The sequence below is a fragment of the Bradyrhizobium manausense genome (assembly GCF_018130615.1).
Lineage (GTDB): Bacteria > Pseudomonadota > Alphaproteobacteria > Rhizobiales > Xanthobacteraceae > Bradyrhizobium > Bradyrhizobium manausense_A.
In genome coordinates, this window is sequence record NZ_JAFCKB010000002.1 from 54,548 (window position 1) to 165,839 (window position 111,292).

General features: G+C 63.7%; 111 protein-coding genes, 2 tRNA genes and 1 pseudogene (2 of these 114 cut by a window edge). 76 read left to right on the top strand and 38 right to left on the bottom strand.

Annotated features, from left to right (window positions below; genetic code table 11):
- The 4 genes in view from dapA to JQ587_RS03930 are tightly spaced (at most 59 nt apart) and all read left to right on the top strand, a layout consistent with a single transcriptional unit that may run on beyond the window.
- Positions 1-284, top strand: partial view of a 4-hydroxy-tetrahydrodipicolinate synthase gene (dapA, locus tag JQ587_RS03915; RefSeq protein WP_212301062.1) — the final stretch only. Its footprint begins 607 nt before the window's first position; the window shows 284 of its 891 coding nt (coding positions 608-891); its start codon lies beyond the left edge, outside the window; it ends in the stop codon at positions 282-284.
- Between the two features lie 47 nt (positions 285-331).
- Positions 332-745: a large conductance mechanosensitive channel protein MscL gene (gene mscL, locus JQ587_RS03920; RefSeq protein ID WP_212301061.1), complete on the top strand. Its 414-nt coding sequence runs from the start codon at positions 332-334 to the stop codon at positions 743-745.
- Positions 746-804: 59 nt separating this feature from the next.
- The gene (gene smpB / locus JQ587_RS03925; protein WP_027530006.1) at positions 805-1,278 is read left to right on the top strand and encodes an SsrA-binding protein SmpB; all 474 of its coding nucleotides are present in this window, start codon (positions 805-807) and stop codon (positions 1,276-1,278) included.
- A 16-nt stretch (positions 1,279-1,294) separates the two neighbouring features.
- Positions 1,295-1,876 carry a peroxiredoxin gene (locus JQ587_RS03930; RefSeq protein ID WP_212424465.1) on the top strand — a complete coding sequence of 194 codons (582 nt, stop codon included), beginning with the start codon at positions 1,295-1,297 and terminating at the stop codon, positions 1,874-1,876.
- Here JQ587_RS03930 and JQ587_RS03935 read toward each other — a convergent pair.
- Together JQ587_RS03935 and JQ587_RS03940 are read right to left on the bottom strand one after the other, a co-directional pair.
- Positions 1,873-2,547, bottom strand: coding sequence for a uracil-DNA glycosylase (locus JQ587_RS03935; protein WP_212424466.1), 675 nt, complete (start codon positions 2,545-2,547; stop codon positions 1,873-1,875). The two genes, JQ587_RS03930 and JQ587_RS03935, sit on opposite strands and share 4 nt — an antisense overlap.
- The gene (locus JQ587_RS03940) at positions 2,528-3,181 is read right to left on the bottom strand and encodes a LabA-like NYN domain-containing protein (protein ID WP_212301058.1); all 654 of its coding nucleotides are present in this window, start codon (positions 3,179-3,181) and stop codon (positions 2,528-2,530) included. Before JQ587_RS03940 ends, JQ587_RS03935 begins: the two co-directional genes overlap by 20 nt.
- Before the next feature lie 332 nt (positions 3,182-3,513).
- Here JQ587_RS03940 and rpoZ point away from each other — a divergent pair, with 332 nt between their 5' ends.
- From rpoZ to JQ587_RS04000, 12 genes are all read left to right on the top strand, one after another.
- Positions 3,514-3,906 (top strand): DNA-directed RNA polymerase subunit omega, encoded by a 393-nt coding sequence (rpoZ, locus tag JQ587_RS03945; RefSeq protein WP_008133017.1) that lies wholly within the window; start codon positions 3,514-3,516, stop codon positions 3,904-3,906.
- A gap of 210 nt (positions 3,907-4,116) precedes the next feature.
- Positions 4,117-6,402, top strand: a complete 2,286-nt coding sequence (locus tag JQ587_RS03950; protein ID WP_212301057.1) for a RelA/SpoT family protein — start codon at positions 4,117-4,119, stop codon at positions 6,400-6,402.
- 45 nt (positions 6,403-6,447) lie between these two features.
- Positions 6,448-7,200, top strand: coding sequence for a pyridoxine 5'-phosphate synthase (locus tag JQ587_RS03955; protein ID WP_212301056.1), 753 nt, complete (start codon positions 6,448-6,450; stop codon positions 7,198-7,200).
- Complete coding sequence (gene acpS / locus JQ587_RS03960) at positions 7,197-7,616, top strand: holo-ACP synthase (RefSeq protein WP_212301055.1); 420 nt, start codon at positions 7,197-7,199, stop codon at positions 7,614-7,616. Before JQ587_RS03955 ends, acpS begins: the two co-directional genes overlap by 4 nt.
- Positions 7,617-7,865: 249 nt before the next feature.
- The gene (gene lepB, locus JQ587_RS03965) at positions 7,866-8,630 is read left to right on the top strand and encodes a signal peptidase I (protein ID WP_212301054.1); all 765 of its coding nucleotides are present in this window, start codon (positions 7,866-7,868) and stop codon (positions 8,628-8,630) included.
- Positions 8,627-9,523: a ribonuclease III gene (gene rnc, locus JQ587_RS03970; RefSeq protein ID WP_212424467.1), complete on the top strand. Its 897-nt coding sequence runs from the start codon at positions 8,627-8,629 to the stop codon at positions 9,521-9,523. The genes lepB and rnc overlap by 4 nt, the downstream gene beginning before the upstream one ends.
- Positions 9,513-10,439 carry a GTPase Era gene (gene era, locus JQ587_RS03975; protein ID WP_212424468.1) on the top strand — a complete coding sequence of 309 codons (927 nt, stop codon included), beginning with the start codon at positions 9,513-9,515 and terminating at the stop codon, positions 10,437-10,439. Before rnc ends, era begins: the two co-directional genes overlap by 11 nt.
- A 21-nt stretch (positions 10,440-10,460) precedes the next feature.
- Complete coding sequence (locus tag JQ587_RS03980) at positions 10,461-10,841, top strand: hypothetical protein (RefSeq protein ID WP_212424469.1); 381 nt, start codon at positions 10,461-10,463, stop codon at positions 10,839-10,841.
- A 395-nt stretch (positions 10,842-11,236) separates the two neighbouring features.
- A complete protein-coding gene (gene recO / locus JQ587_RS03985) occupies positions 11,237-11,989 on the top strand; it encodes a DNA repair protein RecO (protein WP_212424470.1) in 753 nt (250 codons plus the stop codon).
- 103 nt (positions 11,990-12,092) lie between these two features.
- Complete coding sequence (locus JQ587_RS03990) at positions 12,093-12,371, top strand: hypothetical protein (RefSeq protein WP_212301049.1); 279 nt, start codon at positions 12,093-12,095, stop codon at positions 12,369-12,371.
- 59 nt (positions 12,372-12,430) lie between these two features.
- Positions 12,431-14,689, top strand: a complete 2,259-nt coding sequence (gene parC / locus JQ587_RS03995; RefSeq protein ID WP_212301048.1) for a DNA topoisomerase IV subunit A — start codon at positions 12,431-12,433, stop codon at positions 14,687-14,689.
- Positions 14,690-14,799: 110 nt separating this feature from the next.
- Positions 14,800-16,344 carry a GMC family oxidoreductase gene (locus JQ587_RS04000; RefSeq protein ID WP_212424471.1) on the top strand — a complete coding sequence of 515 codons (1,545 nt, stop codon included), beginning with the start codon at positions 14,800-14,802 and terminating at the stop codon, positions 16,342-16,344.
- Positions 16,345-16,476: 132 nt separating this feature from the next.
- Here the strand turns inward: JQ587_RS04000 and JQ587_RS04005 are convergent, their stop codons facing one another.
- Complete coding sequence (locus JQ587_RS04005) at positions 16,477-16,833, bottom strand: hypothetical protein (RefSeq protein WP_249154168.1); 357 nt, start codon at positions 16,831-16,833, stop codon at positions 16,477-16,479.
- An 827-nt stretch (positions 16,834-17,660) separates the two neighbouring features.
- On the opposite strand from JQ587_RS04005, the gene JQ587_RS04010 reads away from it, so the two are divergent.
- Positions 17,661-18,389 carry a PEP-CTERM sorting domain-containing protein gene (locus JQ587_RS04010; protein ID WP_212424472.1) on the top strand — a complete coding sequence of 243 codons (729 nt, stop codon included), beginning with the start codon at positions 17,661-17,663 and terminating at the stop codon, positions 18,387-18,389.
- A 105-nt stretch (positions 18,390-18,494) separates the two neighbouring features.
- On the opposite strand, the gene chrA is transcribed toward JQ587_RS04010, so the two are convergent.
- Together chrA and JQ587_RS04020 are read right to left on the bottom strand one after the other, a co-directional pair.
- Positions 18,495-19,880 carry a chromate efflux transporter gene (gene chrA / locus JQ587_RS04015; protein ID WP_212424473.1) on the bottom strand — a complete coding sequence of 462 codons (1,386 nt, stop codon included), beginning with the start codon at positions 19,878-19,880 and terminating at the stop codon, positions 18,495-18,497.
- Positions 19,880-20,698, bottom strand: a complete 819-nt coding sequence (locus JQ587_RS04020; protein ID WP_212424474.1) for a chromate resistance protein ChrB domain-containing protein — start codon at positions 20,696-20,698, stop codon at positions 19,880-19,882. The genes chrA and JQ587_RS04020 overlap by 1 nt, the downstream gene beginning before the upstream one ends.
- Positions 20,699-20,996: 298 nt before the next feature.
- Here JQ587_RS04020 and JQ587_RS04025 point away from each other — a divergent pair, with 298 nt between their 5' ends.
- From JQ587_RS04025 to JQ587_RS04035, 3 genes are all read left to right on the top strand, one after another.
- A complete protein-coding gene (locus JQ587_RS04025) occupies positions 20,997-21,818 on the top strand; it encodes an N-acyl homoserine lactonase family protein (RefSeq protein WP_433995262.1) in 822 nt (273 codons plus the stop codon).
- 82 nt (positions 21,819-21,900) lie between these two features.
- Positions 21,901-22,776, top strand: a complete 876-nt coding sequence (locus JQ587_RS04030) for a DMT family transporter (RefSeq protein ID WP_212301044.1) — start codon at positions 21,901-21,903, stop codon at positions 22,774-22,776.
- 375 nt (positions 22,777-23,151) lie between these two features.
- Positions 23,152-23,646 (top strand): hypothetical protein, encoded by a 495-nt coding sequence (locus JQ587_RS04035; protein ID WP_212424475.1) that lies wholly within the window; start codon positions 23,152-23,154, stop codon positions 23,644-23,646.
- Between the two features lie 110 nt (positions 23,647-23,756).
- On the opposite strand, the gene JQ587_RS04040 is transcribed toward JQ587_RS04035, so the two are convergent.
- Together JQ587_RS04040 and JQ587_RS04045 are read right to left on the bottom strand one after the other, a co-directional pair.
- Complete coding sequence (locus JQ587_RS04040; RefSeq protein ID WP_212424476.1) at positions 23,757-23,951, bottom strand: hypothetical protein; 195 nt, start codon at positions 23,949-23,951, stop codon at positions 23,757-23,759.
- Positions 23,952-23,982: 31 nt separating this feature from the next.
- Positions 23,983-25,140: an MFS transporter gene (locus tag JQ587_RS04045; protein ID WP_212424477.1), complete on the bottom strand. Its 1,158-nt coding sequence runs from the start codon at positions 25,138-25,140 to the stop codon at positions 23,983-23,985.
- A gap of 166 nt (positions 25,141-25,306) precedes the next feature.
- Here JQ587_RS04045 and JQ587_RS04050 point away from each other — a divergent pair, with 166 nt between their 5' ends.
- A complete protein-coding gene (locus JQ587_RS04050; RefSeq protein WP_212301041.1) occupies positions 25,307-26,566 on the top strand; it encodes an adenylate/guanylate cyclase domain-containing protein in 1,260 nt (419 codons plus the stop codon).
- Positions 26,567-26,620: 54 nt separating this feature from the next.
- Here the strand turns inward: JQ587_RS04050 and JQ587_RS04055 are convergent, their stop codons facing one another.
- Positions 26,621-27,865, bottom strand: a complete 1,245-nt coding sequence (locus JQ587_RS04055) for an MFS transporter (protein WP_212424478.1) — start codon at positions 27,863-27,865, stop codon at positions 26,621-26,623.
- A 170-nt stretch (positions 27,866-28,035) separates the two neighbouring features.
- On the opposite strand from JQ587_RS04055, the gene JQ587_RS04060 reads away from it, so the two are divergent.
- The gene (locus tag JQ587_RS04060) at positions 28,036-29,400 is read left to right on the top strand and encodes an Nramp family divalent metal transporter (protein WP_212424479.1); all 1,365 of its coding nucleotides are present in this window, start codon (positions 28,036-28,038) and stop codon (positions 29,398-29,400) included.
- A gap of 142 nt (positions 29,401-29,542) precedes the next feature.
- On the opposite strand, the gene JQ587_RS04065 is transcribed toward JQ587_RS04060, so the two are convergent.
- The 3 genes from JQ587_RS04065 to hemB all read right to left on the bottom strand — a co-directional run bounded on the left by JQ587_RS04065 (position 29,543) and on the right by hemB (position 32,189).
- Complete coding sequence (locus tag JQ587_RS04065) at positions 29,543-30,319, bottom strand: arginyltransferase (RefSeq protein WP_212301038.1); 777 nt, start codon at positions 30,317-30,319, stop codon at positions 29,543-29,545.
- A 104-nt stretch (positions 30,320-30,423) separates the two neighbouring features.
- Positions 30,424-30,963: an RDD family protein gene (locus tag JQ587_RS04070; protein ID WP_212301037.1), complete on the bottom strand. Its 540-nt coding sequence runs from the start codon at positions 30,961-30,963 to the stop codon at positions 30,424-30,426.
- A gap of 164 nt (positions 30,964-31,127) precedes the next feature.
- Positions 31,128-32,189 carry a porphobilinogen synthase gene (gene hemB, locus JQ587_RS04075; protein ID WP_212301036.1) on the bottom strand — a complete coding sequence of 354 codons (1,062 nt, stop codon included), beginning with the start codon at positions 32,187-32,189 and terminating at the stop codon, positions 31,128-31,130.
- Positions 32,190-32,313: 124 nt separating this feature from the next.
- Here hemB and JQ587_RS04080 point away from each other — a divergent pair, with 124 nt between their 5' ends.
- From JQ587_RS04080 to JQ587_RS04160, 17 genes are all read left to right on the top strand, one after another.
- Entirely contained in the window at positions 32,314-32,817 is a 504-nt protein-coding gene (locus tag JQ587_RS04080) for a DUF6163 family protein (protein WP_212301035.1), read from the top strand.
- A 515-nt stretch (positions 32,818-33,332) separates the two neighbouring features.
- Complete coding sequence (ldtR, locus tag JQ587_RS04085; protein ID WP_027529973.1) at positions 33,333-33,851, top strand: transcriptional regulator LdtR; 519 nt, start codon at positions 33,333-33,335, stop codon at positions 33,849-33,851.
- 199 nt (positions 33,852-34,050) lie between these two features.
- Positions 34,051-34,287: a hypothetical protein gene (locus tag JQ587_RS04090; protein ID WP_212301034.1), complete on the top strand. Its 237-nt coding sequence runs from the start codon at positions 34,051-34,053 to the stop codon at positions 34,285-34,287.
- Between the two features lie 37 nt (positions 34,288-34,324).
- The gene (locus JQ587_RS04095) at positions 34,325-34,546 is read left to right on the top strand and encodes a hypothetical protein (RefSeq protein ID WP_188099667.1); all 222 of its coding nucleotides are present in this window, start codon (positions 34,325-34,327) and stop codon (positions 34,544-34,546) included.
- Positions 34,547-34,847: 301 nt separating this feature from the next.
- Positions 34,848-36,146 (top strand): serine hydroxymethyltransferase, encoded by a 1,299-nt coding sequence (glyA, locus tag JQ587_RS04100; RefSeq protein ID WP_212424480.1) that lies wholly within the window; start codon positions 34,848-34,850, stop codon positions 36,144-36,146.
- A gap of 16 nt (positions 36,147-36,162) precedes the next feature.
- On the top strand, positions 36,163-36,645 hold the full coding sequence (nrdR, locus tag JQ587_RS04105) for a transcriptional regulator NrdR (protein WP_063683081.1): 483 nt from the start codon (positions 36,163-36,165) through the stop codon (positions 36,643-36,645).
- Positions 36,642-37,790: a bifunctional diaminohydroxyphosphoribosylaminopyrimidine deaminase/5-amino-6-(5-phosphoribosylamino)uracil reductase RibD gene (gene ribD / locus JQ587_RS04110; protein WP_212301031.1), complete on the top strand. Its 1,149-nt coding sequence runs from the start codon at positions 36,642-36,644 to the stop codon at positions 37,788-37,790. Before nrdR ends, ribD begins: the two co-directional genes overlap by 4 nt.
- On the top strand, positions 37,790-38,401 hold the full coding sequence (locus tag JQ587_RS04115; protein WP_212301030.1) for a riboflavin synthase: 612 nt from the start codon (positions 37,790-37,792) through the stop codon (positions 38,399-38,401). Before ribD ends, JQ587_RS04115 begins: the two co-directional genes overlap by 1 nt.
- A gap of 75 nt (positions 38,402-38,476) precedes the next feature.
- Positions 38,477-38,968, top strand: coding sequence for a 6,7-dimethyl-8-ribityllumazine synthase (gene ribH / locus JQ587_RS04120; protein WP_212301029.1), 492 nt, complete (start codon positions 38,477-38,479; stop codon positions 38,966-38,968).
- Positions 38,969-38,989: 21 nt separating this feature from the next.
- On the top strand, positions 38,990-39,484 hold the full coding sequence (gene nusB, locus JQ587_RS04125) for a transcription antitermination factor NusB (RefSeq protein ID WP_212301028.1): 495 nt from the start codon (positions 38,990-38,992) through the stop codon (positions 39,482-39,484).
- Between the two features lie 138 nt (positions 39,485-39,622).
- Positions 39,623-40,621 carry a thiamine-phosphate kinase gene (gene thiL / locus JQ587_RS04130; protein WP_212424481.1) on the top strand — a complete coding sequence of 333 codons (999 nt, stop codon included), beginning with the start codon at positions 39,623-39,625 and terminating at the stop codon, positions 40,619-40,621.
- Between the two features lie 113 nt (positions 40,622-40,734).
- A complete protein-coding gene (locus JQ587_RS04135; protein ID WP_212424482.1) occupies positions 40,735-41,343 on the top strand; it encodes a hypothetical protein in 609 nt (202 codons plus the stop codon).
- Between the two features lie 287 nt (positions 41,344-41,630).
- Entirely contained in the window at positions 41,631-43,751 is a 2,121-nt protein-coding gene (locus JQ587_RS04140) for a sodium-translocating pyrophosphatase (protein WP_212424483.1), read from the top strand.
- 295 nt (positions 43,752-44,046) lie between these two features.
- The gene (locus JQ587_RS04145) at positions 44,047-44,934 is read left to right on the top strand and encodes a helix-turn-helix domain-containing protein (protein WP_212424484.1); all 888 of its coding nucleotides are present in this window, start codon (positions 44,047-44,049) and stop codon (positions 44,932-44,934) included.
- Between the two features lie 135 nt (positions 44,935-45,069).
- The gene (locus tag JQ587_RS04150) at positions 45,070-46,719 is read left to right on the top strand and encodes a flavin-containing monooxygenase (protein WP_212424485.1); all 1,650 of its coding nucleotides are present in this window, start codon (positions 45,070-45,072) and stop codon (positions 46,717-46,719) included.
- Between the two features lie 23 nt (positions 46,720-46,742).
- The gene (locus JQ587_RS04155; protein ID WP_212301022.1) at positions 46,743-47,798 is read left to right on the top strand and encodes an alpha/beta fold hydrolase; all 1,056 of its coding nucleotides are present in this window, start codon (positions 46,743-46,745) and stop codon (positions 47,796-47,798) included.
- An 83-nt stretch (positions 47,799-47,881) separates the two neighbouring features.
- The gene (locus tag JQ587_RS04160; RefSeq protein ID WP_212424486.1) at positions 47,882-49,033 is read left to right on the top strand and encodes an FIST signal transduction protein; all 1,152 of its coding nucleotides are present in this window, start codon (positions 47,882-47,884) and stop codon (positions 49,031-49,033) included.
- Between the two features lie 474 nt (positions 49,034-49,507).
- On the opposite strand, the gene JQ587_RS04165 is transcribed toward JQ587_RS04160, so the two are convergent.
- Together JQ587_RS04165 and JQ587_RS04170 are read right to left on the bottom strand one after the other, a co-directional pair.
- Positions 49,508-50,497, bottom strand: coding sequence for a Bug family tripartite tricarboxylate transporter substrate binding protein (locus JQ587_RS04165; protein ID WP_212424487.1), 990 nt, complete (start codon positions 50,495-50,497; stop codon positions 49,508-49,510).
- 178 nt (positions 50,498-50,675) lie between these two features.
- Positions 50,676-51,161 carry an outer membrane protein assembly factor BamE gene (locus JQ587_RS04170; RefSeq protein WP_212301018.1) on the bottom strand — a complete coding sequence of 162 codons (486 nt, stop codon included), beginning with the start codon at positions 51,159-51,161 and terminating at the stop codon, positions 50,676-50,678.
- 98 nt (positions 51,162-51,259) lie between these two features.
- Between JQ587_RS04170 and JQ587_RS04175 the strand changes: the two genes are divergently transcribed.
- The 7 genes from JQ587_RS04175 (at position 51,260) to JQ587_RS04205 (ending at position 55,997) form a co-directional block, all read left to right on the top strand.
- Entirely contained in the window at positions 51,260-51,811 is a 552-nt protein-coding gene (locus JQ587_RS04175) for a ubiquinol-cytochrome C chaperone family protein (RefSeq protein WP_212424488.1), read from the top strand.
- Complete coding sequence (locus JQ587_RS04180) at positions 51,808-52,389, top strand: YceD family protein (RefSeq protein ID WP_212301016.1); 582 nt, start codon at positions 51,808-51,810, stop codon at positions 52,387-52,389. Before JQ587_RS04175 ends, JQ587_RS04180 begins: the two co-directional genes overlap by 4 nt.
- A 298-nt stretch (positions 52,390-52,687) precedes the next feature.
- Positions 52,688-53,749, top strand: coding sequence for a phosphate acyltransferase PlsX (gene plsX, locus JQ587_RS04185; protein ID WP_212301015.1), 1,062 nt, complete (start codon positions 52,688-52,690; stop codon positions 53,747-53,749).
- Positions 53,746-54,726, top strand: a complete 981-nt coding sequence (locus JQ587_RS04190; protein ID WP_212424489.1) for a beta-ketoacyl-ACP synthase III — start codon at positions 53,746-53,748, stop codon at positions 54,724-54,726. The genes plsX and JQ587_RS04190 overlap by 4 nt, the downstream gene beginning before the upstream one ends.
- Before the next feature lie 134 nt (positions 54,727-54,860).
- Positions 54,861-55,202, top strand: a complete 342-nt coding sequence (locus JQ587_RS04195; RefSeq protein WP_206733146.1) for an integration host factor subunit alpha — start codon at positions 54,861-54,863, stop codon at positions 55,200-55,202.
- Between the two features lie 27 nt (positions 55,203-55,229).
- Positions 55,230-55,808 carry a MerR family transcriptional regulator gene (locus JQ587_RS04200; protein ID WP_212301013.1) on the top strand — a complete coding sequence of 193 codons (579 nt, stop codon included), beginning with the start codon at positions 55,230-55,232 and terminating at the stop codon, positions 55,806-55,808.
- Positions 55,809-55,919: 111 nt separating this feature from the next.
- Positions 55,920-55,997 (top strand) — tRNA-Pro (locus tag JQ587_RS04205).
- A gap of 87 nt (positions 55,998-56,084) precedes the next feature.
- Here the strand turns inward: JQ587_RS04205 and JQ587_RS04210 are convergent.
- The 4 genes from JQ587_RS04210 to JQ587_RS04225 all read right to left on the bottom strand — a co-directional run bounded on the left by JQ587_RS04210 (position 56,085) and on the right by JQ587_RS04225 (position 60,120).
- Positions 56,085-56,324, bottom strand: a complete 240-nt coding sequence (locus JQ587_RS04210) for a hypothetical protein (protein WP_212301012.1) — start codon at positions 56,322-56,324, stop codon at positions 56,085-56,087.
- 74 nt (positions 56,325-56,398) lie between these two features.
- Complete coding sequence (locus tag JQ587_RS04215) at positions 56,399-56,695, bottom strand: hypothetical protein (protein WP_212424490.1); 297 nt, start codon at positions 56,693-56,695, stop codon at positions 56,399-56,401.
- Complete coding sequence (locus JQ587_RS04220) at positions 56,623-59,187, bottom strand: WD40 repeat domain-containing protein (RefSeq protein WP_212424491.1); 2,565 nt, start codon at positions 59,185-59,187, stop codon at positions 56,623-56,625. Before JQ587_RS04220 ends, JQ587_RS04215 begins: the two co-directional genes overlap by 73 nt.
- A 303-nt stretch (positions 59,188-59,490) precedes the next feature.
- Positions 59,491-60,120 (bottom strand): TetR/AcrR family transcriptional regulator, encoded by a 630-nt coding sequence (locus tag JQ587_RS04225; RefSeq protein ID WP_212424492.1) that lies wholly within the window; start codon positions 60,118-60,120, stop codon positions 59,491-59,493.
- 121 nt (positions 60,121-60,241) lie between these two features.
- On the opposite strand from JQ587_RS04225, the gene JQ587_RS04230 reads away from it, so the two are divergent.
- Positions 60,242-61,213, top strand: coding sequence for an alpha/beta hydrolase fold domain-containing protein (locus tag JQ587_RS04230; RefSeq protein WP_212424493.1), 972 nt, complete (start codon positions 60,242-60,244; stop codon positions 61,211-61,213).
- 51 nt (positions 61,214-61,264) lie between these two features.
- On the opposite strand, the gene JQ587_RS04235 is transcribed toward JQ587_RS04230, so the two are convergent.
- The gene (locus JQ587_RS04235) at positions 61,265-61,534 is read right to left on the bottom strand and encodes a hypothetical protein (protein WP_212301134.1); all 270 of its coding nucleotides are present in this window, start codon (positions 61,532-61,534) and stop codon (positions 61,265-61,267) included.
- Positions 61,535-62,572: 1,038 nt separating this feature from the next.
- Between JQ587_RS04235 and JQ587_RS37120 the strand changes: the two are divergent.
- Positions 62,573-62,674, top strand: a pseudogene (locus JQ587_RS37120) (PEPxxWA-CTERM sorting domain-containing protein); the annotation flags it as partial.
- 137 nt (positions 62,675-62,811) lie between these two features.
- Here the strand turns inward: JQ587_RS37120 and JQ587_RS04245 are convergent.
- A complete protein-coding gene (locus JQ587_RS04245; RefSeq protein WP_212301007.1) occupies positions 62,812-63,051 on the bottom strand; it encodes a hypothetical protein in 240 nt (79 codons plus the stop codon).
- A 307-nt stretch (positions 63,052-63,358) separates the two neighbouring features.
- On the opposite strand from JQ587_RS04245, the gene JQ587_RS04250 reads away from it, so the two are divergent.
- From JQ587_RS04250 to JQ587_RS04260, 3 genes are all read left to right on the top strand, one after another.
- Positions 63,359-64,267 (top strand): dihydrodipicolinate synthase family protein, encoded by a 909-nt coding sequence (locus tag JQ587_RS04250; RefSeq protein ID WP_212301006.1) that lies wholly within the window; start codon positions 63,359-63,361, stop codon positions 64,265-64,267.
- 147 nt (positions 64,268-64,414) lie between these two features.
- Positions 64,415-65,386 carry an SDR family NAD(P)-dependent oxidoreductase gene (locus tag JQ587_RS04255; RefSeq protein WP_212424495.1) on the top strand — a complete coding sequence of 324 codons (972 nt, stop codon included), beginning with the start codon at positions 64,415-64,417 and terminating at the stop codon, positions 65,384-65,386.
- Between the two features lie 273 nt (positions 65,387-65,659).
- Positions 65,660-66,775, top strand: a complete 1,116-nt coding sequence (locus JQ587_RS04260) for an alpha/beta hydrolase family protein (protein ID WP_212424496.1) — start codon at positions 65,660-65,662, stop codon at positions 66,773-66,775.
- A gap of 29 nt (positions 66,776-66,804) precedes the next feature.
- Here JQ587_RS04260 and JQ587_RS04265 read toward each other — a convergent pair whose 3' ends face one another.
- On the bottom strand, positions 66,805-67,311 hold the full coding sequence (locus JQ587_RS04265; RefSeq protein ID WP_212301003.1) for a MarR family winged helix-turn-helix transcriptional regulator: 507 nt from the start codon (positions 67,309-67,311) through the stop codon (positions 66,805-66,807).
- A 409-nt stretch (positions 67,312-67,720) separates the two neighbouring features.
- On the opposite strand from JQ587_RS04265, the gene JQ587_RS04270 reads away from it, so the two are divergent.
- Positions 67,721-69,268, top strand: a complete 1,548-nt coding sequence (locus JQ587_RS04270) for a porin (protein WP_212301002.1) — start codon at positions 67,721-67,723, stop codon at positions 69,266-69,268.
- Positions 69,269-69,551: 283 nt separating this feature from the next.
- Here the strand turns inward: JQ587_RS04270 and JQ587_RS04275 are convergent, their stop codons facing one another.
- The 3 genes from JQ587_RS04275 to JQ587_RS04285 form a co-directional block, all read right to left on the bottom strand.
- The gene (locus JQ587_RS04275) at positions 69,552-70,040 is read right to left on the bottom strand and encodes a GcrA family cell cycle regulator (RefSeq protein ID WP_212424497.1); all 489 of its coding nucleotides are present in this window, start codon (positions 70,038-70,040) and stop codon (positions 69,552-69,554) included.
- Positions 70,041-70,112: 72 nt separating this feature from the next.
- Positions 70,113-70,310, bottom strand: a complete 198-nt coding sequence (locus tag JQ587_RS04280) for a hypothetical protein (protein ID WP_007603456.1) — start codon at positions 70,308-70,310, stop codon at positions 70,113-70,115.
- A gap of 199 nt (positions 70,311-70,509) precedes the next feature.
- Positions 70,510-71,451, bottom strand: a complete 942-nt coding sequence (locus tag JQ587_RS04285; protein WP_212301000.1) for an acetamidase/formamidase family protein — start codon at positions 71,449-71,451, stop codon at positions 70,510-70,512.
- Positions 71,452-71,630: 179 nt separating this feature from the next.
- Here JQ587_RS04285 and JQ587_RS04290 point away from each other — a divergent pair, with 179 nt between their 5' ends.
- From JQ587_RS04290 to JQ587_RS04305, 4 genes are read left to right on the top strand one after another with little or no spacing between them, the layout of a single operon-like run.
- Positions 71,631-72,398, top strand: coding sequence for a YdcF family protein (locus tag JQ587_RS04290; RefSeq protein WP_212301125.1), 768 nt, complete (start codon positions 71,631-71,633; stop codon positions 72,396-72,398).
- A gap of 49 nt (positions 72,399-72,447) precedes the next feature.
- Positions 72,448-73,230, top strand: coding sequence for a DUF169 domain-containing protein (locus JQ587_RS04295; protein WP_212424498.1), 783 nt, complete (start codon positions 72,448-72,450; stop codon positions 73,228-73,230).
- A 9-nt stretch (positions 73,231-73,239) separates the two neighbouring features.
- A complete protein-coding gene (locus JQ587_RS04300; protein WP_212424499.1) occupies positions 73,240-74,418 on the top strand; it encodes a saccharopine dehydrogenase family protein in 1,179 nt (392 codons plus the stop codon).
- Positions 74,419-74,420: 2 nt separating this feature from the next.
- On the top strand, positions 74,421-75,596 hold the full coding sequence (locus JQ587_RS04305; RefSeq protein ID WP_212424500.1) for a saccharopine dehydrogenase family protein: 1,176 nt from the start codon (positions 74,421-74,423) through the stop codon (positions 75,594-75,596).
- 150 nt (positions 75,597-75,746) lie between these two features.
- Here JQ587_RS04305 and JQ587_RS04310 read toward each other — a convergent pair whose 3' ends face one another.
- A complete protein-coding gene (locus JQ587_RS04310) occupies positions 75,747-76,943 on the bottom strand; it encodes an FAD-dependent monooxygenase (protein WP_212424501.1) in 1,197 nt (398 codons plus the stop codon).
- A 148-nt stretch (positions 76,944-77,091) separates the two neighbouring features.
- Here JQ587_RS04310 and JQ587_RS04315 point away from each other — a divergent pair, with 148 nt between their 5' ends.
- Positions 77,092-77,562 (top strand): MarR family transcriptional regulator, encoded by a 471-nt coding sequence (locus tag JQ587_RS04315; RefSeq protein WP_212424739.1) that lies wholly within the window; start codon positions 77,092-77,094, stop codon positions 77,560-77,562.
- Positions 77,563-77,596: 34 nt separating this feature from the next.
- Here the strand turns inward: JQ587_RS04315 and JQ587_RS04320 are convergent, their stop codons facing one another.
- The 3 genes from JQ587_RS04320 to JQ587_RS04330 all read right to left on the bottom strand — a co-directional run bounded on the left by JQ587_RS04320 (position 77,597) and on the right by JQ587_RS04330 (position 81,827).
- Positions 77,597-78,862 carry an O-antigen ligase family protein gene (locus JQ587_RS04320; protein ID WP_212424502.1) on the bottom strand — a complete coding sequence of 422 codons (1,266 nt, stop codon included), beginning with the start codon at positions 78,860-78,862 and terminating at the stop codon, positions 77,597-77,599.
- A 163-nt stretch (positions 78,863-79,025) separates the two neighbouring features.
- Entirely contained in the window at positions 79,026-80,573 is a 1,548-nt protein-coding gene (locus JQ587_RS04325) for an undecaprenyl-phosphate glucose phosphotransferase (protein WP_212424503.1), read from the bottom strand.
- A gap of 120 nt (positions 80,574-80,693) precedes the next feature.
- Positions 80,694-81,827, bottom strand: coding sequence for a glycosyltransferase family 4 protein (locus JQ587_RS04330; protein ID WP_212424504.1), 1,134 nt, complete (start codon positions 81,825-81,827; stop codon positions 80,694-80,696).
- A gap of 203 nt (positions 81,828-82,030) precedes the next feature.
- Between JQ587_RS04330 and JQ587_RS04335 the strand changes: the two genes are divergently transcribed.
- Complete coding sequence (locus JQ587_RS04335) at positions 82,031-84,265, top strand: GumC family protein (protein ID WP_212424505.1); 2,235 nt, start codon at positions 82,031-82,033, stop codon at positions 84,263-84,265.
- A gap of 41 nt (positions 84,266-84,306) precedes the next feature.
- On the opposite strand, the gene JQ587_RS04340 is transcribed toward JQ587_RS04335, so the two are convergent.
- Positions 84,307-85,488 carry a GNAT family N-acetyltransferase gene (locus JQ587_RS04340; RefSeq protein WP_212424506.1) on the bottom strand — a complete coding sequence of 394 codons (1,182 nt, stop codon included), beginning with the start codon at positions 85,486-85,488 and terminating at the stop codon, positions 84,307-84,309.
- A gap of 129 nt (positions 85,489-85,617) precedes the next feature.
- On the opposite strand from JQ587_RS04340, the gene JQ587_RS04345 reads away from it, so the two are divergent.
- Positions 85,618-86,661 (top strand): polysaccharide deacetylase family protein, encoded by a 1,044-nt coding sequence (locus JQ587_RS04345; protein ID WP_212424507.1) that lies wholly within the window; start codon positions 85,618-85,620, stop codon positions 86,659-86,661.
- Here the strand turns inward: JQ587_RS04345 and JQ587_RS04350 are convergent.
- Complete coding sequence (locus JQ587_RS04350) at positions 86,651-86,872, bottom strand: DUF2842 domain-containing protein (protein WP_212424508.1); 222 nt, start codon at positions 86,870-86,872, stop codon at positions 86,651-86,653. The genes JQ587_RS04345 and JQ587_RS04350 overlap by 11 nt on opposite strands.
- Positions 86,873-86,981: 109 nt before the next feature.
- Here JQ587_RS04350 and JQ587_RS04355 point away from each other — a divergent pair, with 109 nt between their 5' ends.
- Positions 86,982-88,064 carry a COX15/CtaA family protein gene (locus JQ587_RS04355; protein WP_212424509.1) on the top strand — a complete coding sequence of 361 codons (1,083 nt, stop codon included), beginning with the start codon at positions 86,982-86,984 and terminating at the stop codon, positions 88,062-88,064.
- Between the two features lie 19 nt (positions 88,065-88,083).
- On the opposite strand, the gene JQ587_RS04360 is transcribed toward JQ587_RS04355, so the two are convergent.
- The 5 genes from JQ587_RS04360 to JQ587_RS04380 all read right to left on the bottom strand — a co-directional run bounded on the left by JQ587_RS04360 (position 88,084) and on the right by JQ587_RS04380 (position 92,380).
- Positions 88,084-88,428, bottom strand: a complete 345-nt coding sequence (locus JQ587_RS04360) for a hypothetical protein (RefSeq protein ID WP_212424510.1) — start codon at positions 88,426-88,428, stop codon at positions 88,084-88,086.
- Between the two features lie 99 nt (positions 88,429-88,527).
- Positions 88,528-89,280, bottom strand: a complete 753-nt coding sequence (locus tag JQ587_RS04365) for a class I SAM-dependent methyltransferase (RefSeq protein ID WP_212424511.1) — start codon at positions 89,278-89,280, stop codon at positions 88,528-88,530.
- Between the two features lie 139 nt (positions 89,281-89,419).
- Positions 89,420-90,700, bottom strand: a complete 1,281-nt coding sequence (locus tag JQ587_RS04370) for an O-acetylhomoserine aminocarboxypropyltransferase (protein WP_212424512.1) — start codon at positions 90,698-90,700, stop codon at positions 89,420-89,422.
- Between the two features lie 138 nt (positions 90,701-90,838).
- The gene (locus tag JQ587_RS04375) at positions 90,839-91,423 is read right to left on the bottom strand and encodes a CoA-binding protein (RefSeq protein WP_212300984.1); all 585 of its coding nucleotides are present in this window, start codon (positions 91,421-91,423) and stop codon (positions 90,839-90,841) included.
- A 132-nt stretch (positions 91,424-91,555) separates the two neighbouring features.
- Positions 91,556-92,380 (bottom strand): enoyl-CoA hydratase, encoded by an 825-nt coding sequence (locus tag JQ587_RS04380; RefSeq protein ID WP_212424513.1) that lies wholly within the window; start codon positions 92,378-92,380, stop codon positions 91,556-91,558.
- 86 nt (positions 92,381-92,466) lie between these two features.
- On the opposite strand from JQ587_RS04380, the gene JQ587_RS04385 reads away from it, so the two are divergent.
- From JQ587_RS04385 to JQ587_RS04410, 6 genes are all read left to right on the top strand, one after another.
- Positions 92,467-92,895, top strand: a complete 429-nt coding sequence (locus JQ587_RS04385) for a PaaI family thioesterase (protein WP_057756285.1) — start codon at positions 92,467-92,469, stop codon at positions 92,893-92,895.
- Between the two features lie 158 nt (positions 92,896-93,053).
- Positions 93,054-93,518, top strand: coding sequence for a 50S ribosomal protein L13 (rplM, locus tag JQ587_RS04390; protein WP_015685724.1), 465 nt, complete (start codon positions 93,054-93,056; stop codon positions 93,516-93,518).
- A 2-nt stretch (positions 93,519-93,520) separates the two neighbouring features.
- Positions 93,521-94,003: a 30S ribosomal protein S9 gene (gene rpsI / locus JQ587_RS04395; protein WP_092290945.1), complete on the top strand. Its 483-nt coding sequence runs from the start codon at positions 93,521-93,523 to the stop codon at positions 94,001-94,003.
- Between the two features lie 229 nt (positions 94,004-94,232).
- The gene (locus tag JQ587_RS04400) at positions 94,233-95,465 is read left to right on the top strand and encodes a GGDEF domain-containing protein (protein WP_212300982.1); all 1,233 of its coding nucleotides are present in this window, start codon (positions 94,233-94,235) and stop codon (positions 95,463-95,465) included.
- 57 nt (positions 95,466-95,522) lie between these two features.
- Positions 95,523-95,759 carry a hypothetical protein gene (locus JQ587_RS04405; protein ID WP_212300981.1) on the top strand — a complete coding sequence of 79 codons (237 nt, stop codon included), beginning with the start codon at positions 95,523-95,525 and terminating at the stop codon, positions 95,757-95,759.
- Between the two features lie 99 nt (positions 95,760-95,858).
- Positions 95,859-96,155: an antibiotic biosynthesis monooxygenase family protein gene (locus tag JQ587_RS04410; protein ID WP_212300980.1), complete on the top strand. Its 297-nt coding sequence runs from the start codon at positions 95,859-95,861 to the stop codon at positions 96,153-96,155.
- 15 nt (positions 96,156-96,170) lie between these two features.
- Here JQ587_RS04410 and JQ587_RS04415 read toward each other — a convergent pair whose 3' ends face one another.
- Entirely contained in the window at positions 96,171-97,322 is a 1,152-nt protein-coding gene (locus JQ587_RS04415; protein ID WP_212424514.1) for an AI-2E family transporter, read from the bottom strand.
- A gap of 236 nt (positions 97,323-97,558) precedes the next feature.
- Between JQ587_RS04415 and JQ587_RS04420 the strand changes: the two genes are divergently transcribed.
- The 3 genes from JQ587_RS04420 to JQ587_RS04430 all read left to right on the top strand — a co-directional run bounded on the left by JQ587_RS04420 (position 97,559) and on the right by JQ587_RS04430 (position 100,740).
- Complete coding sequence (locus tag JQ587_RS04420; protein ID WP_212300978.1) at positions 97,559-98,332, top strand: gamma-glutamyl-gamma-aminobutyrate hydrolase family protein; 774 nt, start codon at positions 97,559-97,561, stop codon at positions 98,330-98,332.
- Between the two features lie 276 nt (positions 98,333-98,608).
- Positions 98,609-99,982 (top strand): NfeD family protein, encoded by a 1,374-nt coding sequence (locus JQ587_RS04425; RefSeq protein ID WP_212424515.1) that lies wholly within the window; start codon positions 98,609-98,611, stop codon positions 99,980-99,982.
- Positions 99,982-100,740 (top strand): slipin family protein, encoded by a 759-nt coding sequence (locus JQ587_RS04430; protein ID WP_433995260.1) that lies wholly within the window; start codon positions 99,982-99,984, stop codon positions 100,738-100,740. The genes JQ587_RS04425 and JQ587_RS04430 overlap by 1 nt, the downstream gene beginning before the upstream one ends.
- A gap of 223 nt (positions 100,741-100,963) precedes the next feature.
- Here the strand turns inward: JQ587_RS04430 and glnA are convergent, their stop codons facing one another.
- Both glnA and JQ587_RS04440 read right to left on the bottom strand, forming a co-directional pair.
- A complete protein-coding gene (glnA, locus tag JQ587_RS04435) occupies positions 100,964-102,373 on the bottom strand; it encodes a type I glutamate--ammonia ligase (protein WP_212300976.1) in 1,410 nt (469 codons plus the stop codon).
- Between the two features lie 150 nt (positions 102,374-102,523).
- Positions 102,524-102,862, bottom strand: a complete 339-nt coding sequence (locus JQ587_RS04440; RefSeq protein WP_007603495.1) for a P-II family nitrogen regulator — start codon at positions 102,860-102,862, stop codon at positions 102,524-102,526.
- Between the two features lie 378 nt (positions 102,863-103,240).
- On the opposite strand from JQ587_RS04440, the gene JQ587_RS04445 reads away from it, so the two are divergent.
- Positions 103,241-104,740, top strand: coding sequence for an NAD(P)H-hydrate dehydratase (locus JQ587_RS04445; protein ID WP_212300975.1), 1,500 nt, complete (start codon positions 103,241-103,243; stop codon positions 104,738-104,740).
- A complete protein-coding gene (locus tag JQ587_RS04450; protein ID WP_212424516.1) occupies positions 104,740-105,183 on the top strand; it encodes a GNAT family N-acetyltransferase in 444 nt (147 codons plus the stop codon). The genes JQ587_RS04445 and JQ587_RS04450 overlap by 1 nt, the downstream gene beginning before the upstream one ends.
- 1 nt (position 105,184) lies before the next feature.
- On the opposite strand, the gene JQ587_RS04455 is transcribed toward JQ587_RS04450, so the two are convergent.
- Complete coding sequence (locus JQ587_RS04455; RefSeq protein ID WP_212424517.1) at positions 105,185-106,501, bottom strand: multicopper oxidase family protein; 1,317 nt, start codon at positions 106,499-106,501, stop codon at positions 105,185-105,187.
- Positions 106,502-106,656: 155 nt separating this feature from the next.
- On the opposite strand from JQ587_RS04455, the gene JQ587_RS04460 reads away from it, so the two are divergent.
- The 5 genes from JQ587_RS04460 to lon form a co-directional block, all read left to right on the top strand.
- Positions 106,657-106,741 (top strand) — tRNA-Leu (locus JQ587_RS04460).
- A gap of 181 nt (positions 106,742-106,922) precedes the next feature.
- Positions 106,923-108,281, top strand: coding sequence for a trigger factor (gene tig / locus JQ587_RS04465; RefSeq protein ID WP_212300972.1), 1,359 nt, complete (start codon positions 106,923-106,925; stop codon positions 108,279-108,281).
- A 292-nt stretch (positions 108,282-108,573) separates the two neighbouring features.
- Positions 108,574-109,209: an ATP-dependent Clp protease proteolytic subunit gene (locus JQ587_RS04470; RefSeq protein ID WP_212300971.1), complete on the top strand. Its 636-nt coding sequence runs from the start codon at positions 108,574-108,576 to the stop codon at positions 109,207-109,209.
- 450 nt (positions 109,210-109,659) lie between these two features.
- Entirely contained in the window at positions 109,660-110,931 is a 1,272-nt protein-coding gene (gene clpX, locus JQ587_RS04475; RefSeq protein ID WP_018642420.1) for an ATP-dependent Clp protease ATP-binding subunit ClpX, read from the top strand.
- A gap of 325 nt (positions 110,932-111,256) precedes the next feature.
- Positions 111,257-111,292, top strand: the 5' end (the start) of a protein-coding gene (gene lon / locus JQ587_RS04480) for an endopeptidase La (RefSeq protein WP_212300970.1). The gene runs 2,388 nt beyond the window's last position; the window shows 36 of its 2,424 coding nt (coding positions 1-36); the start codon lies at positions 111,257-111,259; the stop codon falls past the right edge of the window.

The following is a 111,292-nucleotide window of genomic DNA, read 5'->3' on the forward strand; positions in this document are numbered from 1 at the left end:
GCCATGGCTGCATCTCGGTGACCTCGAACGTCGCCCCGCGCCTGTGCGCCGAGTTCCACGCCGCGTGGGCGAAGGGGGACACCAAGGCAGCGCTTGCGATCCACGATAAGCTGATGCCGTTGCACAACAACCTCTTCATCGAGAGCAACCCGGCGCCGATCAAGTACGCGATGTCGCTGCTCGGCAAATTCGACGAGACGCTGCGGCTGCCGATGGTTCCGGTCTCCGAACCGACCCGCGTTGCCGTGCGCAGCGCCATGGTGCACGCCGGCCTGATCAACTAGGCAGCGTTCGTCAATTCATCGCCACAGGCAACTCAGGGGGATCACCGATGCTGAAGGAATTCCGCGACTTCGCCATGAAGGGCAATGTCGTCGACCTCGCGGTCGCGGTCATCATCGGCGCCGCCTTCGGTGCCATCGTGACGTCGATGGTGAACGACATCATCATGCCGATCATCGGCGCAATCACCGGCGGCCTGGACTTCTCCAACTACTTCATCGGACTCTCGAGCAAGGTCACGGAGCACAATCTCGCCGATGCCAAGAAGCAGGGCGCAGTGCTGGCTTATGGCAGCTTCTTCACCCTGATCGTGAACTTTGCGATCGTCGCTTTCGTGCTGTTCATGGTCATTCGCACCATGAACCAGTTCAAGCGCAAGGAAGAGGTCAAGCCCGCGGAGCCGCCGAAGCCTTCAGCGGAAGTCGTGCTGCTGACCGAGATCCGCGATCTCCTCAAGAAGTGACGCGCGCGCTTCATCCAATCTGTTAGCGTCGCTGCGTATCTCGATCAGGTTTTACGTCCATGGCCGATAAGAACGAACGTCCGATCAAGGTCATGGCGGAAAATCGCAAGGCCCGCTTCAACTATGCGATCGAGGATACGATCGAGGCGGGGATTGCGCTGACCGGAACCGAGGTCAAGTCGATCCGCAACGGCAAGAGCACGATTGCGGAGTCCTACGCCGACTCCAAGGACGGCGAGATCTGGCTGATCAACGCCACCATTCCCGAATATCTCCAGGGTAATCGCTTCAACCACGAGCCCAAGCGGCCGCGAAAGCTGCTGCTGCATCGCCGGCAGATCAACAAGCTGATGGGCGCGGTCGATCGGGAGGGCATGACGCTGATTCCGCTCAAGCTCTATTTCAACGAGCGCGGGCGGGCCAAGCTGCAGCTCGCGGTTGCGAAGGGCAAGAAGCTGCACGACAAGCGCGAGACCGAGAAGAAGCGCGACTGGAGCCGGGAGAAGGGCCGGCTGATGCGAGCGAGGGGATAGGGCTGAGAGGGACAGGATGACCCAGAAGAACCTGCTCGAGGTTGATTGGAGCCAGATTCCCGCCCCCTCGGACGATGGCGATGCCGCCCATCTCAAAGGTCTGACGCTACCTGCGATCAGCCTGCTCGCGACCAACGACACTTCGGTCAATCTGTCGGCGCTCCCGGGCCGCACCGTGGTGTTCGCTTATCCACGCACCGGCGAGCCCGGCAAGATCTCGCTGGTCGACGACTGGGACATGATTCCCGGCGCGAGGGGATGCACGCCGCAGACTTGCGCGTTTCGAGACCTGTTCGCCGAGTTGAAGGCTGCAGGCGCCGCGCAGGTGTTTGGCCTCTCGACCCAAAGCAACGACTACCAGACGGAGATGGCGTCGCGGCTGCATCTGCCGTTCCCGGTGCTCTCGGACGAGAAGCTGGCGCTCACGCGCGCGCTCAAGCTGCCGACCATGGACGTCGCGGGCCTGACGCTGATCAAGCGCCTGGCTCTGATCATCGACGACGCCGAAATTGCGCACGTGTTTTATCCGGTGTTCCCGCCCGACCGGAACGCGGGCGATGTGCTGGACTGGCTGAAGGCCAATCCCGCCAGGAGTTAGTCGAGATCCGCCTTCACCCTGGCGAACACGCTGCGGAACATGTCCGTCGTCAGCACGCCCGTGTTCGTGTTGTAGCGGGAGCAGTGGTAGCTATCGTACAGCTTGAACGCGCCGGCCTGGTGCACGGCGCCGTGGCCGAACGGCGCTTGTGAGGCCTTCAGCTTCAGCGGCTTGAGCACGCTGTCGTGCGCAATACGCCCGAGAGCGACGATTGCGCGCAGCTTCGGCATGGTTTCGAGATTCGCGACGAGAAACTGGCGGCAGGTGTTGATCTCGACCGGCAGCGGCTTGTTCTGCGGCGGAACGCAATGCACGGCATTGGCGATCCGGCAGTCGACCAATTTCAAACCGTCGTCGGGCCGGGCCTGATAGCTGCCTTTGGCGAAACCGTATTCGAGCAGGGTGGCGTAGAGCAGGTCGCCGGCATAGTCGCCTGTGAACGGTCGGCCGGTGCGGTTTGCGCCTTGCATCCCCGGCGCGAGACCGACGACCAGCAGGCGCGCCGTGATGTCGCCAAAGGGCGCAACCGGAGCATTGTGCCACAACGGCTCGCGCGCGCGGTTCGCCTCGCGAAAGGCGACCAAGCGCGGACAGAGCGGGCAGTCACGGTCGGGGACGAGGGCGGGGGCCTGGCGGCTTGACCGGGCCGACTCACTCCTCGAAGTCGTCATCGCCCCTCGTCGGCGCCATCGTGGTCGTGGTCGCGCGCTGGAGGAACTGCGGGGCGTGGTGGCGTGCCTCGCGCTCGCCGCGATCACGCGGGGCGGGGCGCTCGGACGGGTCGCGGCCAAGCTTGGACTGCAGCTCGACGAGGTCGGTGAAGACGTCAGCCTGGCGGCGCAGCTCGTCGGCGATCATCGGCGGCTGGCTGGCGATGGTGGAGATCACAGTGACCCGCACCCCGCGGCGCTGCACCGCTTCGACCAGCGAGCGGAAGTCGCCGTCACCCGAGAACAGCACCATCTGGTCGATGTGTTCTGCGAGCTCCATGGCATCCACCGCGAGCTCGATATCCATATTGCCCTTGACCTTGCGCCGGCCGGAGGCGTCGATGAATTCTTTGGTCGCCTTGGTGACGACGGTGTAGCCGTTGTAGTCGAGCCAGTCGATCAGGGGACGTATCGAGGAATATTCCTGATCCTCGATGATCGCTGTGTAGTAGAACGCCCGCAGCAGCGTCCCGCGGCTCTGAAATTCCTTCAGAAGGCGCTTGTAGTCGATATCGAAGCCGAGAGTTTTCGCCGTGGCGTAAAGATTGGCCCCGTCGATGAAGAGCGCGATCTTGTTGGTAGGGGAAGGTGACATTCAGTTTGCTCGCGTAGTGTGTTCGTGATTGATCGTTTTATTGTTGGCGCGGCGGCAGCAAGCCGCGCAGTTCTAAAGTGCCGCCGAAACCCGTCGAAACCGCAAATCCGGAGAAGTCGGGGCAATCAAGGTATAGTTATGGCGGACTCTCATACACCCGGCGCCGCCCACAATGGCAGCCCGGGAAACCACCCGTCCCAGCCCCAATGTGGGGGTAGCAGAGCCGTTTGGCGAGGCCAAATCACAAATTGGCCTTGCGAAATCGTCCCTTCCCCTATAACTAGCCCCGATCATCCACATATTTCGTCCCACCCACAACGGAGCGACAGTCCATGGCTCGCGTCACCGTAGAAGATTGTATCGACAAGGTCGACAACCGGTTTGACCTGGTCTTGCTGGCCGCCCACCGCGCCCGCATGATTTCGTCCGGTTCACAACTAACGGTTGACCGCGATAACGACAAGAACCCTGTTGTATCTTTGCGTGAAATCGCCGACACGACCATCTCGCCGGAGGACCTGCGCGAGGAGCTGGTGCACTCCCTCCAGAAGTTCGTCGAGGTGGACGAGCCCGAGCCGGACACGGTGCCACTGATCGGTTCCGCCGGTGCCAGCGTCGATGCAGACGATACCGAAGTGGCTGTGGAGCGCATGACCGAAGAAGAGCTCCTGAAGGGTCTCGAAGGCCTCGCGCCGCCGGAAGAGCAGCCCGAGGAGGACGAGTAATCGTCTTACTCGCGATTGTCGACTTCTTGTGATCTTATCGAAGGCCCGAACCCCTGTTCGGGCCTTTGCTTTTGTTGGCGTTTTCGTGGTTACCATAGCGTTGCCGGCTCGCGCCGTACGCCTGTCACTGAATTGATCGGCGGCGTCCGCGATCGGGGCTTAGGATGTATACAACGGGCCGGCTGATGGTCCGTTTGAAGGCAGGACGGCATGGTGTATCGACGCCGCAGACCCACGCAGATGCAGGCCGCAACCGAATCGGTTGCCGTGGCTCCGACTGCGCCGGTGGCACGGCCAGCGAAGCCGCGTGCGCGGATGATGCGTCAATATGACCTCGTCGAACGGGTCCGGTCCTACAATCCGAACACCAACGAAGACCTGCTGAACCGCGCCTACGTCTACGCCATGAAGGCGCATGGCTCGCAGACCCGCGCCTCCGGCGATCCGTATTTCTCGCACCCGCTCGAAGTGGCGGCGATTCTCACCGACCTGAAGCTCGACGACGCCACTATCGTTGCCGCGCTGCTGCACGACACGATCGAGGACACCGAGGCGACGCGGGCCGAGATCGACCAGTTGTTCGGCCCCGAGATCGGCGCGCTGGTCGAGGGCCTGACCAAGCTGAAGCGGCTGGAGCTGGTCTCGCGCGAGGCCAAGCAGGCCGAGAACCTGCGTAAATTGTTGCTGGCCATTGCCGACGATGTCCGCGTGCTTCTGGTCAAGCTCGCCGACCGCCTGCACAACATGCGCACGCTCGACTTCGTGCCGACCGAATCACGCCGGCGCATTGCCGAGGAGACGCTCGACATCTACGCGCCGCTGGCCGGGCGCATGGGCATGCAGGAAATGCGCGAGGAGCTGGAGGATCTGTCCTTCCGCACCCTCGATCCCGAAGCCTATTCGGTGGTGATGCAGCGGCTCGATGCGCTCGCCGAGCGCAACCGCAACCTGATCGGCGAGATCGAGGACCAGCTCTCCAACAATCTGCGTCACAGGGGTCTTGGCGCGCGGGTCTATGGCCGCCGCAAGAAGCCGTTTTCGATCTGGACCAAGATGGAGCGCAAGTCGGTCGGCTTCGAGCAATTGTCCGACATCTTCGGTTTCCGTGTCGTCGTCAACGACATCGAGTCCTGCTACCGCGCGCTCGGCATCGTCCACACCACCTGGCCGGTCGTGCCGGGACGCTTCAAGGACTACATCTCGACGCCGAAGCAGAACGACTACCGATCGATCCACACCACGGTGATCGGCCCCGGCAACCAGCGCGTCGAGCTGCAGATCCGCACCGAGGCGATGGACCAGATCGCCGAGCGCGGCATTGCCGCGCATGTCTTCTACAAGGAAGGCGTGGGCTCGCCGACCGAATTCCTCAAGCGCGAGTCCAATGCGTTCGCCTGGCTGCGCCACACCATCGGCATCCTGTCGGAGAGCGCCAACCCCGAGGAGTTCCTCGAGCACACCAAGCTCGAGCTGTTCCACGACCAGGTGTTCTGCTTCACCCCGAAGGGCAAGCTGATCGCGCTGCCGCGCCATGCCAATGTGATCGACTTCGCCTATGCGGTGCACACCGACGTCGGCAACAGCGCGGTCGGCTGCAAGATCAACGGCAAGTTCGCGCCGCTGTCCTCGGAGCTCCAGAACGGCGACGAGGTCGAGGTGCTGACCTCGGAAGCGCAGTCGGCCCCGCCATCGGCCTGGGAAACGCTCGCAGCCACCGGCAAGGCGCGCGCCGCGATCCGCCGCGCCACGCGCACCGCGGTGCGCGACCAATATGTCGGTCTCGGCCGGCGCATCGTCGAGCGCCTGTTCGAGCGCGCCAAGATCGAATACGCCGATGACAAGCTCAAGGGCGCGCTGCCACGCCTGGCGCGCACCTCGATCGAGGACGTGATGGCAGCGGTCGGGCGCGGCGAGATCAAGGCCTCCCACGTCGCGCGCGCGATGTATCCCGACTACAAGGAAGAGCGTGTCGCGCGCTACGGCGTCAAGAAGAGCCTCGCCGCCAAGCTCAAGGAGAAGTCGCCGGAGCCGTCACGCAGCCCGGTTGCGATTCCGATCGGCGGCAACAATTCCGATCTGCCGGTGAAGTTCGCGCCGAACGGCGGCGCCGTGCCCGGCGATCGCATCGTCGGCATCGTCACGCCGGGCGAGGGGATCACGATCTATCCGATCCAGTCGCCGGCGCTGAAGGACTTCGAGGAGGAGCCGGAGCGCTGGCTCGACGTTCGCTGGGACATCGAGGACTCCGCGCCGCAGCGCTTCCCGGCGCGCATCAAGGTCGAGAATGTCAACGAGCCCGGCGCGCTCGCGCAGATCGCGACCGTGATCGCCGAGCACGACGGCAACATCGACAACATCAGCATGCAGCGCCGCTCGCCCGACTTCACGGAGACAACGATCGATCTCGAAGTCTATGATCTCAAGCATTTGAGCGCGATCCTGGCGCAGTTGCGCGCCAAGGCCGTCGTCGCCAAAGTCGAACGTGTTAATGGATAGGCGTCTGTCGCAGTCGCCTGTCTCTCCGATCTCGAGAGTCCCGAAATGCCCGCATCTCCGCTCCGCCTCGGTGTCAATATCGATCACGTCGCGACCGTCCGTAATGCTCGCGGCGGGCGCCATCCCGATCCGGTCCGCGCCGCGCTGCTTGCGATCGAGGCCGGTGCCGACGGCATCACCGCCCATTTGCGCGAAGACCGCCGGCACATCCGCGACGAGGACATGGCGCGGCTGAAGGCCGAGATCTCCAAGCCGCTGAATTTCGAGATGGCGGCGACCGACGACATGATGCGTATCTCGCTCGCGACCAAGCCGCATGCGGTATGCCTGGTGCCGGAGCGTCGCCAGGAGGTGACGACGGAAGGCGGGCTCGACGCGGTCGGCCAGCACAATGCGCTGGCGCCCTATATCGCGCGGCTGAGCGATGCCGGCATCCGCGTCTCGCTGTTCATCGCCGCCGACCCCGCGCAGATCGAGATGGCGGCACGGCTCCGTGCGCCCGTGATCGAGATCCACACCGGTGCCTGGTGCGACGCCGTGGTCGACGGTCACTCCGACAAGGCCGAGGCCGAATGGCGGCGAATCGTGGCGGGCGTCAAGCTAGCCAGGGACGCCGGGCTCGAAGTGCATGCCGGCCACGGGCTCGACTATGCGACGGCGGAGACGATCGCCGGCCTGCCCGAGATCATGGAGCTCAACATCGGCTACTACATGATCGGCGAGGCGCTGTTCGTCGGTCTTGCCGAGACGGTGCGCAAAATGCGCGCCGCGATGGATCGCGGCCGGAGCCGGGCATGATCATCGGCATCGGCTCCGACCTCATCGACATTACCCGCGTGGCCAAGGTGATGGAGCGCCACGGTGAGCGCTTCCTCGACCGCATCTTCACCGCGGCCGAGCGGGCCAAGGCCGAGCGCCGGGCCAAGAACGAGAAGATGGTGGTGGCGACCTACGCCAAGCGCTTCGCCGCCAAGGAGGCCTGCTCGAAGGCACTGGGGACCGGCATCCGGCAGGGCGTCTGGTGGCGCGACATGGGGGTGGTCAATCTCCCCGGGGGACGGCCATCCATGCGGCTGACCGGGGGGGCGCTGGCCCGGCTCCAGGCGCTGACGCCGGAGGGATTCGAGGCGCAGATCGACCTGTCGATCACCGACGACTGGCCGTTGGCGCAGGCCTTCGTGATCATTTCCGCCGTGCCGCGGGCCAAGCCCTGAGGGCAATACCATCATTTTATAATTTGCATTGAAAATCAATGCCTTATTGGTTTTTGACGCGATCCTTGATTGCGTGGCCTGCGACAACCGTCTAAAAGTCCGCGGACGCAAATCAGGCTGGGCGAATTCGGCTTTACGCCGGAATTGGCCCTCACTATCAGAATCAGGACAATCTCCTTGGGCCGCGAACCGGTGGGCCGTTCGCGAGAGGAGGGCGTTCTGTGATCGCCGGCCGGAATTGAGAGAGCAATGAGCGTGACTTCGGGAACAAAAACTGAAAGCGGCGTCGGCGAAACAGTCCGGGTCGTGATCCATGCTCTCCTGATCGCGCTGGTGATCCGCACCTTCCTGTTCCAGCCGTTCAACATCCCGTCCGGCTCGATGAAGGCGACGCTGCTGGTCGGCGACTATCTGTTCGTCTCGAAATATTCCTACGGCTACAGCCATTACTCGATCCCGTTCTCGCCGCCGCTGTTCTCGGGACGGATCTGGGGCTCGGATCCCAACCGCGGCGACATCGTCGTGTTCCGCCTGCCGAAGGATGACACCACCGACTACATCAAACGCGTGATCGGCCTTCCCGGCGACCACATCCAGATGAAGGACGGGCTGCTCTACATCAACGACACTCCGGTCGAGCGCCAGCGCATGAGCGAGTATGTCGGCGAGGACCCGTGCGGCTCGGAAGGCGGCGGCATCTCGCGCGTGAAGCGCTGGAAGGAAACGCTGCCGAACGGCGTCACTTACGAGACGCTCGATTGCGCCGACAACGGCTACATGGACAACACCAACGTCTACACCGTGCCGCCCGGCCATTTCTTCATGATGGGTGACAATCGCGACAACTCCACCGACAGCCGCTTCCTCGGCCAGGTCGGCTACGTGCCGCAGGAGAACTTGATCGGCCGTGCGCAGATGATCTTCTTCTCCATCGGTGAAGGCGAGCATGCCTGGATGTTCTGGCGCTGGCCCTGGTCGGTGCGCTGGAACCGGTTCTTCAAAATCGTCCGATGAAAGACGAAGCCAAGGACATCACGACCCAATCGATCGAAGCGCAAGCCGCTCCCGAGGGCGAAGCTGCAACCAAGACGGCTGCGCCCAAGACTCCCGAAACCAAGACTTCTGAACCCAAGGGCGCTGACACCAAGACTCCAGCGAAGAAGAAGCGGACACGGAGCAGCAAGGCCAAGGACAAGGCGAAGGCGGCGGCTGATGCGAATGCGGCGCTCGAGGCGCGCATCGGCCACAGCTTTGCCGATCCGAATTTGCTGATGCAGGCGATCACGCACGTCTCGGCGCTGAAGTCCGGACGCAAGCGTGGTGACAGCTATCAGCGGCTGGAGTTCCTCGGCGACCACGTGCTGGGGCTTGTCGTCTCCGACATGCTCTATCACGCCTTCCCGAACGCCGACGAGGGCGAACTGTCCAAGCGGCTTGCCGAACTCGTGCGCAAGGAGAGCTGCGCCGATGTCGCCAAGTCGCTCGGTCTGCTCGACGACATCAAGCTCGGTTCGGTCGGCTCCAGCGCGGATGCGCGCCTGCGCAAGTCGATCCTCGGTGACATCTGCGAAGCCGTGATCGGCGCGATCTTCCTCGACGGCGGTCATGCGGCGGCGGACGAGTTCGTCAAGCGCAACTGGACCGAGCGCATGCACAAGCCGCGGCGTCCGCTGCGTGATCCCAAGACCGTGCTGCAGGAATGGGCGCAAGGCAAAGGATTGCCGACGCCGGTTTATCGCGAGGTCGAGCGCACCGGCCCGCATCACGATCCGCAGTTTCGGGTCGCCGTGGACCTGCCCGGACTCGCGCCGGCCGAAGGCATCGGCGGCAGCAAGCGGGCGGCAGAGAAAGTGGCAGCTTCAGTGATGATCGAACGTGAAGGCGTTGGCGGCGGCAATGACGGCTGAAACAAGCGGCGAGGCGCCCGCCGCGACGCGCTGCGGTTTCGTCGCGCTGATCGGCGCGCCCAATGTCGGCAAGTCCACGCTGGTCAATGCGCTGGTCGGGGCCAAGGTCACGATCGTCTCGCGCAAGGTGCAAACCACGCGCGCCTTGATCCGCGGCATCGTGATCGAGAACAATTCGCAAATCATCCTGGTCGACACGCCCGGCATTTTCCTGCCGAAGCGCCGGCTCGACCGCGCCATGGTCTCGACCGCCTGGAGCGGGGCGCATGACGCCGACCTCGTCTGCGTGCTGCTCGATGCCAAGACCGGTATTGACGAAGAGGCCGAGGCGATCCTCGCCAAAGCCGCCAGTGTCAATCACGACAAGATCCTGGTCATCAACAAGGTCGATCTGGTCCAGCGCGAGAAGCTCCTGGCGCTGGCGCAGGCCGCCAACGAACGCATGAAGTTCGCACGGACGTTCATGATCGCGGCGATCTCGGGCGACGGCGTCGACGACATCCGCACCACGCTCGCCGAGATGGTGCCGCCGGGGCCATACCTCTATCCCGAAGACCAGATGTCGGACGCGCCGATGCGCCAGCTGGCGGCCGAGATCACGCGCGAAAAGATCTATCAGAAGCTGCACCAGGAATTGCCCTACCAGTCCACGGTCGAGACCGACAAGTGGGAGGAGCGCAAGGATAAGTCGGTGCGCATCGAGCAGACGATCTTCGTGGAGCGCGAGAGCCAGCGCAAGATCGTGCTCGGCAAGGGCGGCGCTACCATCAAGTCGATCGGCGCGGACTCGCGGAAAGAGCTGATGCAGATCCTGGACGTGCCGGTGCATCTGTTCCTGTTCGTGAAGGTGCGCGAGAACTGGGGGGACGACCCCGATCGCTATCGCGAGATGGGCCTGGAATTTCCCAAGGAATAACCAAGAAAAGATCAGTCGCCGATGAGTGTGCCCCGCAACGTCCAGCGTTTCGAAGCGCTGCTCTATGCCTCGCTGATGCTGGATGCGCTGTCGGTGGCGGTGCAGGATCGCACGCCCACCCTCGAGATGACCGAGCAGATGATCATGACGGCGACGCTGCTCGCCGGCGGGATGATTCTGCTGCTGCTCTATTTCGTCTGGCTGGCTGCGCATTGGCGCAAGAATTGGCCGCGCTGGGTGCTGGCGGCGGTGCTGGCGCTGTCGGTGATCTCGCTTGGCCAGATCATCGGGGAGAGGGGCGTGGAGCTCGATAGCGCCATCGAGATCGTCTCCTGCGCGCTGACGGTGTTCGGGCTCTACTTCTCCTTCACAGGCGATGCGCAGGGCTGGTTCAACGCGTGAAGGACGCAGAATAGCGTGCTGCGCCTGCGCGGGGTTGTATCTCGGGGATGGGAATACTCGTATACAATGACAGTTAGGGCGATCACGATCGCCCAGAACGAAAATCCGAAGACGGTGCCGAGCGTGGGAGACAGGAGCGTTCGTCCCTGGGGAGACTTGCGCCAGCTACGGTATGCGTTGTCAGGACGCCTCGGATACTCGACGGTGACCCTGCCGAGGGTCGCAGCGTAAACGACAATGATTCCCGTGAAATAGCAAAAGCTGGGAAACCCCTTAATCAGCCAAAGCGACAGCTCGATAATTCCGGCCAGCAGATCGCCAACTAGGTTTGCCATTATGAGAGTTGACCTCCAAACCTTTCTTCACTGTCCCATATAGCGCTATAGTTGCGTTCCATGGAATGGACCGACGAAGGCATCGTGCTGGGCGTGCGGCGGCATGGCGAGAGTAGCGCCATTGTCGAGCTGCTGACGCGCGCGCACGGCCGGCATCTCGGTCTCGTGCGGGGCGGTGCGAGCACGCGGCTGCGGCCGCTCTTGCAGCCCGGCAACAGCGTCAGCGCGGTGTGGCGGGCGCGGCTCGATGAGCATCTCGGCACCTACGCCATCGAGGGCCTGAAGCTGCGCGCGGCGACGCTGCTGGGATCGTCCCATGGCGTCTACGGCGTCACCCATCTGGCCTCGATTGCGCGGCTGCTTCCCGAGCGCGATCCGCACGAGGATATCTTTGCGTTGCTCGAACATTCGCTCGATGATTTCGACGACATCGGCAGCGCCGCAGTGCATCTCATCCATTTCGAGCTGGCCATGCTCGCCGAGCTCGGCTTCGGGCTCGCGCTCGAAAACTGCGCGGTGACAGGGGAGACCACTGACCTGATCTATGTCTCGCCAAAATCCGGCGGCGCCGTATCCCGCGGCGCCGGCGAGCCGTGGCGCGACCGGCTGCTGCGGCTGCCGCCGTTCCTCCGCCAGGGCGAAGCCGCAAGCGACCTCACCGACGAGGATCTCCAGGACGGCTTCCGGTTGACCGGCCTGTTCCTGCTGCGCCATGTGCTGGAGCCGCGGGGGCAGGGCCATTCCGATGCGCGGGCCGGCTTCATCAATGCCCTGACGCGGCTGCACGCCAAAGCGGCGCTGCCGGCGCCATGAGCGGATCGCGCTGCTGCATTGCTTGAGGGTATAGGGTTCCCCCGGGAACGAAGTTCGGGTTTCCGCGTTGGCGCGGGCAGGTTCCACAACGGGGACAGCCAACATGTTGATCAGGGGTTTTGCGCTGACCGCAGCGCTGCTGGCTTTTGCGCCTGAGGCCATGGCCGGCGAGCCGCAACCTGGCGTGTTTCGCCGGGCGTCCTGTACCGTCGTCCGGTATTATGTGGCGAAATATTCCGCTGCGGCCGCAGAGACATGGGCGCGCTCTCATGGTGCCACCGACGCCGAGATCGAGGCGGCCCGCCGCTGTGTGGCCAACACGCCGGCGACGGCCCCGGCCAAGGTCCAGCCGACCGTGACGGCCGGGTGGGCAGGGCAGTAGAAGCCCCAGGGAACCAATCCATCCTTGCCCGATTCGCTTCCACGGTTTAACCGGGCGGCATGGGAAAACGAATCGTTCCGCCGGAAGAACCGGCCGAAATTCACGAGGTGCCGCTGCGTGAGGCGCTGGAAGAGCGCTATCTCGCCTATGCGCTCTCCACCATCATGCACCGCGCGCTGCCTGATGCGCGCGACGGCCTGAAGCCGGTACACCGGCGCATCCTCTACGGCATGCGCCTGCTCAGGCTCGACCCCGGAACCGCCTTCAAGAAATCCGCCAAGATCGTCGGCGACGTGATGGGCTCGTTCCATCCGCATGGCGACCAGGCCATCTACGACGCCATGGTGCGCCTCGCGCAGGATTTCTCCTCGCGCTACCCGCTGGTCGACGGCCAGGGCAATTTTGGCAATATCGACGGCGATAATCCCGCCGCCTACCGCTACACCGAAGCGCGCATGACCGACGTCGCGCGGCTTCTGCTCGAGGGCATCGACGAGGACGGCGTCGAGTTCCGCGCCAACTACGATGGCCAGTCGAAGGAGCCGGTCGTGCTGCCCGGCGGCTTCCCGAACCTGCTCGCCAACGGCGCGCAGGGCATCGCGGTCGGCATGGCGACCTCGATCCCGCCGCACAACGCCGCCGAGCTGTGTGAGGCCGCGCTGCATCTGATCGAGAAGCCCGACGCCAAGTCCAAGGCGCTGATGAAATGGGTCAAGGGGCCCGATTTCCCGACGGGTGGCATCTGCGTCGATTCCAAGCAGGCGATTGCCGAGGCCTACACCACCGGCCGCGGCTCGTTCCGTGTCCGCGCCAGGTGGCAGCAGGAAGAGGGCGCCCGCGGCACCTGGGTCGTTGTCGTCACCGAGATCCCCTTCCTGGTGCAGAAGTCGCGCATGGTCGAGAAGATCGCCGAACTGCTCGACCAGAAGAAGCTGCCGCTGGTTGGCGAGGTCCGCGACGAATCCGCCGAGGACGTTCGTCTCATCATCGAGCCGAAGTCGAAGAACGTCGATCCGGCGCTGATGATGGAATCGCTGTTCCGGCTGACCGAGCTCGAAAACAAGATTCCGCTGAACCTCAACGTGCTGATCAAGGGCCGCATCCCCAAGGTGGTGGGGCTCGCGGAGTGCCTGCGCGAATGGCTCGACCATCTGCGCGACGTGCTGATCCGCCGCTCCAATTTCCGCAAGGGCGAGATCGAACATCGGCTCGAAGTCCTCGGCGGCCATCTGGTCGCGTATCTGAACCTCGACAAGGTGATCAAGATCATCCGCACCGAGGACGAGCCGAAGCCTGCCTTGATCAAGGCTTTCAAGCTCACCGAGATCCAGGCGGAAGCCATCCTCAACATGCGTTTGCGCAATCTGCGCAGACTCGAGGAAATGGAGATCCGCAACGAGGACAGGGATCTTCGCAAGGAGCTGAAGGGGATCGAGGGCCTGCTCGCCTCCGAGCCCGAGCAGTGGAAGAAGGTTGCCGAGCAGGTCGGCAAGGTCCGCGACATGTTCGGACCGAAGACGCCGCTCGGCAAGCGCCGCACCACCTTCGCCGACGCGCCCGAGCACGATCTCGCTGCGATGGAGGAAGCCCTCGTCGAGCGCGAGCCGGTGACGGTCGTCGTCTCCGACAAGGGCTGGATCCGCACCATGAAGGGGCATGTCGAGGATCTCTCGGGGCTCGCCTTCAAGCAGGACGACAAGCTCGGCATCGCGTTCTTCGCGGAGACGACATCGAAGCTGCTGCTGTTTGCGACCAACGGAAAATTCTTCTCGATCGACGTGGCGAAGCTTCCGGGCGGCCGCGGCCACGGCGAGCCGATTCGCCAGTTCATCGATCTCGAGCCGGAGGCCGCGCCGGTCACGTTGTTCGTCAACAAGGGCGGACGCAAATTCCTGGTCGCGAGCCATGAGGGCCAGGGTTTTGTCGTCAACGAGGACGATTGCGTCGGCACGACCAAGAAGGGCAAGCAGGTCCTCAACGTCGACATGCCGAACGAGGCGCGCGCGGTCACCGAGGTGCTCGGCGACACGGTCGCTGTCATCGGCGAGAACCGCAAGATGCTGATCTTCCCGCTCGACCAGGTGCCGGAGATGGCGCGCGGTCGCGGCGTGCGCCTGCAGAAGTATAAGGACGGCGGTCTGTCCGACGTCACTGTCTTCGAGGCCAAGGCAGGTCTGACCTGGAAGGACTCTGCGGGGCGCGAATTCTCCGCGACCACCAAGGAGCTCGCCGAGTGGCAAGGCACCCGCGCCGACGCCGGCCGCCTGCCACCGAAGGGATTCCCGAAATCGAACAAGTTCGGCAAAGTGATCGGGTAGGGCGGCTCTCATGTCCTGATGGGCAGCAATGCTCCTGCATTGCTGCATCGGCGTGGGCGGTCTGATACCGTCTGGCATGCCGGTCTCTGGGATCTTTGAGAAGTAACGCGATGTACGATGTCATTGTGGTCGGCGGCGGCTCCGCCGGCGCCGCGGTCGCGGCAAGGCTCTCCGAGGATCCGGCACGGCGTGTCCTGCTGCTCGAAGCCGGCCTGGACTGGCGCGCTGATGAAGCGCCTTGGGAGGTGCGGACGCCCAATCCCATCCCGATCATCCACAAGCGCGAGTATCAGGAGAAATGGCAGTGGCCTGATCTCCTGACGCGCCGTGTCGCAGGACAGGAGCCGCGCTTCTACTGGCGCGGCAAGGGGCTCGGCGGCTCGTCGATGATGAACGGCCAGATCGCGATCCGCGGTGTTGCGGACGCATTCGACGAATGGGCCGCCAAGGGCTGCGCCGGCTGGTCGGCGAAGGAGATCATGTCGCTGTTCTCCGTGATCGAGGACGATCTGGAGTTCGGTGCCGTTGCAGGCCACGGAAGCGGCGGACCGTTGCCGGTCTATCGCGCGCCTCCCGCAAAATGGGGGCCGATCGATCGCGGCTTGCGCGATGCCGCGCTCGCGAGTGGCTATCCCTGGTGCGCCGATCTCAACGGTCCGGACGGCGAGGGCGTCGCTTGCTATCCCATCAACAGCCGCGACGGTCGCCGCATCACCACCAACGAAGGCTATCTCGAGCCCGCGCGTGGTCGCGCCAATCTGGAGATCCGGGGCAAGACGCTTGTCGATCGCGTGCTGATCAGCGACGGCCGGGCGACCGGTCTTCGCATTCACGCTGAGGGGCAGGGCACGAGCGAGATCAGCGCGCGGCAGATCGTGCTGTGCGCCGGCGCAATCCACAGTCCGGCGATCCTGCTGCGCTCGGGCATCGGGCCGGCTGAAGACCTGAAGGCGATGGGGATAGCTGTCGCGCGCGATTTGCCGGTCGGTCGTCACTTCTTCGATCATCCACTGTTTCGCGCCACGATCCAGCTCCGCGAAAACCTGCGGCCGACCGACCCGGACACGCGCCACACCAATTGCTGCGTGACTTATTCTTCGGGCCTCGCCAACGGCGGCAAGCGCGACATGATCCTGATCGCGTTCAACCATCGCGGCATCGGTGCGCCTGGCGCGATCGGCGCCGGTCTGTTCAACGCCTATTCGCGCGGCACGCTCAAGCTCGCTTCCACCGATCCGTCCGTCGATCCGATCGTCGAGGAGAACATGCTCGCCGATCCCCGCGACATGCTGCGCATGATGGATGCGGTGAGGCGGCTCGCCGTGATCACGTCCCAGCCGGCGCTATCAGGAATCGCCGACTGGATCCGGTTCACCGACACCGATCTGACATTGCCGCAGGCGGCTCACCTGCCGGATCACGAACTCGATGCGCTGCTGCGGCGTGAGACCGGCGACATCCAGCATGCCGCCGGCAGCTGTCGCATGAGCGGTGTCGACGACGCCGATGGCGTGGTGAATCCCGATGGCACCGTGAAAGGCATCTTGGGCCTACGCGTGGCCGACGCCTCGATCATGCCGTCGGATTGCCGTGCCAACACCCACTTCACCACGGTGGTGATTGGCGAGGCCATCGCGCGGTTGATGATGCGGTAGGGCCACAATGACGGCGTCATGCCACGGCTCGACCGGGGCATCCAGTACGCCGCGGCTTCTTTCCTCAACCACGGTCGTCTCAGAGTGTTCTGTCGTGCCCGTGGCCCCTTCATCGCGATTGGGCTTACGGTCCTATTCAATCGTTGCATTCACGGTCATGACCGATCTGCCTGAGCCGTACGGACCTTTTCCTTCGCCGTAGATGGCAAACGTATCGTTGCCCTTGTATCCGGACGCCGCGGTGTACCTGAACGTCGTTACATTGAGCTGTCTGAGCGTCCCGTGCGCAGGCTTCTGGGAAACGCCCGAGTTGTGCATCGCTCCCGGAATTCGCATCGGGAAATTGCACGTCTGCCCTGATCTGATCACGAAGTAGGCCGTCATGTCGACGCCAAACACCGAGGGATCACCGGTGACCCGGCAGTCGGAGACGGCGAAAGCCGAAACTGGCAGCAGGCTCAAGGCAGCTGCAATTGCAAGTGACCGCATGTTCGTCTCCTGCGAAGATGAGGGGCATCACGCAGTCGATCTCGCAGCATTCGGATCACCATTGATTTGAATCAACATCTCGATCGGGTCGACGAAGCGGTTGAGTTGCGATGACCGTTGTTGGGCCCATTGCTACCGAAAGCTTGGTCGCGAATATGCTGATTCAACGGTGAGGATCAGACGTCTTCGCACCAGGCCGATCTGACGAGAGCTCGCTTCGCAGCGTTGGGCGTTGAACCGATCGATTAGTTAAAGCGGCGGTTTCCAGACTGACCGCAGTTTCGCTCGCAATATCCATGTTCGGCTTCGCCGCGCCGGCGCAAGGACAGGACAGCAACAGTCCTCCGAGATCGAAGGCCAATTGAGATTTGCTCAAACGCCAACCGAGGTGGCAACTCCGTGCGAAGGTCGCCCCAGTTGGCGGCCTCGTTCATTATGGCGATGCTGCTCTCTGGGGCCGACTGCGAAGTGGGGGCTCGCCGCGTCGAGCCCCCGAAATCTGGCGGACGGCAATCCTTGAACGCGGCGCTTGTCAAACATTGCCGCGCTTCAAAAAGAACTGGTGGTCGCGGCCCGCCGTATCGCGAGGTCGCGGCCAGCCAATCCGCAAACAGCCAATTCTCCTTTTTGGTTCAGTCGGGTACGCGTGATCTTCAACCGCGGCCCATGAGCGAAATTCATCAGTTCTTGACACCCGCGATTATTCGCGAGAAAATAATTTAAATATTAATAATCAGAAGCATTCCTTTGCGAGATGACTCACGGATTTCCGTGCCAGTTTCGAGACCTCCATTAGTGTTGCAGCTATTGCATGAAGGGGATTGGGAATGAAGAAGAGATTATTGGCGGTCTCGCTGCTTGCTCTTACGACCTTCCAGGTTTCTCAAGCGCGTGCGTCCCAGGTTCAAATCGATCTCAGTTCCCAGGTAAACGCCGATCTGGTGACTTATAGTGGCGGGACCAACTATCCTGCGGGCGGCACATCGCTGACGATTGGTGCGGCCACGTTCAGTCTTGCGAGCTATCCCGGTGGAAACCACCTAGGCGCCGTGCAAACGTTGGGACAAGACAATCTGCCCACCTCATTCGTTTTTGGCGGGCTGAACATCACTGGCGTGCAGACGATCTACAGCCTCGTCAACTCCGCCTTCGGCGCGAATGGTGCGACCACCGGCCAATTCATCTTCACCGGCAGCGGGGGCACATTCACCTTCAACCTTACCGAAGGGGTCAATATTCGCGACCACTTCAACGATGGCTTCATCAATACCGCGACGAATTTGTATGGATCCGCCTACTACGGAGCCAGCAACCAGGACCGATTGGACGCTCAGCAATTCAACGTCTCCGGAATTGGTACGCTGACCAAGGTTGAGTTTGACTATGTTGGAAATGGCGTATGGGGGAATGGAGAACCATTCCTGGCTGCCCTTACGACCGATACGGTTGGAGCAGTCCCCGAACCGTCCACCTGGGCGATGCTGCTTCTTGGCTTCTGCAGCTTAGGCTTCCTCGCCCATCGCGGCAGGAGACGCATGGCGCTGACCGCAGACTAATTTGGGCCGTCGCCTGATCGACCGCGGGGCTGCGTTCGCACGCTCTTCTCTCCTGTCGGCGAGCACAGCTGACACCGCCGTGCTCCGGCAGTCATGAGTTGTTGGCTAGATCACACCCGCCAGCCGCAGCACCACGCCGGCGGCGCAGCTGCCGGCAAGCACGGTCAACATGCCGAGCTTGAACCGGAAGATCGCGGTTGCCGCCGCGATCGATAGCACGAGCGCCGGCACATCGACGCTCGCCAGCACGGGCCTGTCAAAATCCAGCGGGAAGGCGTGCACCGGCACTGTCTCGCGGAACAGCGTGTGCAGCGCGAACCAGATCGAGAGGTTGAGGATCACGCCGACCACGGCGGCGGTGATCGCACCCAGCGCGCCGGCGAGCCCGGTGTTGCCGCGCAGGCGCTCGATGTAGGGAGCGCCGACGAAGATCCAGAGGAAGCAGGGCGTGAACGTGACCCAGGTCGCGAGCAAGCCGCCGAGCATTGCCGCCAACATCGGCGACAGGCCGCTCGGGTCGCGATAGGCGGCCATGAAGCCCACGAACTGCAGCACCATGATCAGCGGGCCCGGCGTGGTCTCGGCCATGCCGAGGCCGTCGAGCATCTCGTGCGGTTTCAGCCAGTGATAATGCTCGACAGCCTGCTGGGCGACGTAGGCCAGCACGGCATAGGCCCCGCCGAAAGTGACCAGCGCCATCTTCGAGAAGAACAGCGCGATCTGGCTGAACACATTGGCCTGGCCGAACGCCAGAAGCAGCACGATCACCGGTACCAGCCATAGCGCGAGCCAGAGCGCACCGGTGCGGATCGCGCGCGCGGCGTTGGGGCGGACATGGTAAGGCACGGCTTCGCCGAGCATGTTGTCGATGGCGGCGCCATTGCCACCGTGGCCATGACCAGCTGGCGCGAATTCCGGACGTCCGGCGCGCGCGCCGGCATAGCCGATCAGGCCGGCGGCGATGATGATGATCGGGAAGGGGACCGCGAAGAAGAAGATTGCGACGAAGGCGATCGCCGCGAGCGCGATCATGATGCGGTTCTTCAGCGCGCGCTTGCCGACGCGGAACACGGCCTCGATGACGATGGCGAGCACCGCGGCCTTCAATCCGAAGAACAGCGCCTCGACAAAGCTGACATTGCCGTAAGCCGCGTAGATGTAGCTGAGCCCCATGATGGCGATGATGCCGGGCAGGATGAACAGCCCGCCCGCCATCAGCCCGCCGGCGGTGCGGTGCATCAGCCAGCCGATATAGGTCGCGAGCTGCTGCGCCTCCGGTCCCGGCAGGAGCATGCAGTAGTTCAGCGCATGCAGGAAACGGCCTTCGGAAATCCAGTTCTTCTCCTCGACCAGGATGCGGTGCATCACCGCGATCTGGCCCGCGGGCCCGCCGAAGCTGAGGCAGGCGACGCGCAGCCAGACGCGGAAAGCTTCGTTGAAGCTGATGCCGTGACCGGCATCAGCTCCCGTTTGTTTGGCGCGGATATCCATTACGCCTTTGCCTTGTTGGTCGGCCAGTTGTGCGTCTCACCCGTGGCGTCGCGGCACCAGCGGTAGAAGGCGTCGTAGAGCAACATGCCGGCCTCGAGCTGTTCGAGGTCGTCATCGTACATGCGCGACAGCCCGAGGGACGCCGCGAGCAGGCCGGGTGCCTCCGGTGCGAGGTCGGGCCTTGCAGTGTCGGCGCCGCGCACCAGCGTGGCCAGCCGCAACAGCGCCGGCGTCGCGATCCCGAACTCCTCGACCATGACGTCGAAGGTGCAGAGTTCGCCGCGGTGACTCCAGAACACGTTCTCGATGTCGAAGGCGGCCGCGCCAAAGCGTTCGCCGACGGCAACCACCTCGGATGGCGCGACAAACAAGAACACCGCGTTGGGATCGACGAAGCGGCGGATCAGCCAGGGGCAGGCGATGCGGTCGACCTTGGGCCGCGCCCGTGTCACCCAGATCGTGCGTCCTTTGGCATCGCGCGGCGGCAGTTTTCGCGTGTCGACCAGCGGCAGCTTGGCCGCCTTCCAGCCCTCGAAGCCGCCTTCCAGCGTTTCGGCCTCGGCGCCGAACTGGCGGAGCCAGGCCGCCGTGCCCTGCGCGAGTTTCTCGCCGCGGAAGCACGAGACGATGGCCCGGCGACCGGCGAAGCCGGCGCCCCATTCCGCAACGGTCTCGTGGCTGAGCTTGATCGAGCCCGGGATCAGCCGCCGGTCGGCGGCAAAATCCTCGTCCGTGCGGACGTCGATCAGGACGGGAGCATTGGCCGTGCCGATCAGGCGCGCCAATTTGTCAGATGATATGGTCGTGAACGTTGACATGATGCGTCCTCGCATAAATCAAACGGGACGCGATACTTGGGCATGTCGCCTCGTGGGGAGATCGCTCAAATCCCCATGGCGCTAATTACACCGAAACCACGCCGCGCTGTCAATCATCGGTTTCATGGGCATTGAATGTTAGGAAGATATGCTGCTGCGGCCTAGAGTCGGCGAAAGCGGAATTCTGCACCGGGACCGGGGTTGATCCTCGGTCGCAGCAGGAAGGCGCTGCCAGGAGGGACCAAGGATGACGCCCAAGATCATGCCGAAGATGATGCCCAAGATCATGCCGAAGATCATGCCGAAGCTCACGTTCGCCCTCGCCATCGCCGCTCTCGCGCTGTCCGCCCAATCGGCATCCGCGCAGAAGCCGGGGGTCGAAAAACTCTACATTCTCAATTGCGGCGAGGGCGTTGCCGGCGACATCTCGCGCTGGTCGCCAGGGGTGAATGAAGGCAAGTCGATGGACTTCGTCGACACCTGCTATCTCATCAAGCACAGCCAGGGCTGGTTCCTGTGGGACACCGGCATTCCCGACGCCGTAGCATCGATGCCGAACGGGTTGGCGCCGGCTGATCCCAAGGCCGTCACTTGGCGGCGTCCGAAAACGCTCGCCGCGCAGCTCGAGCAGATCGGCGTGAAGCCGGCCGACATCAAGGCGATGGCCGTCTCGCACACCCATCCCGATCACATCGGCAATGTCGAGATGTTCCCGCAGGCGACGCTCTATGTACAGAAGGCGGAATATGACTGGCCGGGTGCCAACAATGAGCCGCGCTTCAAGCCCTCGCATCCGGTCGAGTTGCTCGCGGGCGACAAGGATGTGTTCGGCGACGGCAGCCTCACCATCCTCTCGACTCCCGGTCATACGCCGGGACACCAGTCGCTGATGGTGAAACTGCCGAAGACCGGCGTGGTGGTGCTGTCCGGCGATGCCGTTCACTTCAAGGACAATTGGGACAACCGCCGCGTTCCCAGCATGAACGCCAACAAGGAGCTGACCGCGGCCTCGATGCAGAAGATCGCCGACACGCTCGACAAGGAAAAGGCGCAGCTCTGGATCAACCACGACAAGGCGCAGCGCGACACCCAGAAGATGTCGCCGGAGTTCTACGACTAGCTTTGGTGAGACCCCTGTTGCCACCATGGTGGCAGCAGGGATGCGGTAGGCGCCTCCAAATCTCCGGGACGGGAGGCGAAACGTGGAGTGGCTCGGGGTCGCGATCGCTCTGGCGTCGAGCAGCATCGGTGGCACCGCCGCGGCGATCACCCGTTATCTCGTCGTCGGTGCCGATCCGGTCATGCTTGCGATCCTGCGCTGGGGAATCGGATTCCTCTGCCTGCTGCCGTGCGCGTTGCTGCTTCGCGTAAGCTGGCCGCAACGGTCGGACTGGCCGGCGGTGATGGCCCTCGGCATCTGCTTCTTCGGCCTGTTCTTCATCCTCTACAACATCGCGATCTCCTATACGACTGCGGCGCGAGCGAGCCTCGCGCTGGCAACGCTGCCGCTTCACACCATGGTCGTCGGTGCGATCCTCGGCGTCGAGCGGCTGACGGCGCGCAAGATCGCCGGTGTCGGCATTGCCGTGCTCGGGGTTGCCGCCGCATTGGCGGCGGGCCTGGCGCAGAGCCCGCCTGGGGCCTGGCGTGGCGAGCTGATCATGACCGGCGCAGTGTTCTGCATGGCCTTCTACAACGTGCTGTCGCGGCCGCTGATGCAGCGCTCCAGCGCGCTCGGCTTTCTCACGGTCGGGATGGGTGCGGGCGCCGTGGCGCTGATGCTCGTGGGTGTGACGAAGGGCAGCTTCGCCGCGCTCGCGCAGTTCACGGTGGCGCAATGGATCGCGGGTGCCTATCTCGGCGCCGGTGGCGGCGCGCTCGCTTTCATTCTGTGGGTGATGGCGCTGCAGCGCGCCACGCCGACCCGCGTCGCCAACACCATGACGGTCAACCCGATCGCGGCCACCTTGCTGGCCGCGCTGCTGATCGGCGAGCCGATCACGCCCAATCTCCTGATCGGGCTGCTCGCCGTGTTCGCAGGAATTTGGATCGCGACCAGCCAGCCGAAGCCGGCCTGATCGAGCCATCGCGCGACGAGGTACCGACCGCCCAACAATTCGGCAGAGGAGCCGATGGCGGCTCCGCACCGCGACGCGTCAGGTTGACACTCCCGAAAATCGCGCAGAGGATGCAGGCTGCTCTTGTTACATTTGAAGACCAAGATGCATTCGACGTCGCAAGATCAGCGATCGTCGTCGGCGCAATATTTATCTTCGCGAGCAGGCGCGGTGCGCAACCATCAACGTTCAACCGGACCGACGGTCATTCTCGATTCACAAAGCACATTTCGACCCATTGGCTAGTTGAGCAATCCGCCCACCGATCCGACCTCCTGACGACTGGCCGCCGCCCTCGTTCATTTCAACGAAGGCTCAAATCAATGGAGATTTGAAATGTATTCCGTTCGCATTGCCAAATTCGCGGTCACGCTCCTTCTGTTTACAATTGCTCTGGCCGCACAGGCCCACGCTCAGAACAACAAGCAAATCATCTCAGGCACATTTTACGAGGATCGAGCTACCAATGCGGCCAATTCAACCCTCTTATTTCTGACGTTTCTGCAATCCCCCGCAAACAAGTATTTGAACATCACAAATGTTTCCTGCCGCATTTTTACTGGTTCGCAGCAAGTTCTGGAGGACGTAACGCTATTTGTCGGGACCACGTCGGGGAATGATGACCTTGGCAGAGACTATTCCGTACGGGGAAACGTCTCGCCGCAAACACTGACCAACGCTTCCTTCTACTCCATCGTCACCAACCAGATCTATTACAAGATGGGACCCGGCCGCTTCCCCACGGTACGAATCGACGCAGGCGTGGCAACCAATATTCAAGTTATTATCGAGGCGTCCTGCGTCTTAGTTGGAAACCTCACGGACAACTAAGCCGTTGACCGCGTTCTCCATGAAGTCGTGCCCGCTCGACCGGGCGGGACGATCCGGAAGCGGTGGTCTTTCGCATTCGAGATGATAGGACCGTCGGTGAGGCAGGCCCATCAGCCCCGCGGCGCCGTGACCGTCGGCACGCCTGTGTCCGGCGTCTTCTTCGGCTTCAGCGTGCCGGCATAGAACGAGAGCAGCCACACCAGGAGGACGGCGAGGAGATAGACGCCCCAGGCCTGCGGCGGCGTCATGGCCCAGCGCAGGAGGCCTTTGAACGTGCGGGGCGGCGGGCTGTTGTTGTCGCTCATGGCCCGCTTGTGCGCGAAAGCCGCAAGCCCGTCAATCCGGCCGCTTCCCTGCGCGGATCAGGAACAAGGCGGCCAGCGCCGACAGGCTGAGCGCGGACGAGACCATCAGCACCTTGGTGCCCATGACGTCGATCAGCAGGCCGAACGCCAGCGGCGCTATCGCCTGCGCCATCCGCGCCGGCGCGCCGATGATGCCGAGGCGATAGCCGAAATCCTTCGGACCGAAGATCGCGAGCGGCAGCGTCCCTCGGGCAATGGTCAGGATGCCGTTGCCGGAGCCGTGCAGCAGCGCAAAGGCGCTCGCCGCGGGCGCGCCGAAGATGGCGACGACGGCCGCTCCGATCGGGTGGGTGAGGCAGGCAAGCCGCGTCGACCATAGCGGATGGAAGCGGCTGAGCAGGCTCGCTTCGAGAATCCGCGCGACCACCTGCGCGGGGCCGATCAGGGCGCCGGCCGCGATCGCCTCGACATGCGTCGCGCCCATGGTTTCCAGGATGCGCGGGAAATGCACGGCCATGGCGCCGGTGACGGTCCAGACTGCGGCAAAGACAAAGGCGAGCAGGATCATGGTGCGGTCGAGTGGCACGTGCGGCTTCTCGGCCGTTGCCGCCGCCTGCTTCGCGCCCTTGATCGCCGGCAGCATGAAGAAGTTGAGGGGCAGGCCGATCAGGATGTTCGCCGCAGCCCAGGCGAAACACGTGTAGCGCCAGCCGATATGGGACAGCCCCCACGCGGTGAGCGGCCAGCCGACGGTCGAGGCAAAGCCCGCCATCAGCGTGATGCCGGTGATGGACCTGCGGGCCTCGGTGCCATAGATGCGGCCGAGCGCGGCGAAGGCGGCATCATAGAGTCCCATCGCCATGCCGATGCCGAGCACGAGCCAGGCAAATGCCATCACTGCGACCGATTGCGAGAAGCCGAGCAGGACGAGGCCGGCAGCAATGGTGATGTTCGAGGCCGACAGCACCTGGCGCCCGCCGACAAGATCGATCTGCCGGCCGATGCGCGGCCCTAGCATCGCGGAGATCACCAGCGAGGCCGAGAACGCGCCAAAGATCCAGTTGGAGGAGACGCCGAGGTCGTGCGCCATCGGATCGGCGAGCAGGGCCGGCAAGTAATAGCTGGAGGCCCAGGCCAGGGTCTGCGTCGTACCCAGCGCAACAATAATCGGAAGCTGGCGCTGGCTCATGTCCCCGTATTTCTGATCGGCGGTGTCATCATCTGCATTTGCGGCCCGAGGCGCGCGCGCGTCAACAGCGTGCACGACATATTCGACCTGCTGCGGGCGGGAGCCTTCGCGGCGCGACGTCTTCGCGTGGCCTTTCGCTCGTCACGAATGCACGCCATAATAGCGCATGCAATTAACCTCCCGTCTCGCACTGATGAACTGGCTGGCCGGCCAAGGGCTCACCGGCCTTCCCGAACCCGACCTGCTGCGCGGCTTCTGCGAGCGCTGCCGCGCCGACGGCCTGGAACTCTCGCGCGGCCTCGTCGTCATCGACACGCTGCATCCGATCTACGAGGGCCGGGCCTTCCGCTGGAGCGATACGCCGAGCAACGAGAGCGACGTCATCGAGTACGGCTCGACGGCGGAGGGCGACGCGGCCAAAAACTGGCGCCGCTCGGTATTTTATCATTTGCTCGAGCATGGCCACGACGAGATGGTGATCGACCTCGCCGACGCGCCCTCGCTCGATTTCTCGCAGATCGGCGACCTCGCCGAAACCGGTCACCGCCACTTCCTGGCCTTCGTGCACCGCTTCGGCGAGACCGGAGCGCTCGGGCAGATGGATTGCCTCTACTCCTACTGGACCACGCGACGCGACGACGGCTTTACCGAAGCCGAGCTTGCCGCGCTGCGCGATCTCGTGCCGGTGCTGGGCCTCGCGATCAAGTCGGCGCAGCAGGTCGACATTGTCCGGACGCTGGGGCGCGTCTATCTCGGGCGCGACGCGTCGGAGCAGGTGCTGCGCGGGCGTATCTCGCGCGGCGTCACCGAGCGCATCAATGCCGTGCTCTGGTACTCGGATCTGCGTGGCTCGACCGGGATCAGCGAGAGCATCGGCCCCGACGAGATCATCCCGTTTCTCAACGACTATGCCCAGGCCGTGATCGACGCGATCCACGATGCCGGCGGCGACGTGCTGAAGCTGATCGGGGACGGCGTGCTTGCGATGTTCACAGGCGAAGACATGGCGGACGCGCGCCGCGCCGCGCTGCGCGCCGAGCATCTGTTCCGCAAGAATGTCGCGGCGCTGAATACACGGCGCGCGGCGGAGGGCCGTCCGACGACGTCGGCCTATATCGGCCTGCATGTCGGTGAGGTCCTTTACGGCAATATCGGCAGCGAGGACCGGCTCGATTTCACCGTGGTGGGGCCGACCGTCAACGAGGTCAGCCGCATCGCCTCGATGAGCCGCTCGGTCGATCGCGAGCTGCTGGCGTCGGCGGAATTCTACAAGGGCCTGGACGCCTCCGGCCGCCGCTATCTCGTCTCCACCGGCCGCTACGCGCTGCGCGGCATCGGCCGCGCGCAGGATCTCTACACGCTCGATCCCGAAGTTGATTCGAGCGAGCCGGTGACGGGCAGCTACGAGCGGTACCTGGCGAACTAGCCCGACTACCTTCACAGCGTCGTCCTGGCTTTTGCCAGGACGACGCCAGAGGAGCTAGCACCGCGCCGACGCTTCGTCTCCCACCATGGCCGGCTGCCGGTCCAGCGCCACCGCCGGCGACAGCCAGATCACCAGCGCCTGCAGGCCAAAGACGGCTGCTGCGAGATAGAGGCACGCTTCCGCGCTCCAGATGCCGCCGACGATCGCGCCCAGTGCCGAGCCGAGCGGGCGGGCGCCGTAGCTCATGATGTTGATGGCGGAGACACGCCCGAGCAGGCGCGGCGGCGTCACCGACTGGCGCAAGGTCGTGGTCGAGATCACCCACAGGATCGGCCCGACGCCGAGCAGGAAGAAGCTCAAGGCGGCCAACCAGGGCGAAGGGACCAGCACCGTCAGCGCCATCACGACCGCGGCGACGAAGCCCGTGACCGGGCCGAGGCCGACCACGGTGCCGAACGCAATCCGCTGCATCACGCGCGTGGCGAACAGCGCGCCGATCACCATGCCGACGCCGTACATCGTCAGCACCGTGCCGACGCCGGCGGCGGTCAAGCCGAGATGCCGGACGGCGTAAGGCACGAACACCGCGATCTGCAGGAACCAGCCGGTGTTGAAGATGAATTGCGTGATGAACACCGGCCGCAGCAGCGGGTGCTGAAACACGAAGGCCGCGCCTTCGCGGATGTCCTGGAAGGGATGGCGGCGCGGCGACGGCGCCCGCGCGGGTTCGTAGATGCCGGAGAGCAAGACCACAGCGATCGCCGAGAGCGCGGCGGCAAAGCCGAAGGCGGGGCTCGCGCCCCACCATCCGACCAGTGCACCACCGAGCGCGGGACCGCTGGCGAAGGCAATGGTGCGGGCAAGCTCGATTCGGGCATTGGCCGCGGGCAGGAGCTCCGCGCCGACCAGCGACGGCACCAAGGCCGGTGCAGCCACGCTGTAGACGACGGTGCCGCAGACGGCGGCAAAGCCGAGCAGCGCCAATAGCGGCAGATTGAGCGCGCCGAGCGCGAGCAGGAGGACGACGCTCGCCAGCGCCACCGCACGGAGCGCCTCGGCACCTGCCATCAGCGAGCGGCGCGAGATGCGGTCCGCAAGCAGGCCGGCCGGAATGGCGAACAGGACGAAGGGCAGGGTGAGGGCGGTCTGGAGCAGGCCGGTCTGGCCCTCGGCCACACCCAGCGTCAGCACGGCGACGATCGGGGCTGCGGCCAGCGCGATCTGCTCGGCCGATTGCGCGGCGAGGTTGGACCAGGCGAGGCGGTTGAAGGTGTCGGGGAGGCGGGGCGGATTTGACATGGCTCATTTCCTGCAAAGTCGGATTGGCGCCAGTATCCGCCCCCGACGCCGGCCAAACCCACCCGCTTCCCGACAGGGTCGGGCAAACCCGTGGCGCTGGCGGGAACCAATGCGGCTAGATGCAGTTGCAAATGAGTTGCAATAAGCCTCGACTTCGGTATTCTGACCGCATGGATGCCCGATCACCCGATCTGACCCAGGACCTGACTCAAGATGCTGCCGGCTGGCGCACCGACGCGCCGGCCACCAAGAGCCTCGCCGAGGTGAATGCCACCGTCGCCATCCCGACGGCGGGGGTGTGGTGGCGGCGGCTGCTGGCCTTCGTCGGTCCGGGCTACATGGTTTCGGTCGGCTACATGGATCCCGGCAACTGGGCGACCGACCTCGCCGGCGGATCCAAGTTCGGCTACACGCTGCTCTCGGTCATCCTGCTCTCGAATTTGATGGCGATCCTGCTGCAGTCGCTGGCGGCGCGGCTCGGCATCGTCACCGATCGCGACCTCGCGCAGGCCTGCCGCGCGAGCTATTCGCCGGCGGTGAATTTCCTGCTCTGGCTCGCTTGCGAGGCGGCGATCATCGCCTGCGACCTCGCCGAGGTCATCGGCACCGCGATCGCGCTGAAATTGCTGTTTGGCATTCCCCTGGTCGGCGGCGCTCTGATCGCAGCTCTCGATGCATTCCTGCTGCTCGTCCTGATGAACCGCGGCTTCCGTTTCCTCGAAGCCTTCGTCATGGCACTGCTCGCGGTGATCGCGGTGTGCTTCGCGGTCCAGATCGCCGCCGCCGCGCCGCCGGTCGCCGAGGTGCTGCGCGGCTTCGCGCCGAAGAGCGAGATCTTCACCAACTCCGAGATGCTCTACATCGCGATCGGCATCATCGGCGCGACCGTGATGCCGCATAATCTCTATCTGCATTCCTCGATCGTGCAGACGCGCGCCTATGCGCGCAACGACGAGGGCCGCCGCGAAGCGATCAAATGGGCGACGACGGATTCCACCGTCGCGCTGATGCTGGCGCTGTTCATCAATGCCGCGATCCTCGTCGTGGCGGCAGCAACCTTTCACACGAGCGGCCATTCCGACGTCGCCGAGATTGGCCAGGCCTTCGAGCTGCTCTCGCCGCTGCTGGGCCTCGGCATCGCCTCGACGCTGTTCGCGGTGGCGCTGCTCGCCTCAGGCCTCAACTCGACGGTGACGGCGACGCTCGCCGGCCAGATCGTGATGGAGGGGTTTCTCGATCTGCGTTTGCCGAGCTGGGCGCGCCGCCTGCTCACGCGCGGCATTGCCATCATTCCGGTGATCGTCGTCACCGCGATCTATGGCGAGCGCGGCACGGCGGATTTGCTGGTGTTCAGCCAGGTCGTGCTGTCGATGCAGCTTCCGTTCGCCGTCATTCCGCTGGTCCGCTTCGTCTCTGACCGCCGCAAGATGGGCCAGTTCACGATACCGTCCTACGTCGCTGCCATCGCGTGGATCGTGGCGGGCGTGATCGTGGTTTTGAACGTGAAGCTGCTGGTGGATACGCTGTTCGGGTGAGTGTCCGCCAAACACACTGCTGTCGTCGCCCGGCTTGACCGCGACCCAGTATTCCAGAGAAGGTTGTGACTGAACCGAGAAGCCGCAGCGTACCGGATGCCCTGGTCAAGCCGGGGCATGACAGAGAGCGTGTGCGCGTCAGCTAGTCCTGCGGCTCGGACGTCGCATCGCCCTGTGCGTCGATGCGCAGCCAGCCTGAGGGGGCGAGGCGCTGTTGCGGCAGGAAGCGGGCCTTGTAGTCCATCTTCTTGGAGCCCTCGATCCAGTAGCCGAGATAGACGTAGGGCAGGCCCTGGCGCCGCGCGCGGGCGATGTGGTCGAGGATCATGAAGGTGCCCATCGAGCGGCCGACCTGGCTCGGCTCGAAGAACGAATAGACCATCGACAGGCCGTCGCTGAGCACGTCGGTCAACGCCACCGCGATCAGCTCCTCGCCGCGGCCGGTAAGGCCGCTGTCGGGACCGCGCTTGCGGTATTCGATGATGCGCGTCTCGACATGGCTGTCCTCGACCATCATGGCGTAGTCGAGCACGGTCATGTCGGCCATGCCGCCATGACGGTGGCGGGCGTCGAGATAGGCGCGGAACACCGAATATTGCTCGGAGGTCGGCACCGCGCTGCGCTGCTCGCCGATGATGTCGGCGTTGCGCGCCATCACCTTGCGGAAGTTGCGGGAGGGACGGAACTCGTTGGCGACCACGCGGACCGAGACGCAGGCCCGGCACTGGTCGCAGGCCGGACGGTAGGCGATCGACTGGCTGCGGCGGAACCCGCCATGGGTCAGGAGGTCGTTGAGATCGCCGGCGCGGTCACCCACGAGGTGCGTGAACACCTTGCGCTCATGCCGGCCCGGCAGGTACGGGCAGGGGGACGGCGCCGTGAGGTAAAATTGGGGGGTGTCGCGCGAGTGCTGGGTCAAGGGACGTCGTGGGCCTCCGAAGTGAGTATCAGCATCGCGCTACGAAGGCCCCCGGTCAATCGGTCTGCGGTGTCGGTCAGATCACTCAGCTTAGCGCATCCGGGTTAGTAGGTCCTTGCCGTCTGCGGCACGGGCGCCCGAACGGAATTGTTGATCACGACCGTGCCGAGCACGAAGTCGTGCAACAGCCGACGGCGGCCATTGAACAAACCGACCAGCACCACGAAGGGCGACAGGAACGAGACCGTCACCCAGAACAGCACGGCATGGGTGGCGCCGAGGACAAAGTAGCCGGGGGCGCCGTACCAGGTCCGCAGCTCCAGATCCATCACCCGCATCCCGATCGTCGCGGAGGAGGGACCGCCGATGCAGGCGCCGTAATAGACGATCGCCCAGATCACGGAGGCCGGCCAAGCCAGCCAGAATAGCGCCCAGCCGATGCCGAGCGTGACCACGCCGAACAGGGCGATGAAGATGTAGCCGAGGATGACGGGCACGGAGATCACGACCATGTCGATCAGGAACGCGAACGCCCGCCGCGTCGCGACGCCGCGAAACAGTTCCGGATGCAGGTAGGGATCGTAGGCGTGCGGCTGCGCGCCGCCGTCGTTGCGCCAGGCGTTGCCCGAATCCGAATACGACATGTCCGCTCTCCCAGGGAAAACTCCGCAAGGCAGGACATGGGAACAGCCTTTTCCCCTGCCAAGGGTGCGCGGGCGTCAACAAGCCGAAATATTCCGGCGATTCGGGGGCGGGGGAGGGCGCGATGTTGGCGCTACAAGCACCGGTGTCGTCCCGGCGCAGGTGGTCACCCCTGTGCGCGCAGCTTCTCCGCCGCCTTCGGCGCAAAATAGCTGAGCACGCCATCCGCGCCGGCGCGCTTGAAGGCGAGCAGGCTCTCCATCATGGCGCGGTCGCCGTCGAGCCAGCCGTTGCCCGCGGCGGCCGCGATCATCGCGTACTCGCCGGAGACCTGGTAGGCGAAAGTCGGCATCGCAAACGTATCCTTCACGCGGCGGACCACGTCGAGATAGGGCATGCCAGGCTTCACCATCACCATGTCGGCGCCCTCAGCGATGTCGAGCTCGACCTCGCGCAGCGCCTCGTCGGTGTTGGCGCTGTCCATCTGATAGGTGCGCTTGTCGCCCGTGAGCGTCTTGGCCGAGCCGATCGCGTCACGGAACGGGCCGTAAAAGGCCGAGGCGTACTTTGCGGCATAAGCCATGATTTGCACGTCGAGGAGGCCAGTGCGGTCCAGCGCCTCGCGGATCGCGGCGACGCGGCCGTCCATCATGTCGGAGGGCGCGATGATGTCGCAGCCGGCTTCGGCCTGCACCAGCGCCTGGCGCACCAGCACGGCGACCGTCTCGTCGTTCAGGATCTTGCCGTCGGAGATCAGGCCGTCATGGCCGTGGCTGGTGAAGGGATCGAGCGCGACGTCGCAGAGAAGGCCGATCTCGGGAAACTCCTTCTTGATCGCGCGCACCGCCTGGCAGACCAGATTGTTCGGGTTGGTCGCTTCCGAGCCCTCCTCGTCGCGCAGGGACGGGTCGGTGTAGGGAAACAAGGCGATGCAGGGGATCGTCAGCTTCATCGCGCGCTCGGCCTCGCGCACGGCCTGATCGACGCTGAGGCGTTCGACGCCCGGCATCGAGGCGACCTGCTCGCGCTTGTTGTTGCCGTCGATCAGGAACAGCGGCCAGATCAGGTCGTCGGTGGTGAGCACGTTCTCGCGCACCATGCGCCGGGCCCATTCGGCCTTGCGGTTGCGGCGCGGGCGGACGGTCAGATCGAGGGCATGGGGCACTGCGGCACCAGCTCCGCGCGCGACCTCGCGCAATTCGATCGGACGTCCGTATTTGATCGCCATTACTCTTCTCCCGGCTGGAATTATTCTTATACCAGCTCGCATGGTTCCCGTCACGGCGGCTTGACCTCCCGCAAGGTGATGGCAGCCGATTGATTTTGATGGGCGAAACAGCGAGAAGGGGGCCATGTCCGAGATCTCCACCCGCGATGCGGCCCGCGACAGCGCCAATACCAGGGATGCCGTCAGAGACAGCGCCCGCGACAGCGCAATGTCGGTGGCGGCGATCTCGTCGGAAAGGCCTGAGTCCGACGACAATGTCTGGACGCGGCGGCTGGTGCTGTTCCTGCGCGTGATGGCACTGCTGTCGATCCTCAAGGGCCTCTATCACTGGGCGCAGGTCACGGGCTTCGTCGGCGGCGAGGACGAGGCGTTCGAAAACCAGTCGATGGCCTGGCAGGCCTCGACCATCTATTTCGCCGTGATCGAGCTCGTCGCCGCCGTCGGCCTGTGGCTCGCCACGCCCTGGGGCGCGGTGGTGTGGCTGACGACCGTGGTCTCGATGGCGGTGATCGAGCTGATGTTCCCGGGCATCTACGGCGGCAGCCTTGTCGTGGTCGGCGTCGAGGCCTTCATGCTCGCCGCTTATCTGGCGCTCGCCTGGATGGCGGCGCGCGAACGGCCGCCGTAGCAGCCGTCGGGGCGCTGACGTTTCAACGCACGCTCTCTCGTGCCCCGGACGCAATGCAGCGCGCCGCACTTGCGGCGTGATGCGTTGCAGAGCCGGGGCCCATCTCTCCTTGATCTCGCTTTTGGCTCTGGGTCCCGGATCTTCGCTGCGCTCGTCCGGGACACGAGCGTTGCTCGTGGTTGACCGTTGGTTTCGTAAAATTCGAGGTAACTTTTCATTGACCTCGCGATATCCGCCACAGCTCTTACGCGTGCGTTTCGAAACGGGGCGGGGCTGTTCTGGAATGCGACAACCGGCTCGGACGGAGGGTGAACAGGACCTTGCCACGGTCAACAGACGGTTGCGAAAAGTGCTTGTGGCACAGGCTTAATGCGCAATTCACTGTCTTAAATTCATGATCTCTTTATTCTCTTATTTAAGCCGATCTTCAAACGAGCCCCTTAAGTTGCACCTATCAGACGGGACACAAGTTTCGTCGAATAAGTGTCGATAAAAACGACAACAGGGGAAGTGTCATGATGAAAGCCGTCGCAACTGCGGCAGATACCGCAGAGCGCGTTTCGGGCCCGCAGGGTTCGGTTCAGTCGCTCTATCTGGAAGCATTGACTCTGGTGGAGCGGCTGCATCGCCGGCTCCTCGACGTGATCAAGGACGAGTTCGATCGTCGTGGCCGCGCCGACATCAATTCCGTGCAGGCGCTCCTGCTCTATAACATCGGCGACAAGGAGCTGACCGCGGGCGAGCTGCGCACGCGCGGCTACTATCTCGGCTCCAACGTCTCCTACAATTTGAAGAAGCTCGTCGAGCTCGGCTTCCTCGACCATCAGCGCTCGCGGGTTGACCGCCGCTCGGTGCGCATCCGCCTGACGCCGCAGGGCCAGGAAGTCCGCCGCATCGTCGACTCTCTCTACCAGAAGCACGTCAAGACGGTGGAGCAGGTCGGCGGCATCTCCGGCGAGGAGTTCTCGACCCTCAACAAGTCGCTGCACCGCCTCGAGCGGTTCTGGACCGACCAGATCCTGTATCGGCTCTGAGTCTTAGAAGGGATAAGCCAAGCCGGCCCACAACAAGACCGGCGGCCTTTCCCGAACGTGCCTGACTTCCCCAATCGCGCCGGTTCCGGCTTGCCCCGGAACCGGCGCGTTTTGCTGTTCTTTCGCGCTTGCGAAAAAATCTACCGCGGAGGGAACCGGTCCCTCGCGTCGCAGTTGTCTCTCCGGATCGGAGGTCGCGATGCTGGTCGAGCGCGGGTTGCAGGCAATGAACGTCGAGCTCGTGAGCGATGCTTATGCCATCGCCGCGAACTACCTGCGCCGCTCCGGTGCGATCCCCGACACGCTCGTCACCAACGAGCGCCTGCTCGAGATCATCGTCAAGCTGCTCCAGCACGGCGAATTCAACAAGATCAGACTGGCCAACAAGGCGATCGCGCGCTTTGAGACGCACGCCGAGGCGAGAGCGGTTGCCTGATCAAGACTCCCAAAATTCAAGAGAGCCAGAGGGTGCCATGGAAGCTGCCATCGACCGCATCATGAAGACCTATGACCTGCTCGCAAACCGCACGGCGGCGGCGAGCGAGGAGGCGCGGGAGAAGGTGACGAATTACCTCAATACCCTGATGGAAGCCGGCGAGAAGGACACCCACAGGTTGACGGTTTGCGGCCTGACCTATCTGCGCCAGCTCGACGGCAGCGTGGATCCCGTGAAGGCGGGGTATACCGGGCTGTAGACGGGATGGCCCGAAGGGCGGCGGTCCCCGGGCCAATTTTTGCCTCCGATGGGCCACGGGCCCTGTGCGTTAACGATTGGGCGGCCGAGCTGGCCGATCCGTATTCTCCCGCCGGGCAGTCCCGTAAGCTTGCGGGCCCAGGCCCGGCGATCTCCACCATATCTGGCATAATTCCCGCACCCGACCCGCAAATGCTTGGCCGGGGGCGGGCGATGTGGTAGATCGCGCTCGCCGCTTCCGATCGCCACACCAAGACCCCCGTAGCCCGCCAAAAGGCTGCGGCGGTGGAGATATTCGCAAGATGACCCTCGCCAAAACCGCCAATGCGCCCGATTCGTTTTTCACCGCTTCGCTCGATCAGGCCGACCCGGAAATCGCCGCCGCCATCAAGGGCGAGCTCGGCCGGCAACGCCACGAAGTCGAGCTGATCGCCTCCGAGAACATCGTCAGCCGGGCCGTGCTGGAAGCGCAGGGTTCGGTGATGACCAACAAATACGCGGAGGGTTATCCGGGCGCGCGCTACTACGGCGGTTGTGAATGGGTCGACGTCGCCGAGAACCTCGCGATCGATCGCGCCAAGAAGCTGTTCGGCGCGAACTTCGCGAACGTGCAACCGAACTCCGGCAGCCAGATGAACCAGGCGGTGTTCCTGGCGCTGCTGCAGCCCGGCGACACCTTCATGGGTCTCGACCTTGCGGCCGGCGGCCATCTCACCCACGGCTCGCCCGTCAACATGAGCGGCAAGTGGTTCAAGGCCGCGCATTACACCGTGCGCCGCGAAGACCAGATCATCGACATGGACGCGGTCGCCAAGCAGGCCGAAGAGGTCAAGCCGAAGCTGATCGTGGCCGGCGGCTCGGCCTATTCGCGTGCCTGGGACTTCAAGCGCTTCCGCGAGATCGCGGACTCGGTCGGCGCCTATCTGCTGGTGGACATGGCGCACTTCGCGGGCCTCGTCGCCGGTGGCGTGCACGCCTCGCCGGTGCCGTACGCTCACGTCACCACCACGACCACGCACAAGTCGCTGCGCGGCCCGCGCGGCGGCCTGATGCTGTGGAATAACGAGGCGCTGACCAAGAAGTTCAACTCGGCGATCTTCCCGGGCCTGCAGGGTGGCCCCCTGATGCACGTGATCGCGGCGAAGGCGGTCGCCTTCGGCGAGGCGCTGCGTCCGGACTTCAAGGTCTATGCCAAGAATGTCGTCGAGAACGCCAAGGCGCTGGCCGAGGCGATGAAGAGCCACGGCTTCGACATTGTCTCCGGCGGCACCGATAACCATCTGATGCTCGTTGACCTGCGGCCGAAGGGCCTGAAGGGCAACGCTTCGGAGAAGGCGCTGGTTCGCGCTGCAATCACCTGCAACAAGAACGGTATTCCCTTCGACCCGGAATCTCCGTTTGTCACCTCCGGTATTCGTCTGGGCACGCCGGCGGCGACGACCCGCGGCTTCGGTGTCGCTGAATTCCAGCAGGTCGGCGGCATGATCGCCGAGGTCCTCAACGCGATCGCGCAGTCCGCCGACGGCAAGGCGCCGCTGGTGGAAGCCGCGATCAAGGAACGGGTCAAGGCGCTCACCGACCGGTTCCCGATCTACCAGTAAGGCTTAGGGTACACGGATGCGCTGCCCGAACTGCAATAGTCTCGATACGCAGGTAAAGGACTCGCGTCCGACCGAGGATTCCTCCGTCATCCGCAGGCGGCGCGTGTGCGTCGCCTGCGAATTCCGTTTCACCACCTTCGAGCGCGTGCAGCTGCGCGAGCTCACGGTGATCAAGCGCAACGGCCGCCGCGTGCCGTTCGATCGCGACAAGCTGATGCGCTCGGTGTCGATCTCGTTGCGCAAGCGGCCGGTCGAGCCCGAGCGGGTCGAGAAGATGGTCTCCACCATCGTGCGCGAGCTCGAGACCGGCGGCGAGGCCGAGATCTCCTCCGAGGTGATCGGCGAGACCGTGATGGAGCATCTGCGCACGCTCGACGACGTCGCCTATGTGCGCTTTGCCTCCGTCTACCGCAATTTCCGCGAGGCCAAGGATTTCGCAGAGGTGCTCGGCGAGCTCTCCGGCGAGGAGGAAGCGCGGCTCGCCGCGATCCGCAAATGATCTTCCGCATCCTGGAGGATCAATTCGCCGCGAGGATCCGCGAGTCCAAGGAGGCCGATCGCCGCTTCATGCAGCTGGCGCTGGCGTTGGGGCGGCGCGGGCAGGGGCGGACCTGGCCCAATCCGGCCGTGGGCGCCGTCATCGTCAAGGACGGCGTCATCGTCGGCCGCGGCTGGACGCAAGCAGGCGGACGGCCGCATGCGGAGCGTGAAGCGTTACGACGAGCGGGTGAGGCGGCGCACGGCGCCACGCTCTATGTCACGCTCGAGCCATGCTCGCATTTCGGCAAGTCGCCGCCTTGCGCCGATGCGGTGATCGCCGCCGGCATCAAGCGCGTGGTGGCAGCGATCGAGGATCCCAATCCGGACGTCGCGGGACAGGGCCATGCGCGGTTGCGTGCGGCGGGCATCACCGTGGATGTGGGTCTGTGCGGCGCGGAGGCCGCCTTCGACCATGCCGGTCATTTCCGCCGCATCCGGGACAACCGTCCGCATGTGATCCTGAAGCTCGCGGTCTCGCCCGACGGCAAGATCGCCGCAGCCGGCGGCAAGCCGCTGGCAATCACCGGCGAGGCCGTGCGCGATCGCGTGCATCTGCTGCGTGCCTCGAGCGATGCCATCCTGGTCGGCATCGGCACGGTGCTGGCGGACGATCCGCAGCTCGATTGCCGCCTGCCGGGCATGGCGGCGCGCTCGCCGGTGCGGGTGGTGCTCGATCAGAGCCTGCGCATTCCCGCCTCGAGCCAGCTGGTGCGCTCCGCGCGGGAGACGCCGCTTTGGGTGATCGGCTCGGAGCTTGCGGAAGCGGCCGCCGCGACGCGCCTTGGCGCGGCCGGTGCGCAGATCATGCGGGTGCCGCCGGGCAGTGCGTCCGGGCTCGACCTTCCGGCCGTGCTGCATGCGCTGGCCGAAAAGGGCATCACGCGGCTGATGGTCGAGGGCGGCAGCCGCGTTGCGGCATCCTTCGTGTCGGCTGGCCTCGTCGACGAGATCTGGCTGTTCCGCGGCGCGGAAGAGGTGGGCGCCGACGGCGTCGATGCGCTCGATGCATTGCCCCTGTCGAAAATCACGCAGTCGCAGGCCTACAAGGTTCATGCTAGCGAGACATTGGACAAGGATACTCTCACCATCTACGAGCGCGCGTAATGTTCACTGGCATTGTCACCGATATCGGCGAGATCGTCGGATTCACGCCGACCGCGCAGGGCCAGCTGCACCGCCTGCGCATCGCCTGCAGCTATGACCAGACCACCATCGCCGACGGCGCCTCGATCGCCTGCAACGGTGTCTGCCTGACGGTGGTTGCCTCCGGTGTCGCAGGTGACAAAACCTGGTTCGACGTCGATGCCGCCGCGGAGACGCTGGCGCTGACGACGGCCAAGCACTGGAAGGTCGGCACCAGACTCAACCTCGAACGGGCGCTGAAGATTGGCGACGAACTCGGCGGCCACATCGTCGCCGGCCATGCCGACGGCATTGCGACCCTCGTCAGCCGCGAGGACCTGCCGGACATGGCGCGGTTCGAGCTCTCCACCACGCGGGAGCTGGCGCGCTTCATCGCGACCAAAGGCTCGATCACGCTCGATGGCGTCTCGCTGACGGTCAACACGGTGAAGGATGTGACCTTTTCGGTGCTGATCATCCCGCATACCCTTGATGTCACCACGATCGGCAGCTGGAAGGCGGGCAGCGAGGTCAATATCGAGGTCGATCTGATGGCCCGCTATGCGGCGCGGCTGACGGAAATGACGGTTTAAAACTTGGCTTACGTGCCTGCGGCGACTACATAACGCGCCGACCCAAGAGACGACTTGCTAGAACGGATTGAGACGATGGCAGACGCGCGGCGCGCACCCCTGAAGGACCAGACCGACATTTCCGGCGCGCGTGCGCTGATTGTCGAGGCGCGGTTCTATGACGATCTCCAGGACGCGCTTCTGGACGGCGCGGTCGCCGAGCTGAAGGCGGCCGGCCTCACGCATGACGTCATCACGGTTCCCGGCGCGCTGGAGATCCCGGCGGCAGTCGCCATCGCGGTCGACGCGGCTGCGGCGAACGGCAAGCCCTATGACGCCGTCATCGCGCTCGGCTGCGTCATCCGCGGCGATACCATTCATTTCGAGATCGTCTCGCAGGAATCCTCGCGCGCGCTGATGGACCTTGCCGTGGCGCGCAAGCTGCCGCTCGGCAACGGCATCCTCACCGTCAACAATGAGGACCAGGCCTGGGCGCGGGCACGCGCCAGCGAGCTTAACAAGGGCGGCGATGCCGCGCGCGCGGCGCTCGCGATGCTGCGCATCAAACGCCGCACGGCGCGGGCCTGAGCCATGGCTGATCCTAAGAAAATGGCTGACACCAGGAAACCGGCAGGGCTTACGGAGAAGAAAGCGAACCGGCGCGGTGCGGCGCGGCTCGCGGCCGTCCAGGCGCTGTACCAGATGGACATCGCCGGTGCCGGCATCAACGACATCTTTGCCGAGTTCGAGAGTCACTGGCTCGGCAACGAGGTCGAGGGCGATACTTACCTGCCGGCGGAAGCCGCGTTCTTCCGCGACGTCGTCTCCGGCGTCGTGCGTGACCAGAAGAAGCTCGATCCACTGATCGACGAGGCGCTGTCGAGGGGTTGGCCCTTGAAGCGGATCGAAGCGATCCTGCGCGCGGTGCTGCGGGCAGGGGCGTACGAATTGGAGCACCGCAGGGACGTGCCGGGCCGCGTCGTGATCTCCGAATATGTCGACGTCGCCAACGCCTTCGTCGACCGCGAGGAGACCGGCATGGTCAACGCCGTGCTCGATCAGATCGGCCGCCAGTTCCGCGGTGACGAGTTCGGGCGGGGGTAGGCACACATTCCGCTGTCATCACCCGCGAAGGCGGGTGATCCAGTACGCCGCGGCAGCGGTGATTGATATCAGGCGTCTCGGCGTACTGGATCGCCCGGTCAAGCCGGGCGATGACAGTGGAATTTGGGGCTAGCGCCGATGACGAACGCACCGGAAACCTCCGCCGAAGACTCCCTCATCGCGCGCTATTTCAAGCCGCTGGCGACTGACCCCGGTGCATTCGCTCTGGTCGACGATGCCGCGATCCTGTCCTCGTCCGGCGAGGACATCGTCGTCACCACCGACGCCGTGGTCGAGGGCGTGCATTATCTTGCCACTGATCCGCCCGACACCATCGCGCGCAAGGCGCTGCGGGTGAACCTGTCCGATCTCGCGGCCAAGGGTGCTGCTCCGGCCGGCTTCGTGCTGACGCTGGCGCTGCGAGCCAAGGAGGATGCCTGGCTCAGGCCGTTCGCGGACGCGCTTGGCGAGGACGCAAACAGCTTTGGATGCCCGCTGCTCGGCGGCGATACGGTGTCGACGCCGGGACCGCAGATGATTTCGATCACCATGTTCGGGCGTGTGCCGAAAGGGCGGATGGTCGGTCGCACCGGCGCGCGGCCGGGCGACCGCATTCTGGTGACGGGAACGATCGGCGATGCTGCGCTTGGCCTCGACGTGCTCACGGGTGGAGCGGCGGCGACGGTGCTCGCGTCCGATCCTGCCGCCAGAGACGCCCTCGTCTCCCGCTATCGGATCCCGCAGCCGCGCAACGTGCTGGCGCAGGCCGTGCGCGAGCACGCGACAGCCGCGATGGACGTCTCCGACGGGCTCGCCGGCGACCTGACGAAACTCTGCGCGGCGTCCGGTGTCTCGGCCACCGTCGACGTGGCGAGCGTGCCGCGCTCGGCCGCGGCGGCTGGATTGATCGCGCGCAGCGCTATCCGCATCGAGACGCTGCTTGCCGGAGGCGACGATTACGAGGTGCTGTGCACGGCACCGCCGGCCCAGAGCGATGCGCTGATCGCGGCGGGGCGGGCGGCGGGCGTGGCCGTCACCGCGATCGGCACGATTGTTCCGGGTCTCGAGAGGCCGCGGTTCCTCGATGGCCAGGGCCAGGAACTGACCTTGAAGCGCCTGTCCTATAGCCACTTCTGAATTCAGCTCCCTCGCGCCCGACCTGATCTCTGGCGTAGCGGCCGCAATCCCCGCGACAGCCAACGGATGTATCCGCATCCATTGATGCAAAAGCAGGCAATGGATCTGATTCGATGACGGCGGCCGTTTCGGGTTTGAGCGAGGCGCTGGCTGCTGCCAGGCGGGAGTGCGGAGGCTGCACGCTCTGCTGCAAGGTCTACAACGTGGTCGCGTTCGACAAGCCCGCCGGCAAATGGTGCTCGCACTGCAAGCCGGGCCAAGGCTGCAGGATCCATGACAATCTGCCGAGCGAGTGCGCGGCGTTTGATTGTCTCTGGAAAACCATGCCGGCCTTGCCCATGCACTGGAAGCCCGATCAGTCGAAGATGGTGCTCACCGTGCATCCCCAGACCAACAACATCCAGGTCGCGGTTGATCCCGGCCTGCCATCGGCCTGGACCCGGCAGCCTTATCACGGCCAACTCCGCTTGTTGTCGAAGAGCAACATGGCGAAAGGCCATCTGGTGATCGTGTTCGTTGGCGAGCTGGCGACGCTGATCCTGCCCGACCAGGATGTCCCGCTTGGCGTCCTCACGCTCGACCAGGTCGTTTCGGTGACGCTGGAGGCCGGCACGAGCGGCAGCGTCTACGAGGTCAAGATCTTCAACCGACGCACGACGGCCGACGGGCAGATTTTGGAATTGGCGTCTTCATCCCGGCATCCCCTGAGGGCGGCCGCTTAGGCCAAGCCCTGCCAAAGCCCTGCCAACGCCCTGCCAAGTCCTGCCCGCCGGCGGGTGCTGCATCTGAGCAGCCGGCCAAGCGCTCGGCGCGGGATTTGGTCTAAATACTTGCCGAGATCGGCTTTTTCGGCCTCATCCGGCGTTGCACCCTCAATTTGATTTTGGCAAGCTTGTGGCCGACTAAAGCCGCCTGCGGGCGGCTTTGTTCAAAATCAAGGCGCCGCACCGCACGACGGACAACAAAAGGCGCCGGGGGTCGTACATCAAGGATCTGAGGCAAAAATCACATGACAGCATTATGGTTGATAGTGCTCTGCGGAGTGCTTTCCGTCGTCTACGCGATTTGGGCGACGTCTTCGGTGTTGAGTGCAGATGCGGGGTCACCGCGCATGCAGGAGATCGCGGGAGCGGTGCGTGAGGGCGCACAGGCCTATCTCCGGCGCCAGTACACCACGATCGGCATCGTCGGCATCGTCATCTTCGTGCTGCTTGCCTATTTCCTTGGGCTCTATGTCGCGATCGGATTTTTGATCGGCGCCATCCTGTCGGGGGCGGCCGGCTTCATCGGCATGAACGTCTCGGTCCGCGCCAACGTGCGTACCGCCCAGGCCGCGACCACGTCGCTCGCCGGCGGCCTCGAGCTCGCCTTCAAGGCGGGCGCGATCACCGGCATGCTGGTGGCGGGTCTCGCGCTGCTCGGCGTGACGCTCTATTTCGGCTTCCTGGTCCACTCGCTCAAGCTCGCGCCCGACAGCCGCACCGTGGTCGACGCCATGGTGGCGCTCGGCTTCGGCGCCTCGCTGATCTCGATCTTCGCCCGTCTCGGCGGCGGCATCTTCACCAAGGGGGCGGATGTCGGCGGCGATCTCGTCGGCAAGGTCGAAGCGGGCATTCCGGAGGATGATCCGCGCAACCCGGCCACCATCGCCGACAACGTCGGCGACAACGTCGGCGACTGCGCCGGCATGGCGGCCGACCTGTTCGAGACCTATGCGGTGACCGCGGTCGCCACCATGGTGCTCGCGGCGATCTTCTTCGCCAAGACGCCGATCCTCGCCAACATGATGACGCTGCCGCTCGCCATCGGCGGCATCTGCATCATCACCTCGATCATCGGCACCTTCTTCGTCAAGCTCGGGCCGAGCCAGTCGATCATGGGCGCGCTCTACAAGGGCCTGATCGCAACCGGCATCCTGTCGCTGATCGGCATTGCCGTGGTGATCTATTACCTGATCGGTTTCGGCAAGCTCGAAGGCGTCGACTATACCGGCATGGCGCTGTTCGAATGCGGCGTGGTCGGCCTCATCGTCACCGCGCTGATCATCTGGATCACCGAATACTACACCGGCACGGACTATCGTCCGGTGAAGTCGATCGCCCAGGCGTCGGTCACCGGTCACGGCACCAACGTGATCCAGGGCCTCGCCGTCTCGATGGAGGCGACCGCGCTGCCTGCGCTCGTGATCATCGCTGGCATCCTGGTCACCTATAGCCTTGCCGGCCTGTTCGGCATCGCGATCGCGACCGCCACCATGCTGGCGCTGGCCGGCATGGTCGTCGCGCTCGATGCGTTCGGTCCGGTGACCGATAACGCCGGCGGCATCGCCGAAATGGCGGGCCTGCCGAAGGAGGTGCGCAAGTCGACCGACGCGCTCGACGCGGTCGGCAACACCACCAAGGCGGTGACCAAGGGCTACGCGATCGGCTCTGCCGGTCTCGGTGCCCTGGTGCTGTTCGCGGCCTACAACCAGGACCTCAAGTTCTTCGTTGCGGACAGCGCGCATCACGCCTACTTCGCCGGCGTCAATCCGGACTTCTCGCTGAACAACCCTTACGTCGTGGTGGGCCTGCTGTTCGGCGGCCTGCTGCCGTATCTGTTCGGCGCGATGGGCATGACCGCCGTCGGCCGCGCGGCCGGCGCGATCGTGGAAGAGGTTCGGCGCCAGTTCCGCGAGAAGCCGGGCATCATGCAGGGCACCGACAAGCCTGACTACGGCAAGGCGGTCGACCTGCTGACGCGCGCGGCGATCAAGGAGATGATCATCCCCTCGCTGCTTCCGGTGCTGTCGCCGATCGTCGTCTACTTCGTGATCTACGCGATCGCGGGCGGCGGCGTCGCCGGCAAGTCGGCGGCGTTCTCCGCGGTCGGCGCCATGCTGCTCGGCGTGATCGTGACCGGCCTGTTCGTCGCGATCTCGATGACCTCGGGCGGCGGCGCCTGGGACAACGCCAAGAAGTACATCGAGGACGGTCATTTCGGCGGCAAGGGCTCTGATGCCCACAAGTCGGCCGTGACCGGCGACACCGTCGGCGATCCCTACAAGGACACGGCGGGCCCCGCGGTGAACCCGATGATCAAGATCACCAACATCGTGGCCTTGCTGCTGCTGGCGATCCTGGCGCACTGAGCCGCGCAAACGACGCAAGACAAAACCCCGCGGCGAAAGCCGCGGGGTTTTTGGTTTCCGTGGTCATTCCGGGGCGGTCCGCGGCACCGAACCATGGTGCGCAATTGCGCACCTGAGAATCTCGAGATTCCGGGTTCGGCTCTTGCGAGCCGCCCCGGAATGACACTGCGCGTCACGCCACGTCCATCTGCAACGCTTGCGCGCCACGCCATTCAGGGTTGGCTTGACACGTCCAAACCTGCTGTTGAGAATGGTTCGCACAGGTGCCGTCAGTCCGCGACGTTGGAAAAATCCCATGGCACTGCTCATTCGACCGGAAGAACTGCCGCGCTGGGTACCGGGCGAGCTGCTGCGCTGCAGTGCCGGTCAAGGCTGGAAGGGCGTTGAGCTGCGGACCTACCGCTATTGCGGTCTCGACGTCCCAGTGCCCGCGATGGCCGATTTCATGATCGTCTCCTACAAGCGCGGCAGCACCATGATGGAGCGGCGTTTCGAGGGACGCTGGACCCGGACCGAGTGTCATCCGGGGGATGTCTCGCTATTGACCCGCTCGCAGGCCTCGCACTGGCACTGGACCGAGCAGATCGACGTCTCGCATCTCTATCTCTCGGACGCCGTGGTGTCCCGCGTGGCCGCCGACGTCCTCGAGCGGCCGATCGCTGCAGTGCGGCTGCACGACATCTTGCGCACGCAAAGCCCGATCGTGACCGAAGCCGTCGAGGCCATATCGCGCGAAGCCGGCGGCAACGGCATCGGCGGTGCGCTATACGTCGACGCGTTGAGCACACAGCTCGTCGTCAATCTGCTTCGCAACTTTGCATCGGTTCAATTTGTCGACAAGTCCGGAAGGGGCGAGCTGCCGCCGGCAATACGCAAGCGCATTGTCGACTACATCGAAGCGCGGATCGATCAGCCGCTTTCGCTCGAGGAGCTCGCCGAAGTCGCCTCGATGGGCGTATGGACTTTCGGGAAGCGCTTTCGTGCCTCGTTTCAGACCAGCCCCCACCAGTATGTCGTCGACCGTCGGCTCGAAAAAGCGCAGCAGATGCTGGCTCTTGGTCGCCTGCCGGTGAAGGCGATCGCGTCGGAATGCGGCTTCGCGGATCAGGCCCATTTGACGCGCGTCATGCGCGCACGGCTGGGGCGGACGCCCGCCGCCCTGAGGGACGACAGCTCTCGCTAGCGCGCCTTCACCTGATCCTTCAACAAACCCACTGGTTCATTCAAGACGGCGCTGCACGTCGCTCTTAACGTTCCTCCCCACGGCCGAATGGCCATTCGGTCGCTCAAGCGGCCGCCACAAAAGAGGGGAAACGTTATGGGCACCTTGTTGGAGCCGACACATGCGTCGCGTGCGGATGCACCGACAACACGGTTGGACGCGCTGGTCATCGGCGCCGGAATCGCCGGTCTCTATCAGTTGTATCGCCTGCGCGAGATGGGACTGAACGTCCGCGCCTACGATACGGCATCGGGGGTGGGGGGCACCTGGTACTGGAATCGCTATCCGGGTGCGCGCTTCGACTCCCAGGTCGAGGTCTACCAGTATTGGTTCTCCGAAGATCTGTACAAGGCCTGGAAGCCGAGCGAACGATTTCCCGCGCAGCCGGAGACCGAACGCTGGCTGAACTTCGTCGCGGATCACCTCGACCTGAAGAAGGACATTCAATTCAACAGCCGCATCGCCTCGGCCCACTATCGCGAGAAGGATGGCCGCTGGACGGTCACGACGGACGCCGGCGAGAAGATCGACACGCAATACGTCCTCGCCTGCTGTGGCATGCTGTCGGCTCCGCTGGTCGACCGCTTTCCCGGCCAGTCGACGTTCCGAGGTGAGATCCATCATACCGGACGATGGCCGAAGACCGGCGTCGATCTCAAAGGTAAGCGCGTCGCGGTGGTCGGTACCGGTGCGACGGGCATCCAGGTCATCCAGACCATCGCCCCCGACGTAGCCGAAATGAAGATCTTCGTGCGGACGCCGCAATACGTCGTGCCGATGCAGAATCCGCGATATAGCCAGGCCGAATGGGACGTCTGGGCCAGTCAATTCCACGACCTGAAGAAGCGCGTCCGTTCGACCTTCGCCGGCTTCCATTACGACTTCGAGAACCGCCCCTGGGCGGAGCTGACGCCCGGAGAGCGCACGGAAGTGCTGGAAAAATTCTGGAAAGAAGGCTCGCTGTCGATGTGGCTCGCGACCTTCCCGGAGATGTTCTTCGACGAAACGGTCAGCGCCGTCGTGTCCGACTTCGTACGGGGCAAGATGCGTGAGCGCCTGCGCAACGATCCGAAACTGTGCAACCTCCTGATCCCTTCTGATTATGGCTTCGGCACGCACCGCGTGCCGCTCGAGAACGGCTATCTCGAGGTCTATCTGCAGGACAACGTCGAAGCGATCGACTGCCGGTCCACGCCGATCGAGTGCATCGTACCCGAGGGTATCCAGACCTCCGACGGCAAGGTTCACGAGGTCGACGTCATTATCCTCGCGGTCGGTTTCGATGCCGGATCCGGCGCGCTGAGCCGGATCGACTTCCGCGGCCGCGACGGTCGTTCGCTGAAAGACCAATGGAAGCAGGAGATTCGTACCGCCATGGGCCTCCAGGTCCATGGCTATCCGAACCTGTTTACGACCGGCGCGCCGCTCGCACCTTCGGCTGCACTCTGCAACATGACCACCTGTCTGCAGCAGCAGGTCGACTGGATCACCGACTGCATCGGCTACGCGCGGACGCAAGGCAAGCAAACGATCGAGGCCACCCGGGAGTTCGAGGACAATTGGGTGAAGCACCATGACGACACCGCTGCGGCGACGCTCGTGGTCAAAACCGACTCTTGGTACATGGGCTCCAACGTCGACGGCAAGCCGCGCCGGCTGTTGTCCTATATCGGGGGCGTCGGCAACTACAACCGACAATGCGACGAGCTGGCCGCCAGCGGCTATCCCGGTCTCGCGATGAACTGACTCAGGTCCGAAGGAAAATTCAAATGAGCAACAATCCCTATTACGGGCCTGAAGGTCACGGCCCCTACGAGATGATCGACATCGGCGACCTGCCGCTCGAGGATGGCGGCACCATTCCCGGCTGTAAGCTCGCCGTCGCCACGCACGGCGCGCTCAACGCTGCGAAGGACAATGCCATTCTCGTTCCCACCTGGTATTCGGGCACGAGCAAGATCATGGAGCAGGCCTATATCGGCGCGGGCCGGGCGCTCGATCCTGCGAAATACTTCATCATCGTGGTCAACCAGATCGGCAGTGGATTGTCGACGTCGCCGCACAACGCTGGTGGTGCGATGGCCGGACCCAATTTCCCGAAGGTCCGCATCAGCGACGATGTTCGCGCCCAGCATCGGCTGGTGACCGAAAACTTCGGGCTCAAGAGCCTGGCGCTCGTGGTCGGGGGCTCGATGGGCGCGCAGCAGACCTACGAGTGGGCCGTGCGCTATCCGGATTTCGTCAAGCGCGCGGCGCCGATCGCCGGTACGGCGAAGAATACCGAGCACGACTTCCTCTTCGCCGAGACGCTGAATGAGGCCATCACGAGCGATCCGGGCTTCCGCGAAGGACGCTACGGCTCGCCGGCCGACGTCGCTGCGGGCCTCAAGCGACAAGCGAAGCTCTGGACCGTGATGGGTTGGAGCACCGACTTCTTCCGGGCCAATCGGCACAAGGCGCTGGGTTTCGAAACCGTGCAGGCCTTCGTCGACACCTTCATGACCGGTTACTTCGCGCCGATGGACCCGAACAATCTGCTGTCCATGGCGTGGAAGTGGCAGCGCGGCGACGTCAGTCGCAACGCCGGCGGCGACCTTGCTGCCGCTCTCGGGCGTATCAAGGCGAAGACATTCGTGATGCCGATCAGTCATGACATGTTCTTCCCGCCGGCCGATTGCGAGGTCGAGCAACGGCTCATTCCGGGAAGCGAGTTCCGCCCGCTGGCCAGCATCGACGGGCACCTGGGTCTATTCGGCACCGATCCGCAGATGCTCGCACAGCTCGACGCCAACCTGTCCGAGTTGCTCGCCACACCTGTCAACTGAACGGCCGCATTCCGACAACGAAGAAGCGCGATGATGATTCAATCGGAACTCATCGCGCTTCAGCACGCAGGTTTCTGACGCGGATGCTCAATCGATGCCCATCCGGTGTTGTCGCCGTCGAGACGAAAGCGTCGACCCCCGTGCGTGCGGCGGCGGAGCTGGCAAGCGTTCTCCCGGCCAGCGGGCTTGCGGCGGTGCTCGTGTTTGTTTCGCCGCGTTACGATCCGCATCGGTTTGCGGCCGAAATGGCGACCCGCTTCACGGGCACGCCAGTCTTCGGCTGCACGACCGCCGGCGAGATTGCGCTCAACGGATGGGATGAAAACAGCGTCGTCGCGCTCGCCTTCAGCGCTGCCGATTTCGACGTGGCTGCTCACCCCATCCTGGGACTCTCGGATTTTCGCATCGAAGACGATCGCACGATCGGCGCGGATATTCGCCATCGCTTCTTCGGCCACGGCGGCAATGACGATGGCGAGCGCTGTTTCGGGCTGTTGCTCATCGATGGCATGTGCCAGCGGGAAGAGGTCGTATTGGCCGCGATCCATGCCTCGCTTGGTCCTATTCCGCTGGTCGGCGGCTCGGCCGCCGATGGTCTGAGATTTGAGCGCAGCTGGGTCTATTTCGGGGGCCGTGCCCATACGGATGCGGCGGTGCTCCTTGTGTTCAAGACGTCGTTGCCGTTCCTCATCTTCTCTTGCGACACGTGCAAGCCTGGCACGGAAAAGATGGTCGTGACGGAGGCCGATCCGGATCGACGTATTGTCAGCGAATTGAATGCCGAGCCTGCAGCAGCCGAGTACTCTCGCATGGCCGGCATCGACGGCGGCGTCCTCGATGTGGCTGCGTTGGCATCCCATCCTGTGCTGGTACGGGTCGGCGATGCGTATTACGCACGCTCGATACGCCGGGTCGATGCGGACGGCACGCTCCATTTTGCTTCCGCCATCGACAAAGGCCTCGTGTTGACGGTGGCCACACTGCAGGACCCGGTCGACCCGACCGGTGATCTTTTCGCGCACATCGAGGAAGAAATCGGAGAGGTCTCACTCTATATCGGGTTCGAGTCGGTTCAGAGACGCATGGGCGTCGCGCATCGATGCGACCGCGACATGTCGGAACTGTACCGGACCCATCGTGTGTTCGGCTGCAATACCTATGGCGAGCTGTATGGTCCGATGCACATGAACGGAACGCTCACCGGCGTGGCGATCGGCGCGCCCCGTGCGACGTAGGTGCGGTGCCGGACCATCGCCTAAATTGCCGGTCCGCAATCACGAGGTATCTGGTTCAACATGAAATGAGGATCGCTCGTTCGTCGGATTCCGAAAGCCGAGACGTTGTGCGTCGCGGCGACTGGCCGTTGCTGCTATCGACGAGGACCACGATGGCATAGTGCCACTGTTTTGCCCGACGCGTCAAATCGAATTCGTGAAATACGAAATCGCCGGGCGGGCATGAGCCGACGAGCGACCGCGCCTCTACTGTGCATGGGGTTGTTTTTCACTTTTTTGCCGGGCCCGGCAGGGCGGGGGGAAGCATCGCGAGCGGAGCCTCAACCTCACTGTCACCGCCCGCGCAGGGTGATCTGGTGTTCCAGAGACCATGGTGGGATACGGATAGGGCGCGGCGTACCGGATTCCCCGCCTTCGCGGGGAATGGACAGCGGTGTGTTGGGCGCTATCTGCCGCCTCTCTTGAGAGCGCCTTCTACTGCACGTCCATCTGCAGTCCTTCCTTCTGGATGATGCCGGCGAACTTCTTCGTCTCGGCGTCCACGAAGTCGGCGAATTGCTGCGGCGTGCCGTAGTCGGCGCGGGCGCCCATGGCGGTGATCTGCTTCCTGATGTCGTCCCGCTCCAGCATCGCCTTGACCTGGAGATTGAGCGCATCGAGCACGGGGGCGGCGACGCCCTTCGGCAGGAACACCGAGAACCATGACGACACGTCGAAGTTTGCAAGCTCGGGGGCGCTTTCGCGCATGGTCGGCAGGTTCGGCGCGAGCTCACTGCGCTCGGTCGTGGTGACGCAGAGGCCGTTGAGCGTGCCGTTCTGCACCTGCGGCAGGCTCGGATAGAGGTTGTCGAACAGGATCTGGATGTCGCCGGCGAGCGCGGCCTGCAGCGCGGGGCCGGCGCCGCGGAACGGGATGTGCGTCATCTTCAGCCCGGTGAGCTGGAGGAACCAGGCGCCGGTGAGGTGAGGGCTCTGGCCGACGCCGGAGGAGGCGTAGCTGAGCTTGTCCGGATTGGCCTTCAGATACGCGATCAGCTCGGCGACCGACTTGATGCCGGTCTTCGGATGCGCCGACACGATGTTCGGAATCCGGATCATGTTGGTGACAGGCTGGAGCTGGTCCGGCTTGTAGGTGAGGTTCTTGAAGATGCTGTAGGCGATCGCGTTCGGGCCGGGATTGCCGATCAGGATGGTGTGGCCGTCGGCCTTGGCGCGGACGACCTCGGCCGTCCCGATCGTGCCGCCGCCGCCCGAGCGATTTTCGACGACCGCCGTCTGGCCCCAGACGGATTGGAGATGGGCGGCAAGCAGCCGGCCCATCACGTCGGTCGAGCCGCCTGCTGCGGCCGGCACGATGATGCGGACATTCTCGGTCGGCTTCCAGTCGGCAAGGCTCGATCGCGGCAGGATGGCTGCGGCCGACAGACCGACGGCCCCCGCGAGCACGCGGCGGCGGGACAGCAATCTGTTCTGAAGTTTGTCTTGAGGTTTGCCTCGAAGTTTCCCGGACACGAATCCACTCCCAGCCTCTTATTTTGCAGGGAGCGTAGGGAACCCGGTGCGCAACGGCAAGTCGCACGCGATGGCGGACGTCGTGAGGAGAGCGGCACGACGCCGCAGGCCGCAATGTCAGCTCACGATCTCAGTTGAAGCTGAGCAGCTTGAACAGCGGCGTGAGGTAGTTCATCTCCTGACCCGAGGTCGGCGTGGTCCGGCTGATGGAATCGAAGATCTTGCCGTCCTGCAGGCCGTAATTCGCAAGCCGGCGCACGCGCCGGTTCTTGTCGAAATAGACGGCGATGACGCGCTGGTCGACCACCCTCTGGTTCATGAAGGCGACCATGCGCTCGGAGCGCTGCGAGATGTAGTAAAAGACTTCACCGTCCAGCGTCGCGACTGTGGAGGGCGTACCCATCACGATCAGCACCTGGTCCTGGCTCGCGCCGATCGGAATCTGCTCCAGTGCGCCGGGCGGTAGGATGTAGCCCTTCTGGAACTGCTCGCCGGTGCATCCCGCAAGGGCGCCACCGACCAGAGCCACGGCCGCGAGCAGGCGCAAGCCGCGCCAGCGCGAATGAAGGCCGCGCCGCTGATTCGCGCGCGGGCTGGTCTGGTTCGTTATCGTCATAGCGGAACTGATTCCGTCCCCTTGCGTCGCGCGAGGCGCTGAAGTACCGGGCGGAGGCTCTGAATGCAACTCGCGCGCGCCCGCTTGCGGAAACCACAATGCTTTGGCCGTTCAATCACTTCAGGAAACCCCGGCTAGCCCCGGCCGGCACCATTGAAGCCATCTATGGCATGATCGTGACGCAGGCGCGAGAACCCATATTTTACCGGGACTTGGGCGTACCGGATACGGTTAACGGCCGTTTTGACCTGTTGCTGCTGCATCTCTGGCTATTGCTGCGGCGCTTAAGGACCGCCCAAGGCGGGACGGAGCTGTCGCAGGCGCTGTTCGACCGCTTCTGCGAGGACATGGACGACAATCTGCGCGAGATGGGCGTCGGCGACCAGACCGTCCCGAAGCGGATGCGGGCCTTCGGCGAGGCGTTTTACGGCCGCGTCCAGGCCTACGACCAGGCGATCGAAGTTGACGCTGAGGCGCTGGCGCAGGCGATCTGCAAGAATATCTTGAATGGGACAGGCATGGACCATGCGCGGCGGCTGGCCGCTTACGCAAAGGCCGCGAATGCGCAGCTCGGGCAAATCGCCGATCCCACGCTGCTGCTCGGATCCTTCAAGTTTCCCGCACCGTTTCGAGAGGATGAGGCGTCATGACCCGACCGATGACCGGATCTGAACCCGATCCCTGGCGTGTGCCCGTGATGGTGGTGCAGATTCCCGATACCGGGCTGCACCGCGCGCTCGAAGCCTCGGCGGCCGAGCGCCAGGCGATGGCCGATGTCGCGGGCCTGCGCGACATCCTGTCAGCCCAGGCCGACTTTGAGGTCGTGCCGAAGAGCGGCGGCCGGATCCAGGTCACGGGCCATGTCCGCGCCCGGGTCGGCCAGACCTGCGTGGTCACCCTCGATCCGATCGAGAGCGAGATCGACGAGGAGGTTGATCTGACCTTTGCACCCGAGGCCGAAACACGGCGGCTGGAGGACCTGATCGAGGAGGGGCAGGACGGCGAGGAGCCGCCGGAGGTCGCCGATGCGCCGGAGGCCATCGTCAACGGAATCATCGATCTCGGCCGGATCGCAACCGATGCCCTGTTCCTGGCGATTGATCCCTATCCCCGCAAGCCGGGCGCCGTGTTCGAGGCTGAGGTCACCGCGCCAGATCCGGAGGACCATCCGTTTGCGGCGCTGAAGGCCCTCCAGGACAACAAGCAGGGCAAGAAGAAAGGCAAATAGCTGGGCATTCCCCGTAAGAGCGCTGTGCGACGGGCTGTGAGGTGCTTGCGGGGGCGGTTTGAAAGATCGTCGCATCTGTTTGAGTTATATGCGTTTATTTTGGATTTTGGCGTTCTGCCGGCGGATTGTCCTCAATCCAAAAGCCTGGGGGCAAGAGGTTGTTTCGGGATAACAAAACGCTATTGTCCGCCCCGGTCCGGGTGCGGCGTGGCGCTTGGCCGGTCGCCATGTCCATGGCGAGCCCATTCCGCGGCCCCGCTCTTTGACGACCGCGCCAGACCAGGTTTCCGGGATTTTGATGCCAAGCAAGGTTCGTATCGCGCTTGACGCCATGGGGGGCGATGTCGGCGCCCCTGTCGTCATTCCAGGCGCGGCCATCTCGCTTGGCAGGCATCCCGGGACCGAGTTTCTGCTGGTCGGCGATCGCGCCAGGATCGAGCCCGAGCTCGAGCGCCATCCGAAGCTCAAGGCTGCCTCCCGGATCATCCATACCGACGTTGCCGTCAGCGGCGAGGATAAGCCGAGCCAGGCGCTGCGCCGCGGCCGCAAGACCTCCTCGATGTGGCTTGCGATCGATGCGGTGAAAAAGGGGGAGGCGGATGTTGCGGTTTCCGCCGGCAATACCGGCGCGCTGATGGCAATGGCGCGCTTCCATCTGCGCACGCTGCCTGGCATCGATCGGCCTGCGATCACTGCCGTGTGGCCGACCATGCGCGGCTCGTCCGTCGTGCTCGATCTCGGTGCCACGATCGGCGGCGATGCGCGCCATCTGGTGGCGCTCGCGGTGATGGGCGCGGCCATGGCGAGCGTGGTGTTCGACAAGAAGCGCCCGACGGTCGGCCTGCTCAACATCGGGACCGAGGAGATCAAGGGGCATGAGGAGATCCGCGAGGCCGGTGAAATCCTGCGCGCGAAGAACCTGCCGGAACTCGATTATGTCGGGTTCGTCGAGGGGGACGGTATCGGCAAGGGGCTGGCCGACGTCATCGTGACCGAGGGCTACAGCGGCAACATTGCGCTGAAAGCGGCCGAGGGAACCGCGCGCCAGATGGCCGACTTGCTTCGTAACGAGATCCAGCGGAGCTGGCTGTCCAAGCTCGGTTATCTCTTTGCCCGCAATGCCTTCCAGGCCCTGCGCGACAAGATGGACCCGAACAAGTCGAACGGCGGCGTGCTGCTCGGACTGAACGGGCTCGTGGTCAAAAGCCATGGCGGCATCAATGCCGAAGGCTTTGCCTATGCGATCGATGTTGGTTATGAGATGGCCAAATTCGATCTTCTGAACAAGATCAATCAGATGCTCAACCGCGATGGGGGTACGCTAGGTTCCGTGCCAACCGCGCCGGAGGATGTTTCGTGACCAAGATTCGTTCGGTGGTGCTGGGCTGCGGCTCCTACCTGCCGGAGCAGGTGGTGACCAATGCCCAATTGGCGGCGCGTATCGACACGTCCGACGAATGGATTGTGCAGCGGACGGGCATTCGCGAGCGGCACATTGCGGCCGAGGGCGAATTCACCTCGCATCTTGCGCTCAAGGCGGCGCAGGCCGCGCTTGCCGATGCAGGCGTGGATGCGCAATCGATCGAGCTGATCGTGCTGGCGACCTCGACGCCCGACAATACTTTCCCCGCGACCGCAGTCGCCGTGCAGCACGGGCTCGGCATCAATCACGGCGCGGCTTTCGACCTTCAGGCGGTGTGCTCGGGCTTCGTCTTCGCGCTGGCGACGGCGGACAATTTCCTGCGCACCGGCGCCTACAAGCGCGCGCTGGTGATTGGTGCCGAAACCTTCTCGCGCATCCTCGACTGGAACGACCGTGGCACCTGCGTGTTGTTCGGCGACGGCGCCGGCGCGGTCGTGCTCGAGGCGCAGGAGCAGCCGGGCAATCCCGCGACCGACCGCGGCATCGTCACCACGCATCTGCGCTCCGACGGCCGCCACAAGGCCAAGCTGTTCGTCGATGGCGGGCCGTCCTCGACCCAGACTGTCGGCCATCTTCGCATGGAGGGACGCGAGGTCTTCAAGCATGCGGTCGGCATGATCACCGACGTGATCGTCGATGCGTTCCAGGCGACGGGGCTCAATGCCGACGGCATCGACTGGTTCGTGCCGCACCAGGCCAACAAGCGAATCATCGACGCCTCCGCCCACAAGCTCCACATCGCGCCGGAGAAGGTGGTGCTGACGGTGGACCGCCATGGCAACACCTCGGCGGCTTCGATCCCGCTGGCGCTGTCGGTGGCGCGCAAGGACGGCCGCATCAAGCGCGGCGACATGGTTCTGCTGGAGGCGATGGGCGGCGGCTTCACCTGGGGCTCCGCACTGGTGCGCTGGTAGAGCCACAATCGATAAAATTTTGCCGGAATCGGCGTCGATTATCGATGCGTCTGCATTGATGAGCGGTGTTGACCGCCGTATCGTAAGCTCATAATTTCAGACAACAATTGTTCGCCGTGATGTGGGGCAGGGCGATGACCGATCAAAGTAAAACCGTAACGCGTGTCGATCTCTGTGAAGCCGTCTACCAGAAGGTGGGCCTGTCGCGGACGGAATCGTCTGCGTTCGTGGAACTCGTGCTGAAGGAGATCACCGACTGCCTTGAGAAGGGCGAGACGGTGAAGCTGTCCTCGTTCGGCTCCTTCATGGTCCGCAAGAAGGGGCAGCGCATCGGCCGCAATCCGAAGACCGGCACCGAGGTGCCGATCTCGCCGCGCCGGGTGATGGTGTTCAAGCCGTCGGCGATCCTGAAGCAGCGGATCAACGGTCAGCACCGGGCCAATGGCGACGCCAGCAAGGCGCAACCCGAGGCGTAATCAGCCTGTCGGAAAAGGATTTGGCATTTGGACAAGGCGCCGGATGCGTTCCGAACCATCAGCGAAGTAGCGCAGGAACTCGACATTCCGCAGCACGTGCTGCGGTTCTGGGAGACGCGATTCTCCCAGATCAAGCCGATGAAGCGCAGCGGCGGCCGCCGCTATTACCGCCCCGACGATGTCGATTTGCTCAAGGGCATCCGCCGGCTGCTCTACGGGGAGGGCTACACCATCCGCGGGGTGCAGCGGATCCTGAAAGAGCACGGCGTCAAATCAGTGCAGGGGCTGGCTGACAGCTCGGCGGCGGTCTCGTTCGGGGCCATCGAGGACGCCATCGGGGCGAGCCTGATGGAGCCGGACGACGAGGCGCCCATCAAGGGCATCACCGATGCCGACGATGACGACTATCAGGGCGATGAAGAGGAAGGCATCGACTTCCGCTTCACCGAGGTCGACGACGAGGAGATCCTCACCACCTTCCGCAAGGGCGGCGCTGCTGCCGCGCCGGCTGGCCCCAGTGCGCTGGACCGGGAACGGCTGGAACGGGCGCTTGGTGAGCTCGTCGCTTGCAAGGAGATGCTGGATCTGGCCCTGAAGGATGGCTGAGGGCCTTTTCGTCCGCTTTGCGGCCCGTTCCCCCGGGCTTTGAGCGAAGACACCAAAATGGTGCGACCTCGCCTTGCGCAAAGCGGCGATCCTGGCTAATGGAACGACGTTCGGAGCGTGGCGCAGCCCGGTTAGCGCACTAGTCTGGGAGACTAGGGGTCGGAGGTTCAAATCCTCTCGCTCCGACCATTTTCTTCAGAGAAGAGCCCAATGCTTGCGCGATCGCTGATCGGCAAGCGATGTCCTGTTTTCGCAATGAGTCGGTGCTTGGCGGCATCAGCACGCGCTGTGCTGGCACGGCTGCTCAGGAGGCGCGTTGCCGCGGGCCCATGACCTGACGGCGAAGGCGAGTTGGTGATGCCCCATCGTGTCCACCAAGGAGGCTTGTGCGCTCTCCAGGCGTTTGAGCACCGCGCCGGCGTTAAGGTCCAGGAGTGCGTCGGCCGCCAAAAGGGATACCGACAGGAACGCAATCGCGGACGCGACGATAATTCCCCTCCATTCTGGTGATTTCATCAGCTGACTTTCTCAGGTATTTCGCCTGCGCGGATAGGTAGGGCTTCTGTGAGCGATTCAAGCCGTCGAAGGGCTCACACACGCATTCTTGAAGACGAGCGCTGCGCCGAAGGTTTCAAGAACCCCACCACCATTCGCGTCGTCTCGTCCGCCAGCGTCCGTACCGCCTTCGGCAGCATCTCGGCCTGGTTCAGCGCTATGTTGTCCGTGGCCGCTTCGATCGTGCTGACAGATGAAGTTGCGCCATCAAGGTCGATCTCGCGCATCTCCTTGCGATGGCTGTCGAGATAGGCGCGCGCTAAGGTGTGGACTTGGCGGTTGAACGCTTCGATGTCGAGCTTGCCGGCGCGGGGGATCTGCTGGGCGAGCATGCGGTGCAGTTTGGGGCTTCTTGGGAAAACACCCACATCGCGCCGAGATGGCCGTTGTCGAAAGGGCCGCCTATGATCGCGGTGTTGCCGTCGGCGGACAGAGCAACGGAATAGCCTTGTTCGATTTCATTTCCAATCGCGCCGGTGCCGACCAACTTCGACCCTCGTTGCGTCCATACGCCATCACGATCGCGCGTATAGACCCACGCCGCTCCGCCATGCCCGCTGTCGGTGGGCGCACCGATAATGGCGGTGTTGCCGTCGGCTGACAGCGCGACGGAGTAGCCCTGTTCGGCTTCGCCGCGGGCGCCAGTGCCGACCAGCTTCGATCCTTGCTGCGTCCACTCACCATTGGGACTGCGGGTATAGACCCAGGCCGCGCCAGCGCCGGCATTATCGAGATATCCGCCGGCAATGGCGGTATTGCCATCGGCAGACAGTGCTACGGAAACACCTTGGTAGGACGTTCCAACAGCGCCGGTGCCGACCAGCTTCGGCCCTTGCTGCGCCCACACGCCATCACGACTGCGCGTATAGACCCACGCCGCTCCGACGTAACCATCGTCGGCAATCCCGCCGATAATTGCAGTGTTTCCGTCGGCGGAAAGGGCGGCTGAACGCCCTTGTAGAGAGCTCCCGATAGCACCAGTGCCAACCAGCTTCGATCCTTGCTGCGCCCACACACCTTTCTTATTGCGGATAAAGACCCAGGCCGCGCCGCGGCCGTTGCCGCCATCGTCGTCACGCCCGCCGACGATGGCGGTATTGCCGTCGGCAGAAAGTGCGACGGATACACCTTGGGCGGACGTTCCTATCGCGCCGGAGCCAAGCAGTTTCGATCCTTGCTGCGTCCACACATCATGATGACCGCGGGTATAGACCCAGGCGGCTCCGACGCCGCCATCGTCGTAATCCGCGCCGACCAGCGCGGTCTTGCCGTCGGCGGACATTGCGACGGAGAGGCCTTGGAACGCATGTCCAGCAGCGCCAGTGCCGACAAGCTTCGATCCTCGCTGAGCCCAGGCGCCGCTTTTGCGGGTATAGACCCAGGCTGCCCCGCTGAGACCGCTGTCCAGGGGCGCGCCGACAACGGCGGTGTTGCCGTCGGCGGACAGTGCGACGGAATAACCCTGCCGCACACTGCCTTGAGCGTCAGTGCCGATCAGATTCGATCCCTGCTGTGTCCACGCACCCTCAGTGCGGACATAGACCCGGGCCGCCCCAGCGCCAGCGTCATCGGCATATGCTCCGACAATGGCCGTATTGCCATCGCCGGAAAGCGCGACGGACACGCCTTGGTAGGAACCTCTAGCCGCAGCGCCGACCAGTTTGGACCCTTGCTGCGTCCACTCACCGTGACTGCGGCTGTAGACCCAAGCCGCACCGACGTAGCCGTTGTCGGAATCCCCGCCGACCATCACGGTATTGCCATCGGCAGACAGCGCGACCGAAATGCCTTGATAGGAGCTTCCCATAGCGCCGGCGCCGACCAGCTTGGATCCTTGCTGCTCCCACCCGCGGTCTTGGCGAGTGTAGACCCAAACCGCCCCGACGAGGCCGGTGTCACTGGGCCCGCCGACCACCGCGGTCTTGCCGTCAGCGGCTAGCGCGACGGAAACACCTTGTGCGGAATGTACAGCACCAGTGCCGACCAGCTTCGATCCCTGCTGTGTCCACACGCCGTCACTACGGCGAACATAGCTCCAGGCTGCTCCGATCCCGCCGTGATCGGCAATCCCGCCAACCAGCGCGGTATTGCCGTCGGAGGACAGTGCAACGGAATAACCTTGTTGGGAGTTTCCAACGGCGCCGGTGCCGAGTAGCTTCGATCCCTGCTGCGCCCACACGCCGTCACTGCCGCGGGTATAGACCCAGGCCGCGCCAGCGCCGCCGTCGTCGCCAGGTCCGCCCACAATTGCGGTACTGCCATCACCAGACAGCGCGACGGACAAGCCTTGCTGGGTGCCCCCGATGGAGCCAGTGCCGACCAGCTTCGGTCCTTGCTGCATCCACGCGCCATCCTTGCGCATGTAGATCCAGGCCGCCCCGATGCCGCCGTTGTCGCCATATGCGCCAACAATGGCGGTATTGCCGTCGGCGGACAGTGCGACGGAAACGCCTTGGTCGGAGCTTCCAACGGCGCCGGTGCCGGCCAACTTCGGTCCCTGCTGCACCCACTCATCGTTACTTTTGCGAGTGTAGACCCACGCTGCCCCAAGATAGCCGTCGTCCGCAACGCCGCCGACCAAAGCAGTGTTGCCGTCCAGGGACAAAGCGACGGAGCGACCCTGCAAAGAACTGCCAGCAGCGCCAGTGCCCACCAGCTTCAATCCTTGCTGCGCCCACACACCGTGCGCAGCCCCAACGAATGTGGTCGCACGTCCATCTTCATGTGCTGCATGAGCTTCGCCAATTTGCATGGCCGCGTGCATGTGGGCTATGGCGTGCATCACAGCCAACACGACAAGCAAGACCATCAATCGTTTCAACATCGTCTCCTTAGCCCGGACCGTACGTCGATGCAGGTCGTTCGAAGCTCGAGGTCTTCAGGTCGCTAATTTATTGCTCGCTTTGGTGGCCCGAACTGTCCCCTCATTCGCACAGCTCCAGGAAGCAATTGCAATGCCCGTATTGTTTCGCCGTGTTTCTCTATCGATCTGCACCCATGTCGACGATTTTGCGCCAGAGTTTGCCGAAGGCCGACGTCGGGTTTGCCGATGTCGCCGGTCGTTATGTCGGGAGCGCATCCGCCGAAGCCCAACTTGGAGTCATGAGCCCTGGCTGAGCTGCGAACGCTACGCGGAAGGTTTCAAAAACCCCACCACCATCCGCGTCGTCTCGTCCACCAGCGTCCGCACCGTCTTCTCCGGCAGCATCTCGGCCGGGTTCAGCACCGTGTTGTGCGCGACTGCCTCGATCGTGCTGACGCAGATGAAGGTTGCGACATCGAGGTCGATCTTGCGCATTTCCTTGCGGTGGCTGTCGAGATAGGCGCGCACGAGGGTATGGACCTCTCGGTTGAAGGCTTCGACGTCGAGCTTTCCGGCGCGGGGGATCTGCTCGGCGAACACGCGGTGCAGTTTGGGGTTGATGCGGTGTGCGTCGATCGCAACGGTGACGAGGCGGCGCACGGCTTTCTCGATCGGCATGTCCATGACATCGCAGAGTGTCGCGCGAACGATGCCCATGATCTCCTCGTGATGACGGTCGATCACGGCCGCGACGAGGGCCTCCTTGCTCGGGAAATATTGATAGAGCGAGCCGACGCTGACGCCGGCGACCTCCGCGATCCGGTTGGTGCTCGTCTTCTCGAAACCTTCGCGAACCAGAATGCGAGCAGTTGCCTCGATCAGCGCGTCGACGGTGGCGCGGGAACGCTCCTGCAGGGCATTTTTCCGGGGTTTTGTCGGTGGTTTGCGTGCCATGAGGCCTACGGTTCGAATGCGAGTAGGAAAAGCGAGTGAATGCTCGCATTATAGGCCGGCTGGTCGCCGAGAGATAGAAGCGAGTTGGTGCCGGCCGGGCGCAGCAATTGAGGGCAGGAGCATGAGCGTTGCGAAGATGCTGTCGATCGGGCGGCTCTGCGAATACAATTTCTCGCAGGGCAAACCTTCAAGCGATCCCGCGCCGAGCTTGCAGAGCCGCCTCTTCAACCTGCTGCTCGGGCTGCTTCCTGACAAGGGGCAACTCGCATCGGTCGAGGCCGTGCAGGCGCATGTGCAGAAGCTCGCATTGGCGCCGGCATCGTTTGAGCCGACGGGGCTTGGCCGTGGCGTCGAGGCGACGCTGACCAAGATGGGCGGCTGGCCGGTCTATTACACGACGCCGTCATCGGGTTATGAAGGCTGCAACTTCGTTATGTTCCTGCATGGCGGCGGCTACATCAACGAGATCGTGCCGGCGCATTGGCGCTTTGTCGGGGAGATGACGCGCAAGGCGGGCGTCGTCTGCGTCGTGCCGATCTATCCGCTCGCGCCGCGCGCGACTGCCAAGGATGTCGTGCCGAAGACGGCCGAGCTGTTGCGGATGCTGCTGGAAGACGCGGGAGCTGCTGAGGTCACGGTGGTCGGCAACTCGGCCGGCGCGGGCCTTGCGCTTGCTGCGTGCCAATGGCTGCGTGACCGCGGCCATCGGCAGCCCAATCGACTGGTGCTGATCTCGCCCGCAGCGGATGCCTCGGTGAGCCGTCCGGAGCAAATGGCGATCGCGGCGCGCGATCCGATTCAGGATATTCCGGGGATCGTCGAAGCGGGACGGCTCTATGCCGGTGCGCTTGATATCGGTCATCCCTTCGTCAGCCCGCTCAACGGTGCTTTCCGTTCGGTTGCGCCGATGACGATATTCTCGGGCACGCGCGATCTGCTCTATCCCGACAGCGTCGATCTCACCGCGCGGGCGAGGGCGGCAGGCGTGCCGGTCGAGCTGCATCTGCTCCGCGATCAGCCGCACAATTATGCACTGATGCCGACGCCGGAAGGGCGACGGGCGCGCAAGATGATCCTGCACGCCATCGCCTGATGGGGCGCGGGCTCGTTGACTAAGCCGCTGCTGCCTCGGTCCCGGAATGAATCAGGCCGGAGAGTGAACCGCGCTTCGTCGTCCAAAGGCAGGAAACAGATGGCCCGGCCGCTCCATGGCCTCGGACCGCGCCTCGTTTTGCTCGCAGTCGATATCTGCGATGACGTCTTCGAAGGCGGAAATCGCCTGCTGGATATCAGCAATCTGTCTGAGCTCGTCGTCGCTGATGGCGCCGACGCGGTTCTGCAGCGCGACGACCATCTCTCGCCGGCGCTCCTTCAGTTGCACGAGTGGCAATCCATGATCGGGCGGATATTGCATCTGCACCTCCTGGGGTTGGTCGTATAACCTTATGTAAAACCTGCTGAAATACCGTTGAAACAGTCCCTCAAATGCGATCTTTCTTCGCCGCCGCGGTGGGGAACCAACTCCGCCTCTCCTCGGCGCGTTTCGAGGGGGAGAGCGCGAGGGGGAGAGCGCTATGACCAAATATGAAGGTTCCCTTTTGGGAACAACGATTTAGATTGGCAAGAGCGAGTTGGTGATCCTAACGTCCGCTGACCGGGCAGCAGGGTTTGTATCGTTAGTTGTTTTCATCCCGGGGCTGGATTTGCTCGACCTAATTTTTTGACACCACGTCAAGCTGACTTCGAGACAGGCCGCCGCGAGGCGGCCTTTCTTTGTTGCCGACCGGATGACGAGGGGCGCGTCACGTCGGCGCTGGTCGGCGGCTGCATCACGAAGAAACGCCGGCGGCTCTACTCACACTTTAAACATTTAATCGGATGCCGATCGGGCCGAATAAGCGGCGAAACCTCTAATTAAACTTGATTTAATCATTGAAATTGAGCAGCATTCAAAAAAATGCAGCAGGGAGTGGACGTCATGAAGTCACTCAAGGCCATGGTCACGGCGGCGGCTCTCGCTTTTGGCGCAATCTGTGCCAATCCGATTTCATCGGCGCATGCAGATATTATTTGGAATCTCAGTGATCTCCAGTTCGTCCTGCCGAATGGTTCATCGGACGGCGGAACGCTGAATGGCACGTTCGCCATCAACGTGTATGGCTACAACGGACCGGTCCACATTGTGACCACGACGGGTATCGCCATGACCGGCGATGTCTATACCGGTGTTTGGAATTCCAACATCAACAATCCGACCGATACGGTCACGATCTTCCTCTCGGATGGATTGGCTTACCAGCGGTACATCCAGCTGACATTCGCCAATCCACTGACTGTACCGGGCGTGGATGCGATCGTGGGCGGAGCTGGCGGCCAGTCGTTCGAGTGCAACAACTGGAGCTGCAGCGGCGGGATTCGCTACATCGCCGACGGCGCGGTTGCCATCTCGTCTGCTGTTCCCGAGCCCTCAAGCTGGGCGATGATGTGTTTGGGATTCGCCGCCGTGGGATTCCTGGCGTTTCAGCGAAAACGCAAAGTTGCGGTTGGCATTTGAGTCCGTCGCGACTGGGACTGCGCGAGGAAATCAAGTCGACTTGAATCCGCCGAGGGGTGGGGCGGGTGTGCGCTGCAAGCCTCCGCAGTCGTGAGAGCGGCTCCGGGCGTTTCCTCGAGGCAATGGTTTGCGAGGCCTTAGGCGTGGCCCTTGATCTCATAGTGGCCCGGCACGCATTTGTAGCGGTCGAGGCGCCAGTTGGCGTGATAGATCGGATGCTCGTCCATCCATTTTGCAAGCGGGGCCTGGGCGCCGATCGCACACTGCATCATCGAGATCTCGGGCGTCATGTTGCTGTCGGTCACGATTTCCTCGATGCAACTGCCTGAGCTGACTGCGCTCAGCCGGCAGAGCACGGCAACGACGGTCACGAACATTCCTGTCACCTCATCGGTAGTTTCAGACCACGAAGAGGATGCAAGCGGAGTGCCAGAGCCTGTGACACGAACAACACGCTGGCCTGGCCGACTCGACCCAGCGTCCGGAATCCATTTGGCGATTCGGATTGTAAAAAAATTGCCCCTAAACCGAAGCCGGACAATTACGGGGAACCGGAAAAGAAATGCCCGTAGGAATGCTGGATTCTAAGGGCTGTGCCGCGCCGGGGGCGCTTCACAGCCTCCTCGGAGCCGGTAGGCTCCGAAGTCGGCGGGCTCGCCAGTTTCGGAAACGCGAGGGCAGACCATGAAGGCACGACCGACCGGGGTGATCCCGCCAATGACGACGCCGTTCCGGAAAGACGGCGAGATCGACTATGAGCTCGTGGCGTCCCAGGTCGACTGGTTGATCGGCGCCGGCGCGCATGGCGTTGCGGCCGGTGGCTCGACCGGTGAGGGTCATACGCTCGACCACGAGGAATATCGCGACCTGATGGCAGCGACGGTGGAGGCGGTGAAGGGACGTATTCCCGTGATCGCCGGCATCATCGTGGACTCCACGCGCGATGCGATCCGCCGCGGCAAGCTGGTGCGTGACATGAATGTCGCAGCACTCCAGGTCACGCCGGTGCACTATCTGTTCAAGCCGGATGACGAGGCGATGGTGGCGCATTTCCGCGCCATGGCGGATGAGACCGGCATGCCCATCATCATCTACAACGTCGTGCCCTGGTCATACTTGTCGCCGGCGCTGCTGACGCGGATCATGACCGAGGTGCCGCTGGTGATCGGCGTCAAGCAAAGCGCGGGCGACCTCAAGCTGTTCGCGGACCTCATGATGATGGCGCCGGACAAGCTGATCTACAGTGCGGTCGATGCCCTGATGTATCCGTCCTACACGCTGGGGGCCCATGGCTCGATCGCTGCAATCCTGACTGCGGCGCCGCACGCCTCCGTGGCATTGTGGGATGCGGTGAAGGCGAGCGATCATCCACGCGCGCTCGAACTGCACAAGAAGCTGCTGACGCTGTGGAACGCCGTGATCGCCGATAATCTGCCGGCCTGCACGCGCTATGCGCAGACCCTTCAGGGCCTGCCCAGGACCTACCCACGTGCGCCGATGCCGGAACCCTCGCCAGCGCAGCAGGCCGCCACCCGCAAGGCGCTGGAAGCCCTCGGCGCCTTGAATGGGGCGAGGGTCGAAGCGGCCGAATAGTCCGCGCACCGAAATAACCCGGGCCAAAGAGAGCAGAGCCGATCCGCTTTTACGTGCGGATGCGGCGCTGCTACATTTCGCGCACGTCGCATGCGCGGCGCGCCAACGAGAAAGAAACAGGCCGACAAGGGGAGGGGCTGAAGTCCCATGAAGGAATTTGCTGGAAAGATCGCGGTCATCACCGGTGGCGGCACGGGCATGGGGCGGGAGCTCGCCCGGCAGCTCGTGGCCGAAGGTTGCAATGTTGCGATGTGCGACGTCTCGGAGGCTGCGATGGCGGAGACCAAGCGGCTCTGCGAGGTCGAGAAGCTGCCGCAGGGTCTGCGCGTCACGACGCATGTCGCCGACGTTTCGATCGAGGATCATCTCAAGCGCTTTCGCGATGAGCTCGCAGAGCAGCAGAAGACCGACAAGATCCACCTGCTGTTCAACAACGCCGGCATCGGCGGTGGCGGCAGCCTGTTCACCAACACGCGCGAGCAATGGGAGCGCACTTTCAACATCTGCTGGGGCGGCGTCTATCTCGGCGTGCGCACCTTCCTGCCGATGCTGGTCAAGGCCGACGAAGCCCACATCGTCAACACCGCGAGCGTCAACGGCTTCTGGGCCTCGATCGGCATGGGCCAGGCGCATACCGCCTACAGCTCGGCGAAGTTCGCGGTGAAGGGCTTTACCGAGGCGCTGATCAACGACCTCCGCCTGCACGCACCGCATGTCAAATGCTCGGTGGTAATGCCCGGCCACATCGGCACCTCGATCGTCTCCAATTCGCGCAAGGTGCAAAGCGGGGACGGATCGGAGCGTCTCAACGCCGACGAGATCGTGTTGACCCGCAAGCGGATGGTTGGGGCAGGCGTGCCAGATGCTGACAAAATGTCGGACGACGACATCCAGGCGGTCTTCGCCGAGCGTGCCCGCAGCTTCCTGGAGGATGCACCGACGACCGCGGCGCAGGCCGCCAAAATCATTCTCGATGGTGTGAAGGCGGAGCGTTGGCGTATCCTGGTCGGTGAGGACGCCAAGCGCCTCGATGAGCGCGTACGCGCGGCGCCGGAGCAGGCCTATGACCGTGCCTTCTACGAAAGTCTTGTCCAGGAGGTCGGCTGGCGGCTTGGCTGAGACCAGCAACGATCGCGCGCGCATGTGGGTATGATGATCATCATTGCAAGAGGTGCGCAGCTAATTTTGTTCGAGTCATTTTACTCGGGCAATTTTAGCCGTTCTCTCGCGCGAGTCTTCTTATGATGATACGGAATGTCACACATGCGACACGTGCCGTGCGTTCAAGCGATGGTGATCTCGAACGGGTCTCATTCGGCGCAAGCCAGCTTGGTTGGCGAACTGAAATAGTTTAGTCAATCAGGGGTAATACCACGACAGAGCGTCGCTCCGATGATACCCGCTTGCCTCTCCGACAACTTTATCCTCTGCCCGGAGAGAGAGGATATCTCCGCTGAATTCACGCGGCTGCTGACTGCGGCACAGGAGGGTGGCGCCACCATCGCCGAATGCCTGATGATCGCGCGGCAGCTGAAGCGCGACGACGAGCAATCCTGGCATCGTGAGTGGAAGAGGCTTGCGCAAGCCAACCGGCAGCGCGCCGAGGCGGCGTTTGCGGAAGGCCATCTGGCCACGGCGCAGCGCAACTGGCTGCGGGCGATGAACTACTACGGCGCGGCCGCGATGCCGCTCGATCCGGCCGATGAACGCCGCTGGGTCGCAGTGCTCGCGATGCAGGAATGCGCCCGGCGATTCGTCGCGGCGCGTAGGCCGGGCGGCGAAGTCGTGACCATTCCCTGGGTCGAAGGACATTCGTTGCGAGGTTACTTCTTGCCTGCGCCTGCGGCGAGCGGTCGCGCGCCGACGGTGATCTGTATTGGCGAGCCCGGTCATCGCAAGGAAGAGTTCTTGTCCAAGCTCGCGCCGCATGCGCGCGAGCGTGGGTTGTCGATGCTCGCGCTGGACCTGCTCGGCGACCAGCGTGACGACTACGCCGACATGCTAATGCAGCGCCGGGATCTCGAAAGCTCGGTTGGCTGCGCGATGGATTATCTGGAGCAGCGCGCGGATGTCGATTTCGGTCGCGTTGCGATCGTGGCGGACGGGTGGGGCTCTTCGTTTGTCGCGCGTGCCGTGCTGCAGGAGCCGCGTCTCGCCGCAGCCGTCTGTGACGGTGGCCTGTGGGACCTGCACGAGCGGTCGTTCTTTTCCAGCCGTTTTGCGATGCGCGACCTCAGCATCGTCCCGGTGCCGCAGGCGCCATTGATGGCCTCCAGCGCCGAATGTCCGGTGCTGATCACGCTCGGCGAGGACGGCTGGCTTAAGGCCGACCGGGCGCGTCAGATCGTGCAGAAATCCGCGCTCGGCAGCTCCGACATCGTGCTGAAGGTGTTCACAGCAGCGGAGACCGGCGCGGCACAGGCCCATGCCGACAATCCGAGCCTTGCCAACGAATACATCTTCGACTGGCTCGAATCGCGACTCGGTGCCGCCAGTCAGCGAATCTGAGCGCGGCCTCTCGGAAGCGGCTGCGCACTTCAGAAATCGAGGGAGATCCGGACGCAGGCTTTCTCAAGCCGGGTCTTCAGCGTTGCGAGCTTGGCCGTGAATTCCGTCAGCTCGTTTTCGTCGAACTCCTGGAAGACGAATTCGCGAATCGTCTTGTACTGCTCGTTGAGGCTCGCGATGTGCTTCTGCGTCTTTTCCACCAGCGACAGCCGCACCACGCGGGCGTCGGTCGGCGAGGGTCGGCGACGCAGCAGGCCCTTCTTCTCGAGCAGCTTGGATTGGGTGGTGACGAAGGACGGATCGACGTGGAGCAGCTTGGAGACCACGTTGACGGGCACGCCGTCGTCCTTGTCGAGGTCCGAAATCGCCATCAGGATCAGCCATTGCGGTCCGCTGATTCCGAGCGTCCTGGCCCAGAACTGACGCAGTTCCTCCAGGTGCATGTTGATCGACGATATCTCCCAGGTAAATCGCCTGATGATGTCGAGATTGCCGACGGAGCGGAGGCGCGCCCCTTCTTTCCTCGTCGCTGACACAGCGTCACTCCCGCAAACTGATGTCTTTCTGGCCGGTGTTCGCGGCCGCCATAGTCCACGCAAGTCTGCCCTGACGCAAGTGCAGGGCAGGGTAATTGTGTCACGGAAATTACAAATATGATCAGGTCAGGCTTTTTGGTTCAGGGCTGGTGTTGCGCAGCAGACACAGGATTAGTGAAACCACAAAGCTGATCTAATAAACTATTTTGATTAATGGATCGGTGCGTTCATATTGATTTCTGACGGTGGGGGGTTCTCGATCGTCCCGTTGCAGGTGGTTCGCTCACGTCCCTCGCGTCGAATGCGGGTACGTCCGAAAGCGCGAAGCGGCCGAGCGGATTTGAAGAGACGGGGATCTGGGGGGCCTCACGGTCCGGTCTCCGTAAAATGAGCAACTTGGAGGTTTTAAATGAAAGTGGTGAAGAGCCTTTTGCTCGGCACTGCGGCGGGTCTGATCGCCGTCGGTGGAGCTCAGGCGGCTGATCTTCCGGTCAAGGCCAAGGCGGTTGAATACGTGAAGATCTGCTCGCTGTACGGTGCAGGTTTCTACTACATTCCGGGCACCGACACCTGCGTCAAGCTGGGTGGCTACCTGCGCGCTGACGCCGTTCTTGGCGGCGCCGGCGACTATGGTTTCAACAACACCACGAGCAGTGCGAATGGTGGGTCAAACAACCGTCTGACCAACTATTACTATAGCCGCGCTCGTTTCGACCTCAACGTCGACACCCGTACGGCGACCGAATACGGCGTCGTTCGCACCTACGCTGACATGATTTTCAGCTATGATACGGCCAACGTCACCGGCAGCAGCCCGGCGGCGTTCTCGACCGGTGCGCCCACGCTCGGCCTCTACCATGCGTTCATCCAGTTCGCCGGCTTCACCTTCGGCCGCACGGTCTCGATCTTCGATGCCCCGTGGCAGAGCTATCCGGCTGGCGGTCCCGACAGCATTCCGGGCGGCAGCAACCACGTCAACGGCATCAACCAGGCTGCCTACACGGCTGACTTCGGCCAGGGCATCACGGGTTCGATCGCGTTGGAAGAGGAGACCACGGCGTCGAACGGCCAGTCGAACCTGTGGAACGCCAACGGTTTCGTGGCCTCCAGTGCCGTTAACGGTGCGGGTGCCATCGTGACCACTTCGGCTGCCGCAAACGCTGCCGCCGCCCTCATCCAGGGCAACTATGGCGTCAATGCCTGGGGGGGAACGCGCGTCCCCGATATCACGGGTGCGGTTCGTGTCGACCAGGCCTGGGGTCTCGCCCAGATCTCGGTTGCTGCGCATGATCTGCATCCTGGCTACTACGGCACGACGGAACCCAGCGGTCATCCGTCGGACAAGTGGGGCTGGGCTGTGCAGGGCTCGTTGTCGATCAAGAACATCCCGACTGGTGCGGGCGACAACATCAACCTGCAGGCCGTCTATACGGACGGTGCAACGCGTTACAATTTCCAGAGCCTGTTCCCGCAGAGCTTCTTCATGTTCAGCGGCAGCAGCTCCGGAGCGTATCAGAGCGTCGGTTTCGCCGGTCTTGCCGACGGCGTCTTCGGCACGGGTACCGGCATCGATACCGTCAAGACCTGGGGTCTCCGTGGTGCCTACACCCACAACTGGAGCCCGAACTGGGCGAGCGCCGTCTACGGCGGTTATGCCCAGCTGAAGTATGGCACGACGGGCAAGGCCCTGATCTGCAACAACTTCGCTACGATCGCGGTTGCCGGTTCGACTTGTAACCCGGACTTCAACTTCGGCGTCATCGGTGTCAACACCGTTTGGACTCCGGTCAAGAACCTGGCGTTCACTGCGGACCTGAGCTGGTCGCGTCTGGACCAGAAGTACTCTGGCGCCATCACTGCTCCGGCCATTTCCACCGCTGCCAAGCCGGGCGCCGTGTATGAGCTGAAGGACCAGAACTCGGTGAGCATGCTGCTGCGCGCTCAGCGCAACTTCTGATCAACGATCGCGCAAAGCGATCGGAGAGCCCCGGCGGGCAACCGCCGGGGCTTTTTCTTGATGAATCCCTGATTTTCAAACTCAGAGATCTCCTCCGCGAGCGACGAAGACGAGCTATGCGATTCGATCTCCACCAATTTTATTTACTTACCTGAGTTGCTCAGCTATATTCCGCTCAGCCGATTTCGAAAAGTTACGGCTCTTAGCTTCACGCTAAGCCTCCAAGAACCTCCGGTAGTGCCCTGCCGGAGGTTTTTCATTGTGGAGCAGGGGACGGTGGCTTTCAGCCGCGCATGATGCGCGCGCGCGAGTTCGGCTTGTAGGCGAGGCGGCTGTGGCCGGCGCAATAGGGCTGACCGTCGTGCGCGGCATTGCCGCAGAAGCAGAAATCCTCGGCCCCCGGCGTCGAGATCGGCCAACGGCAGTGGTTTTCGCCGAGCTCCATCAGCGAGCAGCGATTGGCCTCGTCGATCGGCCCGGTCGCGACGGGCGCGTCCGCGTCGCCGTAGATCGTGGCCAGCATTTCGAATTGCAACCGGGGCACCGCTTTCGGCGCGCGCGGCGCGGAATTCCTGTCCTGATTTCTGTCTTGCAGCCTGCGCTCGTCGGCCGAGCGGCCGCGCGTGAGATTGAGGCGCGACAGCTTCCCGATCACGGCGTTGCGGCTGACGCCGATGTCGGCGGCAATCTCGCGGCAGGACAGACCGGCCTCGAAGTGCTGCTTCAGAAGTTCAATTCGTTCGTTGGTCCAGGTCGGTGAGAGAACAGGCATTGTAACGGTCCCAGGTTGCGACAATCGACCAACCGCAGCTCGAGATCCGTCCGCTTCACGTTCGACGCGCGCTCACGTCCGGCCATTGTCGCGGATCGACAAAAGCCCGTCTTTGATGGCGAGACGGATGCCTTCCTCGATCAAGGTACGTGCGACGCCGGGAACGCTGGTGCCGTGGGTGCCCTGTCTCACCAACTTCTCCAGGTAGGTGATGGTCGAGAGCGCCAAGGTTACGGGAATGCGGTCAGTCTCGGCTTTTTCGGTGGCCATGGCCCGAACGCTAGCCTCTTACTCAGGTACATAAAAGTAACGATTAAGACTCTATTTAGGTTCGGGGGTGGAAGTCAAATCCGAGCTTCGGCCGCAGTTCAGCGCATTGGAATCGCTGGGAAAAAGACGCGACCGCGTGCGCCGCGCGGAAGTCCGGGCGGTGGTGTGGCGTCAGCGGACAGGGGATGCGGGCCAGGTTTCAGCCGTGCACGACCGCCTTTTCGATCATGCAATGGATACCCTTGGAGCCGTTGACGGTCTGGGTCACCCGCAAATCGGCCGCGAGACTGCACAGCGTATAGGCATCCTCGCGCGACAGGTTTCGCATCTCGCCAAGCAGCGCGATCATGTCGCGCAACGCCCGCACCGCGCATTGGTCGAGGTCGGGGTCCATCGCCATGGTCATGTAGTGGGTCGTCGTCTCCGCGCGCGGATAATTGAACCGCAGATCCTTGCGCAGCGTCAGCCGGAAACGGCCCGAGAGCGCCGTCTCGATCGCGGTGACGCAGACCTCGCCGTCGCCCTGCACGCCGTGACCGTCGCCGCAGGAGAACATCGCGCCCGGAACGAACACCGGCAGAAACAGCGTCGCGCCGGCGCCGAGCTCCTTGTTGTCGAGATTGCCGCCCATGGCGCGCGGAACGAGCGAGGAGATGCGGCCCCAGGCCGGCGGCGGCGAAACACCCATCACGCCGAAGAACGGCTTTAACGGCAGGTCGAGCCCCCACGGCATGCGGCCAACCATCCGTGTCCGGTCCAGCGGAATGTTGAGGATGCGCGTCTCGTGGAAATCGTCGGGCAGGGTGCCCGACAACGGCTTGATCAAATTCCAGCCCCAGTCCTGGCGGAGCTGGACGTCGAGAATCTCGACGGCGAGCACATCGCCGGGCTCGGCGCCTTCGACTGCGATCGGGCCGGTCAGGATGTGGCCGGGGAGCATGCGTTCGTTCTTGGCATGAACCTCGAACAGCTCCGGGGGAATGTGAAACTTGCTGCGGTCGGGCAGCATGTCCGGGCCGCCGCTGATGGTATCGATGGTCACCTCATCGCCGCTGGCGATGGTGAGGACGGGCTTGAGCGCGGCTTCAAAGAAGCCCCAATGGCAGGTTTCGGGGCTTGAATGCAGATGGTGATGGGTCATTTGCCGCGTCCGTCCGGTTTCATCAGCTCTCGTCGTGAGAACCTGTATGCCCGGGCTTGACCGGGCGATCGATCCTCTTTCAAAGGATTTCCGAAGATGGACGGGCCGGTCAAGCCCGGCACGGTCATTCCAGCGAGGCTCCCCTGTATTTCGTTCTCTCCAAGACTCTCGGCATTGCGTTGCTGCCGATCAATCTCCTGGTCGAGCTCGGGATCCTGTCGCTGCTGTTGATGGCGACGCGCCTTGCCGCACTCGCCCGCAAGCTTGCCGTGACCACGTTGGTCCTCCTGGCTCTGTCTGCGTTCTCGCCGCTCGGCAATCTCCTGCTGTATCCGCTGGAGTCGCGCTTTCCGCCATGGGACTCCTTGCGCGGGGCGCCCGACGGCATCATCGTGCTCGGCGGCTCCGTCGACACCGATCTGTCGGCGGCGCATCGCACGCCGGTCGTCGCACACGCGGCCGATCGCATGCTGGCGCCGGCCGAGCTCGCGCGGCGCTATCCGAACGCGCGTATCGTCTTCACCGGCGGCACGTCGAACCTGATCGCGACCGAGGCGAGGGAAGCCGACTATTCCGCGCCGATCCTGGAGAATCTCGGCATTCCGAAGCAGCGCATCATCCTCGAGCGCGACTCCCGCAACACCTGGGAGAATGCAATCTTCACGAAGCAATTGGTCGCACCGAAACCGGGCGAGCGGTGGCTGCTGGTCACGTCGGCCTTCCACATGCCGCGTTCGATCGGCGTCTTTCGCGAGGCCGGCTTTGACGTCGAAGCCTATCCCGTCGACTGGCGAATGGGCGGGCGCGACGAGCTTTTTGCCTTTGCGCGTAACGGACGGGACGGCCTCGAAAAGACCGACGTCGCGATGCGCGAATGGATCGGCCTCTTGGCGTACCGTGTCACGGGACGGACCCGCGAGTTGCTTCCGGGACCTGCCAAGGATTAGCTTAGAACAAGAGCAGCAACGGTGCGCAGTCACCGGCCCGGAGGACGCCATGCAGCAGCAGAATGCAGACAGGATCGATCTTGCCGGCCTCGTCGCCGATCTCAACAGCCTGTTGCGGCTGAAGACGACGGTGATCGGCATGAAGCTGTTCACGCAGGCCGCGGAGATGGAGGCTATCCCAAAAATCCGGCGGCCAAATGCGACCCACACCACGGATCAGATCGTCAGCATGGCCTCGCGGCTCGGCTGGACGGTCGGCATCACCGGTGACGATCTCGTCGGCGCACAGTGCCGCGCGGTGATTGGGCTCAGCCCCCAGGACGAGAAATGGCTTGCCGGCGAAAATTATGTCGGCGTCTGGCACGGCACCGCGGCGGATGCGCGCAAGCGCCAGGAGGCGCTGGATGTGGTTCCGTTCGGGCAATACCAGGCGCTCGCGGTCAGTCCGCTCGCGAGCGGCCGGCTCGATCCCCCCGACATCTGCCTCGTCTATGCGACGCCCGGCCAGATGATCATCCTGATCAACGGCCTGCAATATACCGGCTACAAGAAGTTTGAATGGGGCGTCGTGGGCGAGACCGCCTGCGCGGATTCCTGGGGGCGGGCGCTCAAGACCGGAGAGCCCAGCCTGTCCTTGCCATGCTATGCCGAACGGCGCTATGGCGGCGTGCCGGACGAGGAGATGCTGATGGCCCTGAAGCCTGCGCATCTCGCCAAGGCGATCGAGGGCATGAAGGCGCTGGCCAAGAACGGCCTGCGCTATCCGATTCCGCCCTATGGAATTCAAAGCGACGTCCGTGCCGGTATGGGCGTGAGTTACGCAAAGAAATAAAGGCCGATCATGAATTCTGCGAAGTTCGACATCGTTGTCTATGGTGCGACCGGTTTCACCGGTCAGCTCGTCGCCGAATATCTGGCGGCGCATTACAAGAACGACAAGCAGCTCAAATGGGCGATGGCGGGCCGCAGCCTAGACAAGCTGAAATCCGTGCGGGACGCTATCGGCGCGCCCGCGGATACCCCCTTGATCGTGGCCGATGCGGCCGATGCCGCCTCGCTGAAGGCGATGGCGGAGCGGACGATGTCGGTGATTACGACGGTCGGCCCCTATCAGCTCTATGGTGAGGCACTGCTCGCGGCCTGCGTCGCCACCGGCACGGATTATTTCGATCTCTGCGGTGAGCCGATCTGGATGCGGCAGATGATCGACAAGTACGAGGCGGCTGCGAAGGACAGCGGTGCGCGCATCGTGTTCTCCTGCGGGTTTGACTCCGTGCCGTTCGAGCTGGGTACGTTCTTCGTGCAGGAAGAGGCCAAGCGCGTGTTCGGCTCGCCCGCCGCGCGGGTGAAGGGTCGCGTGCGCGACATGCGCGGCACGCTCTCGGGCGGCACTGCGGCGAGCGCTAAGGCGACCTTCGATGCGGTCGCCAAGGACATGAGCCTGGTTGCGATCCTGAACGATCCGTTCGCGCTGACGCCGGGCTTTGCCGGCCCGAAGCAGCCGAAGGGCAACAGGTCGATCCTCGAGGAAGACCTGCAGTCCTGGGCCGCGCCGTTCATGATGGCGCTGATCAATACCCGCAACGTGCATCGCTCCAACATGCTGATGGGCTTTCCCTACGGCCAGGATTTTGTCTACGACGAGATGGTCTTGACCGGTCCCGGCGAGAAGGGCGAGGCCAACGCCAAGCGCGTGATGGCGGCCAATGCCGAGAAGACCGGTCCGGGCGCGCCGAAGCCGGGTGAGGGACCATCGAAGGAAGAGCGCGAGAACGGACTGTTCAATTTGCTCTATGTCGCGATCGCGCCCGACGGCCGCATGGTTCGCGCCGGTGTCACCGGCGATCGCGATCCCGGCTATGGCTCGACCTCGAAGATGATCTCCGAATGCGCGATCTGCATGCTGCATGATGCAACGGACGTTGCCGCCGGCTTCTGGACTCCGGGTGCAGCGATGCAACACAAACTGATCAAGCGGCTCGAGGAGAACGCCGGGCTGACGTTTAGGGTCGAACGGTAGCCGTGTCGTCGAAGTTCGACATCGTCCTCTACGGCGCAACCGGATATACCGGCCAACTCGTCGCTGAGTATCTCGCCGCGCAGTACGCGGGCGACAGTGTGCTGACCTGGGCGATGGCGGGGCGCAGCAGCGACAAGCTCGCCTCCGCTCGCGATGCGATCGGCGCACATGCGGACACGCCGCTCATTGTGGCAGACGCAGCTGATCCTGCGTCGCTTCGGGCCATGGTCGATCAGGCGAAGCTGGTCGTCACCACGGTCGGTCCCTACCAGCTCTACGGTTCCGATTTGCTTGGCGCCTGCGTCGCGTCGGGCACCGACTACATGGATCTCTGCGGCGAGCCGATCTGGCTGAAGCAGATGATCGACAGGCACGAAGTGGCGGCAAAGGCGAGCGGCGCGCGCATCATTTTCTCCTGTGGCTTCGATTCCATCCCGTTCGAGCTCGGTGCGTTCTTCGTGCAGGAGGAAGCAAGGCGCGTGTTCGGAGCACCAGTGCCCCGCGTCAAGGGACGCGTGCGCGACCTCAGCTGGAAGTTCTCCGGCGGCACTTCGGCTAGCGCGAGGGTCACCTTCGAAGCCGTTGCGCATGATCTCAGCCTGGTGTCGATCCTCAAGGACCCCTTCGCATTCACACCCGGCTTCGAGGGGCCGAAACAGCCGCGCGGCAACAAGCCCATTTTTGAGGAGGATCTGCAATCCTGGTCCGCCCCGTTCGCGATGGCGATGCTGAATACGCGCAATGTCCATCGCTCCAACATGCTGATGGGATTCCCCTATGGCCGGGATTTTGTCTACGACGAGATGGTGCTGACGGGGGCAGGCGACGAGGGCCAGGCCAACGCGAAGCTCGTGATGGCCGCCAATAGCGAAAAGACCGGCCCTCAAGCGCTCAAGCCCGGTGAAGGGCCGTCAAAGGAAGAGCGGGATAACGGTCATTACGATTTGCTCTACGTTGCGATCGCTCCCGACGGCCGTCAGGTGCGCGCGGCGGTGAAGGGCGATCTCGATCCCGGCTATGCGTCAACGGCGAAGATGGTTTCCGAATGCGCGGTTTGCCTGTTGCGCGACACGCCTGATGTTCCAGCGGGTCTCTGGACGCCGGGGGCAGCGATGCAGCACAAGTTGATCAAGCGGCTGGTCGATCATGCCGGGCTGATGTTTGCTGTAGAAGCATAGACGGCTGCATTACGAATGCTGTCATGCCCCGCGAAGGCGCATCCAGTACGCCGCGGCCTATCGTTTCGACCACTGCCGCCTCTGGAATACTGGATCGCTCGCCCCTGTGCGCAATTGCGCATTAGGCGGACGATGACACCGAGTTAGCCGTTACGCCGCGCGGGCATCATAGGCGTACATGAAGTCCATGCTCTTCGAGCCCAATGGCAACAGCCATTTCAGCATCTGATTTCTCATCCACGCGCCGGTGGCGCCAAACTCGCGCTTGCTGTTGCCGTTGCGCCGCGCGATGGCGACGATCTTCTCGGCGCGGGGGCGCCGCTCGGCCTCGAAAGCCTGGAATGTGGCGCCGAGCTCCTGGCCCTCCTGCATCAGTCGCGCAAGCCGCATCGCATCCTCCAGCGCGAGCGAGGCGCCTTGGCCGGCATGGGGGCTGGTCGCGTGCGCGGCATCACCGATCAGCAGCGAGCGCTTGCGCGACCAGGTCGGCAAGGTCGCGACGTCGAGCGTGTCGGTGACCACGATGTTCTCGGCCGCCTCGATTATGTCAGGAATCGGATCGTGCCAGCCGTGATGGAAACCGCGCAGATGCTGCTTCAGCGACTGTTGGTCGAGCGCGCGGACCATCGCGGCATCCATGCCATGCGCCGGCTGCGTGCTCCACCACATCACGCCGTCCTTCGGGTCCGGGCTGCAATAGCCGTAGCCGAAGAAGCCGCTCTGTCCGAACGTCGTCTCGACGTGTCGGCCAATCGCCCGGCCGTCCAGCACGGCGTGCGGCACGAAACCGCCGAAGCCGATCAGGCCGGTGTTGAAGGGCTTTGGCCCGTCCGGCACGACCTGGCGCCGCGCTATGGAATGCACGCCGTCGGCGCCGATCAGGAAGTCGCCCTCGGCGGTGGTGCCGTCGGCGAAATAGGCAATGATCGGCTGGTCGCCGCGATCCTCGATCTTGATCAGGCGCTTGTCGAAATAGAGCGAGACGCAGGCGCACCAGGCCTTGTCGATCAGAATCTCGTTCAGCGTGGCACGACAGACGTTGACCGCGGGCTGACCGAAGCGCCGCGCCATGTCGCGGTTGATCGAGCCGAGCCGCTCTCCGCCTTGCGAGTAGAAGTCGAAGGCCTCCGCGATCGAACCGCGGTTGATCAGCTCGTCCGCAAGGCCGATCTCGTCCATCACGTGCATGCCGTTCGGCGCGATCTGGAGGCCGCCGCCGATGCCCTTCGCGTAGGGCCACGCTTCGTAGATCGCAGATTCGATGCCGGCCCGGCGCAGCAGGATCGCGGCAACGGGCCCGGCGATGCCGGCGCCGATGATCAGGGCCTTGCGGGGACGATGAGGCATTGGCTTGCTCCCGACGTTTCCGTGGTGCTAGGAGGAATTACGGTCGCTAAATCTCTTAGAGACTAAGATATATATCAACTAAGATATGAGGTGAGCCTTGTCAAGGACAAAGGCGCGCGCGGCGTTGCTGGGGGAATTGGAAGAGGCGATGCGGCGGTCGTCCGCGCAGGGTGTGCTCTATGGGCAAACCGTTGCGAACGTGGCCGGAATTGCCAACTCCGACCTCGAATGCATGGACATTCTCTATCTCGAGGGGCGCGTGACCGCGGGCCGGCTCGCGGAGGTCACGGGACTGACGACCGGCGCCATCACCGGTGTGGTCGACCGGCTCGAGAAGGCGGGGCTGGTGCGCCGCGAGCGGGACGAGGCCGATCGCCGCAAGGTCTATATCGCCGTCGTGCCAGAAACCGCCATGAAGATCGGCCAGCTCTACGTGCCGATGCAGCAGGCGATGGAGAAGGTGTTCGATGCCTATTCAGACGAGGAACTGCGGCTGCTGCTGCGTTTCGCCAACGAAGGCTACAAGGGCGTGGTCGCCGCAACCACGGCGTTGAAGGGTCTGCTCGATACGCCGCCGGAGAAGCGCCCCGATCTCAAGCTGAAGAAGCGTCGTGGCTAAGGCGTTCTCGAGCGCAGCGGATAGCCGGTGCGCGTCAAGAACTTTGCCGTTCCGATTCCATCGGAATGGTCACGTCCTTGTAGGCCTGCGCCGCCGCGATCATGCCCCACATCGCGCCCAGCATCATCCAGAAGTGCCGCCAGTGGTCGGTATCGATCACGAAGCTTTCGCCGACGGTGCCGACAAAGGCCGAGAACACCGCGAGATAGGCGCGCTGCCAGGGCACGCGGACGAAGATGTGGCGGAAGCCTGTGATCACGGTGGTGAAGACCAGCGCGGGATAGCAGACGCCGGAGAGCCAGCCGCCGGACATGAAGGCGTTCAGATAGGAATTGTGGGTGTCTTCAGGGAAGAAGCGGTGGAACTGCAAGGGGCCGATGCCGAACGGCAGGTCGAGCGCCATCTCCGCACCCAAGATGTGCCGGCCGAAGCGGCCGAAGCGCCCTTCGTCGTAGCTCTGGTCGAAGCTCGCGCGCTGCTTGAACATTTCGGCGATGGAGTCGAATGACAGCAGCACAGCGATTAGCGCCAGGCCGAGGACCACGGCGACGATGGCCATGATGATGATGCGCGAGCGCTGCGCGTTGGTACGGCTGGTCAGCACCATCAGCGCCAGCATGAAGGCCGAGGTCAGCACCAGCCCGCCCCAGGCGGCGCGGGAGAAGGCGAGGAGGATCGCCAGCGACATGATGCTGAAGGCGACGACATTGCGGAAGGCCTTGGCGAACTTGTCCGAGACTACGCTCTGGAGCGCGAACAGTGCCGGCAGGATCAGGAAGGCACCGAGCACGTTCGGGTCCTTGAACGTGCCGCGTGCGCGCTCGTAGAGCGTCAGGAGATCGTGGCCGCCGGGAACGAGGTTGAAATAGCCGGCGATAGCCGAGAGCGAGGCAACCATCGCGCCGGCCACGAGGCCCCGGCGCAGCATGTCGAGCCGCGCTGCCGTGTCCTCGGAGGTGACCATGGCGAAGAACACCACGGTCACCGCCATGTACCAGGAGGTCGCGATCCAGCTTGCGACCTCCGACTGGTCGAGCAGCGGGATCGCGCTGATGGTGTAGCCGACATTGAGCAGGACGAGCGCCAACACCAGCGGCATCAGCACGAGCCTGAGCCGCAGGCCGGTCGCAAAGAAGGCGACGGTAGCGAGCAACGTCGCAATCTCGTAGGGGCTTGGCTCGATGAAGACGATCGCGCCGGATGCGCCGACCAGCCATACCAGCGCGCGCTGCAGGGCCAGCACGCCGGGCGCAGCCGGTGCGGCTATCTTCATTCCTCCGGCTGTCGCCGCATACGCCATCACACGCTCAAACTCTTACGCAACTCGCACGCCACAGACAGAGCTGTCATCGCCCGGGTTGACCGGGCGGATCCAGTACTCTGCGGCGCGCGTTGCGGAAAACGGCTGGCGCTGCGGCGTACTGGATGCCCCGCCTTCGCGAGGCATGACGGAAAGACTCAACTTAATACGCGTTCTCGTTCTTGGTCAGCAGCGAGATCGGCGTTTTCAGGAGAATGACGAGGTCGAACAGCACCGACCAGTTCTCGATGTAGTAGAGGTCGAACTCGACACGCTTCTGGATCTTCTCTTCATTGTCGATCTCACCGCGCCAGCCGTTGATCTGGGCCCAGCCGGTGATGCCGGGCTTGACGCGATGGCGGGCGAAATAGCCGTCGACGGCCTCGTCGAACAGGCGGCTCTGGAGCTTGCCCTGCACCGCGTGCGGACGCGGGCCGACGAGCGAGAGGTTGCCGGAGAACACCACGTTGAAGAGCTGCGGCAGCTCGTCGAGGCTGGTCTTGCGAATGAAGCGGCCGACGCGGGTGACGCGGGGATCGTTCTTGGTCACCACCTTCGAGGCGGTCGGGTCGGCCTGATGGTGATACATCGAGCGGAACTTGTAGACGTCGATGCGCTCATTGTTGAAGCCGAAACGCTTCTGGCGGAACAGGATGGGGCCGGGGCTGTCGAGCTTCACCGCCAGCGCGACCAGCGCCATCACAGGAAGCGCTGCGAGCAGCGCGAGGCTGCCGACGACGCGGTCGAACAGCCATTTCATCACCAGATCCCAGTCGGTGATCGGCGCCTCGAACACGTCGAGCGTCGGCACCTCGCCGAGATAGGAATAGGAGCGGGGACGGAAGCGCAGCTTGTTGGTGTGGGCGGAGAGACGAATGTCGACCGGCAGCACCCAGAGCTTCTTCAGCATCTCCAGGATGCGCGTCTCCGCCGAGATCGGCAGCGCGAACAACACGAGGTCGACGCGGGTGCGGCGGGCGAACTCGACGATGTCGTCGACCTTGCCGAGCTTGTGCGCGCCGGCGCAGGTGTCGAGCGCGCGGCTGTCGTTGCGGTCATCGAACACGCCGAGCACGTGGATATCGGAATCTTCATGCGCCTTCAGCGCCTCAACCAGCTGCTCGCCGTTGCTGTCGGAGCCGACGATGATGGTGCGGCGATCGAGCCGACCCTCGCGCGCCCAGTTGCGCACAAGCGAACGCAGGATGAGGCGTTCGACGATCAGAGCGGCGAAGCCGAGAACATAGAAGGCAGCGAGCCATACGCGCGAGGTGTCGCTGCCGAATTTGGCGAAGAAGGAGATGCCGATGAAGAGCAGGAAGACGAACGACCACGAGGAGATCATCCGCGTCATCTGCCGGAGGTGACCGCGGAACAGTTGCACCTGGTAGAGGTCGGCAGCCTGGAAGCAGACCACGGCGGCGACCGCCACGGCGACGATCTCCGCGGGATACACCCAGCTGAAGCCGGCGAGCGGCATCACGTAGCCGACATAGAGAGTGACGCCGACGAAGCTCAGCAACACGAAATCTGCTGCGCGCACGATGCCGGCGATCACGATCGGCGAATAGGCGCGGGCGACTTTCTGGTTGACGACTTCGAGTGCGGCCGGTGTCAGGCGGCGCCGTCTCTCGACAAAAGGTTGGTCAGCCGGCTTGGCCGCGGCGCTGGTCGCGGCATCGAGCATCGAGCGTGCGTTGAGCGGTTCCACGGGCGTCCACGTCCATTCCAAACACCCGTGGGCGCGGCCTTGCGCACCCCGGGCATGCATCCCCTGGCACTTCGATTATCGAACAAATCGGAAGATTCTCTAAAGCTGGCTTAAGGATGGTTAATGATTGGCAAATGCATCGCGGTAGCCCGCGAGCACGCCGTCGACCATCGCCTGCTGGGAGAAATGCGCCGAGATGCGCTCGCGCAAGGCGGATGCGCGCTGCGCGGTCGCCTCCGCGTCATCGAGTGCGGCCGCGATCGCCTCGGCCATGGCTTCGGCGTTGCTCGCCGCGAACAAAGCCGGGCTTTCGCTACCAAAAATCTCGGGGATGCCGCCGACGCGGGCCGCGATCATGGGGATGCCGGCCGCCCCCGCTTCGATCACGACATAGGGCATGGAATCGCCGCGCGAGGGAACAACGAGGAGCCGCCCCTTGGAGAAGCCGTAGCGCGCCTTGACGTGGCCGATGAAGCGGATCGCGCCTGTCAGGCCGAGCCCCGCGACCTGCGCTTTCAGCGCCGCCGTCTCCTCGCCGTCGCCGCCGAGCGTCAGCGTGACCATTTTGCCGCGTTCGTGCAGCAGCGCTACCGCAGCAACCAGGAGGTCTGCGCCCTTGATGTGCCTGAATTCGCCGACATAGGCGAGGTCGGTGGCGTCGTCGGCGACGACGACGGGTTCGAACTCTTCCGGGGTCACGCCGTTGAAGACGCAATGCACCACGCCCTTGGGCGTGCCGACGATCCGCTGGTAGGTATCGCGGGCAAACGCGCTTTCGAACAGGAATAGATCCGTCGCATCGATCAGCGTGCGCTCGAGGCGCGCGTAGAACTCACCCTTCAACGTGTTGAGCGGGTAGTGCAGCGAGCCGCCGTGCGGCGTGTAGATGCGGATGATGTCGTCGGCGCGCCGCCGCATGCGGACGAAGGCGCCGGCCTTGGCGCCGTGGCCGTGCATGACGTCGGGCTTGAGCTGGCCGATCAGGCGTCGCATGCGCAGCCAGACTAGAAAATCCTCGGGCGAAGGTTCGCGACGGATCGCGAGCCGATGCACGCCAAGCTTCAGCCGCGGCGCAAGCTCGGCCAGCGCCTTGTCCGCACGCTCGCCGCCGGTGAGGCTGTCGGCGAGAATCCCGACGTGATGGCCGCGATCGACCTGGCCGTTGGCAAGGTCGAGGATATGGCGGATGATGCCGCCGACGGGCGCGCGCACCGCGTGCAGGATACGAAGCGGCTGGTCAGGAGAGGGGGGCATGATCAAAACCAGCGCTCGACGGCGAATGCCGAACAATGTTCTCGAAATATCGAGATGGATTAAGGGGGCCTCGTGGTTAACAAACGGTGACCAATGCGCCCGTGCGGCCCGCCTGACGCAGTGATTAACCCAGCGGCAACCTTAATGGAGTGTAATCGGCCGCGTTGAGGCGCACGAGTGGCGTTGCCCTGCGGGAGTGTTCGATGCGTTTAGCGTTCTGGCGTGCCGGCAAAGCCAAGGCCGTCATCGAGCGGGCCGTTTCGAAGGCCAAGCTTGAGGCGAGGCCCGAAGCCAAGCCCCGGATTGAAGCCAAGCCTGCGCCGATTGCCGCCAAGCAGATGCCAGCCGAATCCGGTGACATCGATCTGCGTGCGCTCGGTGGCGCGCTCGCGCGCAAGCGCGGCTGGATCATCGTGCCGACGGTGCTGGCGCTCGTCGCATCCGTTGTCGTCGTCAATCTCATCACGCCGCGCTACAAGTCCGAGGCGCGTATTCTGATCGACGGTCGCGAAAACGTCTTCCTGCGGCCGAGCAGTGACCGCAGCACCGAGGAGCGGCAGGCGCTCGACCCCGAGGCCGTCACAAGCCAGGTGCAGCTCGTGCTGTCGCGCGATCTCGCGCGCGAGATCATCAAGAAGAACAGGCTTGCCGAGCGACCGGAGTTCGATCCGGTGTTGCAGGGCGTCTCTCCGCTGAAATCGCTGGCGGCGCTGGTCGGCATCGGCCGCGATCCGTTCTCGATGACGCCGGAAGAGCGCGTGCTCGATGCTTACTATGATCGTCTTCAGGCCTACGCCGTCGACAAGTCTCGCGTGATCGTCGTCGAATTCCAGTCGCAGGATCCGGAGCTCGCCGTTCGTGTCGCCAATTCGATCACCGAGGGCTATCTCGTGCTCCAGCAGGCCGCGCGCCAGGACCAGGCGCGCAATGCGAGCCAGTGGCTGGCGGGTGAGATCGAGAATTTGCGCAAGAAGGTCTCGGATGCGGAAGCTAAGGTCGAGGATTTCCGCTCCAAATCGTCGCTGTTCGTCGGCACCAACAACACCACGCTGTCGAACCAGCAGATGGGCGAGGTCAACACCCAGCTCAATAATGCGCGCGCGTTGAAGGCGGATGCCGAATCCAAGGCCCGGCTGATCCGCGAGATGCTCCAGAGCGGCAAGCCGATCGAGGCATCCGAGGTCGTGAACTCCGAACTGATGCGGCGTTTGTCGGAGCAGCGGGTGACGCTGCGGGCCCAGCTCGCCGAACAGTCGTCCACGCTGCTAGGCAATCATCCGCGGATCAAGGAATTGAAGGCGCAGCTTAGCGATCTCGACGGCCAAATCCGCGACGAGGCCGCCAAGATCTCGCGCTCGCTCGAAAACGACGCACGGATCGCGCGCGGACGGGTCGATGGCCTGACGACGAGCCTCGAGCAGCTCAAGAAGCAGGCGACCTCGACCAACGGCCAGGATGTCCAGCTGCGTGCGCTCGAGCGCGAGGCCAAGGCGCAGCGCGACCTGCTCGAGACCTATCTCGCCAAGTACCGCGAGGCGAATACGCGTGAGACCATCGATACCGCGCCGACGGAAGGCCGCATCATCTCGCGCGCCGTCGTCTCCAATACGCCGGCCTATCCGAAGAAGCTGCCAATCGTGCTGATCGCGACGCTGGCGACGCTGCTGCTTTCGTCCGGCCTCGTCGTCACCGGTGAGCTGTTGCGCCAGACCGCGCCGCGCGCCGTTGCCACGCTCACGCAGCCGGTGATTCGCTCAGAGCCGGTCGTCGATCCGGTCGAGGTCGATCCCACGCCGCTGCAGCCGGCGATGACGGCCAATGCCGATGTCAGCGAGTTCGCCGAGATCGGGCAGCTGGCCGACAGCTTGATTGCTGCAGGGGCGGGTGCGAAGAAGGTCACGGTGCTCGGCACCGCATCGGGCGATGCTATCACGCTGTCGACGCTGACGCTTGCCCGCCATCTGGCGCGCGACGCGCGCGTTGTCGTGGTCGACCTCGCCGCGTCGTCGCCGACGATCGCCGCGGTGTCCGTTGATCCGACCGCGCCCGGCCTTGCCGAGTTGATGCAGGGGCAGGCCTCGTTTGCGCAGGTCATCACGCGCGACAAGCTCTCGCGGCTGCATCTGGTCATGGCCGGACGTCCCGGCTTCGACCGCAGCCTGCTCCAGTCGCCGCGCGTGACACTCGCGATCGACGCCTTGCTACGCGCCTACGATCATGTACTCCTCGATGCCGGCAGCGCCTCCGATCTGCCGGCCGAACTGCTGACGGCGAATGCCCGCGCCGTCGTGGTGCCCGACGTCTCGATGGATGCAGATGCGCGAGCGCTGATGTGCGAGCAGCTCAAGGCCGTCGGCTTCAGCGAGGTGACGATGCTGAGCCGGCCCGTGCAGCCGTCGGATGCCGGTGAGACGCCGCCACGCGTGGTGGCGGCCTAGGCCGATCGTGGGCTGATCGAGCTCTCCGAAAGTCGGATCGGCTACCCGAATGCCTGGCGCAGGCGTCGCGCCAGATCGAACAGCATCTGGTTCTGCTTGACCAGGCGCTTGCCGTGATTGAGCGAGGACATCGCCATGGCAGCGAACCTGCCGCGTGAGGTCAGCGGGACGAAGCTGTCGAAGATGTCGTCGTCGTCCTTGCAGAACATGCGCTTGTAGTCGTCGGTGCCGATGCCGAGGTCGAGTGACCGGTAGCCGCGCTCGCCGTAGCGGTCGATGATGTAGCGCATCAGGATCAGGCCGGGACTGTAGCGGGCGTGCTCCGACATTGTGTAGGTGTTGAACATCATCGAGAAGCGCTGGCCGTCGGCAACTCCGGCGAAGATGGCGATCACTTCCTCGTCGCATTCCAGCGCGTGGATATCGATGACCCGGCCTTCGCTGCGCGGCGCAAGGCACGCGCTGCGGATGAACTGTTCGACGCCGGGTTCGGCGAAGACATTCGGCAGTTTCTGTTCCGCCATCCGCACCGGCTTGATGCGGAAGAACCAGTCGAGCAGGCGCGTGATGTCCGCGTCCGTCGTGGCAAGGTGGTAGCGATAGCCGGCGAGCGCCTGGAGCTTCTTTTCCTTGCTCTTCAGCCGGCGGCGGAAGGAGTTGCTGATCCGGGAGGTCGGTGGTCCACCTGGCTCCATCACCAGCAGCGGGCAGCCGTTGATGGCGGTCTGCTGCGGCAGCAGCGCGAATGGGTTCTGGTGGTCGTGCCAGCGCTTCGGCTGCTGCGTCAGCGCGAGAACGTCGGCTTGCTCGTGCAGCGGAGCGAAGAGCATGTCGAGATCGGTGGTGACGGCCTGTGCGGCGAACTCGGCGTTCCACAGTCCCATGTTGAAGGTCGGGTGCTTGCCGCCCATGAAGCAGGCCGTGCGCACGCCGTGCCCCTGGCGCAGCGCGAGCGGAAGCAGCGCGAGCGGCCGGTGCTCGGCATCGCGGGCAATCACGACGAAGGGACGGGCGCCTTCGCGTTCGCCGACCGATCGTTGCCAGGAGCCCAGGAGATCGAAACGCTGATAGGGCGTGAACAGGTGTCCGGGCTCCTCGAGCGCGCGCCAGACCGGCTCGGCCGCGGCGAGATCGCCGACGATGTCGACATGCGCGATGCAGTTCGCTTTGGGCCGCGTCGGCGAGTCTGCCGTTCGGCTTTGCATCGCCGCAGCCATGGTCATCCGCGAAACCTGTCGAGAGAACGAAAAATACGTAATTCGGCCCGTGGCCAACCTTTGCAAAGAAATGTCAACAAAGGGTAATGAGAATGAACGAGGGAACGGGCCGCCGGCGAGCGCGAAGGTGGGATATTGGCATCCGACGACAGATGGCTGGACCGGTTGCGGCTCGAACTCGCCTGGTTCACCGGCCAGCCCTTGCTGCGCAGCCGTGGTGCAGGCGCCATCCTGCGCTTCGAGCGCGTGCGGCCGCGGCGGGGCGGTGCGTTCCAGCCGCTGCGCGAAAACGAGATCACACCGCAATTTCTCGATCGTGCCATTCGCGCGCTGAAGCGCTGGAATTATGATTTTCTCGGCATGGAGGAGGTCTGCCGGCGCGCGGTGACGTTGCCGGAGAAGCGGCGCTTCGTGGCGCTCACCTTCGACGGTGCGCCTAAGGACCTCATCAGCTTTGCCTATCCCGTGCTGGCGCGCCACGGCGTACCGTTTACGCTCTATGTTCCGACCGCGTTTCCCGATGGCGTCGGCAAGGCGTGGTGGCTCGGGCTCGAGCAGGTGATCGCGCGCGAGAGCCGGATCAGCCTGATGATGGGCGACAAGGAGCAGCGCTTCACCGTCACCGGCAATGCCGAGAAGCAGGCGTTGTTCTCGCATCTCGCGGACTGGCTACGCTCGCTGCCCCCAGCGGATCTATCGGCTGCGATCGCCGATCTCTGCACGCGCTACCGCGTCGATCTCGCTGCGCTGTCGCGCGAGGCGTCGATGAACTGGGAGGATCTCACCAAGCTTGCCGCCGATCCGCTCGTGACGATCGGCAGTGCGACCGTGAACTATCCCGTTCTCGCCAACATGAAGGACGGCGCTGCTCTGCGCGAGATGGCGATGGGCAAGGCGGTGGCGGAAGCCGCTTTCCGCCGCGAGATCAGGCATCTGGCGTTTCCGCTCGGCGATCGCGCCTCGTTCCGGCGCAGCCACGTCGTGATGGCAGAGGAGGCCGGCTTTGCCAGCGCGGTGTCGACAATCCCCGGCATCGTCGATGCGGAAGGTCGCACCAATCTGCGCGCGCTGCCGCGGATTGCCTGGGACGGACGGGTGCGCTCGTTGCGGATGATGCGGGTGCTGGTGTCCGGTGTTGCCTTTGCACCGGTGAAGCCGACGGGCAGCGTTACGAGCTAGATTTGGTCCGGTCCGGCCGCTGCATCCAGCTCACGATCGGCATCGCCGGCAGCACCCAGCCCATGCCGACCACCACATAATAGATCGCCTGCCGCCAGCCGGACTCGGCGATCCACGGCATCTGCGCCAGCGCCATGCCGAGCAGGGCCCAGACGGTGGCCAGCACCAGGAGCAGAATGGCGCCGAGGAACTTGCGGGTGCGGATCGTCATGGCGGACTATTGCGGCTTTCGCGTAACTTGCGCTGCGGGAGCGGGGGACTATAAGGGGCACGCAGTCCGGTTCAAGTATCTTCCGTACAGGCTTGGTTTTGCCCTTGAAATGACGACGAATTCCACTCCGATCAATCCGCACCGCGCCGTGCGCTGGTGGCTGATCTCCGTGGCCGCCTTGATCGCGCTGATGGTGCTGGTCGGCGGCGCGACGCGGCTGACGGAATCCGGCCTGTCGATCGTCGAATGGAAGCCGGTCACCGGCAGCGTGCCGCCGCTGTCCGAGGCACAGTGGACCGATGCCTTCGAGGCCTACAAGAAGATCCCGCAATATCGCGAACTCAATGCGGGCATGTCGCTCTCAGAGTTCAAGCAGATTTTTTGGTGGGAATGGAGCCACCGGCTGCTCGGCCGCTTCATCGGCGTCGCCTATTTGCTGCCGTTCCTGTTCTTCCTATGGCGCGGTGGCCTGGCAGTTGAATTGAAGCGGCGGCTGTGGCTGTTGTTCGCGCTCGGCGGCCTGCAGGGCGCTGTCGGCTGGTGGATGGTGGCTTCAGGGCTGTCTGAGCGGGTCGAGGTGTCACAGTATCGACTGGCGACGCATCTGGTTCTGGCGCTGCTGATCTTTGCCGGCATCGTCTGGACCGTGCGGCGGCTTACCGACCGGCCGCAGCTTGCGGTCGCGGCGCGGCTGCGGATCACGAGCGCGGTGCTGGTGATCGTGACCTTCGTGCAGATCTATTTCGGCGCGCTGGTCGCGGGCCTGCGTGCCGGACGTGCCTACAACACCTGGCCGACGATCGACGGCGCCTTCATTCCCTCGGCGGAGCGGCTGTGGTTCGAGACGCCATGGTGGCGCAACATGTTCGACAATGTGCTGACGGTGCAGTTCGAGCACCGCATGACGGCTTACCTGCTTTTCACGCTGGCGGTGCTGCATGCGCTCGACGCGGTGCGTTCGCGCAGCAGTTCGGCGGTGAGCGGTGCACTCTGGCTGCTTGCGGCGGTGAGCCTGCAGGCGGTGCTCGGCATCCTCACGCTGCTCAACCAGGTGCCGATCGACCTTGCGCTCTCGCACCAGGCGGTCGCGATCGTCGTGTTGACGTTGGCGGTGATGCAGTTGGAACGGCTGGCGTCGCGCCGATCGGCCGAGATGCAGCCGCGCGCGGTTCCCGTCGGTCAGCCCGGCTGATCGCCATCGGCCCGGCTGATCAGCAATAGCCGTAGATGCCGCACGAGTAGGGCAGGCGCCAGAAGTAGTCGACCTGCTTCCCGCCGTAATACGCACCCTGATAGTCATAGTCCCAGGGGCGGCCGTAATAGCCCGGCAGCGTATGGGAGCCCGGCAACAGCGGTGTTCCCGGCAGGTTGCGGATGTAGCTGCCGATACCATAGGCCGGCGAGATCAACGCATCCGGATCGGTCTCGACATAGACCTTCGGCGGCTCCTGCGTCGGCGCAACAGCCCGCCGCTTCGGATGCGCCGGCAGATCGGCGGCGAGTGCGCTCGATAGCATCAGCGTCGCTGCAAGGGCAGGCACGATCCAGCGCAGCATCGTCGGCTCCGAATCAAAGGGGCGATCCAAAGACGATTTATGCGACAGATGTGGTTAACGACTGTTAATCGCGGCCGATTCAGAAGGGTGCCCTGCCGGTCAGGCAGGAAAAGTCCTCACCGGCGTGACGACCGCGTCGAACTGAATGCTCACCCTGTTCTTCAGGACGTGTTGGATGACCTCTGTTTCCGACTTCTCGAAAAACTCATCCCAGTTCGCGGCCTGACCGAACTCTCTCGCGAAATCGATCCCGGCGAATTTTCCAAGGAAGAGGGCCGTGACGTCAGACGCATTGTTCTTCGCGAACAGATGCTGTGGTCCCGACTTCTTCATGTACAGGCCGATCATGCGGAGAGCCTTGTAGACCAGCGTACTGTCATGAAACAGAATGATCGCGTCGCTCTTCATCAGCGGCAGCGTCCACAGAAAATCCCTGAAGCAGGCGATATCGGTGTGCTCGCCATCGATGAAGGCAATCTCGAAGCTATTTTCGGCGCCCTGCACTCCATCTACGGAGCCGTCGAACGTCGTCAGCCTGGACGTCGGGACGCCACGAGACACCAGATTGTCGATCATCGTCTGGTGGCTAATTCCGGAGTAGTCGTACTTTGCGCCGCGCTCGTCCGGTTGCTGACGTCCTCTTTCATCGATTGAAAGAACCGCTGTGCAGGCGGGGTCCATCAGAAACGGGGTCAGGCTACCGCCGAGATACGAGCCGATCTCGACATACGAAAACGATCCCAGGACCCGCTTAGCGAGCGCGATGGTCTGCACCAAGAACCGTTTATCGTGAGCGCTTGTTTGTGAGGGGATTGGAAAAAGCGTTCCGATATCCGGTACCGCGATATTCATGGCCATCCTTGTGCAGTCGCGATCATGACGCTCGGTGAAGTCGTGGGAGCGTTGGACGACCGTAGCAACGGAAGCTGGCGCGGAGCCTTCGGCAGGCGCAGCGCCAGATCTCGTTGCGGATGGACGGCGGTGCAGCGCCTTATGCGCCCAGCGCCTGCTCCAGGTCGGCGATGAGGTCTTCCTTGTCCTCGATGCCGATCGAGAGCCGCACGACGTCGGGGCCGGCGCCGGACTTGATCTTGGCGGCGTCGTCGAGCTGGCTGTGCGTGGTCGAGGCCGGGTGGATGACGAGCGAGCGGGTGTCGCCGACATTGGCGAGATGCGAGAACAGCTGCAACTTCGACACCAGGCTGACGCCGGCGTCGTAGCCGCCCTTCAGGCTGAAGGTGAACACGGCGCCCGCACCCTTCGGCGCATATTTGCGCGCGAGCTGGTTGTACTTGTCGCTCGCCAGGCCGGCATAGCTCACCGAGGCCACTGCGGGGTGGCCAGCGAGGAATTCGGCGACGGCCTTGGCGTTATCACAGTGCTTCTGCATGCGCAGCGGCAGCGTCTCGATGCCGGTGAGGATCATGAAGGCATTGAACGGCGACAGCGCCGGCCCGAGATCGCGGAGGCCGAGCACGCGGCAGGCGATCGCGAAGGCGAAATTGCCGAATGTCTCCTGGAGACGGATGCCGTGATATTCCGGCCGCGGCTCGGAAAGCATCGGATATTTGCCGCCCGTGGACCAATCGAAGGTGCCGGCGTCGACGATGATACCGCCGAGCGAGTTGCCGTGACCGCCAAGAAACTTCGTCAGCGAGTGTACGACGATGTCGGCACCGTGGTCGATCGGCCGGATCAGATAGGGTGAGGCCAGCGTGTTGTCGACGATCAGCGGCACGCCCGCCTTGCGCGCGACCGTCGAGATCGCCTCGATGTCGGTGATGCTGCCGGCGGGATTGGCGATGGACTCGATGAAGATCGCTTTCGTGCGCGGCGTCACCGCGCGCTCGAAGCTCGCGATGTCATCGGGATCGGCCCACACCACGTTCCAGCCGAAGCTCTTGAACGCATGGGTGAACTGGTTGATCGAGCCACCATAGAGTTTTCGCGCAGCGATGAACTCGTCGCCCGGCTGGAGCAATTGCTGCAGCACCACGACCTGCGCCGCGTGGCCCGAGGCCACCGCCAACGCGGCGGTACCGCCCTCGAGCGCGGCGACGCGCTCCTCCAGCACCGCGTTGGTCGGGTTGCCGATGCGGGTGTAGATGTTGCCGAACGCCTGCAGGCCGAACAGCGAGGCGGCATGGTCGGCGTCGTTGAAGACGAAAGAAGTCGTTTGATAAATCGGGGTCGCGCGCGCACCGGTGGTCGGATCGGGCTGTGCACCGGCATGCACGGCAAGGGTGGAAAATCCCGGAAGGCGATCGCTCATTGAGGGCGTCCTGTTCTTGTGGCCTGAAATCGCGCGGCATGCTGATCGGCGCCGCGCCCGGCGTCAAGCCGCGGCTTCACATCGCAACGATCGTGCTACGCATTGTCGCGTTCGCGAAATGAATCCGTCGCGATTGCGTCAGCTTTGCTCGGTCTTGTTTTTGGCAGCCCGATCAGAGGCCGCGGTGTCGCCGCCGCCGACACTCATCCGATTGAGGGATAGCCGCATGCCTTGCGTCGGCGCCGGCGGACGCTTGGAGCTGAGCGTGCGCGAATTGACTCCCATCCAGGAAATTTCCGACGACAGCCGGCCATACTCGATCTTGGGGCAGCGGTTCATCACGACCTTAATACCGGCGGCCTCGGCCTTTTCCGCGGCTGCGTCGTCACGCGCGCCAAGCTGCATCCAGATCACCTTCGGCAGCGGATCCAGCGCGAGCGCTTCCTCGACCACGGGCATGATGTGGCTGGAGTTGCGGAAGATGTCGATCATGTCGACGGGGCGGCCAATGTCGCGCAGCGAGGCAACGAAGGGCTTGCCAAGCAGGTCCTTGCCGACATGACCGGGATTGACCGGGATCATGTCGTAGCCGCGCTGCGCCAGATATTTGAACGCGAAATAGCTCGGCCGCACATTGACCGGCGAGGCGCCGACCATCGCGATCGACTTCACGCTGTTGAGGATGCCGCGGATGTAATTGTCGGGATAGGCGTCGTGGTTCATCTTTTTCTTTCGTTCGTCATTCCGGGGCGATGCGCAGCATCGAACCCGGAATCTCGAGATTCTCAGGTGCGCAAGTGCGCACCATAGTTCGGCTCTGCGAGCCGCCCCGGAATGACGGTGCAAGAAATACAGTCACCCGTCCCGCCAGGTCGGCGTGCGCTTCTCGATGAAGGCGCCGATGCCTTCCTCGGCGTCGCGGGCCATCATGTTCTCGGTCATCACCTCTGCCGCATAGCGATAGGCGTCCGCAAGGCTCATCTCGGTCTGGCGGTAGAACGCCTCCTTGCCGAGCTTGACGGTGTAGGCGGATTTCAGCGCGACCTTTGCCGCGAGCGCAATCGCGGCGTCGCGCTCGGTGCCGGCAGCGACGACGCGATTGACGAGACCGATCTCGCGGGCGCGCGCGGCCGGGACCGGTTCGCCCGTCAACAGCATTTCCATCGCTTGCTTGCGCGGCACGTTGCGCGACAGTGCCACCATCGGTGTCGAGCAGAACAGGCCGATGTCGACGCCGGGTGTGGCGAAGCTCGCCGCCTCGGAGGCGATCGCGAGATCGCAGCTTGCGACGAGCTGGCAGCCGGCGGCGGTCGCGATGCCCTGGACGGACGCAACCACCGGCTTCGGCAGATGCACGATCGCCTGCATCATCGCGCTGCAGGCGTTCATGGTCTCGGCGAAGAAGGCGCGGCCGCGATCGGGGTCGGTGCGGCGCGCGGTCAGCTCCTTCATGTCGTGACCGGCCGAGAAGGCGGGACCATTGGCGGCGAGCACGACACCGCGCACGGACTTGTCGCTGCCGATATCATTCAGCGCGGCATGCAGGCTTACGATCATCGCCACCGACAGGCTGTTGCGCGCGGCCGGCCGGTTGAGGGTCAGCACCGCGATGGAGCCGACCATTTCGCGCAGCAGAATTGGCGGTTGCGTGGAGGGGGCGCGGGCGGCCTGGGCGGACATTGCGGCGTTTCCGATTGGATTATTACAGTTAGATGATGCAGATAACCTAATGTAGCAGGCGACGTGAAGCGAGGGTGGGGAACGGCATGGCGGCAGCGAAAATGAGCGTGGCGGAGCTCGAGCAATTTCTCCGCGACGAATTTCCCCAGGCCTTCAGTGGCGACGACATCACGATCGAGAGTGCGGACGGCCAGACCTGCCTGCTGCGCCAGCGTTACGGTGAGAAGATGCTGCGGCCGGGCGGAACCGTATCGGGCCCGACGCTGATGGCCCTGGCCGATTTCGCCATGTATGTGGTGCTGTTGTCGGCGATCGGTCCGATCGGGCTCGCCGTGACCACCAATCTCAACATCAATTTCCTGCGCAAGGGACAGCCGGGGCAGGACGTGCTGGCGGAGGCCCGGCTGCTCAAGCTCGGCAAGCGCCTGGCGGTCGGGGAGGTGAAGCTGTTGTCGGGGACTTCGCCCGATCCGATCGCCCATGTCACATCGACCTATTCCATTCCAAATGTTTGAGGTTTTCGCAGGTAGTATCGCACCTTATTTTTAAGATATTGATTTATCTATTGTAATTTGCATCGTTGGGCATTGACCGTTGCGCGTCTCTTCTCTAGAAACCCGCGCAGTCCGGTGCGGTGTTCGCGCCGATGCTCCCCGTCCACGGAAACTCTGACATGAAAACCTTTTCGGCAAAGCCGGCTGAGGTGACGAAGAAGTGGGTGCTGATCGACGCCAAGGGTCTGGTCGTCGGCCGTCTCGCCACCATCGTTGCCATGCGCCTGCGCGGCAAGCACCTCCCGACCTACACTCCGCACGTTGATTGCGGCGACAACGTCATCATCATCAACGCCCAGCATGCGGTCCTCACCGGCCGCAAGCGCGAGCAGAAGACCTACTACAAGCACACCGGCTATGTCGGTCACGTCAAGGAGCGCACCGCGCGCCAGATCCTCGAGGGCAAGCATCCCGAGCGCGTGCTCGAGAAGGCCGTCGAGCGCATGATCCCGCGTGGTCCGCTCGGTCGCGTTCAGATGGGCAATCTCCGTGTTTACGGCGGTGCCGATCATCCGCACGAGGCCCAGACGCCCGAGAAGCTCGATATCGCCAAGTTGAACCGCAAGAACACGAGGGCCGCATAATCATGGCCGAATCCATTCAGTCGCTCGACCAGCTCTCGCAGCTCAAGACCGCTGCGGCGGCGCCCGATGCGCCCAAGCACGAGAAGAAGGTCGACAAGTTCAACCGCGCCTACGCCACCGGCAAGCGCAAGGACGCGGTCGCCCGCGTCTGGATCAAGCCCGGCGCCGGCAAGGTCACCGTCAACGCGCGTGAGGTCGAGGTCTATTTCGCTCGTCCCGTGCTGCGCATGATGATCGAGCAGCCGTTCTCGGTGGCCCAGCGTTCGGGCCAGTACGATGTGATCTGCACCGTCGCCGGCGGCGGTCTGTCCGGTCAGGCTGGTGCCGTTCGTCATGGCATCTCCAAGGCGCTCACCTATTTCGAGCCCGAGCTGCGCAGCGTGCTCAAGAAGGGCGGCTTCCTCACCCGCGACTCGCGCGTGGTCGAGCGTAAGAAGTACGGCAAGGCAAAGGCTCGCCGGTCCTTCCAGTTCTCGAAGCGTTAATCGCTTCGGTCACATTCGCCGCGAAAGCGGCTTCAATGAGATGCAAAAAGGCGCTGATTTCAGCGCCTTTTTTGTTGTTCGTTTGTACGCAAATTGAGCGCGTGTTTCCCGAAAACTTGGGTCCCCATGAAAACCTGAATGGAACCCGCCGGACATAGCGTCGCATCTGGAAGGGCGCGCAAGTCGGCTGGGCCGATCGCGTAACTGCTATGTTTAGAAGGGGGCCGACATGATGTCGCTCGATAGCATCACGCTCTATTTGGTCGCCACCATGGTCGCCGCATTGCTCGGCGCCATGATGGTGTTTTTCGGCAAGCAGGAGAATAGCCCCGCGCTGAAATGGTGGGGCACGGCCTATCTGCTTGGCGCGGCCTCCGTCGCGCTGTGGACGGCGGCCGGCGACAAGCTCGGTCCACACCTCTATCTCGCCTTGAACGCGGTCGGCTTCGTTGCCTGCGGCATGGTGTGGAACGCAGCGCGCGTCTTCCACGGCCGCAAGCCGAACTGGCCCGGTCTCGTGATTGGTGCGCTCGCCTGGGTCGCGGCGGTAACGCTGCTCGATCCCACTGCGTCGATGCTGCGTATGATCGTCGGCGCCGGCATCGTCTCGGTCTATGCGGCGCTGACCGCGAGCGAGCTCTGGGTCGAGCGGCGCAAGAGCCTGCAGCGGCGCTGGCCGGCCTTCGTGGTGCCGGTGATGCACGGCTGCGTGCTGATGCTGCCGATCCTGCTCGGCAGCTTCCTGCGTCCGAACGATGCCGGCTTCTCCGGCAGCGTCTGGGTTACCGTGTTCGCGGTCGAGCTCGTGCTCTATGCCGTCGGCACCGTGTTCGTGATCTTCATGCTGGTGTCGGAGCGCACGGTGACCGCGCACCGCACCGCCGCGTCGACCGATCCGCTGACGGGCATGCTCAACCGCCGCGGCTTCTCGGAAGCCTGCGCGCGGATGATCGATCGCGAGGCCAAGGGCGGCCGTCCGGTCACGGTGATGATCTTCGACATCGACCATTTCAAATCGATCAACGATCGCTTCGGCCATCCCGCCGGCGACGAGATGCTGAAACTGTTCTCGACCGTCGTCGTCAACAATCTTCGCATCTCCGACTTGTCGGGCCGTATCGGCGGCGAGGAATTCGCGGCGCTGCTACCTTGTGCGCTGGAGGAAGGCGTGCTGGTCGCGGAGCGCGTGCGCGAGGCATTCGAGACCTCCGGCGTCGTGGTCGATGAAGGCCCGGTCGACACCACCGTCAGCATCGGTGTGGCCGGCGGCCCGGCCGGCACCGAGCTGGAGGTGTTGCTGGCTTCGGCCGACACGGCGCTCTACCAGGCCAAGCGCGGCGGTCGTAATCGCGTCGAGGCGGCGGAGGAGCTGCCATTGTCGCTGGAGAACTGGCGCCGCCAGAGTGCCGCGCGGATCGGCGTCCCCAAGGGACAATCAAACACCCAGCCGGCGACGGCCTGAGACCAAGGGGGCTTGCGGTAATCCTCTGTTTACCATTCGGTTCCTACCATTGCGGTCATGGAATCGATCCGTCGACAGAACCCGCAGGCTGCCCTGATGTCGCTCGAAGCCGCCGCAAGCTCGGCACGCGGCGGTTTCGCCTGTCTGTTCTCGACCGCGGATGAGTACGAGACCGCGCTGATTGCCGAGCGTCGGGCCCAGGGACGCTACGCCCAGAGCCGCAGCTATTGGCCGGTGGCGCTGTTTCTCGGCTGCGCGCTCGTCGTTGCAGGCACCGTGCTGCTGTTCGCCTGAGAGCGAGCGCATTTTCGGCCGGGCAGGGCGCCGTTTCGGCGCCTTTTTCTTTTGTCCGGGCTGCGGTAGATACGGCCACCAAACAAAGGGTGGAAACCGATGATCACCGAGATCGCGCAAATCGACATCAAACCGGGCAGCGAGAAGGACTTTGAGGCCGCCGTCGCCAAGGCCAAGGCCGCCTTCGGCCGCTCCAAGGGCTTTCACGGGTTCGAACTGCACAAGTCGATCGAAAAGCCGCAGCGCTACCGGCTGATGGTGAAGTGGGCGACGCTGGAAAACCACACCGTCGATTTTCGCGGTTCGGAGAATTTCACCGAATGGCGCGGCCTGGTTGGTCAGTATTTTGCCTCGCCCCCGGAGGTCGAGCACACCGAGACCGTGCTGACGACCTGAGGCGCCACACCTGCTTTATGCCGCCTCTGCGCGAGGCGCCTCATACGTCTTGAAATGGTCGATCATGACCTTGGCGATGGCGACGAGGGGCAGCGCCAGCGCGAGGCCCCAGATGCCGAAGACGACGCCGAGCAGGATCTGGAATGCGAACAGCGTGGCCGGCGGGATGTCCAGCGCCTGGCGCTGGAGGAGCGGCGTCAGCACGTAGCTCTCCATCGTATGCACGCCGAGGAACAGGATCAGCGCCGATAGCGCCGGGATCCAGCCCGAGGCGAGGCTCGCCAGCACCACGACGACACCGGCGATGATGGCGCCGACGGTCGGGATGAAGGCGAGCAGGCCGGCCTGGATCCCGAGGATGAACGAGCCGGGGATGCCGATGACGGCAAGTCCGATCCAGGTCACGACGCCGACCGCGAGCATGACTATGATCTGCGCGATCAGCCAGCGCTCCAGCGTCTCGCCGATGCGATCGATGATGAGGGTCGCGCGGAGGCGATGCTTCGCCGGCACGAGAAACAACAGCCCGTCGTGATAGACGCTGGGCTGCGCCGCAAAGGCCAGTCCCAGGAACAGCACGATAAAGATGTTGCCGACGGCGCTGATCGCGCCGAACAGCAGCTTGAAGGTCTGGCTGACGATCGCCCCGCCGCTGGAGGCAAGCGCGCCTGCGCCCGGCAGCTGGCCGTGGGCATTCGGGCTCGGCGCAGGCGCCGACGCCGTATCGGTCGAGGACGAGGGGCCGGCGGAGCCGGTACTGCCGATGTCGAAAAAGCTAGTGTCGATGCCGTGGGTCTCGAGGAAGGACCTGACATGCGAGATCTGCGACTTGATGGTGTTGCTGAGCACCGAGGCCTGCTCGGCAATGGTCGCGCCACCGAGATAGGCAACACCTGCAAGCAACGCCGCAAGCACGCTGCAAACGATCGCAAGCCGCACCGCATGCGGCAGGTGCACGCGGCGCCCGAGCGCATTGGTCAGCGCGTTGAGGCCGACGCCGAGCAGCATGCCGGTGAAGATCAGGAGCAGGGTGGCGGCAAAGTACCAGGTGAAGACCAGCGCCGCGGTGAACAGGACGACCCCCATGCCGCCGACGCCAATGGCCCAAGCCATGTCCCGCGCCTGATCGGAGCGGGTTTTGGACTGTTCATCTCTGGGGACGGTCACATCATGTCCTTTCGGCACCGGCAGCAGCACTCTTTCGTGAAATCCCACCGGGGATCAAGCCGGGGCCGTGCGCCGGATCGAAGCGGGCCTCGCGGCCAATACCGGGGGGATGGGAGGGCGCCTTGGGGCGCATTTGCGCAAAAATAGCATTGCCGTCCCGCAATCCCCTCGGTTGAATTTGTTCCATCCGAGGGGCATGTTTGGAGAATCTTCTTACGGGGAGGTCGGAACGGGAGATGAGAAAGCCGGTCGTCGGCGTGATTGGGAATGCCCATCGCGTCGAGAATCGATTTCAGGTCCAGATGGTCGGCGAGCGCAATTTGCGCGCCGTGGCTGAGGTCTCCGGCGGCTTGCCGGTGATGTTTGCGGGCTCGCCCGACATCACCGATATCGCCGCACTGCTCGATACCGTCGACGGCATCGTGCTCACGGGGGCCCGCGCGAACGTGCATCCGACCCGCTTCAACGTCGATCCCTGCGAGAAGCACGAGCCCTATGACATCCACCGCGACGAGGTCGCGCTGGCGCTCTCGGTCGCTTGTGTCTCGCGTGGCATTCCGTTGTTCGGCATCTGCCGGGGCTTGCAGGAGATGAACGTCGCCTTCGGCGGCTCGCTGCATCCCGAGATCCGCGAAATTCCAGGCCGCATGAACCACCGCATGCCGCGGCTCGAGAATGGCGAGATCCATCCTGATCCCACGGTCGTGTTCGCCGACCGTCATGACGTCGACCTCACGCCGGGGGGCGCGTTCGCAAAGCTGCTCGGCTGCGAGAAGATCCGGGTCAATTCGCTGCACGGGCAGGGCATCCTCGATCCGGGCAAGCGCGTGCTGATCGAAGGCGTGGCCGAGGACGGCACCATCGAGGCGATCCGCATCGCGGAGGCCTCGACCTTCGCGCTCGGCGTGCAATGGCACGCCGAATACGACCCGCAGCGCAATCCGATCAATCGCAAGCTGTTCGAGGCGTTCGGCGAGGCGATGGTGGCGAAGCAGAGGGCGGCGGCGTAGCGCGGCTGCGTGGCGAGTTCGGGGTAAGCCTCTCGCCACATCGCCATTGCGCGTCAACGGGTCCGCGCGAAGCGCGGCCCGATGATAGGCTCCGCGAAGCAATCCAGAATCCGTTCGCGCGAAGACTCTGGAAGGAATGACGGCGGACGTTGTCCGCGACATGAGTGCCGCAGTTCGACCCCGTCCATTGCATCGCACAATGCAATTGCGGGCGACGCACCTCCGCATTGAGGTTTGCGTGACGGCCACCATATCTTCGGCAAGGGAGCCCTTGCCGTGCAGATCATGAAGGCGGCCCTCGTTGCGGCGATCGGCATCGTCGCTTGTCTTGCCTGTCTCCGTCCCGGCTCTGCGGAGGATCATCGCCGTCTTGCACTCACCGTCACGATCGATGGCGCCATTGACCCGGCGTCGGCGAGCTATGTGAAGGAGGCGCTGGTCAAGGCGAGCGAACGACGCGCCGAGATCGTGGTCCTTCGGATGAATACGCCCGGCGGCCTGAATTCCAGCATGCGCGAGATCATCGCGGATGTGCTCGGCTCCTCCGTGCCTGTCGCCGGCTACGTCGCGCCGGCCGGCGCCCATGCGGCAAGCGCCGGGACCTATATCCTCTATGCGACCCACATCGCGGCGATGGCGCCGGGCACCAATATCGGTGCCGCGACGCCGGTGCAGATTGGCGGACCGCTTCCGGGCCTGCCCGGCGGCGCGCCGGACAAGGACAGCAAGGACAAGAAGGACGAGCCGAAGGACGCGATGACGGCGAAGGTGACAAACGATGCCGTCGCCTTCATCCGTAGCCTCGCCGAACTGCGCGGCCGCAATGCCGATTGGGCCGAGAAGGCGGTCCGCGAAGCGGCCACGCTGTCCGCCAATGGCGCGTTGCAGGCGCATGCCGTCGACCTCGTCGCGCGCGATGAGGCCGACCTGCTCAGGCAGATCGACGGTCGCGTGGTCGAGCTCGGCGACGGCACGACGCAGCGTCTGGCCACGCAGGACGCCATCATCGAAGCCGTCGATCCCGGCTGGATTTCCCGATTCCTGGCGGTCATCACCGATCCCAACGTCGCGTTCATCCTCCTGATGGTCGGAATCTACGGCCTCATCTTCGAGTTCATGTCCCCCGGCGCCGTTGCTCCGGGCGTGGTCGGGACGATCTGCCTGCTGCTCGGCCTCTACGCCCTCAACATGCTGCCGATCAATTATGCCGGCCTCGGCCTGATGCTGGTCGGCATTGCGCTCCTCGCGATCGAGGCATTCAATCCGACCGTCGTGATCGGGCTTGGAGGCGTCGTCGCCTTTGTGCTGGGCGCCATCATGCTGGTCAGGATCGAATCGCCCGGCTACCGGCTGTCGTGGTCGGTCATCGCCATCGTCGCGGCGATCTTCACGGGGTTCGTTCTGGTTGTGCTCGGTGCGCTTCGGCGCGCCCGCCGCGGTTCGCCACGGGTCGGGGCGCAAGCCATGCGCGGCCTGATCGCCGAGGTGCTCGACTGGAACGAGAACGAGGGGCACGTGTTCACGCATGGCGAACGCTGGCAAGCGCGCGGCGCTGATACCTTCAAGCCCGGAGAGAGGGTCGAGGTCGCCAATATCGTCGACTTGACCCTGGTGGTTCGGCGGCCGAGCGGCGAGGGAGGTCACGTCTGATGTTCGAATATTCGCTTTATGCAGTGCTTGCGCTGATCGTCGTCCTGTTTCTCACCCAGGCGGTTCGCATCCTCAGGGAATACGAGCGCGGCGTTATCTTCACGCTCGGCCGCTTCACTGGGGTGAAGGGGCCGGGCCTCGTCATCCTCATTCCGGTCGTGCAGCAGCTCGTCAAGGTCGACCTCAGGGTGATGGTGCAGGTGGTACCGCCCCAGGACGTGATTTCGCGCGACAACGTCTCGGTCAAGGTCAACGCCGTTCTCTACTTCCGCATCGTCGATCCCGAGCGCGCCATCATCAAGGTCGGCGACTACATGGCCGCGACCAGTCAGCTCGCCCAGACCACGCTGCGCTCGGTACTTGGCAAGCACGAGCTCGACGAGATGCTCGCCGAACGCGACAGGTTGAACGCCGACATCCAGGAAATCCTCGACAAGCAGACCGACGTCTGGGGCATCAAGGTGACCGGAATCGAGATCAAGGACATCGATATTAACGAAACAATGGTGCGCGCGATCGCCAAGCAGGCCGAAGCAGAACGGTTGCGGCGCGCCAAGGTGATCAACGCGATGGGCGAACAACAGGCCGCCGAAAAGCTGGTCGAGGCCGGCCGGATTCTCGCGCAGGAGCCGCAGGCGATGCAGCTGCGCTACTTCGCGGCTCTGCACGACATCGCCGGCGAGCGGTCGTCGACCATCGTGTTTCCGTTGCCGACGGGGTTGCTCGACCATTTGATATCGCGGCGCGAGACGAATTGAGCGTGGATTGACGCAGGACTGCTACGAACGCGCTCGCAATATCTCGGATCGAATAAACCAATCGGCAACGATTGCTGCGCGCCGATTTTCGCGATTCCGATTCGTTCTTTGAGAACGAAATGGAGTCAGATGCAGAACGAAAGTTGACGGCTTTCAGCGTTCGCCCAAACGAAAAGGCGCCCCTCGCGGGGCGCCTTTTGCTTGTCGCGATCGCTCGGGCCGTTTAGCCCGAATAGTACATTTCGAACTCGACCGGATGCGGGGTCATCTCGAAACGGGCGACTTCGGTCATCTTCAGCTCGATGTAGGCGTCGATGAAGTCGTCGTCGAACACGCCGCCGTTCTTGAGGAAGCCGCGGTCCTTGTCAAGGTTTTCGAGCGCCTCGCGGAGCGAGCCGCACACCGTCGGGATCTGCTTCAGCTCTTCCTTCGGCAGGTCGTAGAGGTCCTTGTCCATCGCCGGACCCGGATCGATCTTGTTCTTGATGCCGTCGAGGCCGGCCATCAGCATCGCGGCGAAGCCGAGATAGGGATTGGCCATCGGATCCGGGAAGCGCACTTCGACACGCTTGGCCTTCGGCGAAGCGGTGTAGGGGATGCGGCAGGAAGCCGAGCGGTTGCGCGCGGAGTAGGCGAGCAGCACGGGAGCCTCATAGCCGGGGACCAGACGCTTGTAGGAGTTGGTCGACGGGTTGGTGAAGGCGTTGATCGCCTTGGCGTGCTTGATGATGCCGCCGATGTAGTGAAGGCAGGTCTCCGACAGGTCGGCATATTTGTTGCCGGCGAACACCGGCTTGCCGTCCTTCCAGATCGACTGGTGCACGTGCATGCCCGAGCCGTTGTCGCCAAAGATGGGCTTCGGCATGAAGGTGGCGGTTTTGCCGTAGATGTGCGCGACCTGGTGGATGCAGTACTTGTAGATCTGCATGTGGTCGGCCATCAGCGTCAGCGTGTCGAACTTCATGCCGAGCTCGTGCTGGGCGGAAGCGACTTCATGGTGATGCTTCTCGACCTTGACGCCCATCTTGGCCATGGCGCCCAGCATTTCCGAGCGCATGTCCTGCACCGAGTCCTGCGGCGGAACGGGGAAGTAGCCGCCCTTGGTGCGGATGCGGTGGCCGAGATTGCCGCCTTCATATTCGGTGTCGGAATTGGTCGGCAGTTCCGAGGAGTCGAGCCGGAAACCGGTCTTGTAGGGTTCGGCCGAATAGCGCACGTCGTCGAACACGAAGAACTCGGCTTCGGGACCGACGAACACGCTGTCGCCCACACCCATCGACTTCACCATGGCCTCGGCCTTCTTGGCGATGCCGCGGGGGTCGCGGTTATAGGGCTCGCCGGTGGTCGGCTCGAGCACGTCGCAGGTGATGACCATCGTGGTTTCTGCGAAGAACGGATCGATCGTCGCGGTCACCGGATCAGGCATCAGGCACATGTCGGATTCGTTGATCGCTTTCCAGCCGGCGATCGAGGAGCCGTCGAACATCGTTCCTTCGGCGAAAATGTCCTCATCGATCATGCTGACGTCGAACGTCACGTGCTGCCACTTGCCGCGCGGATCGGTGAAGCGCAGATCGACGTATTTGACGTCGTTGTCCTTGATCGATTTCAGGACGTCTTTGGCGGTCTTCATGCATACCCCTTTTGGCTCTGCGGGTCGGTTTCCAGATGAGCAGATTCGTTCTCGCTTTCGGCGAGTTGGTGCAACCGCACAAACGAAATCAGGCCGCCGAAGCAGCCTTTTTTCTTTCAGAGTGTCGCAAAATTCGGGATAGCACCCGGCTCAGATAGCGTCCAGCCCGGATTCGCCGGTTCGGATGCGGATCGCCTCTTCGATATTGGAGACGAAGATCTTGCCGTCGCCGATGCGTCCGGTTTGCGCGGCGCGGCGGATCGCGTCGATCGCGCGCTCGACCAGGTCGTCGCCGATCACGATCTCGATCTTCACCTTGGGCAGGAAGTCGACGATGTATTCTGCGCCGCGGTAGAGCTCGGCGTGGCCCTTCTGGCGACCAAAACCCTTGGCCTCGGTCACGGTGATGCCTTGAAGGCCGACTTCCTGAAGCGCTTCCTTCACCTCGTCGAGCTTGAACGGCTTGATGATGGCTTCGATTTTCTTCACTGCGCGCCTCCCGGCCTTTCGATCAAATAGCAACGTCTTCGTCAGGATGCGCTTCTCTCACGCACGATCTTGTCTTTGCTATGCCGGGACCTGACCAGCCCGGCACCAACGGCCGGCCACACCCAGATATTGCCAGTGAGCACGACGAACCGAAGCGGCTTCCTCGAAAGCAGGGTCTATGCCAAGTTGCAAATGCCCTGATTATTGGAGCGTTATCAGCCTTTTAACGAGCATCTCTGATAGGTGGAGCCGGTCGGCTCAAAATACCGCAGACTACGAAATAGGCAAACAGTTCAATATCTGTGCAAACAGGTGCTCCGTCGGGCGGATCGGCACGAAACGTGCCTGTTGAAAAGGCGTTTGGACCAGGGAAGTGGCATGGAAGTTCTAACCACCGCCGAGATGCAGCGGGCTGATCAACTCAGCATCACGGCCGGCACGCCCGGCTTCAAGCTGATGCTGAGCGCCGGCCAGGCGGTTGCCGAAGCCGCCAACGCGCTGGTGGAGGAGGGCCCGATCTTGATCGTGGCCGGTCCCGGCAACAATGGTGGCGACGGTTTTGTCGCAGCCGCCGAACTCGCCGCCCAGGGCCGCGATGTCTCGGTGATTCTGATGTGCGAGCGCGACCAGCTCCAGGGTGATGCGGCCTCGGCTGCGCGCGGTTGGAAGCACCCGGTGCTGCCGTTCAATCCGCAGGCGATCGGAAGGCCGGCGTTGATCATCGATGCGCTGTTCGGCGCAGGTCTTAGCCGTCCCGTCGACGGCGAGGCGCGCGCGATGATCGAGGCGATCAACGCCAACGGCGCGATGGTTCTGGCCGTCGATTTGCCGAGCGGCATCAACGGCACCGGCGCGGCCGTGATGGGGGTGGCGGTGAACGCCACCGAGACCGTCACTTTCTTCCGCAAGAAGCCCGCGCATTTGCTGCTGCCGGGCCGCATGCATTGCGGCCGCGTGCGTGTTGCCGACATCGGTATCGACGCACAGGTGCTCGACGAGATCGCGCCACAGACTTTCGAAAACGATCCGGATTTCTGGGGCGCTGCTTTCCCGGTGCCGCGCATCGACGGCCATAAATACGCGCGCGGCCACGTGCTGGCGGTGTCCGGTGATGCGGCTGCGACCGGTGCGGCGCGTCTCGCCGCCCGCGGCGCCTTGCGCGCCGGGGCGGGCCTCGTGACGCTCGCGACCCCGCGCGATGCGCTCGTCATCAACGCAAGTGCGCTGACGGCGGTGATGGTTCGTCCCGTCGACACCGTGGTCGAGTTCGGCGAGTTGCTCGGCGACAAGCGCTACAATACCTGCATGATCGGTCCCGGTGCCGGCATCGGCGAGCGCACCTGCGATATGGTTCACACCGCGATCTCGGCGCAGCGCCATGTCGTGCTCGACGCCGATGCACTGACGAGCTTCGCCGCAAATCCCGAGCGGCTGTTTGAGTCGATCAAGTCTTCGCCTGATGCGCGGGTCGTGCTGACGCCGCATGAGGGCGAGTTTCCGCGCCTGTTCTCCGACCTCAGCAACAAGACTCCGGGCCGCTCCAAGCTCGAGCGCGTGCGCGCTGCCGCCGAGCGTTCAGGTGCAATCGTGCTCTTGAAGGGCCCCGATACCACGATTGCCGCGCCCGATGGTCGCGCCACCATTGCCGCCAACGCGCCGCCCTGGCTTGCCACGGCAGGCGCCGGCGACGTGCTCGCCGGCATTATCGCGGGTCTTTTGGCGCAGGATGTGCCGGCGTTCGAAGCCGCCAGCATCGGCGTCTGGATGCATGGCGAGGCGGCCAGCGAAGCGGGGCCGGGGCTGATCGCCGAAGATCTCACCGAGACGCTGCCGGCGGTGCACCGGCGCATCTATAACGCGCTCGGGATCGAGTACTGATGCTCACGCCGCTCGCGCTCACCGACATGGGCGCCGCAGCGCAGGTTCATCGGATCGCCTTCGATCGTGCGATGCCGTCGCTCGCCGGACTGCATACGCCGGACGAGGATCACTGGTTCTACCGCGAACGCATCTTTCCGACCTGCCGCGTCTGGGGACGCTTCGACGGCGATGAGCTCTGCGGAATCGTCGCCTTCCGCGAGGGTTGGATCGAGCAGCTCTACGTCCGACCCGCCGCGCAGGGCCGCGGCATCGGCACCGAACTTCTCAACGTCGCCAAAGACAACAGCGAGCAGCTCGAGCTCTGGACCTTCCAGCGCAACACGCCGGCGCGGCACTTCTACGAAGCGCGCGGGTTCAGGCTGGTCGAGGGGACCGACGGGGCGCGGAACGAGGAGAAGGAGCCCGACGCTCGGTACGTTTGGACACGAGCGGGTCGTTAGATCACTCCACGGCGTACCACCGCACCAGCCGTGGTGCGGTCCAATCCGTCACCACGGATTCGATCAGCCATCGGCCCTGTGAGGTCGCAGCGAAGGCGATACGCTGGGTCTGGCCGGGCTCAAGGGCGAGCGTGTCGAGCCAATAGGGCTTCCAGCCATCATCGAGCCGGTCGAGCAGGCGGAAATGGTGGCCGTGCAGATGGAAGACGGTCGTGATCGGGGAAGGGTTCTTCAGGGCCAGCACGACGGTGCGGCCGACCTTGGTGCGGAAGGCCGGGGCGGAGGCGGTGGAGAAATTGGCCGTTCGGGTCCAGCCGGCCTCGGTCGTGCCAACCGCGACATCGAACCGCAGGGCGCCTTTCAGGTCGAGTTTTTCGGGAAGGTCGTTCGGCGGGAGCGGCTGCGACGGTGGCAGCGACGCGCGTCGCTCAGCCTTGCCGGAGACGGCGAGGCGCCCGATCGGGCGCGCCTCCTTGCCGTCGTGCAGCACGAATGCGGCTGAGGCGGCCGCGTCCACGAAGGCATCAGCGCGCGCGCCAGGAGCCAGCACCAGGGCGCCATTGCGGGCCGGGAAGGGCTCGGCCGGCTGTCCGTCCAGCGCGATCACCTGGACTTCATGGCTTTCCAATTTGATTGCCAGAACAGAGCGTTGCGAGCCGTTGATGAAGCGCAGCCGCAGCCGCTCGCCGGCCGCGGCTGAGAGTTCGAATGAAGTCCGCCCGTTCAGCGTGTAGAGCGGGGTGCTGCCCGTGGCGTCGCGGCCCGGCGGAAGCGCCGTGCCATCCGGCTTCATGCGCCATTCCTCGATCAACAGAACCTCGTCGCGGTCGTTGGTGACGGGGCTCGTCTCCGCGGCGATGATCGGGAGCGGGCGGGCCGGCTGGTTCAGGCGGTCTTCAAAGAGCCGGAAGTTGGCCAGCAAGGTTCCCGCGTTTGATATTGAAATAATTGATGTTTCAGTCGATCCCGGCGCTGTGGGCGCCCGTCCCGCCAGCGGATCGGCTACGGTTGTGCCATCGAGGCCGTACCAGGCTGGGGCAATCGGCACAGGCAGGTCGTTCCGAAAGACCACTTCGCAGCGGTCCCCGCGCTTAAGGCGCACATTCCCGATATGGCTTGCGGCGGCCAGCTCCCAGATCGGTGTAGCCGGCTGATCCGGCCCCAGAGCCAGCGTGGCTGGCCTTGCCTGCAGGAGGACCTGGGCGGTGGGAAGCGGGACCGCGCCGCCGGTGGTCAACCCGGCAACAGAGGCCCCCAGGGAAGCACCGACTCCGGCCAAAACCTCTCGTCTGGTGGGGTCGAAAATCCGCGGTTTCATGGGCTCGATCCGGACCACGCCGCGCTGGATAAGTCCAGCCATCATGCCTACTTGGAGAGTGCCTCGATCAGGCCATTTTTTTGCTGCGAACAGTCGGGCACATGCTATAAGCCCGGCCGCCCGCGGCATCGCGGCCGGTCTTGATGCAAATTCACGCGGGCGTGGCGGAACTGGTAGACGCGCTGGATTTAGGTTCCAGTGACGAAAGTTGTGGGGGTTCGAGTCCCTCCGCCCGCACCAAGCGCTTATCGCGTTTGCACGGATTACCGAAGGGCCTCGCTCCGCGCGGATGATTGTCCGCTCGGGGCAGGGCTCTGATGAACCACCGGCGTTGAGGCGTTAGCCTCGCGCCGGATCGATTGATGACAGCGTCCTGATGCGCGATGAGTGCCGGGACCGAACGAGAAGAAGATTGGACGCCATGCAGGTCACAGAAACCCTCTCGGAAGGCTTGAAGCACGAGTTCAAGATCAGCGTTCCCGCGTCCGATCTCGACGCCAAGGCTGGTGCCAAGCTCGTCGACCTCAAGGACAAGGTGCGCCTCAACGGCTTCCGTCCCGGCAAGGTGCCGGTCGGTCACCTCAAGAAGGTCTATGGCCGTTCGGTGATGGCAGAGACCATCGACCAGACCATCCGCGACACCAACACCCAGCTCTTCACCGAGCGCGGTTTCAAGCTCGCGACCGAGCCGAAGATCACCATGCCGACCGAGAAGGCCGAGGTCGAGGAACTGCTCTCGGGCAAGTCCGACCTGACCTACACGGTCACGATCGAGGTGGTGCCCGCGATCGCGCTCGCCGACTTCAAGGCCTTCCAGGTCGAGAAGCCCGTCGCCGACGTGTCCGATTCGGACGTCGACGAGGCGATCAAGCGCATCGCCGACAGCAATCGCGGCTATGCCCCCAAGGGTGAGGGCGAGAAGGCCGCCTCTGGCGACCGCGTCACCATCAACTTCAAGGGCACCATCAACGGCGAAGCCTTCGAGGGCGGTACCGGTGAGGGCATCCAGGTCGCGATCGGCTCCAACACCTTCATCCCCGGCTTCGAGGAGCAGCTCATCGGCATCGGCGCGAACGAGACGCGCACGCTGAAGGTGTCGTTCCCGAAGAACTACATGAGCGAGAAGCTCGCGGGCCAGCCGGCCGAGTTCGAGACCACCGCGACGCTGATCGAGGCGCCCCAGGATCTCACCATCGACGACGAGTTCGCCAAGACGCTCGGACTGGAATCGCTCGACAAGCTCAAGGAAGCCGCGCGCGAGCGGCTGACTGCCGAGTTTGCCGGTGCAACGCGCCAGCGCGTCAAGCGCGCGCTGCTCGACCGTCTCGACGAGGCGCACCGCTTCGAGGCGCCGCCCTCGCTCGTCGACGAGGAATTCAATCTGATGTGGAACTCGGTCAGGGCCGAGATGGATTCCGCCGGCAAGACCTTTGCCGACGAGGACACCACGGAGGACAAGGCGAAGGAAGAGTACCGCAAGATCGCCGATCGCCGCGTGCGTCTCGGCCTCGTGCTCTCCGAGATCGGCGAGAAGAACAAGATCACCGTGACCGACGACGAGGTCGGCCGCGCCGTGATCGAGCGCGCGCGCCAGATGCCGGGCCGCGAGAAGGAAGTCTGGGACTTCTATCGCAACAACGCCCAGGCGTTGGCGCAGCTTCGCGCGCCGATCTACGAGGACAAGGTCGTCGACTTCATCCTCGAACTCGCCAACGTGACCGAGAAGAAGGTCTCGCGCGAGGACCTGTACAAGGACGACGAGGAAAAGACTGCAGCCTGAAGGCTTTGAGACAGTTTTCTATTAAGGATGATCAGCGAAGGGGCCCAGCTAGCCAGATGGCCGGCTGGGCCTTTTTGCGAGAATCAGCTTCAAGTGCCAAAGGGGATCAGGTCGATTAAGCCTTAATTCGCTCCGCACTTGTCTGGTGCGAATTGGGCTATATCTGTCGGTACCTACGCGTTCTGCCTCTATCAACTTCCTGCATCACGGGACGTCCATCGGCCTTCCGGCACATCCAGCCTGACTGGTAGCCAAGACTGGCGATGTCCGCCTCTAAAACCCTAGGTGACTCATGCGCGATCCGGTTGAAACCTACATGAACCTCGTGCCCATGGTGGTCGAGCAGACCAACCGTGGCGAGCGCGCCTACGATATCTTCTCGCGCCTGTTGAAAGAGCGCATCATCTTCGTGACCGGACCGGTCGAGGACGGCATGTCGACACTGATCGTCGCGCAGCTCTTGTTTCTCGAGGCGGAAAATCCGAAGAAGGAAATCTCGATGTACATCAACTCGCCGGGTGGCGTGGTGACGTCGGGCCTTGCGATCTACGACACCATGCAGTTCATCCGCCCGCCGGTTTCCACGCTGTGCACGGGCCAGGCGGCCTCGATGGGCTCGCTGCTGCTCTGCGCCGGCGAGAAGGACATGCGCTTCTCGTTGCCGAACGCGCGCATCATGGTGCATCAGCCCTCCGGCGGCTTCCAGGGCCAGGCCACCGACATCATGCTGCACGCGCAGGAAATCCTGAACCTGAAGAAGCGGCTCAACGAAATCTACGTGAAGCACACCGGCCAGACCTACAAGACGATCGAGGACGCGCTGGAACGCGACAAGTTCCTGACCGCCAACGACGCCAAGGAGTTCGGCCTGGTCGACAAGGTCATCGATAAGCGCGCCGAAGAGGCCGCGGCTGCGAAGGCCCCGTAAGGCTTACCGGGATGGCAACTTTGATCCCCGGGAATGCCGGGGATCGTCAGCACGGCGTTCACGTTAAGGACGCGTTCGCAAAGGCGCAAAAAGCCGGTTTTGCGCCCTGCGACAGGCAGAAAGTTCCGCTTTCGTGCTCGTTATTTCGTGGTAATCCAGCAACGCTGGCGTGATTTCGGTCACTTCGCCCGTGCCAAGACGTGAAATCACGGTATTGTCACGGGTAGCCGGCGGCCCCCCGATTAGCGAATTCTTGATAGTCGGGTGACAGCATGGTTGGCTACGAATGATCGGCTATGATCGCGGAGAATCGAGTGACCGTGATTCGCACGGGATGTAACGCGTAGGTCTTTTTTGGTACGGAATTTGCTCTATTTGAATCCCTTACCCGCCAACGTTTCGGGATGGGACGATCGAGCGGACGGGATCGAACCGCGGACGGAGACATGAATGAGTAAGGTCGGCACGAGCGACTCCAAGAACACGCTATATTGCTCGTTCTGCGGCAAGAGCCAGCACGAAGTTCGCAAACTGATCGCGGGTCCCACGGTCTTCATCTGCGACGAATGCGTCGAGCTCTGCATGGACATCATCCGCGAGGAGAACAAGTCCTCGCTGGTCAAGTCGCGCGACGGCATTCCGACGCCGAAGGAAATCTGCAAGGTGCTGGATGATTACGTCATCGGCCAGAGCCATGCGAAGAAGGTCCTGTCGGTCGCGGTGCACAACCACTACAAGCGCCTCAACCACCAGACCAAGCACAACGACGTCGAGCTCGCGAAGTCGAACATCCTGCTGATCGGTCCGACCGGCTCGGGCAAGACGCTGCTCGCGCAGACGCTCGCCCGTATCCTGGACGTGCCGTTCACGATGGCGGATGCGACCACGCTGACCGAAGCCGGCTATGTCGGTGAGGACGTCGAGAACATCATCCTGAAGCTGCTCCAGGCCGCGGACTACAATGTCGAGCGCGCCCAGCGCGGCATCGTCTACATCGACGAAATCGACAAGATCAGCCGCAAATCCGACAATCCCTCGATCACGCGCGACGTGTCGGGTGAGGGCGTGCAGCAGGCGCTGCTGAAGATCATGGAAGGCACGGTGGCTTCGGTCCCGCCGCAAGGGGGCCGCAAGCATCCGCAGCAGGAATTCCTGCAGGTGGACACCACCAACATCCTGTTCATCTGCGGCGGTGCGTTCGCCGGCCTCGAGAAGATCATCTCGGCGCGCGGTCGGTCGACCTCGATCGGTTTCGCGGCGCAGGTGATGGCGCCGGAAGATCGCCGGACCGGCGAGATCTTCCGTCACGTCGAGCCCGAGGATCTGCTGAAGTACGGCCTCATCCCAGAATTCGTCGGCCGTTTGCCTGTTGTGGCGACGCTTGAGGATCTGGACGAGACGTCGCTGAAGAAGATCCTCACCGAGCCGAAGAACGCGCTGGTGAAGCAATACCAGCGGTTGTTCGAGATGGAGAACATCGAGCTGACCTTCGCCGACGAGGCGCTTGGCGCGGTTGCCCGCAAGGCGATCGAGCGCAAGACCGGCGCGCGTGGTCTGCGTTCGATCCTCGAAGCGATCCTGCTCGAGACCATGTTCGACCTGCCGGGCCTGGAAGGTGTGGAAGAAGTCGTGATTTCCCGCGAAGTCGTGGAAGGAACGGCCCGTCCGCTCTACATCTACGCCGATCGGACCGATCGTGCGGTCGAGAACGCCAGCGCCTGATTTCTCGGCGCTGGAACGCTTCCTATCGTCTTTCACGGTAGCGGCTGCGGAATTGTAATCCGCAGCCGGAATTGCGTCGCTTATTTGCGTGCGTAAGCGCCTGATGGCGCGCGTTTTTCAATGACTTGACACCCCCCGGGTCGATAGCCACCTAATGTCGGCGGCGAGCGAGAATTCTGTTCAAGATTCGCCTTAATTTCGATCCGGCAAGCCCGGTCCAACCTTCGCATGGTAGGCCGGGTTTTGTGGATCACCTCGGCACCTTGTGGCGGTTGCGCATGAGAAGCGGGCTGCGTGCGAGGGGGCAAAGCAAAAGGAAAAGGCCATGACTAATCCAAAACCCCGGCCAACCATCGTCCAT

Bases quoted from the DNA above. Each gene is read 5' to 3' on its own strand.
- JQ587_RS04040 (WP_212424476.1), bottom strand. From the start codon at position 23,951: ATGAGCGACAACAACAGCCCGCCGCCCCGCACGTTCAAAGGCCTCCTG.
- JQ587_RS04430 (WP_433995260.1), top strand. From the start codon at position 99,982: ATGTTCGAATATTCGCTTTATGCAGTGCTTGCGCTGATCGTCGTCCTG.
- JQ587_RS04445 (WP_212300975.1), top strand. From the start codon at position 103,241: ATGGAAGTTCTAACCACCGCCGAGATGCAGCGGGCTGATCAACTCAGC.
- JQ587_RS04335 (WP_212424505.1), top strand. From the start codon at position 82,031: ATGCGTTTAGCGTTCTGGCGTGCCGGCAAAGCCAAGGCCGTCATCGAG.
- JQ587_RS04215 (WP_212424490.1), bottom strand. From the start codon at position 56,695: ATGCTCGCCCAGCAGATCCCCCGCGCCGGCAAGCTCGACATCGAAGCG.
- clpX (WP_018642420.1), top strand. From the start codon at position 109,660: ATGAGTAAGGTCGGCACGAGCGACTCCAAGAACACGCTATATTGCTCG.
- hemB (WP_212301036.1), bottom strand. From the start codon at position 32,189: ATGGCGATCAAATACGGACGTCCGATCGAATTGCGCGAGGTCGCGCGC.
- era (WP_212424468.1), top strand. From the start codon at position 9,513: ATGACGGCTGAAACAAGCGGCGAGGCGCCCGCCGCGACGCGCTGCGGT.
- JQ587_RS03940 (WP_212301058.1), bottom strand. From the start codon at position 3,181: ATGTCACCTTCCCCTACCAACAAGATCGCGCTCTTCATCGACGGGGCC.
- nusB (WP_212301028.1), top strand. From the start codon at position 38,990: ATGGCTGACACCAGGAAACCGGCAGGGCTTACGGAGAAGAAAGCGAAC.
- JQ587_RS04035 (WP_212424475.1), top strand. From the start codon at position 23,152: ATGTATTCCGTTCGCATTGCCAAATTCGCGGTCACGCTCCTTCTGTTT.
- JQ587_RS03930 (WP_212424465.1), top strand. From the start codon at position 1,295: ATGACCCAGAAGAACCTGCTCGAGGTTGATTGGAGCCAGATTCCCGCC.
- JQ587_RS04145 (WP_212424484.1), top strand. From the start codon at position 44,047: ATGGCACTGCTCATTCGACCGGAAGAACTGCCGCGCTGGGTACCGGGC.
- JQ587_RS04000 (WP_212424471.1), top strand. From the start codon at position 14,800: ATGTACGATGTCATTGTGGTCGGCGGCGGCTCCGCCGGCGCCGCGGTC.
- JQ587_RS04070 (WP_212301037.1), bottom strand. From the start codon at position 30,963: ATGTCGTATTCGGATTCGGGCAACGCCTGGCGCAACGACGGCGGCGCG.
- rpoZ (WP_008133017.1), top strand. From the start codon at position 3,514: ATGGCTCGCGTCACCGTAGAAGATTGTATCGACAAGGTCGACAACCGG.
- JQ587_RS04470 (WP_212300971.1), top strand. From the start codon at position 108,574: ATGCGCGATCCGGTTGAAACCTACATGAACCTCGTGCCCATGGTGGTC.
- JQ587_RS04280 (WP_007603456.1), bottom strand. From the start codon at position 70,310: ATGGCCACCGAAAAAGCCGAGACTGACCGCATTCCCGTAACCTTGGCG.
- JQ587_RS04170 (WP_212301018.1), bottom strand. From the start codon at position 51,161: ATGACGATAACGAACCAGACCAGCCCGCGCGCGAATCAGCGGCGCGGC.
- thiL (WP_212424481.1), top strand. From the start codon at position 39,623: ATGACGAACGCACCGGAAACCTCCGCCGAAGACTCCCTCATCGCGCGC.
- JQ587_RS04155 (WP_212301022.1), top strand. From the start codon at position 46,743: ATGAGCAACAATCCCTATTACGGGCCTGAAGGTCACGGCCCCTACGAG.
- JQ587_RS04055 (WP_212424478.1), bottom strand. From the start codon at position 27,865: ATGTCAAATCCGCCCCGCCTCCCCGACACCTTCAACCGCCTCGCCTGG.
- JQ587_RS04360 (WP_212424510.1), bottom strand. From the start codon at position 88,428: ATGCTGCGCTGGATCGTGCCTGCCCTTGCAGCGACGCTGATGCTATCG.
- rnc (WP_212424467.1), top strand. From the start codon at position 8,627: ATGAAAGACGAAGCCAAGGACATCACGACCCAATCGATCGAAGCGCAA.
- JQ587_RS04385 (WP_057756285.1), top strand. From the start codon at position 92,467: ATGGCGGCAGCGAAAATGAGCGTGGCGGAGCTCGAGCAATTTCTCCGC.
- JQ587_RS04005 (WP_249154168.1), bottom strand. From the start codon at position 16,833: ATGCGGTCACTTGCAATTGCAGCTGCCTTGAGCCTGCTGCCAGTTTCG.
- JQ587_RS04355 (WP_212424509.1), top strand. From the start codon at position 86,982: ATGACGACGAATTCCACTCCGATCAATCCGCACCGCGCCGTGCGCTGG.
- JQ587_RS04330 (WP_212424504.1), bottom strand. From the start codon at position 81,827: ATGCCCCCCTCTCCTGACCAGCCGCTTCGTATCCTGCACGCGGTGCGC.
- JQ587_RS04150 (WP_212424485.1), top strand. From the start codon at position 45,070: ATGGGCACCTTGTTGGAGCCGACACATGCGTCGCGTGCGGATGCACCG.
- ribD (WP_212301031.1), top strand. From the start codon at position 36,642: ATGATCTTCCGCATCCTGGAGGATCAATTCGCCGCGAGGATCCGCGAG.
- JQ587_RS04225 (WP_212424492.1), bottom strand. From the start codon at position 60,120: ATGGCACGCAAACCACCGACAAAACCCCGGAAAAATGCCCTGCAGGAG.
- JQ587_RS04270 (WP_212301002.1), top strand. From the start codon at position 67,721: ATGAAAGTGGTGAAGAGCCTTTTGCTCGGCACTGCGGCGGGTCTGATC.
- lepB (WP_212301054.1), top strand. From the start codon at position 7,866: ATGAGCGTGACTTCGGGAACAAAAACTGAAAGCGGCGTCGGCGAAACA.
- JQ587_RS04320 (WP_212424502.1), bottom strand. From the start codon at position 78,862: ATGGCGTATGCGGCGACAGCCGGAGGAATGAAGATAGCCGCACCGGCT.
- JQ587_RS04080 (WP_212301035.1), top strand. From the start codon at position 32,314: ATGTCCGAGATCTCCACCCGCGATGCGGCCCGCGACAGCGCCAATACC.
- glyA (WP_212424480.1), top strand. From the start codon at position 34,848: ATGACCCTCGCCAAAACCGCCAATGCGCCCGATTCGTTTTTCACCGCT.
- JQ587_RS04255 (WP_212424495.1), top strand. From the start codon at position 64,415: ATGAAGGAATTTGCTGGAAAGATCGCGGTCATCACCGGTGGCGGCACG.
- JQ587_RS04450 (WP_212424516.1), top strand. From the start codon at position 104,740: ATGCTCACGCCGCTCGCGCTCACCGACATGGGCGCCGCAGCGCAGGTT.
- JQ587_RS04420 (WP_212300978.1), top strand. From the start codon at position 97,559: ATGAGAAAGCCGGTCGTCGGCGTGATTGGGAATGCCCATCGCGTCGAG.
- tig (WP_212300972.1), top strand. From the start codon at position 106,923: ATGCAGGTCACAGAAACCCTCTCGGAAGGCTTGAAGCACGAGTTCAAG.
- JQ587_RS04175 (WP_212424488.1), top strand. From the start codon at position 51,260: ATGCTTTGGCCGTTCAATCACTTCAGGAAACCCCGGCTAGCCCCGGCC.
- JQ587_RS04220 (WP_212424491.1), bottom strand. From the start codon at position 59,187: ATGTTGAAACGATTGATGGTCTTGCTTGTCGTGTTGGCTGTGATGCAC.
- JQ587_RS04310 (WP_212424501.1), bottom strand. From the start codon at position 76,943: ATGCCTCATCGTCCCCGCAAGGCCCTGATCATCGGCGCCGGCATCGCC.
- JQ587_RS03955 (WP_212301056.1), top strand. From the start codon at position 6,448: ATGCCCGCATCTCCGCTCCGCCTCGGTGTCAATATCGATCACGTCGCG.
- JQ587_RS04410 (WP_212300980.1), top strand. From the start codon at position 95,859: ATGATCACCGAGATCGCGCAAATCGACATCAAACCGGGCAGCGAGAAG.
- JQ587_RS04010 (WP_212424472.1), top strand. From the start codon at position 17,661: ATGAAGAAGAGATTATTGGCGGTCTCGCTGCTTGCTCTTACGACCTTC.
- JQ587_RS04380 (WP_212424513.1), bottom strand. From the start codon at position 92,380: ATGTCCGCCCAGGCCGCCCGCGCCCCCTCCACGCAACCGCCAATTCTG.
- JQ587_RS04025 (WP_433995262.1), top strand. From the start codon at position 20,997: ATGCCGAAGCTCACGTTCGCCCTCGCCATCGCCGCTCTCGCGCTGTCC.
- JQ587_RS04090 (WP_212301034.1), top strand. From the start codon at position 34,051: ATGCTGGTCGAGCGCGGGTTGCAGGCAATGAACGTCGAGCTCGTGAGC.
- JQ587_RS04195 (WP_206733146.1), top strand. From the start codon at position 54,861: ATGACCGATCAAAGTAAAACCGTAACGCGTGTCGATCTCTGTGAAGCC.
- acpS (WP_212301055.1), top strand. From the start codon at position 7,197: ATGATCATCGGCATCGGCTCCGACCTCATCGACATTACCCGCGTGGCC.
- JQ587_RS03935 (WP_212424466.1), bottom strand. From the start codon at position 2,547: ATGACGACTTCGAGGAGTGAGTCGGCCCGGTCAAGCCGCCAGGCCCCC.
- JQ587_RS04140 (WP_212424483.1), top strand. From the start codon at position 41,631: ATGACAGCATTATGGTTGATAGTGCTCTGCGGAGTGCTTTCCGTCGTC.
- JQ587_RS04315 (WP_212424739.1), top strand. From the start codon at position 77,092: ATGCGGCGGTCGTCCGCGCAGGGTGTGCTCTATGGGCAAACCGTTGCG.
- plsX (WP_212301015.1), top strand. From the start codon at position 52,688: ATGCCAAGCAAGGTTCGTATCGCGCTTGACGCCATGGGGGGCGATGTC.
- ldtR (WP_027529973.1), top strand. From the start codon at position 33,333: ATGATGAAAGCCGTCGCAACTGCGGCAGATACCGCAGAGCGCGTTTCG.
- JQ587_RS04405 (WP_212300981.1), top strand. From the start codon at position 95,523: ATGGAATCGATCCGTCGACAGAACCCGCAGGCTGCCCTGATGTCGCTC.
- rplM (WP_015685724.1), top strand. From the start codon at position 93,054: ATGAAAACCTTTTCGGCAAAGCCGGCTGAGGTGACGAAGAAGTGGGTG.
- JQ587_RS04455 (WP_212424517.1), bottom strand. From the start codon at position 106,501: ATGAAACCGCGGATTTTCGACCCCACCAGACGAGAGGTTTTGGCCGGA.
- JQ587_RS04135 (WP_212424482.1), top strand. From the start codon at position 40,735: ATGACGGCGGCCGTTTCGGGTTTGAGCGAGGCGCTGGCTGCTGCCAGG.
- JQ587_RS04370 (WP_212424512.1), bottom strand. From the start codon at position 90,700: ATGAGCGATCGCCTTCCGGGATTTTCCACCCTTGCCGTGCATGCCGGT.
- JQ587_RS03950 (WP_212301057.1), top strand. From the start codon at position 4,117: ATGGTGTATCGACGCCGCAGACCCACGCAGATGCAGGCCGCAACCGAA.
- JQ587_RS04340 (WP_212424506.1), bottom strand. From the start codon at position 85,488: ATGACCATGGCTGCGGCGATGCAAAGCCGAACGGCAGACTCGCCGACG.
- JQ587_RS04300 (WP_212424499.1), top strand. From the start codon at position 73,240: ATGAATTCTGCGAAGTTCGACATCGTTGTCTATGGTGCGACCGGTTTC.
- ribH (WP_212301029.1), top strand. From the start codon at position 38,477: ATGGCAGACGCGCGGCGCGCACCCCTGAAGGACCAGACCGACATTTCC.
- glnA (WP_212300976.1), bottom strand. From the start codon at position 102,373: ATGAAGACCGCCAAAGACGTCCTGAAATCGATCAAGGACAACGACGTC.
- JQ587_RS04045 (WP_212424477.1), bottom strand. From the start codon at position 25,140: ATGAGCCAGCGCCAGCTTCCGATTATTGTTGCGCTGGGTACGACGCAG.
- mscL (WP_212301061.1), top strand. From the start codon at position 332: ATGCTGAAGGAATTCCGCGACTTCGCCATGAAGGGCAATGTCGTCGAC.
- JQ587_RS04180 (WP_212301016.1), top strand. From the start codon at position 51,808: ATGACCCGACCGATGACCGGATCTGAACCCGATCCCTGGCGTGTGCCC.
- rpsI (WP_092290945.1), top strand. From the start codon at position 93,521: ATGGCCGAATCCATTCAGTCGCTCGACCAGCTCTCGCAGCTCAAGACC.
- JQ587_RS04160 (WP_212424486.1), top strand. From the start codon at position 47,882: ATGCTCAATCGATGCCCATCCGGTGTTGTCGCCGTCGAGACGAAAGCG.
- JQ587_RS04260 (WP_212424496.1), top strand. From the start codon at position 65,660: ATGATACCCGCTTGCCTCTCCGACAACTTTATCCTCTGCCCGGAGAGA.
- JQ587_RS04115 (WP_212301030.1), top strand. From the start codon at position 37,790: ATGTTCACTGGCATTGTCACCGATATCGGCGAGATCGTCGGATTCACG.
- JQ587_RS04365 (WP_212424511.1), bottom strand. From the start codon at position 89,280: ATGAATATCGCGGTACCGGATATCGGAACGCTTTTTCCAATCCCCTCA.
- JQ587_RS04275 (WP_212424497.1), bottom strand. From the start codon at position 70,040: ATGCCTGTTCTCTCACCGACCTGGACCAACGAACGAATTGAACTTCTG.
- JQ587_RS03990 (WP_212301049.1), top strand. From the start codon at position 12,093: ATGTTGATCAGGGGTTTTGCGCTGACCGCAGCGCTGCTGGCTTTTGCG.
- parC (WP_212301048.1), top strand. From the start codon at position 12,431: ATGGGAAAACGAATCGTTCCGCCGGAAGAACCGGCCGAAATTCACGAG.
- smpB (WP_027530006.1), top strand. From the start codon at position 805: ATGGCCGATAAGAACGAACGTCCGATCAAGGTCATGGCGGAAAATCGC.
- JQ587_RS04230 (WP_212424493.1), top strand. From the start codon at position 60,242: ATGAGCGTTGCGAAGATGCTGTCGATCGGGCGGCTCTGCGAATACAAT.
- JQ587_RS04235 (WP_212301134.1), bottom strand. From the start codon at position 61,534: ATGCAATATCCGCCCGATCATGGATTGCCACTCGTGCAACTGAAGGAG.
- JQ587_RS04020 (WP_212424474.1), bottom strand. From the start codon at position 20,698: ATGTCAACGTTCACGACCATATCATCTGACAAATTGGCGCGCCTGATC.
- JQ587_RS04375 (WP_212300984.1), bottom strand. From the start codon at position 91,423: ATGAACCACGACGCCTATCCCGACAATTACATCCGCGGCATCCTCAAC.
- JQ587_RS03980 (WP_212424469.1), top strand. From the start codon at position 10,461: ATGAGTGTGCCCCGCAACGTCCAGCGTTTCGAAGCGCTGCTCTATGCC.
- JQ587_RS04060 (WP_212424479.1), top strand. From the start codon at position 28,036: ATGGATGCCCGATCACCCGATCTGACCCAGGACCTGACTCAAGATGCT.
- recO (WP_212424470.1), top strand. From the start codon at position 11,237: ATGGAATGGACCGACGAAGGCATCGTGCTGGGCGTGCGGCGGCATGGC.
- JQ587_RS04095 (WP_188099667.1), top strand. From the start codon at position 34,325: ATGGAAGCTGCCATCGACCGCATCATGAAGACCTATGACCTGCTCGCA.
- JQ587_RS04285 (WP_212301000.1), bottom strand. From the start codon at position 71,451: ATGACCCATCACCATCTGCATTCAAGCCCCGAAACCTGCCATTGGGGC.
- chrA (WP_212424473.1), bottom strand. From the start codon at position 19,880: ATGGATATCCGCGCCAAACAAACGGGAGCTGATGCCGGTCACGGCATC.
- nrdR (WP_063683081.1), top strand. From the start codon at position 36,163: ATGCGCTGCCCGAACTGCAATAGTCTCGATACGCAGGTAAAGGACTCG.
- JQ587_RS04210 (WP_212301012.1), bottom strand. From the start codon at position 56,324: ATGAAATCACCAGAATGGAGGGGAATTATCGTCGCGTCCGCGATTGCG.
- JQ587_RS04050 (WP_212301041.1), top strand. From the start codon at position 25,307: ATGCAATTAACCTCCCGTCTCGCACTGATGAACTGGCTGGCCGGCCAA.
- JQ587_RS04245 (WP_212301007.1), bottom strand. From the start codon at position 63,051: ATGTTCGTGACCGTCGTTGCCGTGCTCTGCCGGCTGAGCGCAGTCAGC.
- JQ587_RS04250 (WP_212301006.1), top strand. From the start codon at position 63,359: ATGAAGGCACGACCGACCGGGGTGATCCCGCCAATGACGACGCCGTTC.
- JQ587_RS04295 (WP_212424498.1), top strand. From the start codon at position 72,448: ATGCAGCAGCAGAATGCAGACAGGATCGATCTTGCCGGCCTCGTCGCC.
- JQ587_RS04400 (WP_212300982.1), top strand. From the start codon at position 94,233: ATGATGTCGCTCGATAGCATCACGCTCTATTTGGTCGCCACCATGGTC.
- JQ587_RS04350 (WP_212424508.1), bottom strand. From the start codon at position 86,872: ATGACGATCCGCACCCGCAAGTTCCTCGGCGCCATTCTGCTCCTGGTG.